The organism is Bacillus sp. R45 (assembly GCF_021729365.1).
Lineage (GTDB): Bacteria > Bacillota > Bacilli > Bacillales > Bacillaceae > Bacillus > Bacillus velezensis.
Genome location: NZ_CP091421.1, coordinates 230172 through 345514 on the forward strand (window position 1 = coordinate 230172; position 115343 = coordinate 345514).

The 115343-nt window shown below is 48.4% G+C and carries 99 protein-coding genes, 1 pseudogene and 1 other annotated feature (2 of these 101 cut by a window edge); of the genes and pseudogenes, 72 read left to right on the plus strand and 28 right to left on the minus strand.

What is annotated here, in order from left to right; genetic code table 11:
• Window positions 1-1526: the 5' portion of a glycoside hydrolase domain-containing protein gene (locus tag L3V45_RS01290; protein ID WP_024084842.1), read on the minus strand. It extends 649 nt beyond the left edge of the window; only the first 1526 of its 2175 coding nucleotides appear in the window; its start codon is at window positions 1524-1526; its stop codon lies beyond the left edge, outside the window.
• Between the two features lie 364 nt (window positions 1527-1890).
• On the opposite strand from L3V45_RS01290, the gene L3V45_RS01295 reads away from it, so the two are divergent.
• From L3V45_RS01295 to trhO, 9 genes are all read left to right on the plus strand, one after another.
• Window positions 1891-2334, plus strand: coding sequence for a hypothetical protein (locus tag L3V45_RS01295; RefSeq protein WP_014304257.1), 444 nt, complete (start codon window positions 1891-1893; stop codon window positions 2332-2334).
• A gap of 262 nt (window positions 2335-2596) precedes the next feature.
• Window positions 2597-3067, plus strand: a complete 471-nt coding sequence (locus L3V45_RS01300) for a helix-turn-helix transcriptional regulator (RefSeq protein WP_003156718.1) — start codon at window positions 2597-2599, stop codon at window positions 3065-3067.
• Window positions 3068-3139: 72 nt separating this feature from the next.
• A complete protein-coding gene (locus L3V45_RS01305) occupies window positions 3140-4210 on the plus strand; it encodes an iron-containing alcohol dehydrogenase family protein (RefSeq protein ID WP_024084843.1) in 1071 nt (356 codons plus the stop codon).
• Between the two features lie 81 nt (window positions 4211-4291).
• On the plus strand, window positions 4292-5446 hold the full coding sequence (gene purT, locus L3V45_RS01310) for a phosphoribosylglycinamide formyltransferase 2 (RefSeq protein WP_014304260.1): 1155 nt from the start codon (window positions 4292-4294) through the stop codon (window positions 5444-5446).
• Between the two features lie 477 nt (window positions 5447-5923).
• The gene (gene pssA, locus L3V45_RS01315; RefSeq protein WP_003156712.1) at window positions 5924-6457 is read left to right on the plus strand and encodes a CDP-diacylglycerol--serine O-phosphatidyltransferase; all 534 of its coding nucleotides are present in this window, start codon (window positions 5924-5926) and stop codon (window positions 6455-6457) included.
• A complete protein-coding gene (locus L3V45_RS01320; RefSeq protein WP_003156711.1) occupies window positions 6448-6936 on the plus strand; it encodes a DedA family protein in 489 nt (162 codons plus the stop codon). Before pssA ends, L3V45_RS01320 begins: the two co-directional genes overlap by 10 nt.
• On the plus strand, window positions 6929-7744 hold the full coding sequence (locus L3V45_RS01325) for a phosphatidylserine decarboxylase (RefSeq protein ID WP_003156710.1): 816 nt from the start codon (window positions 6929-6931) through the stop codon (window positions 7742-7744). The genes L3V45_RS01320 and L3V45_RS01325 overlap by 8 nt, the downstream gene beginning before the upstream one ends.
• Before the next feature lie 42 nt (window positions 7745-7786).
• Window positions 7787-8062 (plus strand): hypothetical protein, encoded by a 276-nt coding sequence (locus tag L3V45_RS01330; RefSeq protein WP_024084844.1) that lies wholly within the window; start codon window positions 7787-7789, stop codon window positions 8060-8062.
• A 106-nt stretch (window positions 8063-8168) separates the two neighbouring features.
• A complete protein-coding gene (trhO, locus tag L3V45_RS01335) occupies window positions 8169-9137 on the plus strand; it encodes an oxygen-dependent tRNA uridine(34) hydroxylase TrhO (RefSeq protein WP_003156708.1) in 969 nt (322 codons plus the stop codon).
• A gap of 36 nt (window positions 9138-9173) precedes the next feature.
• Here the strand turns inward: trhO and gltP are convergent, their stop codons facing one another.
• On the minus strand, window positions 9174-10424 hold the full coding sequence (gene gltP / locus L3V45_RS01340) for a glutamate-aspartate/proton symporter GltP (RefSeq protein WP_014304261.1): 1251 nt from the start codon (window positions 10422-10424) through the stop codon (window positions 9174-9176).
• Between the two features lie 370 nt (window positions 10425-10794).
• Between gltP and L3V45_RS01345 the strand changes: the two genes are divergently transcribed.
• Window positions 10795-11862, plus strand: coding sequence for a branched-chain amino acid aminotransferase (locus L3V45_RS01345; protein WP_003156706.1), 1068 nt, complete (start codon window positions 10795-10797; stop codon window positions 11860-11862).
• Between the two features lie 40 nt (window positions 11863-11902).
• Here L3V45_RS01345 and L3V45_RS01350 read toward each other — a convergent pair whose 3' ends face one another.
• From L3V45_RS01350 to L3V45_RS01365, 4 genes are all read right to left on the minus strand, one after another.
• Window positions 11903-13306 (minus strand): amino acid permease, encoded by a 1404-nt coding sequence (locus L3V45_RS01350; protein WP_024084846.1) that lies wholly within the window; start codon window positions 13304-13306, stop codon window positions 11903-11905.
• 113 nt (window positions 13307-13419) lie between these two features.
• Entirely contained in the window at window positions 13420-14367 is a 948-nt protein-coding gene (gene mmuM, locus L3V45_RS01355; protein WP_003156701.1) for a homocysteine S-methyltransferase, read from the minus strand.
• 115 nt (window positions 14368-14482) lie between these two features.
• Entirely contained in the window at window positions 14483-15919 is a 1437-nt protein-coding gene (locus L3V45_RS01360) for an alanine/glycine:cation symporter family protein (protein WP_014304265.1), read from the minus strand.
• Between the two features lie 24 nt (window positions 15920-15943).
• Complete coding sequence (locus tag L3V45_RS01365; protein ID WP_003156697.1) at window positions 15944-16927, minus strand: glutaminase; 984 nt, start codon at window positions 16925-16927, stop codon at window positions 15944-15946.
• A gap of 243 nt (window positions 16928-17170) precedes the next feature.
• Between L3V45_RS01365 and L3V45_RS01370 the strand changes: the two genes are divergently transcribed.
• The 4 genes from L3V45_RS01370 (at window position 17171) to L3V45_RS01385 (ending at window position 21184) form a co-directional block, all read left to right on the plus strand.
• Entirely contained in the window at window positions 17171-18463 is a 1293-nt protein-coding gene (locus L3V45_RS01370; protein ID WP_272904819.1) for a two-component system sensor histidine kinase GlnK, read from the plus strand.
• A 1-nt stretch (window position 18464) separates the two neighbouring features.
• On the plus strand, window positions 18465-19412 hold the full coding sequence (locus tag L3V45_RS01375) for a glutamine utilization two-component system response regulator GlnL (RefSeq protein ID WP_060386739.1): 948 nt from the start codon (window positions 18465-18467) through the stop codon (window positions 19410-19412).
• 296 nt (window positions 19413-19708) lie between these two features.
• Window positions 19709-20632 (plus strand): macrolide 2'-phosphotransferase, encoded by a 924-nt coding sequence (locus L3V45_RS01380; RefSeq protein ID WP_115996101.1) that lies wholly within the window; start codon window positions 19709-19711, stop codon window positions 20630-20632.
• A 48-nt stretch (window positions 20633-20680) separates the two neighbouring features.
• Window positions 20681-20931 (plus strand) — a binding site (T-box leader).
• A gap of 88 nt (window positions 20932-21019) precedes the next feature.
• Window positions 21020-21184, plus strand: a complete 165-nt coding sequence (locus L3V45_RS01385) for a tryptophan RNA-binding attenuator protein inhibitory protein (protein ID WP_015388747.1) — start codon at window positions 21020-21022, stop codon at window positions 21182-21184.
• 80 nt (window positions 21185-21264) lie between these two features.
• On the opposite strand, the gene L3V45_RS01390 is transcribed toward L3V45_RS01385, so the two are convergent.
• Entirely contained in the window at window positions 21265-22158 is an 894-nt protein-coding gene (locus L3V45_RS01390) for a cation diffusion facilitator family transporter (RefSeq protein WP_236837226.1), read from the minus strand.
• 397 nt (window positions 22159-22555) lie between these two features.
• Here L3V45_RS01390 and L3V45_RS01395 point away from each other — a divergent pair, with 397 nt between their 5' ends.
• The 4 genes from L3V45_RS01395 (at window position 22556) to L3V45_RS01410 (ending at window position 25149) form a co-directional block, all read left to right on the plus strand.
• Entirely contained in the window at window positions 22556-23176 is a 621-nt protein-coding gene (locus tag L3V45_RS01395; RefSeq protein WP_236837227.1) for a nitroreductase family protein, read from the plus strand.
• Window positions 23177-23200: 24 nt separating this feature from the next.
• Window positions 23201-24139, plus strand: a complete 939-nt coding sequence (locus L3V45_RS01400) for a ring-cleaving dioxygenase (protein WP_044053421.1) — start codon at window positions 23201-23203, stop codon at window positions 24137-24139.
• A 102-nt stretch (window positions 24140-24241) separates the two neighbouring features.
• Window positions 24242-24631 (plus strand): DoxX family protein, encoded by a 390-nt coding sequence (locus tag L3V45_RS01405; protein WP_007609195.1) that lies wholly within the window; start codon window positions 24242-24244, stop codon window positions 24629-24631.
• Window positions 24632-24810: 179 nt separating this feature from the next.
• Entirely contained in the window at window positions 24811-25149 is a 339-nt protein-coding gene (locus L3V45_RS01410; protein ID WP_057080017.1) for a thioredoxin family protein, read from the plus strand.
• A gap of 144 nt (window positions 25150-25293) precedes the next feature.
• On the opposite strand, the gene L3V45_RS01415 is transcribed toward L3V45_RS01410, so the two are convergent.
• Complete coding sequence (locus L3V45_RS01415; protein WP_003156684.1) at window positions 25294-25677, minus strand: DUF2512 family protein; 384 nt, start codon at window positions 25675-25677, stop codon at window positions 25294-25296.
• A gap of 153 nt (window positions 25678-25830) precedes the next feature.
• On the opposite strand from L3V45_RS01415, the gene L3V45_RS01420 reads away from it, so the two are divergent.
• The 4 genes from L3V45_RS01420 to tatC all read left to right on the plus strand — a co-directional run bounded on the left by L3V45_RS01420 (window position 25831) and on the right by tatC (window position 29268).
• Window positions 25831-26259, plus strand: a complete 429-nt coding sequence (locus tag L3V45_RS01420; protein WP_003156683.1) for a cell wall hydrolase — start codon at window positions 25831-25833, stop codon at window positions 26257-26259.
• Between the two features lie 263 nt (window positions 26260-26522).
• Entirely contained in the window at window positions 26523-28274 is a 1752-nt protein-coding gene (locus L3V45_RS01425; RefSeq protein ID WP_014304274.1) for an alkaline phosphatase D family protein, read from the plus strand.
• Between the two features lie 12 nt (window positions 28275-28286).
• On the plus strand, window positions 28287-28484 hold the full coding sequence (locus L3V45_RS01430; RefSeq protein ID WP_003156681.1) for a twin-arginine translocase TatA/TatE family subunit: 198 nt from the start codon (window positions 28287-28289) through the stop codon (window positions 28482-28484).
• Between the two features lie 61 nt (window positions 28485-28545).
• Window positions 28546-29268 carry a twin-arginine translocase subunit TatC gene (gene tatC, locus L3V45_RS01435; RefSeq protein ID WP_057080016.1) on the plus strand — a complete coding sequence of 241 codons (723 nt, stop codon included), beginning with the start codon at window positions 28546-28548 and terminating at the stop codon, window positions 29266-29268.
• On the opposite strand, the gene pcp is transcribed toward tatC, so the two are convergent.
• Entirely contained in the window at window positions 29265-29912 is a 648-nt protein-coding gene (gene pcp / locus L3V45_RS01440) for a pyroglutamyl-peptidase I (protein ID WP_015388741.1), read from the minus strand. The genes tatC and pcp overlap by 4 nt on opposite strands.
• Before the next feature lie 71 nt (window positions 29913-29983).
• Between pcp and L3V45_RS01445 the strand changes: the two genes are divergently transcribed.
• Window positions 29984-31111 (plus strand): aminotransferase class V-fold PLP-dependent enzyme, encoded by a 1128-nt coding sequence (locus tag L3V45_RS01445; protein ID WP_052587083.1) that lies wholly within the window; start codon window positions 29984-29986, stop codon window positions 31109-31111.
• A gap of 35 nt (window positions 31112-31146) precedes the next feature.
• On the opposite strand, the gene lmr(B) is transcribed toward L3V45_RS01445, so the two are convergent.
• Entirely contained in the window at window positions 31147-32586 is a 1440-nt protein-coding gene (gene lmr(B) / locus L3V45_RS01450) for a lincomycin efflux MFS transporter Lmr(B) (RefSeq protein WP_032857817.1), read from the minus strand.
• Window positions 32587-32622: 36 nt separating this feature from the next.
• Window positions 32623-33189, minus strand: a complete 567-nt coding sequence (locus L3V45_RS01455) for a transcriptional regulator LmrA (protein WP_003156676.1) — start codon at window positions 33187-33189, stop codon at window positions 32623-32625.
• A 177-nt stretch (window positions 33190-33366) separates the two neighbouring features.
• Here L3V45_RS01455 and L3V45_RS01460 point away from each other — a divergent pair, with 177 nt between their 5' ends.
• The 4 genes from L3V45_RS01460 to L3V45_RS01475 all read left to right on the plus strand — a co-directional run bounded on the left by L3V45_RS01460 (window position 33367) and on the right by L3V45_RS01475 (window position 37592).
• Complete coding sequence (locus L3V45_RS01460; RefSeq protein WP_003156675.1) at window positions 33367-34482, plus strand: type II asparaginase; 1116 nt, start codon at window positions 33367-33369, stop codon at window positions 34480-34482.
• A gap of 195 nt (window positions 34483-34677) precedes the next feature.
• Window positions 34678-35322 (plus strand): lipase EstA, encoded by a 645-nt coding sequence (locus L3V45_RS01465; RefSeq protein ID WP_003156672.1) that lies wholly within the window; start codon window positions 34678-34680, stop codon window positions 35320-35322.
• A gap of 136 nt (window positions 35323-35458) precedes the next feature.
• A complete protein-coding gene (locus L3V45_RS01470; protein ID WP_095318543.1) occupies window positions 35459-36529 on the plus strand; it encodes a helix-turn-helix domain-containing protein in 1071 nt (356 codons plus the stop codon).
• Window positions 36530-36659: 130 nt separating this feature from the next.
• Complete coding sequence (locus L3V45_RS01475) at window positions 36660-37592, plus strand: aldo/keto reductase (protein WP_154303211.1); 933 nt, start codon at window positions 36660-36662, stop codon at window positions 37590-37592.
• Window positions 37593-37635: 43 nt separating this feature from the next.
• On the opposite strand, the gene L3V45_RS01480 is transcribed toward L3V45_RS01475, so the two are convergent.
• Window positions 37636-38631, minus strand: coding sequence for a DUF5105 domain-containing protein (locus tag L3V45_RS01480; RefSeq protein WP_236837228.1), 996 nt, complete (start codon window positions 38629-38631; stop codon window positions 37636-37638).
• Window positions 38632-38759: 128 nt separating this feature from the next.
• Between L3V45_RS01480 and L3V45_RS01485 the strand changes: the two genes are divergently transcribed.
• Entirely contained in the window at window positions 38760-40160 is a 1401-nt protein-coding gene (locus L3V45_RS01485; protein ID WP_236837229.1) for a YcdB/YcdC domain-containing protein, read from the plus strand.
• A gap of 200 nt (window positions 40161-40360) precedes the next feature.
• Window positions 40361-41719 (plus strand): YcdB/YcdC domain-containing protein, encoded by a 1359-nt coding sequence (locus L3V45_RS01490; protein WP_234949552.1) that lies wholly within the window; start codon window positions 40361-40363, stop codon window positions 41717-41719.
• Here L3V45_RS01490 and L3V45_RS01495 read toward each other — a convergent pair.
• Window positions 41716-42219: a peptidoglycan L-alanyl-D-glutamate endopeptidase CwlK gene (locus L3V45_RS01495; protein WP_003156661.1), complete on the minus strand. Its 504-nt coding sequence runs from the start codon at window positions 42217-42219 to the stop codon at window positions 41716-41718. The two genes, L3V45_RS01490 and L3V45_RS01495, sit on opposite strands and share 4 nt — an antisense overlap.
• A 109-nt stretch (window positions 42220-42328) precedes the next feature.
• Between L3V45_RS01495 and L3V45_RS01500 the strand changes: the two genes are divergently transcribed.
• From L3V45_RS01500 to L3V45_RS01525, 6 genes are all read left to right on the plus strand, one after another.
• Window positions 42329-43450, plus strand: a complete 1122-nt coding sequence (locus tag L3V45_RS01500) for a response regulator aspartate phosphatase (protein WP_003156660.1) — start codon at window positions 42329-42331, stop codon at window positions 43448-43450.
• Between the two features lie 115 nt (window positions 43451-43565).
• The gene (locus L3V45_RS01505) at window positions 43566-44345 is read left to right on the plus strand and encodes a glucose 1-dehydrogenase (RefSeq protein WP_015388737.1); all 780 of its coding nucleotides are present in this window, start codon (window positions 43566-43568) and stop codon (window positions 44343-44345) included.
• 82 nt (window positions 44346-44427) lie between these two features.
• Window positions 44428-46107 carry a glycoside hydrolase family 13 protein gene (locus L3V45_RS01510; RefSeq protein WP_043866811.1) on the plus strand — a complete coding sequence of 560 codons (1680 nt, stop codon included), beginning with the start codon at window positions 44428-44430 and terminating at the stop codon, window positions 46105-46107.
• Window positions 46108-46296: 189 nt separating this feature from the next.
• Window positions 46297-47256 (plus strand): metal ABC transporter substrate-binding protein, encoded by a 960-nt coding sequence (locus L3V45_RS01515; protein ID WP_003156656.1) that lies wholly within the window; start codon window positions 46297-46299, stop codon window positions 47254-47256.
• A gap of 54 nt (window positions 47257-47310) precedes the next feature.
• Window positions 47311-48006 (plus strand): metal ABC transporter ATP-binding protein, encoded by a 696-nt coding sequence (locus L3V45_RS01520; RefSeq protein ID WP_003156655.1) that lies wholly within the window; start codon window positions 47311-47313, stop codon window positions 48004-48006.
• Window positions 47964-48803: a metal ABC transporter permease gene (locus tag L3V45_RS01525; RefSeq protein WP_003156653.1), complete on the plus strand. Its 840-nt coding sequence runs from the start codon at window positions 47964-47966 to the stop codon at window positions 48801-48803. Before L3V45_RS01520 ends, L3V45_RS01525 begins: the two co-directional genes overlap by 43 nt.
• Window positions 48804-48846: 43 nt before the next feature.
• On the opposite strand, the gene L3V45_RS01530 is transcribed toward L3V45_RS01525, so the two are convergent.
• Entirely contained in the window at window positions 48847-49842 is a 996-nt protein-coding gene (locus tag L3V45_RS01530) for an LLM class flavin-dependent oxidoreductase (protein ID WP_143255823.1), read from the minus strand.
• Window positions 49843-50117: 275 nt separating this feature from the next.
• Here L3V45_RS01530 and L3V45_RS01535 point away from each other — a divergent pair, with 275 nt between their 5' ends.
• From L3V45_RS01535 to L3V45_RS01580, 10 genes are all read left to right on the plus strand, one after another.
• Window positions 50118-50714 (plus strand): TerD family protein, encoded by a 597-nt coding sequence (locus L3V45_RS01535; RefSeq protein ID WP_236837230.1) that lies wholly within the window; start codon window positions 50118-50120, stop codon window positions 50712-50714.
• 23 nt (window positions 50715-50737) lie between these two features.
• Window positions 50738-51319, plus strand: coding sequence for a TerD family protein (locus L3V45_RS01540; RefSeq protein ID WP_003156648.1), 582 nt, complete (start codon window positions 50738-50740; stop codon window positions 51317-51319).
• A gap of 33 nt (window positions 51320-51352) precedes the next feature.
• On the plus strand, window positions 51353-51931 hold the full coding sequence (locus L3V45_RS01545) for a TerD family protein (protein ID WP_003156645.1): 579 nt from the start codon (window positions 51353-51355) through the stop codon (window positions 51929-51931).
• Window positions 51932-51969: 38 nt separating this feature from the next.
• Window positions 51970-52743: a TerC family protein gene (locus L3V45_RS01550; protein WP_003156644.1), complete on the plus strand. Its 774-nt coding sequence runs from the start codon at window positions 51970-51972 to the stop codon at window positions 52741-52743.
• A 72-nt stretch (window positions 52744-52815) separates the two neighbouring features.
• Window positions 52816-54438 carry a YceG family protein gene (locus L3V45_RS01555; RefSeq protein ID WP_014304294.1) on the plus strand — a complete coding sequence of 541 codons (1623 nt, stop codon included), beginning with the start codon at window positions 52816-52818 and terminating at the stop codon, window positions 54436-54438.
• Between the two features lie 6 nt (window positions 54439-54444).
• Window positions 54445-55533 (plus strand): toxic anion resistance protein, encoded by a 1089-nt coding sequence (locus tag L3V45_RS01560; protein WP_032857831.1) that lies wholly within the window; start codon window positions 54445-54447, stop codon window positions 55531-55533.
• A 115-nt stretch (window positions 55534-55648) separates the two neighbouring features.
• The gene (locus L3V45_RS01565) at window positions 55649-56851 is read left to right on the plus strand and encodes an MFS transporter (RefSeq protein WP_003156641.1); all 1203 of its coding nucleotides are present in this window, start codon (window positions 55649-55651) and stop codon (window positions 56849-56851) included.
• Between the two features lie 381 nt (window positions 56852-57232).
• Window positions 57233-58489 (plus strand): glycine/proline betaine ABC transporter ATP-binding protein OpuAA, encoded by a 1257-nt coding sequence (gene opuAA, locus L3V45_RS01570; RefSeq protein WP_003156640.1) that lies wholly within the window; start codon window positions 57233-57235, stop codon window positions 58487-58489.
• A complete protein-coding gene (opuAB, locus tag L3V45_RS01575) occupies window positions 58490-59338 on the plus strand; it encodes a glycine/proline betaine ABC transporter permease subunit OpuAB (protein WP_003156639.1) in 849 nt (282 codons plus the stop codon).
• Entirely contained in the window at window positions 59338-60219 is an 882-nt protein-coding gene (locus tag L3V45_RS01580) for a glycine betaine ABC transporter substrate-binding protein (RefSeq protein WP_003156637.1), read from the plus strand. The genes opuAB and L3V45_RS01580 overlap by 1 nt, the downstream gene beginning before the upstream one ends.
• 35 nt (window positions 60220-60254) lie before the next feature.
• Here L3V45_RS01580 and L3V45_RS01585 read toward each other — a convergent pair whose 3' ends face one another.
• Window positions 60255-61376, minus strand: coding sequence for a M20 peptidase aminoacylase family protein (locus L3V45_RS01585; RefSeq protein WP_024084864.1), 1122 nt, complete (start codon window positions 61374-61376; stop codon window positions 60255-60257).
• A gap of 134 nt (window positions 61377-61510) precedes the next feature.
• Between L3V45_RS01585 and L3V45_RS01590 the strand changes: the two genes are divergently transcribed.
• The 4 genes from L3V45_RS01590 (at window position 61511) to L3V45_RS01605 (ending at window position 66947) form a co-directional block, all read left to right on the plus strand.
• Window positions 61511-62944 carry a YfcC family protein gene (locus L3V45_RS01590; protein WP_024084865.1) on the plus strand — a complete coding sequence of 478 codons (1434 nt, stop codon included), beginning with the start codon at window positions 61511-61513 and terminating at the stop codon, window positions 62942-62944.
• Window positions 62945-63035: 91 nt separating this feature from the next.
• The gene (locus tag L3V45_RS01595) at window positions 63036-63524 is read left to right on the plus strand and encodes a DUF6773 family protein (protein ID WP_003156631.1); all 489 of its coding nucleotides are present in this window, start codon (window positions 63036-63038) and stop codon (window positions 63522-63524) included.
• Between the two features lie 229 nt (window positions 63525-63753).
• The gene (amyE, locus tag L3V45_RS01600) at window positions 63754-65733 is read left to right on the plus strand and encodes an alpha-amylase (RefSeq protein ID WP_139890348.1); all 1980 of its coding nucleotides are present in this window, start codon (window positions 63754-63756) and stop codon (window positions 65731-65733) included.
• A gap of 260 nt (window positions 65734-65993) precedes the next feature.
• The gene (locus tag L3V45_RS01605; protein ID WP_014304301.1) at window positions 65994-66947 is read left to right on the plus strand and encodes an L-lactate dehydrogenase; all 954 of its coding nucleotides are present in this window, start codon (window positions 65994-65996) and stop codon (window positions 66945-66947) included.
• A gap of 41 nt (window positions 66948-66988) precedes the next feature.
• Here L3V45_RS01605 and L3V45_RS01610 read toward each other — a convergent pair whose 3' ends face one another.
• A complete protein-coding gene (locus tag L3V45_RS01610; RefSeq protein WP_003156627.1) occupies window positions 66989-68521 on the minus strand; it encodes an MDR family MFS transporter in 1533 nt (510 codons plus the stop codon).
• Between the two features lie 113 nt (window positions 68522-68634).
• Between L3V45_RS01610 and L3V45_RS01615 the strand changes: the two genes are divergently transcribed.
• The 3 genes from L3V45_RS01615 (at window position 68635) to L3V45_RS01625 (ending at window position 70615) form a co-directional block, all read left to right on the plus strand.
• Entirely contained in the window at window positions 68635-69096 is a 462-nt protein-coding gene (locus L3V45_RS01615; RefSeq protein ID WP_003156626.1) for a MarR family transcriptional regulator, read from the plus strand.
• A 63-nt stretch (window positions 69097-69159) separates the two neighbouring features.
• Window positions 69160-69789, plus strand: a complete 630-nt coding sequence (locus L3V45_RS01620) for a LysE family translocator (RefSeq protein WP_007409057.1) — start codon at window positions 69160-69162, stop codon at window positions 69787-69789.
• Between the two features lie 64 nt (window positions 69790-69853).
• Window positions 69854-70615: a YqcI/YcgG family protein gene (locus L3V45_RS01625; RefSeq protein WP_014304302.1), complete on the plus strand. Its 762-nt coding sequence runs from the start codon at window positions 69854-69856 to the stop codon at window positions 70613-70615.
• Between the two features lies 1 nt (window position 70616).
• Here the strand turns inward: L3V45_RS01625 and L3V45_RS01630 are convergent, their stop codons facing one another.
• Window positions 70617-71945 carry an amino acid permease gene (locus L3V45_RS01630; RefSeq protein ID WP_032857841.1) on the minus strand — a complete coding sequence of 443 codons (1329 nt, stop codon included), beginning with the start codon at window positions 71943-71945 and terminating at the stop codon, window positions 70617-70619.
• 124 nt (window positions 71946-72069) lie between these two features.
• Between L3V45_RS01630 and L3V45_RS01635 the strand changes: the two genes are divergently transcribed.
• Window positions 72070-72666 (plus strand): DUF1989 domain-containing protein, encoded by a 597-nt coding sequence (locus tag L3V45_RS01635; RefSeq protein WP_003156621.1) that lies wholly within the window; start codon window positions 72070-72072, stop codon window positions 72664-72666.
• 134 nt (window positions 72667-72800) lie between these two features.
• Complete coding sequence (nadE, locus tag L3V45_RS01640; RefSeq protein WP_007409061.1) at window positions 72801-73619, plus strand: ammonia-dependent NAD(+) synthetase; 819 nt, start codon at window positions 72801-72803, stop codon at window positions 73617-73619.
• 49 nt (window positions 73620-73668) lie between these two features.
• On the opposite strand, the gene L3V45_RS01645 is transcribed toward nadE, so the two are convergent.
• The 3 genes from L3V45_RS01645 to L3V45_RS01655 form a co-directional block, all read right to left on the minus strand.
• A complete protein-coding gene (locus tag L3V45_RS01645; protein ID WP_003156618.1) occupies window positions 73669-73953 on the minus strand; it encodes an antimicrobial peptide LCI in 285 nt (94 codons plus the stop codon).
• A 180-nt stretch (window positions 73954-74133) separates the two neighbouring features.
• Entirely contained in the window at window positions 74134-74727 is a 594-nt protein-coding gene (gene tmrB / locus L3V45_RS01650) for a tunicamycin resistance ATP-binding TmrB (RefSeq protein WP_003156615.1), read from the minus strand.
• Between the two features lie 55 nt (window positions 74728-74782).
• Complete coding sequence (locus tag L3V45_RS01655) at window positions 74783-75571, minus strand: sugar phosphate isomerase/epimerase family protein (protein WP_003156612.1); 789 nt, start codon at window positions 75569-75571, stop codon at window positions 74783-74785.
• A gap of 203 nt (window positions 75572-75774) precedes the next feature.
• Between L3V45_RS01655 and L3V45_RS01660 the strand changes: the two genes are divergently transcribed.
• The 9 genes from L3V45_RS01660 (at window position 75775) to L3V45_RS01700 (ending at window position 86535) form a co-directional block, all read left to right on the plus strand.
• Window positions 75775-77085: an MFS transporter gene (locus L3V45_RS01660; protein ID WP_032857845.1), complete on the plus strand. Its 1311-nt coding sequence runs from the start codon at window positions 75775-75777 to the stop codon at window positions 77083-77085.
• Between the two features lie 125 nt (window positions 77086-77210).
• Window positions 77211-77771: a shikimate kinase gene (locus L3V45_RS01665; RefSeq protein WP_003156609.1), complete on the plus strand. Its 561-nt coding sequence runs from the start codon at window positions 77211-77213 to the stop codon at window positions 77769-77771.
• A 144-nt stretch (window positions 77772-77915) separates the two neighbouring features.
• Entirely contained in the window at window positions 77916-78872 is a 957-nt protein-coding gene (gene cah, locus L3V45_RS01670; protein ID WP_003156607.1) for a cephalosporin C deacetylase, read from the plus strand.
• 65 nt (window positions 78873-78937) lie between these two features.
• Complete coding sequence (locus tag L3V45_RS01675) at window positions 78938-79723, plus strand: nucleotidyltransferase domain-containing protein (RefSeq protein WP_003156605.1); 786 nt, start codon at window positions 78938-78940, stop codon at window positions 79721-79723.
• Window positions 79724-79910: 187 nt separating this feature from the next.
• Window positions 79911-80822, plus strand: a complete 912-nt coding sequence (locus tag L3V45_RS01680) for a proline dehydrogenase family protein (RefSeq protein ID WP_088005474.1) — start codon at window positions 79911-79913, stop codon at window positions 80820-80822.
• 17 nt (window positions 80823-80839) lie between these two features.
• On the plus strand, window positions 80840-82387 hold the full coding sequence (pruA, locus tag L3V45_RS01685; protein ID WP_003156602.1) for an L-glutamate gamma-semialdehyde dehydrogenase: 1548 nt from the start codon (window positions 80840-80842) through the stop codon (window positions 82385-82387).
• Window positions 82388-82478: 91 nt separating this feature from the next.
• Window positions 82479-83933: a sodium/proline symporter PutP gene (gene putP / locus L3V45_RS01690; RefSeq protein WP_024084869.1), complete on the plus strand. Its 1455-nt coding sequence runs from the start codon at window positions 82479-82481 to the stop codon at window positions 83931-83933.
• Window positions 83934-84090: 157 nt separating this feature from the next.
• Complete coding sequence (locus L3V45_RS01695) at window positions 84091-85326, plus strand: proline utilization transcriptional regulator PutR (RefSeq protein ID WP_003156600.1); 1236 nt, start codon at window positions 84091-84093, stop codon at window positions 85324-85326.
• Window positions 85327-85524: 198 nt separating this feature from the next.
• The gene (locus L3V45_RS01700; protein ID WP_014304310.1) at window positions 85525-86535 is read left to right on the plus strand and encodes an NAD(P)/FAD-dependent oxidoreductase; all 1011 of its coding nucleotides are present in this window, start codon (window positions 85525-85527) and stop codon (window positions 86533-86535) included.
• Window positions 86536-86590: 55 nt separating this feature from the next.
• Here L3V45_RS01700 and cobA read toward each other — a convergent pair whose 3' ends face one another.
• The 4 genes from cobA to L3V45_RS01720 form a co-directional block, all read right to left on the minus strand.
• Window positions 86591-88030, minus strand: a complete 1440-nt coding sequence (gene cobA, locus L3V45_RS01705; RefSeq protein ID WP_003156598.1) for a uroporphyrinogen-III C-methyltransferase — start codon at window positions 88028-88030, stop codon at window positions 86591-86593.
• A 66-nt stretch (window positions 88031-88096) separates the two neighbouring features.
• Window positions 88097-88417: a nitrite reductase small subunit NirD gene (gene nirD / locus L3V45_RS01710; protein ID WP_003156597.1), complete on the minus strand. Its 321-nt coding sequence runs from the start codon at window positions 88415-88417 to the stop codon at window positions 88097-88099.
• Between the two features lie 20 nt (window positions 88418-88437).
• Window positions 88438-90855, minus strand: coding sequence for an NADPH-nitrite reductase (gene nasD, locus L3V45_RS01715; protein WP_032857852.1), 2418 nt, complete (start codon window positions 90853-90855; stop codon window positions 88438-88440).
• 118 nt (window positions 90856-90973) lie between these two features.
• Window positions 90974-91138: a molybdopterin dinucleotide binding domain-containing protein gene (locus tag L3V45_RS01720; RefSeq protein WP_370648487.1), complete on the minus strand. Its 165-nt coding sequence runs from the start codon at window positions 91136-91138 to the stop codon at window positions 90974-90976.
• Between the two features lie 113 nt (window positions 91139-91251).
• Between L3V45_RS01720 and L3V45_RS01725 the strand changes: the two genes are divergently transcribed.
• The 6 genes and pseudogenes from L3V45_RS01725 to L3V45_RS01745 all read left to right on the plus strand — a co-directional run.
• A complete protein-coding gene (locus L3V45_RS01725; RefSeq protein ID WP_024084872.1) occupies window positions 91252-92454 on the plus strand; it encodes a GTP-binding protein in 1203 nt (400 codons plus the stop codon).
• Between the two features lie 64 nt (window positions 92455-92518).
• Window positions 92519-93655 (plus strand): zinc-dependent alcohol dehydrogenase, encoded by a 1137-nt coding sequence (locus tag L3V45_RS01730; protein WP_003156594.1) that lies wholly within the window; start codon window positions 92519-92521, stop codon window positions 93653-93655.
• A 14-nt stretch (window positions 93656-93669) separates the two neighbouring features.
• Complete coding sequence (locus tag L3V45_RS01735; protein ID WP_021494203.1) at window positions 93670-94104, plus strand: RDD family protein; 435 nt, start codon at window positions 93670-93672, stop codon at window positions 94102-94104.
• Window positions 94105-94220: 116 nt separating this feature from the next.
• Entirely contained in the window at window positions 94221-94496 is a 276-nt protein-coding gene (locus L3V45_RS01740; RefSeq protein WP_369719109.1) for a YckD family protein, read from the plus strand.
• 103 nt (window positions 94497-94599) lie between these two features.
• Window positions 94600-94683 carry a family 1 glycosylhydrolase gene (locus tag L3V45_RS19600; RefSeq protein ID WP_223151977.1) on the plus strand — a complete coding sequence of 28 codons (84 nt, stop codon included), beginning with the start codon at window positions 94600-94602 and terminating at the stop codon, window positions 94681-94683.
• A 31-nt stretch (window positions 94684-94714) separates the two neighbouring features.
• Window positions 94715-94932: pseudogene (locus tag L3V45_RS01745) on the plus strand (family 1 glycosylhydrolase); the annotation flags it as partial.
• 40 nt (window positions 94933-94972) lie between these two features.
• Here L3V45_RS01745 and comJ read toward each other — a convergent pair.
• The 4 genes from comJ to hxlA form a co-directional block, all read right to left on the minus strand.
• Window positions 94973-95371, minus strand: a complete 399-nt coding sequence (gene comJ, locus L3V45_RS01750; RefSeq protein ID WP_043866822.1) for a competence protein ComJ — start codon at window positions 95369-95371, stop codon at window positions 94973-94975.
• 21 nt (window positions 95372-95392) lie between these two features.
• Window positions 95393-95830, minus strand: coding sequence for a NucA/NucB deoxyribonuclease domain-containing protein (locus L3V45_RS01755; protein ID WP_003156588.1), 438 nt, complete (start codon window positions 95828-95830; stop codon window positions 95393-95395).
• Between the two features lie 358 nt (window positions 95831-96188).
• Window positions 96189-96746, minus strand: a complete 558-nt coding sequence (hxlB, locus tag L3V45_RS01760; protein WP_014304318.1) for a 6-phospho-3-hexuloisomerase — start codon at window positions 96744-96746, stop codon at window positions 96189-96191.
• Complete coding sequence (hxlA, locus tag L3V45_RS01765; RefSeq protein ID WP_014304319.1) at window positions 96743-97378, minus strand: 3-hexulose-6-phosphate synthase; 636 nt, start codon at window positions 97376-97378, stop codon at window positions 96743-96745. The genes hxlB and hxlA overlap by 4 nt, the downstream gene beginning before the upstream one ends.
• Before the next feature lie 231 nt (window positions 97379-97609).
• Here hxlA and L3V45_RS01770 point away from each other — a divergent pair, with 231 nt between their 5' ends.
• The 3 genes from L3V45_RS01770 to srfAB form a co-directional block, all read left to right on the plus strand.
• Complete coding sequence (locus L3V45_RS01770; RefSeq protein ID WP_014304320.1) at window positions 97610-97972, plus strand: transcriptional activator HxlR; 363 nt, start codon at window positions 97610-97612, stop codon at window positions 97970-97972.
• A 588-nt stretch (window positions 97973-98560) separates the two neighbouring features.
• Complete coding sequence (gene srfAA, locus L3V45_RS01775; protein WP_236837231.1) at window positions 98561-109315, plus strand: surfactin non-ribosomal peptide synthetase SrfAA; 10755 nt, start codon at window positions 98561-98563, stop codon at window positions 109313-109315.
• A 21-nt stretch (window positions 109316-109336) separates the two neighbouring features.
• A protein-coding gene (gene srfAB / locus L3V45_RS01790) for a surfactin non-ribosomal peptide synthetase SrfAB (protein WP_442863052.1) crosses the window boundary here: on the plus strand, window positions 109337-115343 show its 5' portion. The gene runs 4754 nt beyond the window's last position; 6007 of the gene's 10761 nt are visible here — the first part of the coding sequence; the start codon lies at window positions 109337-109339; the stop codon falls past the right edge of the window.

The window sequence follows — 115343 nt, forward strand, 5'->3', positions numbered from 1 at the left end:
TCAGAAGGCGGATGGACGCTGCTTGCACCCGAGTCTTTTCCGGAGTATCCGTCTTTGTCAATGGCGACTTTTCCCGCTCCGCTTCCGATCGTTCCTTCATAAAATTGATCAAAAGCCCAGTTTTTCGGCATCGGGTATCCGAGGTTGCCGCTGAATCCGGTCGACATGTTAGCCGTAAAGCTATATTTGGTCAGACCTGCTTCTGACGTCCGGATACAAATGTTTCTCGGTCCGTATACCCCGATTTCATATTTCGGCGCAGTTGAGAACGCCTGCATTTTCATAAAGGCTGACTTGATTTCTTGAAAGTAAGGGATGATTTTATCCGTGACTTCATAATCATACGCATCAAAATCGACGGCAAAGTAAATGGTCGTTCCTGACGGAAAACCTAATCTTCGGGCGGCTGATGCAGCGCTGTACGCATCTCTCGTTCCTTGGTCTTTTACAAAATAAGAAGATTCATAGCCGCCGTCCTGATAAATCGGAAACACGCTTAAGCCGGCATTGAAAATCGCGGAAAGTTCTTTTGACGTTAACGCTTTCGATGTCAGTCCGCTGCTAGTCCGCACATTCCCGGTCAGATATCTTCCCACGATCTTATAGCCATTCTCACGCAAAGTTTTAGCCGTATCTGCCGTCAAAATGGCAGCGGTGTCACAAGCTGAAGCAGCCCGCGTTGTGTCGCCTGAGCTTGATAATAAAGCTTTAATCGTCGGCATGTCCGCATAACCTGTCTGCGGCAGGCACATAAATTCTTGGAAAGCTTTCACTGCCGATACAACTCCGACGCCGTATTTTCCGTCGAATTCACCGGGGTCAAATGATTTCCCATTACAGTAAAGCGCGTATTGAACAATCAAAACAAAGCCTGTCCGTGAATCGCCGGGAGTCAAGGTAGGACATAAGCTGGTCGTTCCGTTCCCGAAAAATCCATTGGCGACGCTTGTGCTCATGCCTTCTTCTTTTTGCAGAGCATAGATGAGAGCCTTGTTTGTATCGCGGGCATATAAGCCGTCACAAGGCATCAAGCCGATGTAGTCATTGTAATCCCGGTTCAGGTTCTGCTGGATTTGGCGGATTCTTTTGTCGCCTCCCGCTACTAACCGAAAAGCGCTCATATCCAGCAAAGCCTTCATAATGAGTGCCGTGACGATGCCGTCTTGCTTAGTAAGTCCGGCCGCTTTTTGAAACTCTTTTACAGCGCTTTCGGTATTTTCATAGAAAACGCCAGAAAATCCGCCCGGGTTAAACCCTTTACACCACAGCGCCCCCTGCAGAATGTAATTCATGTTTGTCGGCTTAGAATCGGGAGCCTGCTTTTTCAACGGTTTAAACAATCTTTGTGTCGTCGGTCCGAAGTTATCGGCAGGTTCTGAAATACCGAGCTCAATTTGAAGCGCCCGTGTCAGACCGTAAATGGTGTCCCAGCCTGTTTTTCCGTTTTCCGGCACCTTGTTGTACCCGTGTCTGCCTTTGTACGTCTCATTCAGCCATTGTTGTGTTTCCAGGACCATTTCGTCCATTGCAATCCCTCCATTACGTGTAGTGTGCGTTCATTCATAGGTGGCAAACGTATGACAGTTTGTCATGGGTGCAGGAGTTTGTCCGAGGGCAGCCCCATCATACAAACGCCGATAGAGAGGCATTGATAGGTAAAGATCTCTCTATGACAATTGATACAAAAACAGCAAAATGGATAGCGCTTTAAAGTAACTTTATCACTTAATCAAAAATAACAAGAATCATAAGTATTAGTCATATAGTCATTTTCAGGGCTGTTCTCATCTCTTCCTGCAATCAAAATGGTTAGTTGGACGGATTTATGATTAGCTATATTGTCATTAACATAAATAGGGTAAATAGTTACAGGAAGGAAGGATTTTCTCGATGAAAAGCAAAAAGATTTTTAAGTCGCTCATCATTATTTTTACTCTTTTAATCAGCGGAATTGGTTTTATGGGTTTTTCTTCTCCGCAAAAAGCAGAGGCTAAAGACTGGCTTCATACTTATAAAAGCGGGTATTTCACTAACTATGTGATCAATACATATCATCCTAAATTCACTAAGACGACAAAAAAGTACAGCTTGAGAGCCGTGACTTTTAAATCCAACAGTAAAGGGAAGGGCACGTATAAAATATACGTTCAAAAGCAAGTCAACGGCAAAGGTGCCTGGAAAACAATCAAAACCGCCAATGCAAAGAAAAATGGAACGACTTATTTTGAAACACCTTTGTTAAAAAAAGGAGATTCATACAGATTTAAAATGGTCAATCAAGGTTCGAAAAAACGTGTCAATTATAGTGCGAGTTGGATTGTATTCGCTTCATAATTTTGATTTTCAGCTTATAATGTTTTAGCTGCCGCAGCTGCGGCAGCTTTTTATTTTCTCCGGAGCTCAACCGCCAGGGAGACCGCATCTGTCTCTTCGGGCGTACGTTTGTATTCACCGCATCATTCTGGATTATGCGGAAAGGTACATCGTTTCAATGAAAAGCCGATCCCGGGTCCTTTTGATTTGTTTGAAAATGTTCTGATATAAAAAAGGCGTGCCGCGGTGTAAAATGGCTATATTGATAAAAATGGAGGTTGAGATGGATCAAGATTATATGACTGAGCTTGTCTCAGTCCAGCTGAAGAAAATCCGGTCGGAGAGAGGCTACACACAGGAGAAAATGGCGGATGTGATCGGCCTTTCTAAAAAGTCGCTGGTGCAGATTGAGAAAGGGCGGGCGCTTGCGGAATGGCCGCACGTTGTGGCGGTTTGCGCGCTTTTCAGATCAAGTGAAACACTGCAATCCGTATTAGGAGATGATCCGCTGGAGGTCATTGAAACGGTTGCTCACCGCACAATTGACAGGCCGAAGGGGAAGACGATGGGCGGCAAGGTGTGGTGGAAAGCCATCGAGAAAAAAGGCGAGTTCCGCTTGCAGCAGCATTTGATTTCCCACCATTACCGCATCCTTGATTCTTATGATGATCTGTGGTTCAGCAGTTTTGAAAAGGCAGAAGCTTTGGAGCGGCTTGATGAGCTGTTTTTGGAGGCGGAGGAAGCGAAGCGCTGACGCACCTCCGGTTGATGTATTTTCTGACAAGTGAGAAAATATGTATAAATTCCAGCCAAAGGAGAGATTCGAATGAAGCCTGAAGATATCGTCCGAAGCGGCCCGAATCAGTACATATGCAAGGAAGGAATCGCAAAAGAACTTCCGGGGCTGCTGGAGACATTCAGAAAACCCGTTATTGTGACCGGAATCAAATCCTATCAGGCGTTCTCCGATTACGGCGGCGGTTCTTCCTGGGATGTGATTCAGCACAAAGGATACTGTTCACCTGAGGCGGTGCGTAAGGTCTGCGGGCAGGCGGAAGACGCGGATGTGATCATCGGTATCGGAGGCGGCACGATTTTGGATTTGGCAAAAGCGGCGGCAGACCGGCTTGATATTGAGGCTGTGATGCTTCCTTCCATTGCGGGGACGTGTGCGGCAAGTACGCCGTTGAGTGTCATATATGATGACAGCGGCAATTTTATCAGAGTTGATTATCACAAGCGTTCAAGCTATTTGACGCTTGTTGATCCGCTGTTTTTGCTTTCCTCTCCCATTGAATATATGAAAAGCGGGATCGGTGATACGCTGGCGAAATGGTATGAGGCCGAGGCGGTCATCAGAAATACGGAGGAAGCGCCGCCTCTGATGGCGCAGGCGGGGCTGAGACAGGCGGAATATATCCGTAATCTGTTATTGCGTTACAGTGAAGCCGCCGTCGTAAGCATGGAGAAAGGCGAGCTGTCCGTGCCGTTCATCCATACGGCGGAAACGATCATTATGCTTGCGGGAACGGTCGGCGGGTATGGCGGCCGTTTGTGCAGGATGGCAGGGGCGCATGCGGTCCACAACGGCCTCAGTTTTCTTCAGGAGACACATCAGGTGCTGCACGGCCAGAAGGTTGCTTACGGCATATTGGTGCAGCTCGCGCTTGAGAATCGGAGACATGAGATTGAAGAGCTGCTTCCGTTTTACCGCCGGCTCGGTTTCCCCGTCAGTCTCTGTGCTCTCGGCATCCTTGACAACCATGAGGAAGCAAAGCGCCGCATCGCTTCTCACGCCTGCCGGGCGGAAGAATCGTTATGCTTAATGGGGCAATATTGCGGGAAGGACGTGTCAGCGGCGATTGAATCGCTCGAATCAGCACAAAAGACAGGATAGAGCTTGTAATCTGTCTTGTCTTTATTTTTTGAATATTTCCGTTATAATGAGTGGGGTATAGAAAGGGAGGGGCCAAAGGACATGTATCAGGCGAAGAAGATGTTGTTATTAGGATCAGGCGAGCTGGGGAAAGAAGTCGTCATTGAAGCGCAGCGGCTCGGGGTTGTCACTGTAGCCGTTGACAGCTATGAGCATGCTCCCGCCATGCAGGCCGCACACAAAAGCTATGTGATTGATATGCTTGATAAAGCGCAGGTCAGAGAAGTCATTGAGAAAGAAAAACCGGACTTAATCGTGCCGGAAGTGGAAGCCATTGCGACGGATGAGCTGCTGAAGCTCGAGGAAGAAGGGTTTCACGTCATTCCGAATGCGCGTGCGGCAAAGCTGACGATGGACCGTGAAGGCATCAGACGGCTTGCAGCAGAGACGCTTCATCTTCCGACTGCCGGCTATGAATTCGCGAATACATACGAAGAATTTAAAGAAGCGGCGGAAACAATCGGCTTTCCGTGCGTGGTAAAGCCGCTGATGAGCTCTTCCGGAAAAGGGCAAAGCGTGTGCCGCTCGGCTTCCGGGCTGAAAAGCTGCTGGGACATGGCAATGGAAGGCGGCCGGGTGAAAAACGGCCGGGTCATCGTTGAGGAATTCATTCCGTTTGAATCAGAAATCACTCTTCTGACAGTGCGCGCGGCGAACGGTACGTCCTTTTGCGCGCCGATCGGACATGAACAAAAAGACGGTGACTATATTGAATCATGGCAGCCTCATCATATGACGGAACAGCAGATTGAAGAGGCGAAACACATTGCGAAAAGCATAACGGATGAGCTCGGCGGATACGGTTTGTTCGGGGTGGAGCTTTTCCTTACTGAAGATAAAGTATATTTCAGCGAGGTGTCTCCCCGTCCGCATGATACGGGGCTCGTAACGCTTGTGACGCAAAATTTGTCAGAGTTTGCGCTGCATGTCCGCGCGGTCTTGGGATTCCCGATTCCGGAAATCATTCAGCTGTCGCCGGGGGCAAGCCGTCCGCTGAAGGCGCCCAAAGAGCTTGCTGATTATGCGGTTGAAGGTTTGGAGAAAGCTTTGGCGGTAAAAAGCACTCAGGTCCGCGTATTCGGTAAACCCGTCACGAAAGTCGGACGCCGTATGGCGGTTGCGCTTTCTGCAGCCGAGACCGTTGAAGAGGCCAGAGAAAGAGCGGCCGAAGCACTCAGTCATTTATCAATTACATAAAATGATCTTAAAAGGCGTTTTTACCGTAATGGTAAGGCGCCTTTTTTGTTTGGACAGACTATATACTGGAAAACGGGGTTGTGAGATAATGTATGAGGCCGTTTTGTGCCGGTTTTTTAATTCTTGAAACTTTTTATGTCCGCAATCGTTATATGTAATGTTCTCATTTCACGGAGAAGGAAATAACAATACATCATACGGCTTTTCATTCATCAAGAACGGACAATCCGGATCGCAGCATGGAATATTTAAGCAGGGTAATCCGGAATAGAGGAAACCATGATTGCTTACCTTAATATGAACGGCGAAAAAACAAAAATCACCAGATTAGATTGTTCAAATAACACCAAATGCTGTATAATAAAAGAATTTGAATGATAGCATTGAAAGGATTTCATTTTATGTTTCCGTAAAATGGAGTCTTTATGCATACGCAGTCCGATTTGATATGGTTTTAATTGGAGGTTTGTGTAAACTGTGAATTATATACCTAGTATGATTACAATTGGAAATTTTATTTGCGGGCTCTTATCGATTCATTCCCTTTTGTATCATAATATACACTCTGCGGTGATCTTTATTTTCACCGGGATGTTTCTTGATTTCTTTGACGGTTTGGCCGCCCGTAAGCTGAACGCGGTATCGGAGATGGGAAGGGAGCTTGACTCTTTTGCTGATCTCGTGACGTTCGGCGTAGCGCCGTCCATGCTCGCTTACAGTGTTTCACTATATACGCTTCCGTTCATCGGAATTTTAATCGCGCTTTCCTACAGCATCTGCGGGATGATCCGTCTTTCCAGATTTAATATTGAACAAAGCAAGCTGCCGACGTTTATCGGGATGCCGATTCCGTTTGCGGGTATGTGTCTTGTCATTTTGAGCTTTATCAATAACGCTTTTCTTCTGGGGGCGGGAACGATCGCGCTCGGTTATTTAATGGTCAGCAACATTAAATTTCCGCACTTTAAAAAACAGGCGCCTGAAAACCTGGAGAGCAGAAGATGGAATTAGTTCAGCAATTAATATCCGATTACGGATATATCGCGATTTTTCTTATGCTGACACTCGGTATTATCGGATTGCCTATTCCGGATGAAGTCATGATGACGCTTGTGGGTTACTTCGCTCATTTAAACGTGCTGAATTACGGGCTCTCCATTCTGATCAGCTTTATCGGAGCGCTCCTTGGGATGATTATCAGCTACTTCATCGGCAGAAAAGCCGGCCGGCCGTTTATTAATAAGTTCGGGAAATGGGTCGGCCTGAAGGAAAAGAGGATGGAGAAAGTAGACAGGTGGATGAAGAAGTACGGGCCGTACACCATTATTTTAGGTTATTTCATCCCCGGCATCAGACACGTGACCTGCTACTTTTCCGGAATCGGCAGAATGGAATTCAAAACCTACTTATGCTTCGCCGCCATCGGAGCGTTTTTATGGTGTTTTATTTTTATTACTATAGGAAAATTCATAGGAGTAATCAATGTTTAATACTGCCGCTAAAGTTCTTTACCGTTCATTGATTGAACTGACTAATAATCGATTGACGTCTTATCTCATTAAAAACTTCTGTGAATCGAAACTGAGCAAGCCGATGATTCCGCTGTTTTCCAAACACTATCGCATTAACTGGAATGAAACGGAACGCACGGCTTCTGACTTTGATTCACTGGCGTCATTTTTCATTCGTGATATTAATTTGAATCTCCGCCCCGTGGCAAAAGAGAAGAACGCCATCGTCAGCCCGGTGGACGGCGTCGTTCAGACGGTGGGCATGATTAATCCCAATCAAACTTTCATGGTAAAAGGGAAGGATTATTCGTTCGCCGAACTGACGGGGTTTAAAAGCGCCGATCACAAGTATAACGGCGGGTGTTTTGCCGTGCTTTACCTGAGCCCGAGACATTACCACCGTTTCCATTCTCCCGTCAGCTGCACGTATAAAAAGCTGGCCGAGCTGGGGAAACGCTCCTATCCCGTTAATACGATGGGGTTAAAGTACGGGAAAGATGTGCTCTCAAAAAATTACCGTTATGTGTACGAGCTGACCCGTGCTGATCAGCAGATGCTCATGATTCCGGTAGGTGCGATGAATATTAACTCGATCGTTCAGACAAACACCGGAAACCGGCTTGAGACGGGGGAAGAGCTGGGCTATTTTTCATTTGGATCGACCGTTATTTTAGTATTCGAGAAAGGTATGTTTACCCCTTCGGATAACCTGACTGAAGGCCGTGAATTACAGGTCGGTCAGATCATCGGTTATGCGGAGTCACAGGAGGAGGCGTCCGCTTTATAAAAGCTGCTCCTCTTTTTTATATGGTGTAAGGAAGTGGACTTTATGGAAGAAAAGGATTTGGGAAAACTGATCGAACAGTACCAGGATACAGGCGATCAGCAAATTCTTGAAGCGGTGCGGGATGCATGCCGGCCTGTCGTTGAGGCGCTCATCTCAGAACTGGCTGAAGACAGCGCGGATCTTCTGCGGGCAAAAGGCCGTGACCGTTTTCCGTTTATTATCGGCAAGTATCAGACCGCGGCCGGCCTTTCGCTTGAGACCTTTTTGCGCAATACGTATCGGTTTTATTTTCAGCAGGTTTTAAAAGGCGAAGCGTGACTGGAAGAAAGAGTACGGACGGAAATGTTCATCTTTCGCCCGTTTTCCTGTATGATATAGTATAGTGTGCGTGATCATTAATATAATTGAACAGGGTGTATAAATCATGGAAAAACAATATAGAGTTTTACTTTATTATAAATATGTAAAGATTGATGAGCCTGAAGAGTTCACGGCTCAGCATTTGAAGTTTTGTAAGGAGCTCGGTCTGTTAGGCCGTATTTTGATTTCTGAGGAAGGCATTAACGGCACGGTGTCCGGAACGGTTGAACAGACGGAACAATACATGAATGCGCTGAAAGCTGATCCGCGTTTTGCCGACATGCCGATCAAAATTGACGAGGCTGACGGCCATGCATTCCGCAAAATGTTTGTGCGCCATAAAAAAGAGCTGGTGACGCTTCGTCTCGAAGATGATGTTGATCCGAATGTCACGACGGGCAAGCATTTGAAACCGAAAGACTTTTATGAGCAAATGCAGGATCCTGACACGATCGTGATCGACGCCAGAAACGACTATGAGTATGACCTCGGTCATTTCCGCGGAGCGGTCAGACCTGATATTGAGGCGTTCCGTGAGCTGCCGGACTGGATTGAAGAACACAAAGACATGCTTGAAGGCAAAAAAATCCTCACGTACTGCACAGGCGGCGTACGCTGTGAGAAATTTTCCGGCTGGCTGCTGAAGCAGGGATTTGAAGACGTGTCCCAGCTTGACGGCGGTATCGTCACTTACGGTAAAGATCCTGAAGTGCAAGGGCAGCTGTGGGACGGACAGTGCTATGTGTTTGACGAAAGAATCAGCGTACCGGTCAACCGCGTAGAGCACGTTATCATCGGAAAAGATTATTTCACGGGCGAGCCGTGCGAGCGTTATGTGAACTGCGCAAATCCGGCATGTAATAAAAAAATGATCTGCACACCTGAGAATGAATACAAATACATGCGAAGCTGCAGTCACGAATGCCGTACGAACGAACGAAACATGTATGTGAAAGAGCACGAAATGACTCAGGAAGAAATCAATGAACGCCTTGCTTTGATTGAAAAAGAGGATCATGCGGCGATTGATTAATAGAAAAGACCACCAATGAGGTGGTCTTTTTTGTGTTTACATACTTTCTGTCCGGGCGGTCTGATCTGCCGTGACGGGTCCTTTATATGTGAAGGCTTTTTCCCATTTGGATACGACGATGCAGGCGACCGCATGGCCGGGCACGTTGACACCGGTTCGCGCCATGTCCATGACGCGGTCGACACCGGCAATGATGGCGACGCCTTCCGCGGGGAGACCGACGGCATTCGCTGTCGCCAGAAGCACGACGAGTGAGCCTGACGGGACGGCGGCAATGCCTTTGCTTGTCATGACGAGCACAAGCATCATCAGAAGCTGCTGAGAAAGCGGCATCTCCACATGAAACGCCTGCGCCAGGAAAATACAGGACACCGATAAATAGAGGCTTGAACCGTCACAGTTAAGCGATAAACCTGACGGAACCACAAAGGAGACGACCCGCTTCGGACAGCCGTATTTCTCCATCCGATCCATCAGCTGAGGCAGAATGGTTTCTGTGCTTGTCGTGGAGAAAGCGATCAAAAACAGATCCCAAATCATTTTCAGCACTTCAAAGTACTTGATTTTAAAGATAAGCCCCACGATCGGAAACAGAACGAAGAGGATCAGGAACAGCCCGAGAAACACAGTGCCGATCAGCTTCAGCATCGGGAGCAGAAGCGCGATTCCGAATTGCCCGACGGAGGCGGCCATCAGGGCGAGAACGCCGATCGGAGCGGTGACCATCACCATCTGCGTCAGCTTGAACATAATATTTGCCGTGGATTCGAAGAAACTCATGACAGGTGCGGAGGCTTTGCCGATGCCGGCTGCGGCAACACCGAATAAAATCGCGAAAAAAATGACGGCGAGAAGATCATTTTTCGCCATAACGTCAATGATGTTAACGGGGATAATATCAAGAAGCATTTGTTTCAGATCGACTACTTTTTCCGTATAGCCGGAAAGCTCGTGAATGTCTTTTTTAGCAAGATGAGAGAGGTTAAGTCCGACTCCCGGCTTCAGCACGTTCGCCAATAACAGACCGAGCGCCAGAACGAGCGTCGTAATCACTTCAAACCAAATAATCGTTTTGATGCCGAGACTGCCCATTTTTTTCATACTGCCGCTGCCGGCGGCTCCGATAACAATGGTCGAAAACACGATCGGCACGACAATCATTTTAATCAGGCGGATAAATCCGTCTCCTACAGGCCGCAGCGCCATCCCGAAATCCGGGAAGAAATGGCCGATCAATGCTCCGATGGCTAAAGCGATCAAAATCTGGAATGCGATAAATTTTTTCAAGCGAATCCCCCTTTTACTTGCGCATTTCTTACGTAATTCGTGAAGCAGGCGGCAACCACCTTCCTGTCCGCCATAAATTTGTCACATTATTGACTGTGCGAAAGGAAGGATTGCTTTACATTATGTAAGCGCAATCATTGAATATGACAGAAAGTCCTCATTGAAAAAAATGAAGGAGCATAAGAATAAAGAAAGATTTCCGCTGAAAATATTAAAAATTTTGATAATTATCCTCTTATAAGTGGTATATTTGATATGATATGGTCAACTGCATTCTCATATATCTGTGCATACAAGATTCGGGACAGAAAAAACATGCAGCCCAGAAAAGACTGAAAATTTGAACAATTAGAAGAAAGGTGTGCTTTTGTTGAATCAACTGATTGAAAGACGTAAGGTCACAGCTAGAAAGGAAAAACCGGATTCCGCTTCATTGGGATTTGGCAAGTACTTCACAGATTACATGTTTGTCATGGATTACGAAGAGGGGAGAGGGTGGCATGATCCGAGAATCACACCTTATGAACCGGTCCATCTGGATCCTTCCGCATCGGTTTTCCATTACGGGCAGGCCGTATTTGAAGGGCTGAAGGCTTACAGGTCAGAAGACGGACGGGTGTTGATGTTCCGTCCTGACCAAAATATAAAACGGCTGAATAAATCGTTACGGCGGATGAGCATGCCGCCTCTTGACGAGAAGCTGGCGCTGGAAGCATTGATACAATTGGTGGAGCTGGAGCAGGAATGGATACCGATAGAAAAAGGAACCTCTTTATATATCCGTCCGTTTGTGATTGCGACTGAGCCTTCTTTAGGCGTCCGGCCTTCAAAGCGTTACAAGTTCATGGTTGTTTTGACGCCGGTCGGTTCGTATTACGGCGATCAGCTGAAACCGATCCGTATTTATGTGGAGGATGAGTATGTGCGCGCCGTCACCGGCGGAGTGGGCGACGTCAAAACGTCCGGAAATTATGCGGCCAGCTTACAGGCTCAGCGGAAAGCCGAAGAACTGGGGTATGATCAGGTGCTTTGGCTCGACGGAGTGGAAAAGAAATATGCCGAAGAGGTAGGCAGTATGAATATCTTTTTCATCATAAACGGAGAGGCCGTAACGCCGGCGTTAAACGGAAGCATTCTCGGGGGCATCACACGCGCATCTGTGATAGAGCTGTTAAAAAGCTGGGGCATCCGTGTCAGGGAAGAACAGGTCGCCATTGATGACATCTATGAGGCTGCAATGAGAGGCGAGGTGTCGGAGGTATTCGGTACGGGAACCGCGGCCGTCATCTCGCCGGTCGGCGCGCTGCACATTCACGGAGAAACGATTGAGCTGAATAACGGTTTGATCGGTGAAGTGTCAGAAAAGCTCTATGAAACGATTGCCGGCATCCAAGTCGGGAAGGTGCGGGATTCGTTCAGATGGGTCGTTGAAGTATAAATGAAAAAAGAACCCTTGCGCCGCAGGGTTCTTTTTTTGGTTATTGGGATTTTACGGCTTGCACGCGGGCTCTGCTTTTCCGGTTTTTCAAGTAATAAGCGGTGTAGCAAACGGCCATAAATACAATTCCGCAATAAAGGGCGATGGCCTGGTTCGGATCAAAAGCGATGCCGATACAGGAGGCGAGGCATAGGAGAAAGGCCGCTATCGGTACGGCCGGATATCCCGGCGTCCTGTATTTCAAGTCTGAAAGCTGGTGCCCTTCTTTAAGAAATCGTCTTCTGAACAAAAATTGTGATGCGGCGATGCTCATCCACACAGCCACTACCGCAAATCCTGAGACGGAGACGAGAACAAGATAGACTGTATCCGCTGCAAATACGCTTGACAACAACGACAGAATGCCGCCGATCATACTGAAGATCAGAGCGTTAAAAGGAATGCCTTTAGAGGTCAGCCTGGCAAAGGCGGGATGAAGCTCCCCTTCTTTAGACAGGGACCACAGCATACGTGATGACGCGTACAGCCCTGAATTGGCCGCGGACAGAAGCGCCGTTAAAATGACGAAATTCATCAGATCGGCCGCATAAGGCACGCCGACTCTGTCAAATACCGTGACAAACGGGCTTTCAATCACACCGGCTTCCTTGATGGAGATCATCCCTGACAGCACAAAAATCGTTCCGATAAAGAAAAGCGCCAGCCGCCAGACTGTGGTCTTAATGGCGCGCGGAACGGTTTTTTCCGGATCGGCGCTTTCCCCGGCGGCGATTCCGATCAATTCCGTCCCTGAAAAAGCGAAGTTTACTGAAAGCATCGTCATCAGTATCGGGAAAAAGCCATTTGGAAAAAGGCTGCCGCCATCCGTAAAGTTCGACAGCATAGGTGCGGCCTCACCGCTTTTCATCGGGACGAGGCCGAACATCGCCGCTCCGCCCAATAAAATAAACAGTAAGATGGCTAAGACTTTAATGCTTGAGAACCAAAACTCCGATTCAGCAAAAAATTTCACGGAGAAGGCGTTTAATAAAAAGATGAAAAGAGCGAATACCGCACTCCACATCCAAACTGAAGTATGCGGGAACCAGCGCTGCATGAAGAGCCCGGCCGCCGTGAATTCAGAGCCCAGCGCCACCGCCCACGTCAGCCAGTACAGCCATGCGACCGTAAAGCCCGTCGCGGGCCCGATATAGGTCTTCGCATAGGTGTGGAATGCGCCCGTCACCGGCATGGCCACTGACAGTTCACCGAGGCAAAGCATGACAAGATAGACGATGCCCGCGCCCAAAAGGTAAGCGAAAATGGTGCCCGCCGGACCCGCCTGATGAATGGTATACCCAGAGCTTAAAAACAGCCCCGTTCCGATCACACCTCCGAGTGATAGCATAAAGAGGTGTCTGCTTTTCATACTTCTCTGAAAATTCGTCTCGTTCTTGTTGTTCATTGTTTTCCAACTTTCTGCGAGGGCCGTTCTAATAAAAAATCTCATGCCGGCGAACGGCACGAGATTCCGGCGAACCGGCTTTTTGAATAGAATATACAAACTATTCCGATTAGTCAAGTTGTTTTTAAGGTCTTGGCCCAATCGGCAATGGCTTGGATGTCCGCGGGTTTCGTCCGGCAGCAGCCTCCGATCAGGCTCACGCCGTTTTCGTACCAGCTTTGCGCGCTTTTTCCGAAATGGTTTTCGCACGCTGCGCCTTTCCAGGTTTTTGTCACCGGGTCATATTGTTCGCCGGAGTTCGGATAGGCGATAATCGGTTTGGATGCTGCCCGTTTGATTTCTTCTATCAGCGGCGGAATATATTCGATCGGTGTGCAGTTGATGCCGATCGCTGCGATTTGGCTGCAGGAGTCAAGCAGGGCCGCGCATTCGGAAATAGGCGTGCCTTCGCTGATATGCCGCCCGTCTTTGGCGCTGAAGCTGATCCATGCGTAAGTGCCGGGGAATTCCTCCAGCAGCCTTGTGATCGCTTTTGCTTCTGACAGGCACGGAATGGTCTCACAGGCCAAAAGATCGGCGCCGGATTCTATGAGGGCTTTCATCCGGGGGCGGTGAAAGCTGATCAGCTCATCGTCCGTCAGTCCGTAATGCCCGCGATATTCAGAGCCGTCAGCGAGGCTCGCGCCGTAAGGTCCGATAGAAGCGGCGACCAAAGGTTTGGGCCGGTGTAAACGGTTTTCTTCATGCGCCCAAAATTCATCGCGTGCTTGTGCGGCAAGTTCAACAGATGTCTGAATGAGACGTATCGCATCGGTTTCCGGGATGCCGCGCGCTGCAAATCCTTCAATTGTCGATTGATAACTGGCGGTGATCGCGCAATCAGCGCCGGCGGCAAAATATTCTGCATGCACCTGTTTGATCAGTTCGGGTCTCTCCAAAAGAATTTTGGCCGACCACAGATCGTCATGTAAATCACAGCCCATCCGCTCAAGCTCGGTTGCCATCGCGCCGTCTATGATCATAACCGGGTATTCATTTAATATTTGTGTAATGGGATTCATAGGCCTTCCTTTCTGACTTTACTGAAAATATATAAAAAGGGTAATGGACGCTATTCTCTTTGTCAATGAACCGGCGGAAAAAAGGTGTTCAGGACGCTGCCCGAACACCTTTTGTTTAGGAAATGTTTTTGCCTTTCGCGCTTTTCGCGATATCTGAATACTCCCAGCATTCGATCCCGTCATCATCAGGGAGCACATCTCTGTAAAAGACGGGGTCCTTTCCGGCTTTCTTTTGCCGGGCATAATCGCTCAAAGCGGCAAACGCTTTTTTCGACAGAAGGAAAATCGCGATTAAGTTCACGACCACCATTAAACCCATGAACAAGTCAGCCATATCCCACACAAGCTGGACTTTGGAAATACAGCCGAACAGTACCATTCCGAGCACGCAGATGCGGTAAATGAACAGCCACTTTTTGTTCTGGCTTAAAAATCCGATATTGGTTTCTCCGTAATAATAGTTGCCCATCAGAGCGCTGAAGCCGAACAAAAGCATTAAGACGGCAAGGAAACCTGACGCCCACGCGCCGACATGATCGCTCAAGGCGGCCTGAGAAAGCGCGATGCCGCTCAGTCCCGGCTGGTGATAAGCGTCTGAAAATAAAATGATAAGCGCCGTGCTTGTACAAATGACGAGCGTATCCGTCAGGACGCCGAATGCCTGAATGAGCCCCTGTTTCACCGGATGGCTCGTCGTAGCTGTCGCCGCCGCGTTCGGAGCGCTTCCCATACCCGCTTCATTTGAGAAAATCCCGCGTCTTACACCTTGCATCAAGGCCGCACCTAAAGCGCCGCCCGCTGCCTGATCAATGCCGAACGCATTTTTTACGATTAGCGACAGAACGCCGGGCAATTGGGTGATATTCGTCAGAATGACAAAGAAAGCGACACCGATATATAAAACGGCCAAGACGACTACGATGTATTCCGCCATTTTCGCAATTCGTTTGACGCCGCCGAAGATTACGCCGCCGAAAACCAAGATTAAAATAATGCCCAATGTAAGCCGGCTGGTGCCGAACGCGTTTTGAAAGGCGACGCTGATCGTATTGGATTGAACGGAATTAAAAACAACCCCGAATGACAGTGTGATTAATACGGCGAACAGCGCGCCCATCCAGCGTTTCTTCAGGCCTTTTTCCATGTAATAGGCCGGGCCCCCGCGGAATCCGTTTTGATCTTTTACTTTATAAATTTGGGCCAGCGTGCTTTCAACAAAGCTTGAAGCCGAACCGATGACTGCGATGATCCACATCCAGAAAATAGCGCCCGGACCGCCGAGTGCGATCGCAATGGCGATTCCGGTAATATTCCCGGTTCCGACACGCGCCGCCATACTGATGCAAAATGCCTGAAACGGGGAAATGCTGTTTTTTGTCCGGGCGGCCGCGCCTTCCTTCAAAACCCGGATCATTTCCTTCAGCATGCGGACTTGCAGACCCTTTGATCTGAACGTAAAAAACAGTCCCAGAGAAAGAAGCAGTACGATTAACAGTTTTGACCATAAAAAATCATTTGCCGAGCCGATTACATTTTCAAGGAATTCCTGCATCCAATCACCTCTTGGTTCATTTGATTAAAAAATACTGAGCTCCCACTCCTGTGCGATATGTTTCAGCAGCATGCCGCCGGTCAGGCTGTTGCCGTATTCATCAATGGCCGGACCGTAAATGCCGATGCCGCAGCCGTTATGAAAAGGCTGCTCTCTTCTGGCGCTTGGGGGAACCAATGCCATGATGCCGCCGGATACCCCGCTTTTGGCCGGGACGCCGACGAAAGCCGCATATTTGCCTGACGCATTGTACATCCCGCACGTCAGCATCAGGGCTTTGGCGAGTTTCGCGACATCTTTCGGAATGACCTGTTCCCGTCGGATCGGATGGTAGCCGTCATGGGCAAGTATCAATCCGATTAAAGCGATGTCCTCGGTTGTACCCTCCATGGCGCACTGCTTTAAATACACTTCAAGCGTTTCTTCCACATCCGCCTCGAGAAAGTTCGTTTCTTTTAAATAGTAGGCGAGCGCTCTGTTCCGATGCGCGGTCTGCCATTCAGAACGGAAGACCTCCTCGTGAATGTGAGGCCGTTTTCCTATTAATTTTTCAAAAACGGAAAAGAGATATTCTAATTTATTATGCGCCGTTTCACCCGGAAGCAGCGAGGCGACGGTAATGGCGCCGGCATTGATCATCGGATTGAAGGGCTTCCCGGGTTTATGGATTTCAAGCCGGATGATAGAATTAAACGCATCACCCGTCGGCTCCACGTCCACACGATCGAGCACATAAGGAATGCCTCTGGACATGCATGCGGCAATAAAGCTGATGACTTTTGAGATGCTCTGCAATGTGAACGGCACATTCCATTCACCGGCATGAATCATTGAGCCATCCGGCTCTAATATGCAAATGCCCAGCTGAGAGTCGTTGATTTCTCCGAGGGCGGGTATATAATTTGCGCTTTTTCCATTGACGGAAAACGGTCGGTAATGCTCGACCCAATCTTGTAAAAGTGAAGCCAGTTCCTCTTTTTCAAGGCGCTCTCTGACCATATCTTTCATAACATTCCTCCTCTATTGCAAGCCTGTCCGAAGCGGAAACCGGTCTTGGAAAACGTTTTCAAAAATAGCGTGTTCCATGTTAATGTATAATGACATCTACAGAATCATACAAAATACGACAAAATCATTCTTAAAATAAGCCGATAGATTTATAAATCAGCCGGAGTGTCCCGCCATTCGGGTCTAAAGAAATTTGCGGACTGTATCGGTCTTGTTCAAAATAGACAGAAGAAGGAAGTGATTATGATCAGGCTCGACTATTTACTGAAAAAAGACGGCTATCTTTTCGCTCTTATGCTGATCACCGTGCCGCTGGCGGGGGAACTGAAATTTTACCCCCTGAATGAGGTATATCGGATCAGCTTCGGCGCTCCGGCTTTTTTCTTTTTTCTTCTGCTGCTTCGGCATGTGCCGGCGGTATTGTCAGGGCTGTTGACAGGTGCAGCCGTTGTGGCATTCCGGATCGGCCTGGCGTGCTGGGGAGGAGAGCATGCCGGATTTTCGGCGGCTTTTTTCAGCCAATATCCCAGTTTCTTTTTTTACTTTACATATGCCTGTTTGTTTTATGTGCTGAAGGTCAGGCTTTTTTGGGATCGGCCGCTCATGATCGGGTTTCTCGGTTTTCTCATTGAAATGGCGTCCGATGCCGTTGAAATGACGGTTCAGTTTTCCGGCGGCAAGCAGATTATGATGCCGGACAAGCTGGCGGATATCGCGGTTATCGCTGTTTCTCACACATTTATTGTGCTGAGTTTTTTCAACGTGATGAAGCTGCACGAATCTCAGGTCAGGGAAAAACAAACGAGAAAGCAGCATGAGCACATGCTGATGATTGTGTCTAACTTATATGAAGAAACGATTCATCTGAAAAAAACGTTAAAAACGACGGAGCATGTGACGAAAGAATCCTATCAGCTGTATCGGGAAATGAGCGGGAACGACCGGGAGCTCGGGAGCCGAATGCTGCGCCTTGCGGGAGAAATTCATGAAGTGAAAAAAGACAATCAGCGAATATTCGCCGGCCTGTCGAAGCTGATTTCAAATGAGAGATTCCGGGATTACATGAATGCCGCCGATCTGGTCGGCCTCGTTATCCGCATCAATGAAAAATACGCCGAATCTTTAGGCAAAGACATTCAATTCAAAAGCGTGATTGAAGGAGAACACCCCGATTATCACGTCTTTACCGTCCTGTCGATCTTAAATAATCTGACCGCCAATGCAGTCGAAGCCATGGGTGACAGGGGTGAGATCCGCCTCGCGCTGCGCAGGGCTGAGGGGGGGATGGCCGAATTTGAGGCGGAAGATGACGGTCCCGGCATTCCGGAAAAAATCGGAGAGGTCGTTTATGATCCCGGTTTTACGTCCAAATACGATGAATTCGGCACACCTTCAACGGGCATCGGGCTTTCATACGTGAAGGAAATCGTAACCGAACTTGACGGAGACATTTCCTTTCATAACAAGCCAAAAGGCGTCATATTTACGATTAAGCTGCCGGTGAAGCATTTGATTGCAGAAAGGATGAACTCATAATATGCGTTTTTTTATAGCTGATGATGACCGGGCGATCCGTTCCATTTTAAAACAGATGATCGAGGACGAGGACTTAGGAGAAGTCGTCGGTGAGGCAGAGGACGGAAGCCAGATTGAAGGGCATTATCTCCATTTCAAACAAGTCGATATTTTATTAATTGATCTGCTGATGCCGGGCCGGGACGGGATTGAGACGATCCGGCATCTTCAGGGGGCGTACAACGGAAAAGCAGTGATGATATCGCAGGTGGAGGCAAAGGAAATGGTGGGAGAAGCTTATTCTCTCGGCATCGAATACTTTATCCATAAACCGATCAACAAAATCGAGATCGTCACCGTTTTGCGAAAAGTAAAAGAGCGGATTGAACTGGAAACCTCGATCGGCGACATCCAACATTCGTTAAGCCGTCTTATTCAGCGGAATGAACCGAAAAAAAGCGGGCCGGGGGGGATGCACGAGAAATCAATCAAAGAAACAGGAAAATTTCTTTTGTCGGAATTAGGCATCGTGGGAGAAAGCGGGGCGCATGACCTCATGGCCGTCCTTCACTATTTATTTGAGGATGAACAGGCGGAAAGAAACATCCCGTCTTTAAAGCAGATGTTTACAAACGCCGCCATCCGGAAGCTGGGACCTGCGGCGGCACAAGCCGAGGTTAACAGAGAAATCAAAGCCTCGGAACAGCGGATCAGAAGGGCCGTCATTCATTCGTTAAACCATTTCGCTTCATTGGGCACAACTGATTTTTCAAACCCCAAATTTGAATATTACGCCTCGAAATTCTTTGATTTCCCCGCTGTCAGCAAGAGAATGAAAGAAATGCAGGCCAAGGAAACCGTGCCGCTTTCTCCGGTTAAAGTGAATATGAAAAAATTCATTCACGTCTTTTTTTTGGAGGCGAAAGATTTACGCGAAGGATCAAAATTTGTCAGCGGAGGCAGCCGGTAAGCTGATAAATAGGGTTTACGTATATAAGGTTTTTGTGTAAAATAATGTTAACTAAGAAGGAACGGAGGGATCCTGATGGCTGATCAAATTCCGGTTTTCGCACTAATGAAATAGTGTCAAAGTCTCTGCCTTGAGCGCGGAGGAAACCGGGATTGTCTGCCTGAATAAGGAACCTGACAGTAATAGTGAGGGGGCGGCGATTATGCCGCCCTCTTTTTGGCGTCTTCACACATCTCTTTCTTCTCCGCCTAAAGGCGAAGCTCTGTGTCAGTCAATAAGGGAAATGGGGAAACAAGATGACAAAAAAACAAAGGGAAATAGAATCCGTTTTGAACATCGCAAAGGCAAATGGCTTACGGTTAAAATATGAAGGGGCGGACATAAATGAAACGGGTATGGACTTCCAAGTCGTATTTGCTGAAGATGACAGCGGCGTGACATGGGTGCTCCGAAAGCCGCGCCGTCCCGATGTTATCGAAAGAGCGGCTGCAGAAAGCGATGTTCTCGCGTTTCTCCGCAGCCATGCCGCTGTATCAGTCCCCGATTGGCGGATTCATACACCGGAACTGATCGCTTATCCGAAACTGGACGGAATACCGGCTGCCGCAATTGATCTGGATAAGAAACAGTATGTCTGGAATATGGAACACGAGCCGCCTTCAGACGGTTTTGTCGGCTCGCTTGCCGCAACATTAGCCGGGCTGCACGGGGCAGACCCGGATGCGGCCTCCAGATCCGGAATTGAAATCATAAAACCGGATGACGTCAGGCAAAGGGCGGCGGAATCAATGGATCATATAAAAAAAGAAATCGGGGTTTCAGAACAGCTTTGGAAAAGATGGCAAACGTGGATAAATGACAGCTCGTACTGGCCTGATTTTTCCGCGCTGACCCATGGCGACTTGCATCCTCCGCATATTTTGATCGGCGAAAATCAGCGTGTGACGGGTCTCCTCGATTGGACGGAGGCAAAGGTTGCCGATCCGGCCAAGGATTTTGTCCTTTATCAAGTGATATTAGGAGAAAAAGAAACAAAACGGCTGATGAAGAGCTACGAAGCTGAGGGCGGGCGCGTCTGGCCGAAAATGCAGGAGCATGTGTCAGAATGGCAGGCCGCTTACCCTGTGGAAACGGCGAAGTTCGCGCTTCAGACGGGGCAAGAGGAGCATATGCAAATGGCGCGGGACATGCTCGGCCTGTCCGATCCGAAAGGTTATTGACTTCCGCCGGATGACAGCGTATGATACATTTTAAAATCATAGAACGGATGAACAATGCTGAGGAAGAGCAAGTACGCATCAGCGCGCGGGGTTCAGAGAGTCGGTGGCCGCTGTGAACCGATCCCCGTCCGGTGCCGAATGGGCTTCTGAATTGCTGCGCTGAAATAACAGTAGGCGGTGCCGGGATTCTTTCCCCGTTATCAAGATAGGAGTATTGAAACCCTGAGTTTCTGTACTTTTTGAGAGAATGGCTCTTCAGCCGTTAATAAAGGCGGCACCGCGAAAACCTCGTCCTTTGATGGACGGGGTTTTTTTGCGTTGTTAAGGAGGTGATGGCCATGGAAAGTGACTGGAGACGGACAGACAATCAAAAAAGGAGGGATATTCATGGTGATCGCAACCGACGATCTTGAGCTCACATGTCCGCATTGTGAAGGAACCGGCGAGGAGAAAGAAGGGACGCCCTGTCCGAAGTGCGGCGCGAAGGGCGTCATATTGACCGCTCAAGGAAACACGCTGCTGCATTTTATCAGAAAGCATATGGATCAGTGAAATCAAACGAATATGTAAAGAAACAGCACAAAACAAAAAAGCTTGTAGAAAAAACATCGTTTTCTCTACAAGCTGCTTTTTTATTCTTCAAAATAAGGATTCACATGGATGAGCACTTCTTCAACATCTGAAAAGTGTCTTTTGATTTCATTTCGGATTTCCCGGGCTATATCGTGTCCCTGCTTAATCGTCAAATCATGATCCAAAGATAACCGGACATCAAGCAATTTATAGTGGCCGTGTTCTCTCGCTCGGATTTTATCGAGCCGTTTGACTTGAGGGCAATCCAAAATAACCACTTTATATTCCTCTATCAGTTGGGGATCAACACTTTTTTCCATGAGAACGTCAACAGACGGCCTGATTAATTCCATTGAAATCTTAAAAATGAGGTACGCCACGATGACACTGGCAATTGCATCGGCGTACAACAGATAGGACCATCCGCTTATGTTCCCGATAATCGCCAATAGGACGCCGATAAAAGCGGCAAGAGAGGCAACGATATCGCCTTTATGATCGTATGCAATCGCTATAATCGCTTTACTGTTCCATTTTTCCCCTTGTTTGATCGAATAACGATATAAGATCTGCTTAGCCAGGTAGGATATCAGAGCCGCAAACAATGCGCTGTATTGCGGGATGCTTGGACCTTCAACAAAGGACGAAATCGCTTCTATCATAATATACACGGAAACGAGCACTAATATGATTCCTACAATCGCTTCGCTGATGACCTCAGCTTTGCCATGCCCGAAAGGATGGTCTTGATCGGGCGGCTTATTAGAAATGCCGATGACGGCCAGGACAGCAATTGAAGCCACGACATCCGCTGCAGAATGTATACCGTCGGCAAAAACTGCTTCACTATCGCCTATCAGTCCAAAAAAGATCTTTCCTGCCATTAAGATCAGATTGGCTATCAATGCAATCAAAGCAACTTTTTTGCTTATTTGTTCTCTTTCACTTGTCATTTTTTCCTCCTATAAAACTGCACAAAAAAATAGGAGCGCTCTTGATTCGCTCTCCGTATCCTTTCTTGTGTAATCACTTTGCTTATCATATCAATTCAGTTTCGAGTGGGTCTATAGCAAGGTTGTTTCCTGTTTACTAATAAATAAGGTGACAGAAAAAAAGTTGGAGCAGGGCTAAATAGTACATAAACAAAATTGCGCTGAATTTAAAAATGAACTGTTGACATTTGAGTATTTATCTTTTATTATTATCTTGAATTCAAGATATTTTAATTCGAGACAATTTAATTAGAGTGCAGGATAAGAACCTGCCGATCGTTTTGTTTTTTGATCATACATTATTTGATTTTTTATACTATAATATCTCGAATTCGAGATAAAGGGGAGTGCGAGAGAAATGGCTGAATTTGTACAGCTGGTGAATGAAAGAAGATCTGCAAGCAACTTTCTTCCAGAACATCCAATCACAAGAGATGAGCTCAACGAAATGTTTGAATTGGTTGCGTTGGCTCCATCAGCTTTTAATTTGCAGCATACAAAATATGTGACGGTTCTTGACCCGGAGGTAAAAGAAAAGCTGAAGCAGGCCGCAAACGGACAATATAAAGTGTTCAGCTCATCAGCGGTTCTTTTGGTTTTAGGGGATAAGCAGGCATATCAGCAAGCGGCTGACATCTATGAAGGATTGAAGGTGCTGGGGGTATTAAATAAACAAGATTATGATCACATGGTTCAAAACACCGTTTCGTTTTATGAAAACAGGGGAGAACTGTTTAAGAGAGATGAGGCGATAAGAAATGCTTCACTTTCTGCGATGATGTTTATGCTGAGTGCTAAGGAAAAAGGCTGGGACACCTGTCCGATGATAGGGTTTGATCCTGAAGCCGTGAAACAGATTTTGAATATAGATGATCAATTTGAGGTCGTCATGATGATTACAATCGGGAAAGAAAAAATAGAAAGCAGAAGGCCGCGCGGCTACCGAAAGCCTGTGAATGAGTTTGTGGAGTATATTTAAATATTTATAAAGGAGCGCATAAAAATGGCTAAAAAAACGATGGGAATCCATCATATTACAGCAATTGTCGGCCACCCTCAAGAGAATGCTGATTTCTACGCTGGAGTGCTGGGGCTGCGATTGGTCAAGCAAACGGTCAATTTTGATGATCCGGGTACGTATCACCTTTATTTCGGCGATGAAGGCGGGAAGCCGGGAACAATCATCACATTCTTTCCGTGGGCGGACGCCCGTCAAGGCATCATTGGAGACGGACAGGTTGGCGTGACATCTTACGTCGTGCCGAGAGGTGCTATGGCATTTTGGGAAAAGAGACTTGAAAAGTTCAACGTGCCATACACAAAAATCGAGCGTTTTGGGGAACAATATATAGAATTTGATGACCCGCATGGCCTGCATTTAGAAATCGTGGAAAGAGAAGCAGGGGAGGCCAATACGTGGACTTTCGGAGATGTAACCCCGGATGTTGCCATTAAAGGCTTTGGCGGTGCAACCCTGTTATCAGCACAGCCTGAAAAAACAGGTGAACTGCTAGAAAACATCATGGGGCTTGAGCGAGTCGGCAAGGAAGGAGACTTCGTTCGTTATCGTTCTGCCGGTGATATCGGGAATGTGATTGATCTTAAATTAACGCCGATCGGCCGCGGACAAATGGGTGTCGGCACAGTGCATCACATCGCTTGGCGGGCTCAGGATGACGAAGATCAATTAGATTGGCAAAGATTCATTGCTGCGCACGGATATGGTGTGACTCCTGTTCAGGATAGAAACTATTTTAATGCGGTTTACTTCAGAGAACATGGGGAAATCTTATTTGAGATCGCAACTGATCCGCCGGGCTTTGCCCATGATGAGTCACAAGAAACAATGGGCGGAAAATTGATGCTCCCTGAGCAGTATGAACCGCACCGGGCACAAATTGAACAAGGGCTGCTGCCGTTTGAAGTAAGAGAATTAGATTGATTTGACACATAAAAAATAAAGAAACATATAGTCAATTGATGATTGCTGGATGGTACCGTCCAGCAAAGAATCAGATGAAATCAAAGATGAGGAGAGATAAAAATGGAAGATGCAGGACTATTACTTATTCGAATCATGATTGGTGTGGTGTTTCTGTTTTATGGATCACAAAAATTATTCGGCTGGTTTGGCGGATACGGAATTAAAGGAACCGGACAATGGTTCGAGTCAATTGGAGTTAAACCAGGCAATGCCGCGGCCGCTTTATCAGGTCTCGGGGAACTCGCAAGCGGAATTTTATTTATTTTAGGTGTATTCCTCCCGCTTGGAGCTGCTATCATAACGATCATTATGTTAGGTGCCATTGTAAAAGTTCATGGAGCGAAAGGGTTTGCGAACGGTGCCGGCGGCTTTGAATATAACTTGGTGCTGATTGCAGTCTCCATCGGAGTTGCACTCATCGGTTCAGGAGCTTACGCTTTGCATTTTTAATATAAGTATCTAAGAACAGTTACTGAAAAGCGGTAACTGTTCTTTTATTTTTCAAGCACGACGTTAAGGTGCTCTGAATCGCAAAAAAGCGGATATGATCCATATAAATGTGTATAGTGAATGTACGAGTATTGATGAGCTTGGTCATGAAAGACGGGCCGATTTGAAGGAGGGTTTTGATGAAAGAGCTGACAGACTTACATTCATTAGATTCTATCGAGAATTTTATTAAGCAGCATCAATTCAGTTTTATCTACATTTCAAGACCTGCCTGTACAGTATGTCACGCTGTTCTGCCGCAGCTCAGAAAAGTTTTGGATCAGTTTCCGAATATCAAATTGGGGCATACCAACGCTGACGAGGTAGAAGAGGTAGCCGGCAGATTTTCAGTCTTCACTGTCCCCGTGCTTCTTTTGTTCATTGATGGGACTGAGTTTCTGAGAGAAGCCCGCTTTGTTCATTTTGAACAGCTCGAAGAAAGGCTGAAAAGGGTTTATCAGTTATATCAAGATGTATAAAGCGTTTATACTTTACAATGCGGGAGTGCTTTTTCTGCACCTGAAATAGATGAATATGTAAAGAAACAGCAAAAAACAAAAAAGCTTGCAGAAAAAACATCATTTTCTCTACAAGCTGAAGGCCGCTATCCGGCCTTTTTTACATTATTCGGACCGGGGTTCTAAAAAACGGGACCCTCCCAAGTCTTTTCTCATCAGATAGATATGGAAAAAATATTCTCCGACGGCGATGATGACGGCGGAAATGAGAGCGGCAAACGCCAGTCTTCCTCCGGAAATGCCCATGGACAGCGGCATTCCCATCAGCCAGACAACAAGAAACGCGATTCCGAAATCAGCGGACGCCGCCGTGATATTATTCCATCTCGGAAGCACGTACAGGTCGCCCGTAAAGTAGGAAACGGCTCCCAGCACAATGGTCATCAGCAGCACGTCACCGAATGTAAAGCGAAAACCTAAGCCGAGTATCAGATACAGAATAATGATGGTCATAATGCCTTTAATGGCAAGCGCTTTAATGTGTTCCATTCGAATTCCTCCTTATGGAAATCATGTTAGTATGTTTCCTCATAACGTGAAATATAAACCCTTTTTTCGTGAACATTTGTTTTCTGGCTTTTGGCTGTCATCACTGGGCCGCTGTTGAATATGATGAAAGGAGAAAATACGGGAGGTGTCATGATGGCAGTCGTAAAAGCGTCGAGCGCCGATGTCGATCTAATGGCAAGGCTGCTCAGGGCGGAAGCGGAAGGCGAAGGGAAGCAGGGAATGCTTTTGGTCGGCAATGTGGGAATCAATCGGGTGCGGGCGAATTGTTCTGATTTTAAAGGCCTGCGCACCATCAGGCAGATGGTGTTTCAGCCGCACGCGTTTGAAGCGGTGACTCACGGATACTTTTACCAGAGACCGCGTGAATCCGAGCGGAGGCTTGCCCGCAGGAACATTAACGGAGAACGGTTTTGGCCGGCTAAGTTCAGTCTGTGGTACTTTAAGCCGCCGGGCAACTGCCCGCAGACTTGGTATGGCCAGCCGTTTGTCGCCAGATTCAGATCCCACTGCTTCTATCAGCCGACAGGTGAGACGTGCGAAAACGTGTACAATACATTTTAATCCCGGGGGCACCGTTCTTAAAATGAACGGTGTTTTTTTAATGTTTTGTGAAGAAAAATAGGAAAAAAGTGCGCTTGACGGATGACAAGCCAAAAAGAAACAGAGGGGGTTTTCTCCCGGCGGGGCAAGGTTTGTCGAAACAATGTGAAAAATGTCTCCCGCCGTTCATTTTTCAGCCTTACAAACCCTTCACACTTCTTCATAGCGGTTTAACATTTCTTTTTTATAATAAGGGCGATCAATGAGACGAAAGGGGAACTGACATGACACATGACGGCCGTTTAGATGAATGGATCAAGGAATTGGAGAACAAAAGCTTTCAGAACAATACGTTTGACCGCCGCGCATTTATACAGGGCGCCGGGAAAATCGCCGGTCTTTCCCTCGGGTTAGCGATCGCGCAATCCATCGGCGCGTTTGAAGTGAATGCCGCTCCGAAATTTTCAAACTATCCGTTCACCCTCGGCGTAGCTTCCGGCGACCCGCTGTCTGACAGCGTCATTCTCTGGACGCGTCTTGCCCCTGACCCGCTGAATGGGGGCGGCATGCCGAAGCAGGCCGTGCCGGTAAAATGGGAAATCGCCGCAGATGAACATTTCCGTCACATCGTCAAACGCGGAACGGAAATGGCCAAGCCGAATCTCGGACACTCCGTCCATGTCGAGGCGGACGGGCTCAAGCCCAATAAAGTGTACTATTACCGGTTTAAAAGCGGGCATGAGCTCAGCCCCGTCGGCCGGACGAAAACGCTGCCCGCTCCCGGCGCTGACGTATCGGCCATGACGTTTGCATTTGCCTCATGCCAGCAGTATGAACACGGCTATTATACGGCGTATAAACATATGGCGAAGGAAAAGCTTGATCTCGTATTCCATCTCGGAGATTACATTTATGAATACGGACCGAACGAATATGTGTCAAAAACGGGAAATGTCAGGACGCACAGCAGCGCCGAAGTGTACACACTGTCAGATTATCGCAACCGTCACGCCCAATACCGCTCTGATGCCAATCTGAAAGCCGCCCACGCCGCATTTCCGTGGGTCGTGACGTGGGACGATCATGAGGTGGAAAACAATTATGCCAATGTTATCCCTGAAAAAGGCCAATCCGTTGAAGCGTTTGTGCTCAGGAGGGCCGCAGCTTATCAGGCTTATTATGAACACATGCCGCTCAGGCGCATGTCATTGCCGAACGGTCCTGATATGCGGCTGTACAGGCAATTTTCTTATGGCAATTTGGCATCGTTCAATGTGCTTGATACAAGACAGTACAGAGATGATCAGGCCAACGGCGACGGGAATAAGCCGCCTTCTGATGAGTGGAGAGACCCGAAGCGTACATTGATGGGGACAGAACAGGAGCAATGGCTCTTCGGAAATTTAGCCGCCTCAAAAGCGAAGTGGAATGTGCTGGCGCAGCAAATCTTTTTCGCGCAATGGAATTTCGGAACAACCGCCAATCCGATATACAGCATGGATTCATGGGACGGCTACCCGGCGCAGCGGGAGCGGGTCATCAATTTTATAAAAAGCAAAAACCTGAACAATGTCATCGTGCTGACGGGTGATGTTCACGCAAGCTGGGCGTCAAACCTGCATACCGATTTTAACCAAACGAATTCAAAGATTTTCGGAGCCGAATTCGTCGGGACTTCCATTACATCTGGAGGAAACGGGGCGGATAAACGGGCCGATACGGATCAGATCTTAAAACAAAACCCGCATATTAAGTTTTTCAACGATTACCGCGGCTATGTCCGCTGTACGGTGACTCCTGCCCAATGGAGAGCGGATTACAGAGTGGTGCCGTACGTGACGGAGCCGGGGGCTGAGGTATCCACGCGGGCTTCATTCATTTATCAGAAAGACCAGACGGGGATTCGGAAGGTCTCTCAAGCGGCGGTTGCAGGCGGTTTAAAGCAGTCAAACGAGGTGGAAGAGGATCGTTTCTTCGCCCATAACAATGCGCATGAAAAGCAAATGAGAAAGAAACGGGCCAAAATCTCACAATAAGGAGGCACACTCATGTTTTCAAATATCGGCATTCCCGGGTTGATCCTGATTTTCGTCATCGCTCTCATCATTTTCGGACCTTCAAAACTTCCGGAAATCGGCCGTGCCGCCGGCCGCACGCTGCTTGAATTTAAAAGCGCCGCAAAAACATTGGTCTCAAATGAAGAGCCGGACAAGCAGACGGCTGAGAAAGACAAAACGGCAGGCTGAATCCTGACATGGGGGCAGACGAATCCGCTTCTGCCTCTTTCTCTATAAGGAGGATGTACGATTGGATAAAAAAGAAACCCACTTGATCGGGCATTTAGAGGAAGTCCGGCAGCGTCTCATTAAAATCGTTATCGCCTTTCTCGTGTTTTTTATCGGCGCCTGCTGGTTTGTGCAGGATATTTATGACTGGCTGATCAAGGATTTGCATGGCAGGCTGGCCGTTTTAGGGCCGAGCGAGATTTTATGGGTGTATATGATGATTGCGGGAATATGCGCCCTTACGGCAGCGATTCCGGTTGCGGCCTTTCAGCTCTGGCGTTTTACGGCGCCGGCTTTGACCCCGTTCGAACGCCGCGCCGCTTTGCTTTACATTCCGGGGCTTTCGCTTTTGTTTATTATCGGAATTTCCTTCGGGTATTTTGTGCTGTTTCCGATTGTGCTCGGATTTTTAACACAATTATCCGCCGGCCATTTTGACATGGTATTTACGGCGGACAAGTATTTTACCTTTATGCTGAATCTTACATTGCCGTTCGGATTTTTGTTTGAAATGCCTCTGGCCGTCATGTTTCTGACACGGCTCGGAATCGTGAATCCAACCCGGCTGGCAAAGGCGCGGAAGCTTTCGTATTTTTTGCTGATCGTCGTCTCGGTGCTGATTACGCCTCCGGATTTTATGTCTGACTTTCTCGTCATGATTCCGCTGCTCGTCCTCTATGAAATCAGTGTGACGCTGTCCCGCATCGTTTACCGGAAGAAATGGGCCGAGGTGTCTGCCGCTTAGTGAAGCTCGCCTCCGCCGGTCTCAATATCGTCCTCATGCGCCGCGGCGGTCACCGCGGCGATTTTGAGCGCTTTTGTCACGAGATCCAGGCTGAGGCTCGGCGCAGACTTCTGCAAGGTTTGCTCCGGAATGTACGGGATGTGTATAAACCCGCCGCGGATGTGCGGATGATGGCGGGCGATTTCATCCATCAGCCCGTAAAAGAGATGATTGCATACAAACGTCCCCGCCGTGTAGGATACAGCCGCGGGAATGCCTTCCTTTTTGATTTCCTCAACGATCCGTTTGATCGGAAGGCCGGTCCAATAGGCCGCGGGACCCTCTTGAGAAATGTTTTCCCCGACAGGCTGGTTTCCTTCGTTATCCGGTATGCGCGCCTCATTCAGATTGATCGCGACCCGTTCCGGCGTGATCTGCATTCTGCTGCCTGCCTGGCCGACACAAATGATAATGTCAGGCTGATGCTTTTTGACCGCTTCGCGCAGCACGGCAAGAGACTTATAAAAAACGGTCGGCACTTGTTCGGATACGATAGAGGCAGGGCCTTCATGAGAACCGTCCAGCCGTTTGACCGCTTCCCATGAAGGATTGACCGTTTCCCCGCCGAAGGGGTCAAAGCCTGTCAGTAATACTTTTTTCTCCATATAAAACCCTCCTTTTCTTTTTACCATACTCTATAATGGACATATATTCCTGCCGAAGGGGGAAACATGTCTTGAATTCGCCTCTGGTGCAATACCGATCTTTATTTCCGGTGCTCCGCACACATACGATGCTCGCCAGCTGCTCTCAAAGCGCTCTTGCCCTGCCGGTTTCAAAAGCGGTCAATGACTATCAGGAAAGCCTGCTTCAGCATGGCGGAAACTGGGAAGAAGCCATTGGACGTACGGAGCAGGCAAGGTGTGAATTTGCGAAATTGATCGGCGCCCATCCTGAAGAAATCGCCGTTTTACCTTCAGTAACGGCTGCTGTCTCTGCCGTCGTTTCTGCTTTACCGGATTGCCGAATGAAACAGGCGGTGTATACGGAATTGGATTTTCCGGCGATCGCCCACATTTTGAAGGCACAGACTGAGATGGAGCTTTCAGTCGTGCCGTCTGAAGATGGAATGATCCCGTTAGAGCGGTATGAGACGTACATATCGGAGCAGACGCTTTTCACCTGTGTGCCCCATGTGTCATATACGTCGGGTTTTGTCCAGGATATAAAGCGCATTGCCGAGATATCCGCAAAGAAGGGATCGCTTCTTTTTGTCGATGCTTATCAATCGGCGGGGCACATCCCGATTGATGTAAAAGAATGGGGAGTTGATATGCTGGCCGCGGGTGCGAGAAAGTATATGCTCGGCATACCGGGAACGGCGTTTCTTTATGTCAGAAAGGAACTTGCCGAACGGCTGAAGCCGAAAGTCACCGGATGGTTCGGGCAGCAGCGGGCGTCGATGCCGGATTTAACCCGTTTTTCTTATGCGGACGGAGCCAAACGCTTTGAGACCGGAACCCCGGCATTTATCAGCATATATGCGGCACAGGCGGCTTTATCTCTATTAAACGATGCCGGCACAGACCGCATTCACCAAGAAGTAAAAAAACTCAGCGCATTTGCGTATGAATACGCTTCTGAAAAAGGACTGAACCTCACAGGGCCGCAGTCTGCCGATGACAGACCAGGCATGATTTCCATACGGGATGAAAAAGCGGCGGAAACGGCTGCGCTGTTGAGGCGGAAAAACATCGTATGCGCACCCAGCGGACAAATCATCCGGCTGGCGCCTCATTTCTATAACACGGCTGACGATCTGATCTATGCGATTGATGAACTGGCTGAAGCGCGCGGTATATAAAAAAACAGCAGACTCACGGGGAGTCTGCTGTTTTCTTATGAATGATTCACTTTGACCCGTTTCATAAAGAAAGCGCTGATCAAGCCGATAACGGCGACAATCATCGCAAAGATAAAGGCGTGCTGGACGCCCGCAATCAGCGCGTGAGAGTATGCGGAAGGATCATTCGGGTTTTTCGCGGTGCTCATATAATTCTTCTGGCCGGCAGCCATGATGCTGACCGCCACCGCAGTGCCGATTGCGCCGGCCATCTGCTGGAGCGTATTCATAATGGCTGTTCCGTCCGGGTAAAATTCCGGCGGCAGCTGATTTAAGCCGTTCGTTTGCGCCGGCATCATGATCATGGAAATGCCGATCATCAGGCATGTATGAAGCGCGACAATCAGAAGCGCCGTAGAAGCGCCGTTAATGTTTGAGAAAAACGAAAGCACAGTTGCCGTGATGACAAACCCGGGAATGACAAGCCACTTCGGCCCGTATTTATCAAACAGACGCCCCGTCACCGGAGACATAAAGCCGTTTAAAATACCGCCCGGCAGCAGGATGAGCCCGGACGTAAACGCCGTCAGCATCAGTCCGCTTTGTAAATACATAGGCAATAGGAGCATTGTCGATAAGATAACCATCATACAGATAAACACAATCACGACACCGAGAACAAACATCGGATAGCGGAAAGCGCGCAGATTCATCATCGGCTGCTTCATTGTCAGCTGCCTGATGGAAAATAAGATGAGCGCGATCGCGCCGACAGTGAGCGAACCGATAACCGTCGGGCTTGACCAGCCGTCTGATCCTTCGCCTGCATTGCTGAATCCGAATACGATGCCGCCGAACCCGATCGTAGACAGAATAATGGAAAGCACGTCAATTTTCGGTTTTGTAATGTCAGACACGTTCTGCATGTAGGCGATGCCGAATAAAAGAGCCAACACAAGAAACGGCAGGGAAATCCAGAAAATCCAATGCCAGTTCAAATGCTCTAGCACAAGCCCTGAAAATGTCGGACCGATCGCAGGAGCGAACATAATGACAAGCCCGATCGTCCCCATCGCCGCTCCGCGCTTATGCGGCGGGAAGATGACGAGGATTGTATTAAACATCAGCGGCAGCAGCAGCCCGGTTCCTAAAGCCTGCACGATTCTTGCCGCCAAAAGAAACGGAAAGCTCGGCGCAAGCGCTGCAATCAGCGTGCCGATAATGGAAAAAACGAGTGAAACGATGAACAGCTGTCTCGTCGTAAACCATTGCAAAAGCAGACCCGATACCGGCACAAGAATACCGAGAACGAGCAGATAGCCCGTCGTCAGCCACTGGACGGTCGCAGGAGTGATATGTAGCTCCTTCATCAGATCAGTCAGGGCGATATTCAGCGCCGTTTCACTGAACATGCCGATAAACCCTGCCGTCAGCAAAGAAATCATGATCGGCATGACTTTATATTGTTTGGAAGGCTGAGCGTTTTCCAAAATCATTCTCCTCTCTTTCTATACGTACATGTCTCTCGTATTTTATGTCTTCAGCAGGTTGGGGATTTGTTTAGAAATATGGAGGATCGGCATTTTGTCTTTTTTGGCTAAGGACACAATGATGCCGCCTTCTATCATGGCATTTAGAACAGTGCTGATTTCCGCCGCTTTCTCATCAGAAAAACCGGCTGATCTTAATTTGCCCGCGAACAGATTCTCCCATTCCTGATAAGCGTTTTGACAGGCCTGCCGGAGCTTTTCGCTCTTTAAAGCAGTCTCGGCAGCCAGTAAACCGACAGGAAACCCTTCAAAGTTCTCCGGACATGTGAATTGCCGTGATAAGTCCTGTAAAAACGCTTGAATGCTTTCCGCCGGATCAGGATGGGCATCAAGGCTTTCTTTTATTTTCATACGGATATAATGGCTCATTTCATTGACAGCCTCAATGGCGAGCTGCTCTTTGCCGTCCGGAAAATGATAGTAAAGAGAACCTTTCGGCGCACCGCTTTCTTTAATAATCTGATTCAGTCCCGTGCCGTAATACCCCTGAAGCTGAAACAGCCTGGTTGCTGCGGCGAGGATTTTTTCACGAGAATCTCCATAGCTCATAATGTTCCCACCTTACTGATTTGTGACAAATTTAAAATATAGTGACTGGTCTATTATCTTGATTTCGCATGACGGTGTCAAGGTTTTTTAACGGTTATTTTCTTCGGAAGAATGCCTGACAAGCGCGTTGACCGGTGAGAGGAAAATCATCATAAATAAAGAAAAGGAGAGAAAAGAATGAAAAAACAATTCATGCCCTTCATTACATTTATCACGGCTCTGCTCTTCATCGCGGCCGGCTGCTCCCAATCTCCTCAAACGAAAGAAACACCGCCCCAGATGGCAGCCGCAGCCTCTGCGAAAAAAGACGGACTTCCGAATATTAAAATTCTTGCCACCGGCGGCACAATTGCAGGCGCTGCTCCTTCAAAGACGTCCGCTACGGAGTACAGGGCGGGGGCAATCGGAGTTGGTGCCCTGATTCAGGCCGTTCCGGAGATAAAAGAGGCCGCGCATGTGAGCGGAGAACAGGTTGTGAATATCGGCAGCCAGAATATGAATAACGAGACACTGCTGAAACTTGCAAAACGGGTAAACAAGCTGCTCAAGTCTGATGATACAGACGGCATTGTCATTACACATGGAACAGACACACTTGAGGAAACCGCCTACTTTCTCAATCTGACGGTCAAGAGTGACAAACCCGTTGTTGTCGCCGGGTCAATGCGGCCGTCCACGGCGATCGGAGCGGACGGGCCGTCCAACTTATATAACGCGGTAAAAACAGCGGCTGCGCCTGAGGCGAAAGGCAAGGGGACGCTTGTCGTATTAAATGACAGAATCGCTTCGGCGCGTTATGTGACAAAAACCAATACAACCGCGACCGACACTTTCAAATCGGAAGAAATGGGTTATATCGGAACAATTGCTGATGACGTCTATTTTAATAACATCATGACCCGAAAGCATACGAAGGATACAGATTTCAAGATAGATAAACTTGATAAACTGCCGCAGGTCGATATTATATACGGCTATCAAAATGACGGAAGCTATCTCTTTGAAGCCGCCGCAAAATCAGGGGCGCAAGGCATTATTTTTGCAGCCCCGGGAAACGGCTCAATGTCTGATGCGGCGCTAAAAGGCGCTGTAAAGTCGGTCAAAAGCGGGCTGGCGGTCGTCCGCTCCACAAGGACGGGAAACGGGGCGGTAACACCGAATCGAGAGTATGAAAAAGACCATTTGACAGCTTCAAACTCTCTCAACCCTCAAAAAGCGCGGATTCTTCTCATGCTCGCGCTGACAAAAACGCATGATCCTAAGCGGATTCAAACCTATTTCAATGAGTACTAGGAGTAGAGAACCGGGTGTTCTCTCCTTTGTCGGTATGCCGTATTAAAGCATAAGCGTGCTTTCGGGAAAGGGGCGTCTTTCTCATTTTTCCGCTCTTTTTTAATTGTTGAAAACAGTAAAAAATACACTATTTTTTCCTTTTCTTCTCTAATAGAATGAAAACTGCAAAAATATTACATAGCAGGAGGAAAGTTCATGAAACATATAAAAAGCAAAATCCTAGTCATCCTTACAGTTTGTATGCTGTCCGTCATTTCCGTATTTGCCTTCCAGCCGACCGTATCGAAAGCCTCCTCAGGGCATAACCCTGTTGTCATGGTTCACGGAATCGGCGGGGCGTCCTTTAACTTCGCGGGAATTAAAACATACTTGGCATCCCAAGGCTGGTCAAGAAAAGAGATGTACGCCATTGATTTCTTAGACAAAACCGGAAACAACAGACACAATGCGCCGAGACTGTCCAATTACGTGAAAAAAGTGCTCAGCGAAACAGGTGCGAAAAAAGTCGATATCGTCGCGCACAGTATGGGCGGCGCCAACACGCTCTATTACATTAAAAATCTTGACGGCGGAGACAAAATCGCCAACGTCGTCACACTCGGCGGAGCGAACGGCCTTGTGACCAACCGGGCGCTTCCGGGGACTGATCCGAACCAAAAGATTTTATATACATCGATTTACAGCTCAGCGGACTTGATCGTTTTGAACCCGCTGTCACGACTGATCGGAGGGAAAAACGTGCAGATTCACGGTGTCGGACACATCGGACTTTTGATGAACAGCCAAGTAAACGGGCTGATTAAAGAAGGTCTGAACGGCGGCGGACAAAATACAAATTAACAGTTTCAAAGCCCCGGAGAATGAGAATATCCCGGGGTCTTTTTTTCTTCCATATTCTTTTTTCGCCGTAAACCAAGCCCTCTGAAGTTATTTTTGTTAAAATAATAAAGTTATATCAGAATTCGGAGGGTTTATTGTGGGAAAAGTGAAAAGAAATGCCCCTTGCCCATGCGGCAGCGGGAAGAAATATAAAAAATGCTGCGGAAGCAAAGAAGCTGCCATCCCGGCAGACATCGCGGCAAAAGAAGCGAAACAGATTCAGGAAAGCTTAATGGAGTACGCCTTTACAGCACATAGAGACGGCATATCATCATTTATTAACCAGCATGAGTTCATTACGGAGCTGGACAGACAGACTAAAGACATCGGAGTCTTCAACCTCGGTATCTGGGGAATTTTCTTCCGTCCGCTGGCAGGCGGCAAGACGATTTTTGAAGAATATCTTCAGAAAAAAGCCGGCGGCATCAACCGTCCGAAAACACGGGAAATCGTTGAATCATGGAAAAGCATGACACCAGCGGTTATGGTGCTTGAAGATGTGAAAGAAGGAATGATTCACTTTGAAGATGTGATGACAAAGAAACAATTCAAAGTGGAAATGGACGTCAGCCAGCAGGATCTTCCGCCGGCGGGAAGCCTGATTCTCGGCTATCCGATCCACGAAGCGGAAAAAGCGGAGTTCTTCATGCAGTTTACGATCTTCCCTGTGAAGCGGACCGAAGCTCTAATCAGCAAAGTGAAAAAGGCGGCTGCCCCGGCCCTTGCGGAAGGAAAATCGCCTGAGCGCTTTATGCAGGAGGACTTCGACACTGTGCTGGCCGCTCTTTTAGGAACGGCGGAAGAGCCTGAGCAGGCTGCTGAAGAAAAACAGACGGAGTGGGCGAACGACATGGAGAAGGAAACGGCGGACGCTATTGAAAAAGGCCTGAGCGGGGGTGAATACCCGGCTGAGCTGGTTCCGGCCGTTATTGACCTGTGGAAAACGTTCTGTGTCAAAAAAACACCGACGATCAGAAAGCCGGAAGCTTTCGCGGCGGCGGTCGAATATTACGTAAACAGTATTTCTCTGAACGGCGCGTCCGTTTCTCAGGCTAAGCTGGCGAAGAAGTACGGCGTCAGCGCCTCAACGATTTCCAGCCGCTATAAGGAAATCGAAGGTGCTCTCACAGATGAAGCCGAACGCTTCGCCGCAGCTCTGACATCTTAAGACACAGCCAAAAAACCTTGAAGGGCACATGCTTTTCAAGGTTTTTTCTGCAGAAATGCTCTCGGGGCAGGATAATTCTTACCGGTTATCTAATACTAAACAGAGCGATAAAAGGAAGGGAGCCTGAGCCATGGATGAGACACGTACGCTGGGCAGGACGGATTTACGGGTAAAGCGTATCGGCTTTGGCGCTAATGCGGTCGGAGGACATAATCTGTTTCCGAATCTTAATGATGAAACGGGAAAAGAACTCATCCGCACAGCGTTGGACGGCGGCGTCAATTTTATTGATACGGCGTTTATATACGGTTTGGGGCGTTCCGAAGAGTTAATCGGTGAAGTTGTCGCAGAACGCGGCGTGCGGGACAGCCTCGTGATTGCGTCAAAAGGCGCGCACAAAGAGGTCAACGGACAAATCGAGCTGGACAACAGCCGTGAATTTCTCCGTAGTGAGGCGGAAAACAGCCTGAAGCGGCTGAAAACAGACGTGATTGATTTGTATTACGTCCACTTCCCTGACGGCAAAACACCGCTCTCCGAAGTGGCGGGCACGCTAAAAGAACTGAAGGACGAAGGGAAAATCAGAGCAATCGGCGCGTCCAATCTCAGCTTCGGGCAATTGCAGGAGTTTAACGCCGACGGTTATTTAGAGGTTTTTCAATCAGAATATTCACTGATTCAGCGTGAGGCGGAGCATGATCTGCTGCCTTATTGTGAAAAGAACGGTATTTCTTTTATTCCTTATTTTCCGCTTGCTTCCGGCTTGCTGACGGGAAAGTTTACAAAAAACACAGTCTTTGAGGACAGCCGAAAAAACAGGCCGCCGTTTCAGGGAGAAGCTTTTCACCAAAACCTGGAGCGAGTGGATAAGCTTCGGGCCGTTGCGGAAGAAAAAGGGGCGCAGACAGCGCATATCGCACTCGCGTGGCTTCTGTCGCAGCCGGCGGTGGATGCGATCATTCCCGGAGCCAAACGCCCCGGCCAGCTGAAACACAATCTGGGCGCGCTTGATGTGCAATTGACCGAGGATGAGGTTCAATATATCAGTGACATCTTCAAGTGAAAATAAAAAAAGGAAATAGCCTGCGCTATTTCCTTTCTTGCTGTCAGGACGTTTTTAAAAACGCTTCTGTCAATCCTTCCAGATCGGCGTCTGTATCCAGATACCACTGGCCGCGGGCGTTTTTCTTCATCTCGATTTCTCTTGTTACGGAAGAAGAAGCCGGTTTCAGGCGCATAAACTCTTCCGGATAGACAGAAAGCAGGTGGCTGACAATTTCGTTTTCATCAGCATCGGGGTGCTTTCCGGCATAGTCTTGCACGCGGTCTTGCAGCTGGCCCGCGAGCGGAGACATATCAAGCGGCGTCACTTTTGCTTCAAGGACGGCTTTTTTGCCTGACATGGATTTGGTATGCACCTTGAGCTCTGTGTTATCCCGAAGCGCTGATGACATGGCGTCAATAATAGCGGAAATGGCTTTTGAATCCGCCTGTTCTTGTGAAATGCCTGCAGAAGCGATAAAGCTGGCTTTCGCCGATTCCTGATATGCGGCGGCCGTCATTTTTTCATTTACACCGGTCAGGCGGGTGAAATCTTTATTGTGCTTGCCGTACAGCATCACATCAATGTATGCGGATAATGCGTCCGCCGGGTCAGGTTTTGCGTTTGAGGCTGTGCCTTTGACTTCCAGTTTATAAGATAAAGGCTTCGCGTCTTTTGCCTGCGGCTGATATACCAATTCATATGATTTGCCTTCGTCAGCCGTGAAGTACAGATTGCCGGTCACTGTCTTGCCCGCATGAAGCGTGCCGCTCTGCATCTGGTCATCCTTATCGGCCGCCGCTGTTTTCGCGTCATCCTGATAAAGCGAGAAGTCGCTGCTTTTGACGGTAAGCGGGTCTTTGCCCGTATTTTTGACGGTGACCGTTACTTTCAGCGCGGCCGGATGTTCAGTATCGTCTGAAGCGGCCCATGCCGTCTCTTTTATTTTCACTTTCGCCGTGCTGCTTTCCTGGCCGCCGCTCGTTTCGCTGCTGCATGCGGCGGTAAATGCCGTGAGAAGCAGTATGAAAAACACGGCGCTCATTTTTTTGATGGACATCTGGTTTACCCCCTGTTGTTATAATGATTAATTCAATAGTCATGAAGACAGACAGGTTAATTATACTAGTTTTGTATAAAAGAGTCTTGGTAATCATCAATCTTTTTGGAAGAAAAGGAAGTGTTATGATGAAAAAAGAAGAATTGAAACAGCTGGCTCTCCGGATCGGTAACGTACCTGCCCGCTACGAGAGTAATGTGGAAGAATACCAAGAAGATGAGGTTTTGTTTTGGTGGGAAGATAAGAATGATCCGGAAGCCGGCATCATGGTCGAATTGGACCGGGACGGAAAACTGAAATCCTTATCCCGTCCGGCTTTCCGGACTGATCTGCCGGCTCTTTCGGAATCGGACATAGAAGAACGGATGCGGGCGTTTGTAGAAACCCATCGTCCGGGGGCATTGGCTGAGTTCGAATTGGAGAAAAAAAGCTCCGCAAATGATGGTGATGAGAGATATTCCTATGTTCAGATGGCTGACGGTCTGCCGCTTCCGCTGACCGGGTTTTACGTCGACCTGTCTTTGACAGGGGAAGTAACCGGCTTTTCTTACCATGGGAAGGCTGATAATCTCTTAAGACCCGGAACAATTGCGGACAAGCGGGAAGCATTGGCTCACTTTGTCAAACATATTGAAGCGGAGCTGTTGTTCACCGTACTGCATCAGTCCGTCTATGTGCAGGGGGATGACAAGCCTCATCTCGTCTATGAAATCGTGTCTCCGACGCGGCCGATATCGGCTGACCTGAAGGAAGAGAATGCAGAAATAGACGAATATGAAGGGCTGGAAGACGACATGCTGCCGTATGTCCCGATTTCACGCCCTGCACCTGAAGCGGAAAAGATGAGCATCAATGACATGATCGGGCTGCACGACGGTTTTTATAAAGAGAGGGAAACTGATCTTGGAGACGGCCGCATCGGCATTGCATGGCGTCCTGAAAAAACAAAATCCGTCCGGAAAGATAAAAGCTTAGAAAGTCTGTTCAAAGAGCGGAGTGAACATGTATTGAAAACAAGGTATGATAAAGAATCGGGCCGGCTCGCCGGAGTGATGTCATTTATACATAGTGAAGGCGAACCGGAGTTTTCCGAGGAAGAATGCCATCACATGGCCATCCGCTTTTTGTTCGCCATGTTTCCGGAAGCGGATCAGTATTTCCGGGTTCAATATGATGAGCCGGATGATGAAGGAGAAAACGTGGGACTTACATATAAGGCTTGTTCGGGCGGCGTTGATTTGCGATTCGGAGAGGGGAGAATCTGTGTCAGCAAAAAGACGGGTCTTGTCACTGTATATATGCCGCCGGAAATTGATCCGAAAGAGCTGGAGGAAATCGATCCCGTTCCTTCATTGACAATGGAAGAGGCGAAGGACGCGATCCGCCGGGCCATCAAAGCCGAGCTCGCTTGGGATCGTTGTTACGATGACGGCAGCTGCGGAAAAGTGTACAGGCTCGTATACAAGCCGGTTTTCCCGCGGTTTATTGAGGCCCATACGGGAGAAGTGATCACGAGTTTAATAGGCTGAAGGTCATGGGCGTTCGTCCCGGGTCTTTTGCGGGAAGTGTGACTATTGTATGAAAAACAGCCGCTCTGAATACGGCTCTTTTCCCTCTTTGCTAAAAATAGACACATAAAAGGCACTTTCTTCCCTTTAAAAGGATAAGGACGTTTTTATATAATTAAAAACAGTTCTTTTTTATACACTCTTCTGAAAGGATGACCCCATTGCTGAAAGAACATCTGAGAAAAAAAGCGCTGGAGATCGGGAACATACCGCCGCACTATGAGCTTGAAATAGAAGATTATGATGAAAAACAAAAAACGAGAGCCTATTATATATGGAAAGATCGTAACCATCCGGATAAAACGGTAACGATTGAGCTGGGCGACGACGGATCTTTGCTTACCTATTCACGCAACGACTGTCCGGGTTCAGACATGCAGCTGTCAGACGCCGAATTAAAGCTGACGGCTCTTCGGTTTGCGGCGAGACACCGCCCGCTTACTTTTATGAATTTCATCTTTCAGGCGAGGGAAGAACGCAATGGGTGCATCCGATTTATCTATACAAAAAAAGTGCTCGGCCGGCCGCTTCCCGATTCAGGTTTTTTCGTTGATGTAACCAGGAGCGGCTTCGTCGTGCAGTTTATCTATTACGGGGATAAGGGTGAAGCGCCCGTCCCGGAAACATTCGTCGATCGGGAAAAAGTCGTCTCGCATTATATGAGTGTGCTGACATTCAGTCTCGTCTATGATGTGGTCAATTTTGAGAACATACCGCGTCTCGTCTATGAACCGATTCTGCCGGCTTACAGCTATCCGGCCGGTGAAGATGATATCGTGCCGGATCAGCAGCTTTGCGAAGACAGGAATGAGCCGGCAAAACCGCTTCCCGCGTTTGAACATAAACGGGACATCAGCCTGGATGAATTGATGGGGTTTACCTCGGATATGGTTCAGACGCGCCGGCGCGATCTCGGGGATGAGATCGGAACGACATGGCGGAAAGGGTCGGTTCCGGAACGGAAAGATTTGAGTATCGAAAGCTATTTTGAAACCAGCAACAAAAATACAATGAAGATGAAAACGGACAAAAAGACAGGGAAAATGACAGCCTTTAAATCTTTTATTGAGCATCAGGGCCCGGCCTTTTATTCTGCGGAAGAGTGTGAGGCCGTCGCGCTTCAATTTTTATACAAGCTTTATCCGAGAGCGGACGAGTTTTTTAAAATGAACCCGCTGAAAACGGACGGAAGGGGCAGGTTCCGCTTCCATTTTTCCGTATGGCATCAGGATATTCCGCTGCGGTTCGGCGCTGCGAGAATACTTGTCAGTCCCGTAACGGGGCTTGTGGAAGCTTATATGGCGCCTGACATTGACCCGGAGCAGCTGGAGAAGATCAATCCGGTGCCGGCCGTTACTCCCGAAGAAGCAAAGGCCGCTTTTTTATCCGATTTCCATCTGCGGCTGGAGTGGCAGCGCGATTTTACGCCGTCCGGCAATGAAGGATATAAGCTTGTGTACAGGCCTGTCTATCCTCCGTACATTGATGCGCAGAAGCGAAAAAAGAAAAGGTTTTATTAGCCAGGGATCATTTGTAAATGAGGATAATCTTTAAAGCCTCTCCAATCGCCTCCCCAATCAAAACCGAGCGTTTTGGCAATCGATACGACCTCAAGCCAATCGGGCGTGCCGTTTCGGTTTCCGTCGTACGTCATATCCCAAATCAGGCTTCCATCCTTTTTTTGCAGGGCGAAGTCGATCGCAAGGCCGTAATTGTGGTAAGATTCCCCGCCTTTTGCGTAGGTGACGATATTTCCTTTTTTTGAACGTCCTTGACGGTACAATTCGTTTTGTTCCTCAATTGATCTGAAACCCTCTGTGATAACGACGGTGATGCCTTTTTTCAGAGCGGCCGTCCGCAATAGCTCCGCATTCTGTTTCACGAGCGGATGAAGAGCGCTTGGAATGGCTCTATCTTGTAATGCCGTCTGCGGCCTCAATTCTTTCTGCACATAGGAAAAACATAGGTCTGCGGAAAAGAAGAGGATCAGAAGCAGCGAAATTCTGACTGGTAGTTTCATGGTGAATTCTCTCTTTCTTTAATTGATTAAAATCTTTGTTTGCTCACTGCCATAAATTTGCTATGATAAAATATAACATAATTAGTAGCCGGAGGAAGGAGGCAAATCTATGAAATCCAAGATTCCATCTGAAGAAGTGGCCGTAAAGATGAATGAATGGTATAAGCTGATCCGCGCGTTTGAAGCCGATAAAGCTGAAGCGCTGAAGCGGGAGATTCAATATGAACTCGAAGATATGGAAGAAAATCAGGATTTATTGTTGTATTTTTCATTGATGGAATTTAGGCACCGCATCATGCTGGATAAATTAAAACCCATGAAAGACGGCGACTGCCAGCCTCCGTTCTCTGAAATGCTCACTGAGATTGAGATGAACCAGCAAAAGCTGACCGGCTTACTGGAATATTATTTTTACTATTTCAGAGGAATGTATGAATTTAAGCAGAAAAACTTCATCTCAGCGATTTCTCATTATAAGCGGGCTGAGGAAAAACTTGAATATGTGGAAGATGACATAGAGAAAGCCGAGTTTCTGTATAAAATTTCTGAGGTGTACTATCATATCAAGCAGACTTTCTTTTCGATGAATTACGCGGGGCAGGCGCTTGATATTTACAAGAAATATGAATTATACGGAATGAGAAGGGTGCAGTGCAAATTTATCATTGCCGGAAATCTGATGGACGCCCAGCAGCATAAAAAAGCGCTGGAATACCTCGAATGCGCCTTGGAGCACGCGGAGCGGCTTGATGATCAATATATGATTGCTGCGGCCTATTATAATATCGGGCACTGTATGTACAGTCTGGGTGACTTTTGCAAGGCGGCGGAGGATTTTGAACGGGCGGCTGCCGGATTTGAAGCACACAGCTTCCGGCAGGTCATCCAGGCTGTTTTTTCACTCACGCATATCTACTTTAAAACGGAAAAATACAGTGAAGCCGCCGCCAGCTGCGCGCGGGGCATGAGAAGCGCGGCGGAGTGGGAAGATGAGATCTATATGACAAAATTCCGTCTGATTAAAGAGCTTTATCAGGGGGAAGGCGGACAGGATTCGCTCAAAGAGTATTTTGACATCCTGGAATCAAAAGAGCTGTTGGCTGACACAGAGGAACTGCTTCAGGACGCGGCTCATTTCTTTCATAAACGGGAGAACTACAAAGCGGCATCTTATTTTTTCAGCAGGCTTGTCGGCGTGCAAAAAAGGCTGCAAATGAACAACTACGCATAATGAAAAAAAGAACGAGGGAGCTTCGGTTTCATCGTTCTTTTTATGATTCCTTTTGTTTTCAGCCGATTAAAACCGGGTACATGCTCTGTATTAACATCAGGGAGGAAATGAGACAATGTATCAGGATTTACAGGGAAAAACAGCGATTGTAACAGGTTCTTCGAAAGGAATCGGAAAAGCCATTGCCGAACGCTTCGGAAAGGAGCGGATGAATGTGGTTGTGAACTACCTCGGTGATTCCGCCGGAGCGGAAGAAGCGGCGGACATCATTGAGAAAGCGGGAGGCAGAGCCGTCACCGTAAAAGCCGATGTATCCTCAGAAGAAGGGATTCAGGCGCTGTTTAATGCCGCGCAGGAGCATTTCGGGGGCGTGGACGTGATGGTCAACAATTCCGGCTTTAACGGAGCCGAAGCGATGCCCCATGAAATGAGCCTGGAGGATTGGCAAAGGGTCATCGACGTCAACGTGACCGGCACCTTTTTGGGGGCGAAAGCGGCACTGAAACATATGCTCGAGCACGGCAAAAAAGGAACGGTCTTAAACATATCGAGCGTTCATCAGCAAATACCGCGTCCTGAAAACGTGCAGTACTCGGCATCCAAAGGCGGGATCAAAATGATGACGGAAACGATGGCGCTCAATTACGCAGACAAAGGCATCCGGGTGAATGCCATCGCTCCCGGCACGATCGCCACGGAGTCCAATAAGGATCTGGAAGATGAAACACATAAACAGGCCCAGCTGAAAAAAATTCCGATGAACGCCTTCGGAAAACCGGAAGAAGTCGCCGCGGCCGCCGCATGGATGGTGTCGGAAGAAGCGAGTTACGTAACCGGAACGACACTTTTCGTAGACGGAGGCATGACACTTTATCCGTCCCAGCTGGAAAGATAAAAGAGGAGGGGAAACCTTCTCTTTTTTGTTTAGAGAAGGGTCATAAAGGAAATGGTTCTCTAAAAAACAGGAGGGCCGCAAGATGGCGAATGACTGGTGGAAAGACGCCGTTGTCTATCAAATCTATCCGCGAAGCTTCCAAGATACGAACGGCGACGGCATAGGCGACCTGCGGGGGATTATCGCGCGTCTCGATTATATAAAAGAGCTTGGCGCCGATGTGATATGGATCTGCCCGATTTACCCGTCGCCAAACGTCGATAACGGCTACGATGTGACGGATCATCAAGCGATTATGGAATCATACGGAACGATGGAGGACTTTCACGATCTGCTTACAGAATGCCGCAGCCGCGGATTAAAGCTTGTGATGGACTTCGTTTTAAATCATACATCCACGGAGCATCCTTGGTTCAAAGAGGCGGAAATGAATCCGGACAGCAAATACCGCGATTATTATATTTGGCGGCCGGGCACCGCGGAGGGCCCGCCGACCGATTGGGTGTCGGATTACGGACAATCCGTCTGGCAGTACGAAGAACATACGGGCGAATATTACCTGCATATGAACGCCGTTAAACAAGCCGATCTGAATTGGGAAAATCCCGAGGTTCGGCAATCAGTATACGAGATGATGAGATTTTGGCTCGATAAAGGCGTGGACGGATTGCGAATAGACCAGCTTCATCTTCTGTCAAAAAAAGAATACTTGCCGCCATATGAAGATTACATCGCCCGCCGGGCCGATCCGAAGCCTTTCCGGCCAAACGGAGCACGGATACATGATTACTTAAAGGAAATGACGAAAGAGGTATTTTCCAAATATGACGTGATGTCGGTCGGCGAGGCCGGATCAGTGACGCCTGAGGAGGGGCTGGTTTACACGGGAACCGATGAGCATGAACTGAATATGATTTTTCATTTTCAGCATATGGAGCTTGATCAAAAGCCGGGCCAAGAGCATTGGGATGTAAAACCGCTTGAGCTGTCCGATTTGAAGAAAGTGCTCACAGACTGGCAGGAAAAACTGGAACATCAAGGCTGGAATACGCTGTATTGGTGCAATCATGACCAGCCCCGGATCGTATCCCGCTTCGGAGACGAAGGCAAATACCGAAAGGCATCTGCCAAAATGCTTGCCGCCCTGCTTTATTTCATGAAAGGCACGCCGTACATTTATCAGGGAGAAGAACTCGGCATGACAAACGCCCCGTTTGACAGAATAGAGGATTATCAAGATATTCAGACCGTCAATATGTATCACAAAAGGGTATTTGAAATGGGCCGCAACAGGGAAGAAGTCATGGCGTCCATTATGGCGAAAAGCCGGGACCATGCCCGTACACCGATGCAGTGGGACGGCAGCAAGAATGCCGGATTTACGGAGGGCGAACCGTGGCTGAAGGTCAACCCCAATTACAAAACCGTCAATGCGGCCGAGGCTCAGGATGATCCCGATTCTATATTGAACTTTTACAAAAAACTGATCCGCCTGCGAAAACAGTATGCTGATATCATAAAAGGCAGCTACACGCTGCTGTTTCCCGATGACCCGCAGCTGTTTGTGTATGAAAGACAGGCAAACGGACAAAAAATCATATCCATCAGCAACGTATCGAAAGAAGAAGCCGCCTTTTATTGGCCGGACGGCTCCGAATCTGAAAGGGCCGAGCTGCTTCTCAGCAACTATGAAAATAACGGCGGCACGGAATCCCGCATCACGTTCCGCCCTTACGAAACAAGAGTTTATCTGCTTGCCTGATATGTGTGTGATACGACGCCCCCGTCCATACATGGCGGGGGCTTTTTAGGTAAATCGGTTATCAATTTAGAAAAAAATTACTTGCAAAACGTAATTACTTCGTTTTATTATGGTAAAGGTAACAAATGAGCGAGAAAGTACGATTCGGAAATCGTCATCATTCTGATTTACAGAACAGGGGGAAACGGCTTGTTTAAAAAATGGAGCGGAATCATTGTCATTGCGGCATGCTTTTTAATCGCGGCGGGCTGCGGCAATTCATCTTCAAAAGGTTCGTCAGGTTCTTCGAAAAGCGGCAAACTGCACGTCGTGACGACCTTTTATCCTATGTACGAATTCACGAAACAAATTGTCAAAGACAAAGGCGATGTAGACATTCTCATCCCGTCTTCGGTCGAACCCCATGATTGGGAGCCGACGCCGAAGGATATCGCCGGCATTCAAAACGCCGATCTTTTCGTATACAACAGCGAATATATGGAGACATGGGTTCCTTCAGCGGAAAAAAGCATGAGCTCTGATCATGCGAAGTTTGTAAAGGCGTCGAAAGGAATTGACTTGCTCGAAGGTTCGGATGAAGAGGAAGAGGAACATGGACACGGCGGTCATGACCACAGCCGCAGCATGGACCCTCACGTGTGGCTCAGCCCGGTTCTTGCGCAAAAAGAGGTCAAAACCATTACGGCGCAGATCGTAAAACAGGACCCGAAGAATAAAGCATACTATGAGAAAAATAGTAAAGAATATATTGCAAAACTGCAGGATCTTGATAAACTATACCGTACAACATTAAATAAAGCGTCGAAAAAAGAATTGATCACACAGCACGCGGCATTCAGCTATCTCGCCAAAGAATACGGCTTAAAACAAGTCGCGATTGCAGGCCTTTCTCCTGAAGAAGAGCCGAGTGCGGCCAAACTGGCGGATCTCAAAACGTTTGCCAAAAAGCATGATGTGAAGATCATCTATTTTGAAGAAGTTGCATCGCCTAAAGTTGCAGATACACTTGCCGGTGAAATCGGCGCAAAAACGGAAGTGCTCAATACACTGGAAGGTTTAAGCCAAAAAGAACGGGATAAAGGCATCGGTTATATCGACATTATGGAGAAAAACCTTGATGCACTGAAAGATTCGCTATTGGTTAAATAACATAGTGTGCGCCGCGGGGTGCACACTATTTCTATGCGGGAAAGGAAGGTCAGCATGAATCTCGTTACATTACAGGATATCGTTTTTGGTTATTCGCATACACCCGTGCTTGACGGTGTGTCGCTGGAAATCAAAAGCGGCGAATTCGTCGGCATTACAGGACCGAACGGCGCGTCAAAATCGACGCTGATGAAAGTCATGCTCGGCATGCTCAGACCTTGGGAAGGAACGGCCGAGATCAGTAAAAAAAACGCTGCCGGAAAACGCCTGACAATCGGCTATGTTCCGCAGCAGATTTCTTCATTTAACGCAGGATTCCCAAGCACAGTTCTGGAGCTTGTGCAATCAGGCCGTTATACGAAAGGAAAATGGTTTAAACGATTGAACGAAACGGATCACCACGAGGTGGAAAACGCGCTGAAGATGGTGGAAATGTGGGATTTCCGCCACCGGAAAATCGGCGATTTATCCGGCGGACAGAAGCAGAAAATCTGCATTGCGAGAATGCTTGCAAGCAATCCGGATCTGCTGATGCTTGATGAACCGACAACCGCGGTTGACTATGAAAGCAGACAGGGTTTCTACGAATTTATGCACCATCAGGTGAAAAATCACAACCGCACTGTCGTCATGGTGACACACGAACAAAACGAAGTACAGCAGTATCTGGATAAAGTCATACGGCTTGAGAGGGGGGAAAAAGGCGGATGGAAATGTTTGACTTGGAATTCATGCGACGAGCTTTTCTAGCGGGAAGCATGATCGGAATTATGGCGCCGATATTAGGCGTATATCTCGTGCTGAGAAGACAGGCGCTGATGGCGGATACGCTGTCTCATATTTCATTGTCGGGCGTGGCCATCGGTTTTTTTCTCAGTACCAATATTACGGCGGCGAGCATCGTTGTCGTCACGATCGGAGCGATCGGCATCGAATATATGCGGCGGGCATACCGTACATATTCAGAGGTATCCATCGCAATCTTAATGGCGGCCGGGCTGTCGTTTGCGATGTTTCTGATCAGCCTGTCAAAAGGCGGCGCGTCGATGAGCATCGATCAATATTTATTTGGATCGCTTGTCACGGTCAGCCAGCAGCAGGTCTATATTATCGGAGGCATTACCCTGCTGATTCTGCTTTATTTCATTATATTAAACAGACCGCTCTATCTGCTTACCTTTGACGAGGCGACGGCGAAGACATCAGGCATTAACACAAATCTCCTGTCAATGTCATTCAGCATCGTGACGGGGCTGGCGATTTCGGTCATTATTCCGATTATCGGCGTGCTGCTTGTTTCCGCGCTCCTCGTACTGCCCGCGGCTTTTGCAATCCGTATCGCCAAAGGGTTTAAATGGGTGTTTGCGGCGGCCATTATTATTTCTCTTTTCAGTGTGTTCATGGGGCTGACGTCTTCGTACCAGCTCGGAACGCCTCCGGGGCCGTCAATCACTTTACTGCTAATCATTCTGCTTCTGCTTGGCTTTATGCTGCAGGGGATTTGGAATGCGTTTAAAAAAGGAAAAGAACGAAAAAACCGCCGTTAAGCGGTGCAGCAGTCTCATCTGCTGCGCCGTTTGACGGCTTTTTTTACAGAAATATATCAGCAAGACGCTCATATGACTCTTTTTTTGCTTCGAAATCAAAGACGTTGCACAGCACCATCATCTCTTTTGTCTGATAACGTTCGGAAAGTTCAAGCAGACGGCGTTTCACTGCGGCAGGTGAGCCGATCACCATCCGCTTCCTGTTTTCTGCAATCTGTTTACGGTCCTCCGGCGAATACGGATAAGCCTTCGCTTCTTCCACACTCGGCACGCGGCTGTCGGCGCCTTTTCCGACACGAAGAAGCCATAAATCCTGACTTAAGGCGAGTTCTTCCGCTTTCTCATCCGTAGCTGCGCATATGACGAAAATGGCACAGAGTGAGGCCGGAGCGGAAAAATGGGAGGAGGCCCGGAAATGGTCCCGATAGATCTGAAAGGCTTTTACCCCGCGTTCCGGATTAATGAAATGGCCGAAGACATAGCCCGCACCTTGAAGAGCGGCGCGTCTGGCGCTGTTTTCCCCGAGGCCCAGCACCCAAAGCTGCGGGGCTGTTTCAATCAAAGGCGCTGTTTTTATTCCGGCATAAGCATGGTCCGAGGGAACCGAATCTGTCAGAAAGGATGATAAATCCTGAAGCTGCCTGTTGAACTCGGTCATACTTTTCTTTACCCCGTCTGTGAGGGCGAGCCGGATTTTCGTCGTGCCGCCCGGTGAGCGTCCGACCCCAAGGTCAATCCGGTTCGGATGCAGCGCCTCAAGCTGACGGAAAGTTTCCGCGACTTTATAGGGGCTGTACTGCGGCAGCAGCACGCCGCCTGATCCGACACGGATGGACGTTGTGGCTGCGGCGGTATGAGCGATCATAATTTCCGGCGAAACGCTTGCGAGCCCTCTTGTGCCGTGATGCTCGGCAAACCAGTACCGCTTATAGCCCCATCCTTCGCTGAGGCGGGCGAGCTCCGCTGAACGGCGGAGCGTCTCGTGCGGCCCGTTTCCTTTGGATACGGGCGCCTGATCAAGTATGCTTAAATCAATCACTCGTCTGCCCCTTTCCTGACATGTATTGATACAAGGATAGGAAAAATGTTCAGTCCCCGTCAATTTCTTTGTTTTCTCTATTCTCTCCGGAACGAAGGAGAATATAGGAAGTAATTTTTCGCCGTTTTTCGCCAAAAATTCTTATGTTTTATGAAACTTTGATATAATAAAAGACGTATATCTTAATAAACACCGGGATTCTTGTCCCGGAATTTAGTAAAAATGCGCACTTGCGGCGTGCTTAGCGGCACCCTTACAGAATAGGAGTGAATCATATGGCGATCTCTTTACAAAAAGGACAGCGGATTGATTTAACAAAAGGAAAAGCCGGCCTGTCAAAACTGCTGGTCGGACTCGGCTGGGACCCTGTATCATCCGGCGGCTTTTTCGGAAAGCTGTTCGGCGGAGGCGGTGCCAATATCGACTGTGACGCTTCCGTACTGATGCTTGAAAATGATAAAATGACAGACAGCAAAAACGTCATCTATTTCGGCAATCTGAAAAGCCGGTGCGGCGGTGTCGTACATACGGGTGACAACCTGACGGGTGAAGGCGACGGCGATGATGAACAAATTCTCATCGATTTGGCGAAAGTGCCCGCTCAGATTAATAAACTTGTGTTTGTCGTCAATATTTACGACTGCGTCAGACGAAAACAGGACTTCGGCATGATTCAAAACGCGTTCATCCGCGTCGTTGATCAGGCTAATCGCGAAGAACTGGTGACTTACAATTTAAGAGATAACTATTCAGGCAGAACGAGCCTGATCGCGGCTGAAATCTACCGCGAGGACGGCGAGTGGAAATTCACCGCGGTGGGAGAAGGCACAAACGATACAAAAATCGGCGATATCGTTAACCGATACGCCTAAACGATAAAAAGGAGAGTGCACACATGGCAATTTCATTGGCAAAAGGACAAAAAGTAGATTTGACTAAAACAAATCCGGGTCTTTCTAAAGTCGTTGTCGGCCTTGGCTGGGATACAAACAAATACGATGGCGGACATGATTTTGATTTAGATTCCAGCGTCTTTCTATTAAATGAAGCAGGAAGATGCGCGTCGCCCGATGATTTTATTTTCTATAATCAGCTTGAAGGCGGAAACGGCTCTGTCGCACATTCAGGCGACAACCTCACAGGCCAGGGCGAGGGCGATGACGAAAGTGTAAGGGTCAACCTGAGCGCGGTGCCTGCCGCTATTGATAAAATTTCATTCGTCATCACGATTCATGAAGCGGAAGCGCGCGGCCAAAACTTCGGACAAGTTTCCAACGCGTTCGTTCGCATTGTCAATGAAGAGACAAATGAAGAGCTGATCCGCTACGATCTGGCTGAAGATTTCTCAATTGAAACAGCCATTATCGCAGGAGAGCTTTACAGACATAACGGTGAATGGAAATTTTCCGCGATCGGCTCAGGCTATCAAGGCGGACTGGCCCGTATTGCGACAGATTACGGCCTGCAAATCGGCTAAAACCATATCAAGCACAGAAGGGAGAGACGGCACATGGCTATTCAATTGGCGAAAGGACAGCGTGTTGATCTGACAAAAACGAACCCCGGTCTTACAAAAGCGGTGATCGGCTTAGGCTGGGATACGAACAAGTACTCCGGAGGGCATGACTTTGACCTTGACGCGTCGGCTTTTCTGGTCGATGCCCATGACAACTGTGTAAATGATCTTGACTTTGTTTTCTACAATAACCTGGAACACCCGAGCGGCGGCGTCATCCATACGGGAGACAACCGGACGGGCGAGGGAGAGGGAGACGATGAACAAATTATCGTCGATTTCTCAAAAATACCCGCAAATATTGAAAAGATCGGCATCACCGTCACGATTCATGATGCGGAAGCGCGCGGCCAAAATTTCGGACAAGTTTCGAACGCGTTCGTGCGCGTCGTCGATGAAAACAGCCAGAATGAACTGCTTCGTTTCGATTTAGGGGAAGACTTCTCAATTGAAACGGCGGTTGTCGTTTGTGAGCTTTACCGCCATGGGGCTGAATGGAAGTTTAACGCCATCGGCAGCGGGTTTTCCGGCGGTCTGGCATCACTTTGCCGGAATTACGGCTTGCAGGTGTAAGCAGGAAATTACCGTTTTACTAAATAGGAGGAAAAAACTTGGATTTTCTACATCATATTATGTCGACCTACGCTTCCTTTTTTGATTGGAAAATGTGGGGTGAGGTGCTGACTGACCCTGTATCATGGGGGCTGATCGGTTCCTTGGTTCTGCTGGAAGGGCTGCTGTCGGCCGACAATGCGTTAGTGCTTGCGGTTATGGTAAGGCATCTGCCTGAAAAACAGCGGAAGAAAGCATTAACATACGGATTGTTCGGGGCATATATTTTCCGCTTTATCTTTATCGGAATCGGGATGCTTCTCATTAAGTTCTGGTGGATCAAAGTGCTTGGCGCGCTGTACCTGGCTTGGCTCGTCATTAAGCATTTCTGGATCGGAGAAGGTGATGACGATACGGAAGGCATGAAGAAAAATTCATGGATGGTCCGTACGTTCGGAATTTTCTGGGCCACTGTCGTTTCAGTTGAGTTAATGGATCTGGCCTTCTCTGTTGACAGCATTTTAGCCGCGTTTGCGGTATCGGAAAAAGTGTGGGTGCTCTTGATCGGCGGTATGCTCGGCATTCTCATGATGCGTACAGTCGCAAAAGTATTCCTTGTGTTAATTGATAAAATCCCTGAGCTTGAAAACACGGCTTTTGTGCTGATCGGGATTATCGCCGTGAAAATGGCGGCGAGCGCCTTTGATTATGAAATGCCGCACGTGGTGTTCTTCGGAATCATCATCGCTGCATTTGTGGTCACGTTTATTATCCACTATTTCAACAAACAAAAGCAGGTTCAGGAGCAGACGGCTGCATCTAAAGAAGAATAAAACAAAAAAGGAGGGAGAGTTCATTTCCTTCCTTTTTTGTACCGATTATCATGAAGAGAAAGGAGGAAAATGATGAAGCAGGAAGAATTGGTGATCCGAAAGGCCGAGCCGGAAAATGATGACTGGGAAACGTTTCTGATGCGGCCGCTGCCGGAACGTCCCGGTTACGAGCGGGAAAACGGGCTGGCGTTTACCCGGCTTGCCGTCCGGATTTTGGGCACTCCTTATGATGAGACGGAGTATTACAGTAAGCTTTTCGAGCTGTCTTCTCATGAAAACATCCATGTGTTGAGCGAGACGCTGGATAAGACCATCGCGCCGGAGACTTTTCAGGCGCTGCAGCACATTCATTCGGTCAATCAAAAAGAGAAAGGGCTTTCGGTTTCCAGGTTTGTCGCGTTTCTCGATGGGGGCAGGCTGCTTGCCAAACACGCTGATCCGCTTATGCACCGCCGGCTGAGGACCGCGTTTATGACGCTTTTGGAAACCTTTGCGGACCGGCATGAAAACGGGCTGAATCATCCCGATTTCCGGCGTGTGCTCTTGGATGTGTCAAAGTTTTCGCTGAACCACCTGAATCCATGGCTCGAACAAGCCGATATAGAGCGTGAGATGCCGAAGGTGGTGTGGTATGGAGACGCGACCAAAAGCCAGCTCTATTTTCTCTATTATCTCATGCTGATCGGCTGTGATGTCCTATTGTTTCATCCGGCTGCGGAAGATCCGTTCAGCTTGATTGATCCGGATGAGGAGCTCAGCTTTGTGATAAAGCTCCCCGCAACAGGCGGTCTTGAGCCTTTTCCGAAAGAAAAGCCGGACAGAACGTCCACGACGGCCTACCGGTCAACGAAAGAAATTGAGCATGTGCTGAACCATGAGGAATCCATGATGTATAAGCCTTGGCAGTTCAGGGAGCACACCCCGCAGTCCGTGACCTTAAAAACGACGTATGATGAGTTATTTCTCATTGCGAAGGAGCGGGCGTTTATCCGGCCGCAATTTAAAGCGGACAGGGAGCGGGTGGCCGTTCCGAACCTTTTTGCTAAAGTGATGGGGGTTTCCAAAGATACGAAAGAATATTGGAACAGACTCCATACCGCCGCGGACTATCAGGAGACACACATGATCCGCAGTTTTCCGTTTACGGAAGAGCTGAAAGCCAACTACCAGTATCACTACAGTCAGGTTTTAAATGAAAAAGGAGAGGTTGACGCGGACAGGCTGAAAAGAAGCAACATCTGGCAGTACAAGCATCTGCCTTCAGGTGTGCAGAGCGCCATCGCCAATGTGATTTCTGACATGTGCAGAAACCCAGGGCTGAAGGCTTTGCCCGGGGAGCAGTCAAGGGATGCCGCAATCTATTTGTTCCGCCAGGCGACGAATCTGCCCGCTTCGCTGCTGCAATTGATTCAGACGTTTGATTACGCCCAAACCGTTCCGAAACTCGTTTTATATCATACGGAACAAAATGGCGAACTCACACGTTCTGATGCCGCCGCTCTTTTGTTTTTAAATAAATTCGGCGTCGATATCATCTTGTATAATCCGCCGGGCCATCAGGACATTGAGCATTATATTGAAGAAAGCCAATTTGATGTCCATTGGCTGGAGGACATGGTGTTTCGGCAGGAATATAAGGAGCCGTCACTCGTAAGAAAGCTGTTTAGAACCATTACGCAAAAGCAGGGAGAGTAAATAAATATGACAGAAAATCAAAATCCGCTTGTTCTTGATAAAAATGAAGAGATTTCTGAACAAAAAGCAGATGACATCAGGGCGCAGCTGCGCCAAGACCCTGAGGTGCAGCGCATTTCGCAGCAGATTGACGTGAAAAACCAAATGGAGCTGCTTGAGTACGGAAAAGAACCGGCAGTTGAAATCTCGAAGTTCTCCGACCGCATCTTAAATATGATGAAAACAACAAGTGTCACGGATTCAGGCACAATGCTGACGCAGCTCGGAAAAATCATGGACCGTTTCGACAAAAATGATTTCGATGAACCAAAAGGATTTCTCGCTAAAATGTTCAAACGCGGCAACAGCATGATTGAAAAGATTTTTCAAAAGTACCGCACCCTGGGCGGAGAAATTGAAAAAATCCACGTCGAAATTTCGAAATACAAAGATGAAATGGCAAAGACGAACCATACGCTTGAAGAGATGTATGAAAACAACATTAACTACTACATGGAGCTTGAAAAATATGTTGTCGCCGGGCAGATGAAGCTTGAGGAAATGCAGGCGCTCATTCCTTCTTATGAAGAAAAAGCGGCCGGCGGAAACCAGCTTGCGCAAATGCAGCTTGATACGCTGCGTGACGGGCTTCAGGCGCTTGAGGAACGTGTCTATGATTTAGATATGGCGCGGATGGTGGCGCTGCAGACAGCGCCGCAGATCCGCCTCCTTCAGCGCGGAAATACGAAGCTCATCGGAAAAATCAATTCCGCTTTCGTCATTACGATTCCGATTTTCAAAAACGGCATCATTCAGGCTGTCACAGTCAAACGGCAAAAGCTTGTGGCTGATTCAATGAGCGAACTGGACCGCCGCACGAATGAAATGCTGAAGCGCAACGCTGAAAATATTTCAAACCAAAGCGTGGAGATTGCCCGTATGGCAGGCCGTCCGAGCATTGACATTGAGACGATTGAAACGTCTTGGAATACGATTGTCAGCGGTATGCAGGAAACGAAACAGATCGAGGAAGAGAACAGACGTATCAGAGAAGACGGAGCGAAACGGATTCAACAGCTTCAGGATAATATTAAAAACGCAGTCTTAAAGAATTAACACACAGCCCGCTTGCTTACGGCAAGCGGGTTTTTTTTGCGAAAAAAGATAATGACAATGTGTAAAGACAGGTGTAAACTTATACGGTAATCATTTTCGATTTGAGGTGCTGCTTATGAACAAACAACCTGCCGTCACTCCGCGAAAACTTCTGGCGATTGCCGGAATGGGCTGGCTGTTTGATGCGATGGATGTCGGAATTTTATCGTTTATTATCGCCGCGCTTCACACTGATTGGAATTTAACACCCGATCAAATGAAATGGATCGGAAGCGTCAATTCCATCGGTATGGCAGCGGGCGCCTTTGTATTCGGAATGCTGGCCGACAGGATCGGCCGGAAAAAAGTGTTTATGATCACGCTGTTATTCTTTTCTGTCGGAAGCGGCATATCCGCTTTCGCAACGGGATTGACGGTTTTTCTCATATTACGTTTTCTGATCGGAATGGGGCTTGGCGGGGAACTGCCTGTCGCCTCGACGCTCGTGTCAGAAGCGTCCGCTCCCGAAAAGCGGGGACGGATCATCGTGCTGCTTGAGAGCTTTTGGGCAGCGGGCTGGCTTCTTGCGGCGGTGATTTCCTACTTTGTCATACCGTCATTCGGCTGGCAGGCCGCACTGCTCTTAACGGCGCTGGCCGCGTTTTATGCGCTGTACTTGCGGAAAAGCCTTCCGGAATCACCGGCGCATCAGGCATTGACGCAGAAAAAAAGCATACGCGGGCAGGCGGGAAGTGTCTGGACGAAACCGTATATCCGGCCGACGGTGCTGCTGTCTGTCGTTTGGTTCTGTGTCGTCTTTTCTTATTACGGCATGTTTTTATGGCTGCCGAGCGTGATGCTGATGAAAGGCTACAGCATGATTGAGAGCTTCGAATACGTCCTTCTGATGACGCTTGCCCAGCTTCCCGGATATTTCTCAGCGGCGTGGCTGATCGAAAAAGCGGGGCGGAAGACCATCTTAGTCATCTATTTGCTCGGAACGGCGGGCAGCGCTTATTTCTTCGGTGCCGCGGATTCATTGGCCATGCTGCTCACGGCCGGCATGCTGCTGTCCTTTTTCAATCTCGGCGCATGGGGCGTGCTTTACGCCTATACACCGGAGCAGTACCCTGCGGCGATCCGCGCGACCGGTTCCGGAACAACCGCGGCCGTCGGCAGAATCGGCGGCATTTTCGGTCCGCTTCTCGTCGGATCGCTTGCAGCACGGAACGTTTCGTTTACAGCTATTTTCGCTGTCTTTTGTGCGGCCATCCTGATTGCCGTCATCACCATTATTATTCTCGGAAAAGAAACGAAACAGACAGAGCTTGCGCAATGAGCACCCTTTTGGGGTGCTTTTTTTAGTGAGCTGTCTGTTGGCAGACCTATATTTTTCCTTAAAATCCCTTATTTTCAGGAGGCGAAAACTTCTTTTTCCGGGACAATGTCGCAAAAAAATTCTTGTATTTGTAAAAAAAGGATAGGAAATCAGTTTGCAGCACATTCGATGGAAACGTTCTCAAGCCTGATAAAAGCCCGATTTCCTTTATAATTTATCCTCAATAAGGAGGATTAGAGAGTATTTAGAAGCATACCAGAGGAAAATAAGACACAGGGATGTTTTTAAAGTAATGATACAAAATAAACGGGATTATGATGTTTGTTTGACTTATTACAAACGTGTTACGGTATTAAAGATTGCTTATTATGGAGGGAAAATATGAATTTGGATGAGAAACCAATTAAGATAAAAGTCGAAAATGTATCTAAGGTTTTCGGAAAACAGACAAAAAAAGCCATTCAGATGCTGTCCAGCGGAAAAAACAAAAAAGAGATCCTGAAAGCGACCGGATCAACCGTTGGTGTCAATCAAGCAAACTTTGATGTATATGATGGGGAGATATTTGTCATCATGGGTCTATCGGGGAGCGGTAAATCAACTTTAGTTCGGCTGTTAAACCGGCTTATTGAACCGACTGCCGGGAATATTTATATTGATGGTGACATGATAACAAATATGTCAAAAGACCAGCTCCGGGAAGTGCGCCGGAAAAAAATCAGCATGGTCTTTCAAAAATTTGCGCTGTTTCCGCACAGAACGATTCTTGAAAATACGGAATACGGGTTGGAACTCCAAGGCGTCGACAAAAAAGAGCGTGAGCAAAAAGCGCTTGATTCGCTTAAACTTGTCGGTCTTGAAGGCTTTGAACACCAATTCCCAGATCAGCTCAGCGGAGGAATGCAGCAGCGTGTCGGACTTGCCCGCGCATTGACGAATGATCCTGACATTCTTCTGATGGATGAAGCTTTCAGTGCGCTTGATCCGCTGATCCGCAAAGACATGCAGGATGAGCTTTTAGACCTTCATGACTCTGTCGGCAAGACGATCATCTTCATCACGCATGATCTTGATGAAGCATTGCGCATCGGCGACAGAATCGTGCTGATGAAAGACGGTAACATCGTTCAGATCGGGACGCCTGAAGAAATTCTGATGAGCCCGTCCAATGAATACGTTGAGAAATTCGTTGAGGACGTTGACTTATCCAAAGTTCTGACAGCGGGCCACATCATGAAGCGCGCTGAAACCGTGCGGATTGACAAAGGGCCTCGTGTAGCGCTGCAGCTCATGAAGAATCTCGGTATTTCTTCTATTTACGCCGTTGATAAACAGAAACAGCTTCTCGGCGTCATTCACGCGGCGGATGCGAAAAAAGCGGTGGAATCCGACTTATCGCTTCAGGATATTTTAAATACTGAATTTACGACTGTGCATGAAAGCACATACTTGACGGAAATTTTCGATGTCGTGTCTGATGCGAATATTCCGATCGCCGTCACGGACGATAAGGACCGCATGAAAGGCATTGTCGTAAAAGGCGCATTAATCGGCGCGCTTTCAGGAAATAACGATTATATAAATGTTGAAGATTCTGCTGAACAAGCTCAGGATTCTTCTGTTCAGGGGGTGAAGTAAATGGACAGATTGCCTAGAATTCCGTTAGCAGATATCGTTGACCGGTTTGTTGACTGGCTTACCATGACGTTCGGAGGTTTCTTTGACGGAATCTCAAACGGTTTGGCCGCTTTCGTAAACGCGATTGTGAGCGGTTTGGGTTTCATCCCGTCTATTTTATTGACTGTTATTTTTGCAGCTCTCGCTTGGTGGATCAGTACGAGAGGAATTGCACTCTTTACGTTAATCGGATTCCTTGTTATTGATTATTTGGGTTATTGGTCGCCGATGCTGCAAACGTTGGCGCTTGTCGTCACATCTGTTTTGATTTCCATTATTATCGGGGTTCCGATCGGCATATGGGCGTCTCAGAAAGAAACAGTCCGCCGCATTGTCACACCGATTCTGGATTTAATGCAGACCATGCCGGCTTTCGTATACCTGCTGCCTGCAATTTTCTTCTTTAATATCGGGGTTGTGCCAGGCGTTGTGGCATCTGTTATTTTCGCGATGCCTCCGACGATCCGCATGACAGTTCTCGGTATTAAACAGGTTCCGGCTGATCTGATTGAAGCGACGGAAGCATTCGGTTCAACGACGTCTCAGCGTCTGTTCAAGGTGCAGCTTCCGCTTGCCACAAAAACAATTCTTGCCGGTATTAACCAAAGCATCATGCTTGCTTTGTCAATGGTCGTTATCGCGGCCATGGTCGGTGCGCCGGGCCTCGGTTCTGAAGTATACAGCGCCGTGACACAGTTGAAAACCGGTGTCGGAGTGGAAGCGGGTATCGCGATCGTTATCGTAGCGATTACACTCGACCGTATCACGCAAAACATTAAAGTGAAGAAGAAGAGCAGGGGGAATGCCTGATGCTTAAGAAAATCATCGGTGTCGGCGTTACCGCTGCGCTGGCTCTTTCTTTGGCTGCCTGCGGTTCGCAGACTGATGATAAGGCAACGGCTGCGGACCAGGTGAACAAAACCATTATCGGTATCGATCCGGGATCGGGGATCATGGCCCTGACGGATGAGGCCGTGAAGGATTACGGATTGAAAGACTGGAATGTCATCACGGCGTCAAGTGCCGCCATGACGGCGACATTGAAGAAATCATATGACCGGAAAAAGCCGATCATCGTAACGGGCTGGACGCCGCACTGGATGTTCTCCAGATACAAGCTGAAGTTCCTTGATGATCCGAAAAAAACGTACGGAACTGCCGAGCAGATTCATACGATTACAAGAACCGGCTTCAGTAAGGAACAGCCTAACGCGGCCAAAGTTCTCAGCCAGTTCAAATGGACGCAGGACGATATGGGAGAAGTCATGATTGCCGTTGAGGAAGGCGAAAAGCCGGCCAAAGCCGCAGCTGAATATGTGAAAAAACATAAAGACCAAGTGGCTCAATGGACAAAAGGCGCCCATAAAGTCAAAGGGGATAAAATCAACCTGGCTTATGTGGCATGGGACAGTGAAATCGCAAGTACGAATGTAATCGGAAAAGTATTTCAAGACCTCGGCTATGACGTGAAGCTGACGCAAGTGGAGGCAGGACCGATGTGGACTGCGATTGCGACAGGCAGCGCGGATGCGTCATTGTCTGCTTGGCTTCCGAATACCCATAAGGCATATGCGTCTAAATATAAAGGCAAATATGAAGATGTAGGAACGAGTCTGACAGGCGTCAAGATGGGTTTGGTCGTTCCTCAGTACATGAAAAACGTCAATTCAATTGAAGATCTGAAGAAGTAATGAAGAAAAGCAGCCCTGTAACGGGCTGCTTTTTTTTATGCTTCAAACGATTTGAGGACGGCGTCCGTTAATATCTCAGCGCCAGTAAAGATGGCGCTTCGGTCAAATGTCATTTGGGGATGGTGAAGTCCAGGCTCCAGGCCGCACCCTAGGCCGAGCATCGTCGTTTTCAAGTTCGGAACCTTTAACCCGTAAAAGTGAAAATCCTCTCCTCCGGTTGTCACAAGAGGTTCATCCACATGTTCTTCTCCGAGAATGCTGCTGATCGCAGATGCCATGATGGCTTCCGCCTCCTTGTTTCGCTCGGCTGCCGGGAGGCTGTGTTCTTTTTGCAGTTCGATTTTTGCGCCGAATGCGGCAGCCGCCGCCTCACAGGCTCTTTCGGTTTCGGCGGTTAATTTCTCCATGGCGGCATTGGTTTGTGCGCGGAGATCAAGGCTGAACGATGCTTTTCCCGGAATGATATTGGAACTTTCTCCGCCTGCCTGAAGCTTTGTCATCTTCACGGAATGCGGGATGCCGGGATCAAGATGAATGAAGCTGAGTTTTTGGACGAGAAGAGCGGCGATTTCGATACTGTTAAGCCCGAGATGCGGTCTCGCGCCGTGGGCTTCTTCTCCGATAATCAGGCCTTCTATATGCCGGCTTGAGCCATGCAGAATGGACGGTGCGCATCGGCCGTTTGCCGTTTCCTGTACGGGGCGCACGTGCACGCCGTATAAGAAGTCAACATCATCCAGTACGCCTTTTTCAATCATTTTCAGCGCTCCGCCGCCTTTTTCTTCAGCCGGCTGAAAAATAAAGCGGATGGTGCCCTTCGGAAGCTTCGGCTGACTCTTTAAAAGCATCATCGTGCCGAGCGCCATCGTCATATGTGAATCATGTCCGCATGAATGGTTCGCCTGAAAGACACCGTCCACTTCCTGCCACAGCGCGTCAATATCCGCCCGGACAGCCACAACGGGCGAGCCTTCTCCGATTTCGCCGACAACACCGGTGCAATCATCAAACGTACGGATTCGGCAGCCGGCCTCTTTCAGTTTTTCAGTCAGATATTCAGTTGTTTGATATTCTTTCCAGCTTACTTCGGGATTGGCGTGCAGGTGGTCAAAAATGTCCATAATGACTTGCTTTTCATGCTCTGTGAGTCTGTTCATGCCGTAAGTCCTCCTTCAAAAGCTGTCTGTTTTTTATTTTTTGATATTGAAAACAGGCAATCGGTCTGTATATAATATAGCACATATCTGTATTTTCTGAATAGTTTATAAATTTAAAGCGGGATGGTGATGTTATGGCTGTGCCGAAGGCCGAACCTGTATTGAAAAAGAAGAAATTGTTTGTGATGCCTGATGCTTATGTGCTGCTGTTCATTGTCGCTTTACTATGCGCGATAGCATCATACATCGTTCCTGCGGGGGAATTTGACAGGGTGACAAAGGGCAGTGTGACGTCCGCCGTCCCGGGAAGTTATCATTCTTTAGACCAGTCTCCTGTCAGCCCGATCGCTTTTTTTACCGCGATTCAGGAAGGGATGACAAGTTCCGCGCCGATTATTTTTTTAATCCTGTTTACGGGCGGCACCATTGCGATTTTGGAGAAAACGGGCGCCATCAATGGATTGATCAGTAATGTCATCAGTACGTTCCGCACCAAACAGCTGCTGTTTATTGCAATTGTCGGATCTCTATTTTCGATCCTCGGCACAACCGGCATCGTCGTTAATTCCGTGATCGGTTTTATTCCGATCGGCCTGATCGTCGCCCGTTCGCTGAAATGGGATGCCGTGGCCGGAGCGGCCGTCATTTATATCGGCTGTTATGCCGGGTTTAACGCGACGATTTTATCACCTTCACCGCTCGGGTTATCACAAAGCATCGCGGAGCTGCCGCTGTTTTCCGGCATCGGCCTGCGGATTGCCGTCTACATTTGTTTTCTGCTATCATCTATTTTATATATTTATCGGTATACGAGAAGGCTCAGAAAAGCAAAGGACGCCAGTCTGCTGGGGAACGATTGGTTTCCGGCAGCAGGTTCAATCCCGCAGGCTTCAGATCCGGAGGACAAGCCAGTCCCGTTTACCGTCCGCCATAAATTGATTCTGGCTGTCGCGGCTTTGTCGCTTGCCGGCTTTTTATACGGCGCGCTTACTCTTGACTGGTCTGATTCAGAGATGGCCGCCGTGTTCATTTTTATCTCAATCGTGTCAGGCCTGATTGCGGGAATGGCGGCAAATGATATCGCAAAAACGTTTATTACAGGCTGTCAGGGGCTCGTTTACGGCGCGCTGATCGTCGGAATGGCGAGAAGCATTTCCGTTATTCTGGAACACGGAAAGCTGCTTGATACGGTAGTCAATGGACTTGCGTCACTGCTGCACGGTTTCAGCCCGATGGCAGGCGCAATCGGAATGTATATTTCCAGCGCCCTGCTTCATTTTCTGATATCATCGGGCTCAGGGGAGGCGGTCGTATTTATTCCGATTTTGGCGCCGCTTGCCGATCTGATGGGCATCACGAGACAGGTCGCGGTTGAAGCGGTCATGCTTGGGGAAGGCGTCGTAAACTGTGTCAATCCGACTTCCGGCGTTCTGATGGCCGTACTGGCTGCCAGCGGCATTCCGTACGTAAAGTGGCTTCGCTTCATGATTCCGCTGGCGCTGATTTGGTTTGTCATCGGCCTTGTGTTTATCTGCATAGGCGTCCTGATCAATTGGGGCCCTTATTAACATTTTTGTCAATGATATTTCGGTTTATCATTATGAATCGGCAAGATATAATGGGAGTTGTAAGCCATTCTTAATAGTACGGGAGGAAGTCATGAATCAGCGTCGGAACAGACTTTCAAACGTGAATGGAAAGAGTGAGAGTGTGAAAGAGAAAGAACGAATGATTTGGTCAGAAGTCGGAATGCTTGTGGGCACACTGTCTTTGCTTGACATCATCGTACGCGGACTTGTTCTGAACTGTCCGTTTAGGGAATGGGCCGGAAGCTTGGCGGTTTTCTTCATTATAATTGTTTATTATTGCATCAGGGCGGGAGCGTCGGGAATGCTCATGCCGAGAATAGACACCAAAGAAGAACTGAAAAAGCGGGTGAAGCAGCAGCGGATAGATTCAATAGCAGTCACTTTTGCGGTGGCGGCGCTTACGATGTACGACAGGGGGTTTCCCCATACATTCTTTGCTTGGCTGAAAATGATCTTTCTTTTTATCGTCTGCGGAGGCATTCTGTTTCTGCTTCGGTATGTCATTGTGAAGCTGTCTTACAGAAGAGCGATAAAAGAAATAAAAAAGAAATCATCTTGACAGGTGGTTTCTTTTTTTGTTTGAAAGCGGGAAGTCTTTTTAATTGATAGGAATATAGATTTGAATTCACTCTGCCGCGTTGCTTTGATAGAGAGAGTATGATAAGTTGAAATGTAAGCGTTAACAGAATTCTCCAGTCTTCACAACAGTTGAAAGGAGCTGAAGAAAGAGTAAGAGGAATTTTTGACTCCGCAGTCAGTCTTCAAAAATGAAATAAGGAGTGTCAAAAATGTTTGAAAAACGATTCAAAACCTCTTTACTGCCGTTATTCGCCGGATTTTTATTGCTGTTTCATTTGGTTTTGTCAGGCCCGGCGGCTGCAAACGCTGAAACTGCAAACAAATCGAATGAGGTGGCCGCGTCATCGGTCAAAAACGGGACCATCCTTCATGCCTGGAATTGGTCGTTCAATACGTTAACACAAAATATGAAAGAGATTCGTGATGCGGGCTATGCAGCCATTCAGACGTCTCCGATTAACCAAGTAAAGGAAGGGAACCAAGGAGATAAAAGCATGAGGAACTGGTACTGGCTGTATCAGCCGACATCGTACCAAATCGGCAACCGTTACTTAGGCACTGAACAAGAATTTAAGGACATGTGTGCAGCCGCGGAAAAATATGGCGTAAAAGTCATTGTTGATGCGGTTATCAATCATACCACCAGCGATTACGCCGCGATTTCTGACGAGATTAAGCGTATTCCAAACTGGACCCATGGAAACACACAAATTAAAAATTGGTCGGACAGGTGGGACGTCACTCAAAATTCATTGCTTGGGCTGTATGATTGGAATACACAGAATACTGAGGTGCAAACCTATCTGAAACGTTTCTTGGAAAGAGCATTGAATGACGGAGCGGACGGGTTCCGCTATGATGCCGCCAAGCATATAGAGCTTCCGGATGATGGGAATTACGGCAGCCGATTTTGGCCGAATATCACAAATACATCGGCGGAGTTCCAATACGGAGAAATCCTGCAAGACAGCGCGTCCAGAGATACTGCTTATGCGAATTATATGAATGTGACGGCTTCTAACTATGGGCATTCCATCAGATCCGCTTTAAAGAACCGTAATCTGAGTGTGTCGAATATCTCCCATTATGCATCTGACGTGTCTGCGGACAAGTTAGTCACATGGGTGGAATCACATGATACGTATGCCAATGATGAGGAAGAGTCCACATGGATGAGTGATGACGATATCCGTTTAGGCTGGGCAGTGATTGGTTCCCGCTCAGGAAGCACGCCTCTTTTCTTTTCCAGACCTGAGGGCGGAGGAAATGGGGTGCGATTTCCCGGAAAAAGTCAAATAGGAGATCGAGGGAGCGCCTTATTTAAAGATCAGGCGATCACTGCGGTCAATCAATTTCACAATGTAATGGCCGGGCAGCCTGAGGAACTCTCGAATCCGAATGGGAACAATCAAATATTGATGAATCAGCGCGGCTCAAAAGGCGTTGTGCTGGCTAATGCGGGATCGTCTTCTGTCACCGTCAATACTTCAACGAAATTGCCTGACGGCAGGTATGATAATAGGGCCGGCGCCGGTTCATTTCAAGTAGCGAACGGCAAACTGACAGGTACGATCAATGCCAGATCCGCGGCTGTTCTTTATTCTGATGATATTGGAAATGCGCCTCAGGTCTTTCTTGAGAATTACCAAACGGGGGCAGTCCATTCTTTCAATGATCAGCTGACGGTCACCCTGCGTGCAAATGCGAAAACAACAAAAGCCGTTTACCAAATCAATAATGGGCAGCAGACAGCATTTAAGGATGGAGACCGATTAACGATCGGGAAAGGAGATCCAATCGGCACGACATACAACATCAGGTTAACCGGAACGAACGGCGAGGGTGCAGAGAGAACTCAAGAATACACGTTTGTCAAAAAAGACCCGGCCCAAACCAACATCATTGGCTATCAAAATCCGGATCATTGGGGCCAGGTAAATGCTTATATTTACAAACATGATGGAGGCAGGGCCATAGAATTAACCGGATCGTGGCCGGGGAAAGCAATGACTAAGAATGCAAATGGAATTTACACGCTGACGCTGCCTGCGAATGCGGATACGGCCAATGCCAAAGTGATTTTTAACAATGGCAGCGCCCAAGTGCCCGGGCAGAACCAGCCCGGATTTGATTATGTGCAGAATGGTTTGTATAACAACTCCGGTTTAAACGGTTATCTTCCGCATTAATGGATAGGGCTATCATCACATCAAACCCTTGCTTCGGTTAGGAAAGGGACAGCACGTCTTCAATCACGCTGAAAAGATACAACATCCTAAAACGGTTCCGTTTTAGGATGTTGTCAACAATCTGGAAACCATCATCGATATTTTTTGTCCAAAAATCAAACTTTTCTCTTGCAAAAGTTTGTGAAGTGTTGCACAATATAAATGTGAAATACTTCACAAGTTAAAAACAGACACCACGAAACACTGGAGGATGAGCATACATGATGAACGAACGAGTGAACAAAGTAGCATTAATCGGAGCAGGTTTTGTTGGAAGCAGTTATGCATTTGCGTTAATTAACCAAGGGATCACAGATGAGCTTGTGATCATTGATGTAAATAGAGAAAAAGCCATGGGCGATGTCATGGATTTAAATCACGGAAAGGCATTTGCGCCTCATCCGGTCAAAACGTCTTACGGCACATATGAGGATTGCAAGGATGCCGATATCGTGTGCATCTGTGCCGGAGCCAATCAAAAACCGGGCGAAACGAGACTTGAGCTGGTCGAAAAAAATCTCGCCATTTTTAAAAACATTGTCGGTGAAGTAATGGCAAGCGGATTTGACGGCATCTTCCTCGTTGCCACAAACCCGGTCGACATTCTCACTTATGCGACATGGACATTCAGCGGCCTTCCGAAAGAACGCGTCATCGGCAGCGGCACGACACTGGATTCTGCGCGATTCCGTTATATGCTGAGTGAATATTTCGGCGCCGCTCCGCAAAACGTACACGCCCACATTATCGGCGAGCACGGCGATACCGAGCTTCCTGTATGGAGTCACGCCAATATCGGCGGAGTGCCGGTGCAGCAATTGCTGGAGAAAAATGCAGCTTACAAACAGGACGAGCTGGATCAGATCGTGGACGATGTGAAAAACGCCGCCTATCATATTATTGAGAAAAAAGGCGCGACATATTACGGAGTGGCGATGAGCCTCGCCCGCATCACAAAAGCGATTTTGCGTAATGAAAACAGTATTTTAACCGTCAGCACATATCTGGACGGGCAATACGGTGTAAACGACGTCTTTATCGGCATTCCGGCTGTCGTCAATCGGAACGGCATCGCCGGTGTGACGGAACTTGAGCTGAATGAAACAGAACAGCGTCAATTCAACCATAGCGCAAACGTGCTGAAAGACATTCTCGCTCCGCATTTCGCGGAGTAAACAAAAAAGCAGTACATGACAAACGCCATGTACTGCTTTTTTTAATTCGCTTTTTTCGCCATTTCCTGAGAGGTTTTTACTCTCGCTTTTCCCATAAACAAAATGGTAACGGCCGCAATGACGATTGGCGCCAGCGCAAGCGTGAATACATATGTGATGCTTTGCGACATGGCGTCAATAATGCGATCCAGAATGTGCGGCGGAATATGGGCGCGCGTGCCGGCCTGGAAAATCTCCTGCGGATTTCCGATGTTCTGCATCGCGCCGCCCGCTCCTTTCATGCCGCTGAATGAATCTGTGAGCTTGTTGGTAAACACATTCGTCTGGATGGTCCCGAAAATCGTCACACCGAGCGTCATACCGAATGATCTCAAAAACGAGTTTGTTGAGTTGGCGCTTCCGCGGTAACGCGGCTCCAGATCGTTCATGGACGCAGCCGGCAGCAGTGAGAAGTTGAAGCCGACGCCGAATCCTGAGATCAGCATGAATACCGTCAGCATCGTACGCGCCGTATCCGGAGTCATATTGGAAAGCAGCAGCATTCCGATAAAGAAAGCGACCACGGAAATCAGCATCAAATTACGGAACCGCACTTTCGTCTGAAAAATTCCGCCGATCATACTTCCGATAACAGAACCGATCATCATCGGTGTCAAAATAAAGCCCGCGCTCGTCGCGGTGCTGCCGTACACAGCCTGAACGAAAATCGGGATAAATACCGCTAAAATCACAAATGTGGCTCCGTAAAGGAACGCCAGAATCTGTGCCGTGGCAAATAAACGGTTTTTAAACATCCAAAATGAGATAATCGGTTCTTCCGCTTTTCTTTCCACGATAAAAAAGGCGATAAAGAACACGGCGAACACAGCGAACAGACCGATGATCTGAACGGAGTTCCAATCATACGTTTTTCCGCCGAGCTCAAGAGCGAACATCAGACCGACAATGGAAACCACCAGCGTAATCGCGCCGGCCCAGTCGATTTTCTGCTTCTTGTGTTCAAGGGATTCTTTATAATAACGAAGAATGAAAAACAATGATAAAATACCGATCGGCACGTTGATATAAAACACCCAGTGCCAGCTGATGGAGTCGGTAATGAGCGCGCCTAAAAGCGGCCCGAGAACGCTGGACAGGCCGAAAACAGCACCGAACATGCCCGACATTTTTCCGCGTTTTTCCGGCGGAAATAAATCAAAAATGATCGTGAAGGCGATCGGCATCAGCGCACCTCCGCCAATTCCCTGAATGACGCGGTAAATAATGAGCTGATCCATTGTTTGGGCGATTCCGCATAACGCGGATCCGATTAAGAAAAGAATAAGACCGAATAAAAAGAAACGCTTGCGTCCGTACATATCGGACAGTTTTCCGTAAATCGGCATACCGGCCATAACGGCTACCATGTATGATGCCGTCACCCACGCGAACTTATCGAAACTTCCGAGGTCCGCCACGATATTTCCCATCGCAGTGGCAACGATTGTATTATCCATAGCCGACATTAAAATGCCCAGCAAAAGACCGATGACGACAAACTTCGTCGAGGCGTCCTTCGCGGCTGTTTGTTCCATGCTTTTTCCTCCCATACTTACTTTTGATCATTAAATTTGCTATGATCATATTAGATTTGCCGAAAATTATCTTGATCGTCAAGATAAATTGATTTTATAGGGAGGCCTGTCAGTTGTCAACAAGAAATACCAGAAGCGAGACGGAGGAAACCGCCATACAGTTATTCCGGAAGATGGCCACAAGGACGATCCTGTTTCATCAGGCGGCCGCTCAATCTCTCGGTCTGTTTCCGACCGATTTGAAATCAGCTGATATCTTAAATGAAGCAGGCCCGATGACCGCAGGCGAGCTTGGGAAAAAAACCGGCCTCAGCACAGGTTCGGTAACGGCGCTCATTGACCGGCTCGAAAAAGCGGGATATGTCATGAGGAAAAAAGACCCCGAAGACAAACGGCGGGTGATCATCGTGCCGCTGACAGCCGGAAAAGCAAATGTGAAGCAATTGTTCAGCTCCTTATCCCAGTCCACGATCAGCCTTTGCCGGCAATATAAAGAAGAAGAACTGCGGCTGATATTCGATTTTTTAGGAAAAGCGACGGACATGATGGAAGACGAGCTTGAGAAATTAAAATAATGTATCATAGCACGGCCCATTCATGAATAACTTGTACAAGTTGCATGAATGAGGGGGAAGCCAATGAACATCTTTTTAAGCTACATCGTTCTCGGGCTGTCATTGTCAGCACCTGTCGGCCCGGTCAATGCGGCGCAAATTGACAAAGGCATCAAAAACGGCTTTTGGCATGCATGGATTTTCGGTCTCGGCGCCATGGCCGCGGACGGGCTGTATATGATTTTGATCTATTTCGGGCTGTCTCAATTTTTGACCGCTCCTTTTGTAAAAACGTTTTTGTGGCTCTTCGGTTTTTTCGTGCTGACCTACACGGGAGTCGAAACGTTAAAAAATATAAGGGAAGCCATGAATGTCAGAAGCGGAAAAGGAAAACCGGCTTTTTACAAAACTTTCGGCGCGGGGTTTTTTATTTCTCTTTCCAATCCGCTGAGCATTTTATTCTGGCTCGGCATATACGGGAGCATTCTCGCCAAAACCGCTGAATCCTTCGATGCAAATCAGCTTTTGATTTACAGCTCCGGCATTCTTCTCGGCATTTTGATCTGGGATTTCTGCATGGCGGTCGCCGCGAGCACTTTCAGAAATCTCCTTCATGAAAAAGCGCTCCGCTGGCTGACGGGAGCGGCGGGTGTGTCTTTGATCGTTTTCGGGTTTTATTTCGGATGGCAGGGGATTCAAATGCTCATCTCATAAATAGAAGAGTCACCCATCGCCTATCTCCGTCATAACGTATCATGACGATACTGGAGGTGGGCCGATGGCAAGCGGGCTGTACACAAAAAGTTGCCTTGAGGAAAAGTTATTGGATCTGCCAAATTGGCAGAGAATCGCTTTTGAGCTTCTATCAGAAAAAGTAGGCGATAAAGCGGATACGTTTCCGTGCATTCCCGGACGTCAGGGATTTTTGACAGATCAGCTCCGGATATCCTTTGCGGGTGATCCCCGCGAAGAGGGAACCCCGGAGGAAGTGGGGATGCTGCTGTCTGAGTACGGAAAGATCTCAAGGAATACCGGAAGATACGCGTCGCTGCTTGTGATTTTTGATACGCCTGAGGATTTAGCTGAGCATTATTCCGTTGAGGCGTATGAAGAGCTGTTCTGGTCTTTTTTAAACCGGCTGAGCGGATGCGACCCGAAAGACTGGCCGGAAGACATGCCGGAAGACCCTGAACATTATAAATGGGAGTTCTGCTTTGACGGCGAACCGTATTTTATTCTGTGCGCGACGCCTGCGCATGAAGCGAGACAAAGCAGAAGCTTCCCGTTTTTTATGCTGGCGTTTCAGCCGAGATGGGTTTTCGAAGGATTAAATGATTCAACCGCGTTCGGACGAAACATGAGCCGGCTGATCAGAAAACGCTTAGAGGCGTATGATGAAGCCCCTCTTCATCCCCGATTGGGGTGGTACGGAGGAAAAGACAATTTAGAATGGAAGCAATATTTCCTCCGTGATGATGAGACCCAAGTGTCAAAGTGTCCCTTTTCTTATTTGAAGAGACTGTTTAAACCGACGAAATAAGCTATGATCCGGCAGGGCTGTGTCCCTGCTTTTTTTGTACGATCCATGTTACGATCGCAATGACGGCGAGAAAACAAAGGCTGACCAGAAAACCGGGCCGGCTCGATTTCTCAAACAGCGTCCCGGAGACGGCCGCGACAATCAGCACAAGGGCGATAACAATCTGTACGGTTCCCATCTTTGTCGTTTCGAGCAGTTTCTTGCCCGAGAACAAAATGAACAGCCACGTATAAAGAAGCATCAGTCCCGCCGCGGTTGTCATGTGTTCATATATGTTTTTCGGCAGCACCAATGACAGGATGATGGAGACGATGAGTCCGGCAAACGTCAATCCGAGCGCAGGCCAGCAGATTTTTTTGTTTTCCTTTAATCTGAAGCATTTCGGCGCATCTCCGTCATCTGCCATCGTACAAAGCAATGTCGTCACGGCAAACAGCGAGGCGACGAGCGTGGAAAATCCCGCAATAATAAAAATCCCGTTAAAAATATCAAGAATGATATCTAAATGAAAACCCTTCAGCGATGTAATAAACGGGCTGTCCTGTTCGGTGAATTTGCCCAGCGGCACTAACAGCAGCGCCAGGCCGAGAGAAATGACGTAAATCACCGCAAGAACGGCAAGCATCAGCCGGCCTGATTTTGAGGCTTCCTCCGGCTTTTTCAAATGCACGGTCATCAGCCCCAAGACTTCAATTCCTCCGAAGGCGTAAAACGCATAAATCAGTCCCGTCCATAGCCCCATCGCTCCGTGCGGGAACAAATCCTTTGATTCGTTCGGCACCTGCACATCCGGTTTATGAGAAAATATACCGCACAGCGCCAATATGGCGATCACGATAAACATAAAAATCGCCGCCGTCTTGACAACAGCGAGCACATTTTCCGTTTTTTGAAAAACGGACAGCCCCGTAAATATAATCAAAAGACCGAGCACCGCATAGATGGAGGCGAAAATCCACAGCGGCACATTCGGAAACCAATGCTTCGTAAACAGCGAGATCGCTGTCAGCTGGCTTCCCGTGATCAGCATCTCGGACGACCAGTACACCCATCCGTTGCTGAAACCGGCCCAAGTGCCGAAAGCCTTTCTCGCATAAGCGCAAAAAGACCCCTTTTCGGGCTGTTTGGCGGAGAGCTTCGCGAGCTGCTCAAAGACAAAATAGGTGCCAAGCCCGGCAATAAGAAATGAGATCAGCGCGGAATATCCGCTTTTGACAATAGCGATGCTGGACCCGAGAAAAAAGCCCGTCCCGATTGTGCAGCCGACGCCGATTAAGGAGAGCTGCCACCAAGCGAGATTCCCTTTAGGCTGGTCCTGTGATTTACTCATGAAGTTCAACCCCTTTATCAAAGCTTAGATTGCGGCCGTCAGAAGGGGAATATACATCCAATAAATTGCTTTACATGAAACAAACGGCCGGAGTTCATAATAGAAGAAAAAAAGGAGCAGTCTGATGACACAGCAATTTATCGTACCGCCGAAAAAAGGGCTAGGCCTGAGGGTTCACAAAGGGCAGATTATAAAAGTTGTCGATGTGGAAGGACAGCAGGTGGCTGATTTTACGGCGTATCATGCCAAGGACTTTTATGAACATCTTGATCAGGGCGCGACGATCGATGCCAACCAGTCCATTCATGTAAAAACGGGTGATCATATTTATTCGAATTTATACAAGCCGATGCTGACGCTGATTGAGGATACAGTCGGCAAGCACGACTTGCTGCTTCCCGCCTGCCGTCCGGATATGAACAGGCTTTTATACGGAAAGCATAAAGACGAGCTCCAGGATACGTGCTATGACAATATGAGCGGGGCGCTTGAACCGTTCGGGGTGCCGCGGCCGCATATGCATTATCCATTTGCCATCTTTATGAACACGGTGCTCGATGAGAAGGGGAACTTATCAGTCGAAACCCCTCTTTCTGACGCAGGTGATTATGTACGGCTCCGTGCGGAAATGGATCTCGTCGTCGCGTTTTCATCTTGTCCGATCGAAAAAGGAAAATGCAACGGAGACAGCATCACGGCGCTGCGGGTGGAAATCAGCTGATCCCGGTGTATTTGATTCACTTAAAAACTGCACCTGTGCTATATTTAACAAAGAGTCGTACATAGTGGCATGATTCATTTTCAGCATGAACGGGAAATGAATCATAAAGAAACAATGCAGGAGGAGTGATTGGGATGAGCATCCAGAAACAAATTATGAATGATCTCCATGTAAAACCCTCAATTGATCCGAAACAAGAAATTGAGGACAGAGTGAACTTTCTGAAACAATATTTGAAAAAAACAGGTGCCAAAGGCTTTGTGCTCGGCATCAGCGGGGGGCAGGATTCCACGCTTGCGGGACGCCTCGCCCAATTGGCGGCTGAAAGCATCAGAGAAGAAGGCGGAAACGCGGAATTTATCGCCGTCCGTCTTCCGCACGGCACACAGCAGGATGAGGATGACGCCCAATTGGCGCTCAAATTCATTAAACCTGATAAATCGTGGACGTTTGATATTAAGTCCGCTGTCAGCGCGTTCGCTGATCAGTACAAAAAAGACACGGGCGATCAGCTGTCTGACTTTAACAAAGGAAATGTAAAAGCCAGAATGAGAATGATCGCTCAATATGCCATCGGCGGACAAGAGGGGCTGCTTGTCATCGGAACCGACCATGCGGCCGAGGCTGTGACCGGTTTCTTCACGAAATACGGTGACGGCGGAGCTGATCTGCTGCCGCTGACCGGATTAACGAAACGCCAGGGCAGACGTTTATTAGAAGAACTCGGCGCGCCGGAACGCCTGTATTTGAAATTACCGACGGCCGATCTGCTTGATGAAAAACCGCAGCAGACGGATGAGACCGAACTCGGCATCACATACAATGACATTGATGATTATTTAGAAGGCAAGGATGTTTCTTCCGAAGTGATTGAGGCGCTGGAAAAACGCTACCTCAGTACGGAGCACAAGCGCCAGGTGCCGGCATCAATGTTTGATGATTGGTGGAAATAGAATGAAAAAACCTCCCTTTTGAAAGGGAGGTTTTTTGTTTATCTCATTTTTATTTATCTACACTTTCATAAATCCCTACCCAATACCCTTTGCTGCTGTCATAGTATTTGCTTTTGAAAATCCACTTTGTTCCATCTAAAACGAAAGAAGCAGCGAAGTTGCCGTTAGGGCTTTGAACGAGTTTGATGGCATTAATGCCGGCATCTGCTTTCGTTGAGATTGGGCTATTTTCCACGGATGCGGATGCTGTTGGTGATGCGGCAAAGGCAGGAGCGGCAGACATCAGTAAGGCAAGAGACAGCGCAGAACCGGTTAACACTTTTTTGAATTTCATTTCGAACACTCCCTTTTCAAATGAAATGTATTACAGTGTTAATAATTAGACGATTATCCATATAATTCCTCCTTTATTTCTAAAATTTTTTTCTTAAATTGAAAAAAACATCCCTTCGGAGGGACTTTTTATTTATTGATCCATTTGCATGGGTCAGGGACATGTTTTCAAAACGCTTTTTTATTTGATACGGATATGATTCAGCTTCACCATTAATTTGTCGGTAAATCTTCGAAGGCTGCCTCTCGAATCAGGCTCAAGAGGCAGATTTGCTTGGGCAGCGATCGTTTCTGCGGCCTGCTGAATAGACATTTGGTCTGTATGGAGATGTTCTGTGAAGAGGCTATCAGACAGGCTGTTGATGCAGCGGTCGATTTGTTTTGCGGCCCAGGAGTTTTTTCCTTCCGCTCTGGTGCGCAGGCGTTTCAGCAATGTTTCCTTTGAAGCCAGCAGGGTAAAGTGGTGAATGGTCCGGCCATCCTGTCTCAGCCTGCTGATAATGTCATGGAAGTATTGATCGTTCGTAATGGTCATGGGCACAATGATGATGCCCTGATATGTATCTGACAAATAGGAAAGCATGCTGTAATTGAATTCCCGCCACAGAGGGTAGCTTTGAAAGTCATCTTCAGCGATATCCGGCGGTATCATCGAACGCATCGCAAACCCCATCTTTTCAGGATCATATACGTAAGACGGTTTCAGTCTTCTGTGCAGTTCAAACGCTGTTTGTGTTTTTCCGGAACCGAAAGCCCCATTTATCCAAATGATCATCATGATATCCCCCTTTTTCTATATGATACAAAAAAAAGACCCTTCGATCGAAGAGTCAGCGGGAAAAAACAGACGTATATTCCCGGAGCGATTCCTTTATATGCGTAAAGGCATGTTCTCCAAAATACTCAAGAGAAACAAAACCGTCATATTGTCTGTTCATCAGCTCTTTTAAAAATGCTTTTTGATCGAGATCTCCTTGGAAAATCGGAGTTGGCTTGCTGAGATACCAGTTGTCAAAATTCCAGTGATAGTTTTTCAGATGAATATGGCTGACGGTATGATACAGCTTTTCTAAAGCGGACATTTGGTCAACGTGATTGACGTGTAGGTTGGAGCCGTCAAAAATGGTGCGGACCCGCGGATGTCCGACATCCTCCAAAAATGCCAGTGCCGCCTCCGGTGTATCCGCGTACGTATCGTAATGAATCTCAAGCCCGATATCGACTTCATAGTCATCTGCGAGCCGTGCCGCCTGCTGAAATTGATCAACCGCACGTTGCCACTTTTCCGGTGACGTCCGATGCGAAGGAAGATTGCCGGCAAAGACTCTGATCAAGGGGCTGTGCAGCTGTCGTGCCGCGCTTAATGCCCCTTGAACATCCTTTAACGCCTGCCTTTCATCCTGAGCGGCGAAGTCAGTGTACAAACTGACGGCAGGCACCCCGAGGCCTTCCTCCTGAAGCTGCTGATCAAGCCTGTCGAGCGGGCCAATTTCCTCTATATATTGTTTAGCGTGTCCGTACCACAGTTCGATTCCGTCAAAGGAGTGCTCCTTCGCGAAAGAAATGATGTCGAAAATATGCTTTTTTTTAAATCCTGTCGTGCAAAAACTCAGTTTCATCGGTAATCCTCCCGTAACTGTCTATCATATGTGTACTTTTCCCCGGGTGAGATACGGATAAACAGGTGAAAAGGGCAGACACTTTTATAAGCGGAGTGTCAGTGCGGCGCACAAATTGTTTAGCGCTTTTTTGCGTCAAAGTATTAAATAATTGACCGAAGTGTTGTACAATTAATTTCATTCGAGTAAGGGGGGAGAAGCCATTGAAAAATGAAACGGAGCTGACGGACTTCAGTCCCGTCCGCAATAAACCGACTCGCGCTCGTTATGTGATACTGTTTCTTTTGTTTTTTATCACTGCGATTAATTATATAGACCGTGCCAGTGTATCCATCGCCGCCCCGTCCATTCAGACATCGCTGAACATAAGCCCCGCGCTTTTGGGCGTCGTCTTTTCCGCATTCAGCTGGACCTATACGGGTATGCAGATTCCCGGCGGGCTCATTTTGGACAAATTCGGGTCAAAACGGACGTACGGCGTTTCTTTAATGATCTGGTCTGTTTTCACCGGAGTGCAGGCTTTTGCGGCCAGTTTCGGATTTTTATTCGGCTGCCGCCTGATTATCGGGCTGGCTGAATCGCCTGCGTTTCCGGCAAACAATCGGATTGTCACGACATGGTTTCCAAGGCGGGAACGCGCCTTTGCCACGGGTGTTTATACGGCGGGGGAATATGTGGGACTGGCGTTCGCCACACCGGTTTTATTCTGGGTGTTAACGGCATTTGACTGGCGCGCCGTCTTTATTTCCTCAGGGGTGCTCGGGCTTGTTTTCTCCGTTTTCTGGTTCAAAATGTATCACGAGCCGAATCGGTACCGGAAAGTGAACCGGGAAGAGCTTGATTATATTAGAGAAGGCGGCGGACTGACAGAGGTGTCTGAATCAGCCGGCAGGATCACGTGGCGGGATTTCGTCCAGCTTCTTAAATACCGCAAGCTTGTCGGCTTGTATATCGGCCAATTCGCCGTAGCCTCCACGCTGTTCTTCTTTTTGACATGGTTTCCGACTTATCTGGCGGAGGCAAAGCACATGGCATTCTTAAAAGTCGGCTTCGCCGCATCAATCCCGTATATCGCCGCATTTTTCGGCGTATTGTTCGGCGGATATTGGTCTGACGGAATGATGAAACGGGGCGTGTCGGTGAACGTTGCCCGGAAAACCCCCGTCATCCTCGGTCTTCTGCTGACAGGCTCCATCGTGCTCGCGAATGTTACGGATTCTGCTCCTGCGGTTTTGACGATCTTATCCATTGCTTCTTTTGCCCAGGGCATGTCCAATATATCCTGGACGATGCTGAGTGAGGTGGCGCCAAGCGAAACAATCGGATTGGCAGGAGGCGTGTTTAACTTTTTCGCCAATATGGCCGGCATTATCACCCCGCTTATCATCGGGTTTATCGTTTCTGCGACCGGTTCATATAACGGAGCGATTCTGTTTGTCGGCGCTGTTGCATTTATCGGGGCATTTTCTTATATTTTCATTGTCGGAAAGGTGGAACGCATTACGCTCCGATAGAAAGAAAAACTCATCTCTTCTTATAAAGGATGGGTTTTCTTTCATTGCATTATCTCTATATTTCAATATTGGGTTATCATATAATAAACATAACTTTTTCATTTCTTAGGAGGATTTCGCCGAAGATGAACGCAAAACGTGCCATTCCCGTAAGAGAAAGAAACATCGTACTGATCGGATTCATGGGTGTCGGAAAGACAACAATCGGCCAGCTGGTCGCTAAGAAATTATACAGAGACTTCATTGATATTGATTTGCAGATTGAGAAAGATTTCAATATGTCCATCCCTGAAATGTTTGAGAAAAAAGGTGAAGCCTTTTTCCGTCAGACCGAAAAGGATTATATATTAGATATCTGCCGCAATACGAAATTCAAGATCGTGTCACTTGGGGGCGGTTCGTTTAAACAAGAGGAAATCAGACAGTGCTGCCTTGAAAACTGTCTCGTGCTCCATCTTGATTTATCATGGGAGAATTGGAAGCAGCGGGCTGACCTGCTGATTGAAAGCCGTCCCGTTCTGCATAACCGTTCCATGGATGAAATGCAGCAGCTCTTTAACGAGCGCCAAAGCATCTATGATAAACATAATTCAAAAGTGGCGACGGATAATCTGGAACCAGAAGAAATCGCCGATTATATCGTAGAAACGTTAAAAATCGGCTGGGATCTGTATCAGCCGATGTAAAAAGAGCCGTGACGCTGTGAGCGTACGGCTTTTTTGTTTTCTTTTAAACAAACGTTTATTAAAATGTTTAGAAAATGAGTGTAAAATCGTGTTAAGATAGAGTCAGAAAATTAAATCTTATAAAACAAAGGAGAATAATCGGATATGCAATTATACGACTTGCCGCTCGACCAACTGCAAACCTATAAACCAAATAAAACCGCTCCTCATGACTTTTCGGATTTTTGGGCATCATCATTACATGAGCTTGCAAAGGTAGAGGCAAAGCCTGAATTGACGGCTGAAAGCTACCCGGCTGACGGCGTGAAAGTATTCCGGCTGACATACCGAAGCTTCGGCAAGGCGGAAATTGAGGGATGGTACGCCGTTCCCGACCGGCAAGGACCTCATCCGGCCATCGTGAAATATCACGGCTACAACGCGAGCTATGACGGGGATATACATGACATCGTAAATTGGGCGCTTCACGGATATGCCGCGTTCGGCATGCTTGTCCGCGGCCAGCACAGCAGCACAGATACAAGCGTTTCACCGCACGGACACGTTCCCGGCTGGATGACGAAAGGGATTTTAGATAAAGATACATATTATTACCGCGGCGTGTACTTAGACGCCGTCCGGGCTTTGGAAGTCATCAGCGGCTTTGATGAAGTGGATGAGACGAGAATCGCCGTCATCGGGGGGAGCCAGGGAGGCGGACTTTCAATCGCCGCGGCGGCACTATCTGACATTCCGAGAGCGGTTGCGGCCGATTATCCTTATTTAAGCAATTTTGAGCGGGCCATTGATGTCGCTCTTGATGAGCCGTATCTTGAGATTAACTCCTTTTTCAGAAAGAACGGCAGCCCTGAGACGGAGAAGGCCGCGATGAATACACTGGCCTATTTTGATATCATGAATCTGGCGGACCGCGTAAAAGTTCCGGTGCTCATGTCTATCGGGCTGATTGACCGCGTGACTCCGCCGTCGACGGTGTTTGCCGCTTACAATCATCTGGAAACGGAAAAAGAATTGAAGGTGTACCGATATTTCGGACATGAATACATACCTTCTTTCCATACGGAAAAGCTGGCCTTTCTGAAAGCGCATCTGAAAGGCTGACGACAGCGAAAAGCCCAAGTACTTGGGCTTTTTTCAGGAATGATCACGGAAAAGGACGGATACAGATGAAACAAAGGATCATCGAAGAATTAAAACGAATTGAAGCACAGCACGGCGTCAAGGTGCTTTACGCCGTAGAATCAGGGAGCCGCGCATGGGGATTTCCGTCAAGCGACAGCGACTACGATGTGCGGTTTCTCTATGTGCCGAAAAAAGAATGGTACTTTTCGATCGAACCGCATAGGGATGTCATAGAAGAGCCGATTCATGACATGCTTGACATCAGCGGCTGGGAACTGAGAAAAGCGCTGCGGCTTTTTAAAAAATCAAATCCGCCTCTTTTGGAATGGCTCTCTTCTGAGATGATCTATTATGAAGCTTTCTCAGCGGCTGAAAAGCTTCGAAAACTGAAAATCCGCGCCTTTTCGCCTGAAGCCGGCATTTATCATTATCTCAATATGGCAAAACGGAATGAAAAAACGGAATTGCAGGGCAGTGAAGTGAAGATTAAAAAGTATTTTTATGTTTTGCGTCCTCTCCTTGCCTGCAGATGGATTGAAACGTTCGGCTCCGTACCGCCGATGTCATTTCCCGTACTGGCCGATGCCTTATTGACGGATGAAGCGCTCATTTCTGAAATCAATACACTGCTTACAAGGAAAAAAAGCGGTCAGGAGCTGGCTCCGGAACCGAGAAATACGATCATTCACGGTTTTATAGAAGAAGAAATAGAACGCATCGGGCACTATGTCAAAACGATCAAAACACCGAAACCTGACATAACGGAGGAACTGAATCAGCTATTGATTCAGACCGTCGAAGAGGCGTGGGGGGAAAAAGGCGGAAATTGACGATTGCCGTCATTTCCGTCCGCCTTTTTTCGGCATAATCCGCCTGCTATCTAAGAAGCTGATTGTGGTAAAACCACAAAAATTTATCAGAATCTTTGTATTTTTAGAATATTGTGAGAGGATGTTTTGTCCATTTACAATAGACTCATACAAATACTTCTTAGATTGCGGGGTGTTAAGGTTGGAAGTGATTACAAGAGATTTTTTCTTATTTTTATCCAAGAGCAGCTTTCTCAATAAGATGGCGCGAAGCTGGGGAAGCCGTGTGGCAGCCGGCAAAATCATCGGAGGAATGGATTTCCGCAGTTCTATCCCGACAATCCGACATTTGAACAGCCAGGGGCTGTCAGTTACTGTCGATCATTTGGGGGAATTTGTCAACAACGGTGACGTTGCGAAAGAACGCACCGAGGAGTGCATGCAGACCATCGCCTTAATTGCTGATGAACAGCTGAATTCCCAAGTGTCATTAAAAATGACGTCTTTAGGTCTTGATATAGATCTCGATCTCGTCTATGAAAATATGACGAAAATCCTCCAGACGGCTGAAAAACATAAAGTCATGGTGACGATTGACATGGAAGATGAAACGAGATGCCAGAAAACGCTGGATATCTTTAAAGACTTCCGGAGCCGGTATGAATATGTAAGCACCGTGGTGCAGGCTTATCTGTACAGAACGGAGAAGGATCTTGATGATCTCAGCCCGCTGAATCCGTTTCTGCGGCTTGTCAAAGGAGCCTATAAAGAATCGGAAAAGGTGGCCTATCCTGAAAAAAGCGACGTCGATGAAAATTATAAAAGACTCATCCGCAAACAGCTTTTAAAAGGACATTATACGGCAGTCGCCACGCATGATGACAAAATGATCGAGTTTACAAAACAGCTTGCCGAAGAGCACGGCATTCCAAACGACCGTTTTGAGTTTCAGATGCTGTACGGCATGCGCTCGCAAACCCAGCTCAGCCTGGTGGAAGAAGGATACCGCATGAGAGTCTACCTGCCTTACGGGGATGACTGGTACGGCTATTTCATGAGACGGCTCGCCGAACGCCCCTCAAACATCGCATTCGCCTTTAAAGGAATGACTAAGAAGTAAAAAAGGGAGAGATGACAATGACTACACCTTATAAACACGAACCATTCACGAATTTCCAAGATCAATCGAACGTTGAAGAATTTAAGAAAGCGCTTGCGACGGTAAATGAGTATCTGGGAAAAGATTATCCGCTCGTCATCAACGGTGAAAAGGTAGAGACGGAAGCGAAAATCGTATCCATTAACCCTGCAGACAAAGAAGAAGTCGTCGGAAAAGTGTCAAAGGCGTCCCAGGAGCACGCTGAGCAGGCGATTGAAGCGGCTGCGAAAGCGTTCGAAGAGTGGAGATACACATCCCCTGAAGAAAGAGCTGCCGTTTTGTTCCGCGCGGCTGCCAAAGTCCGCCGCAGAAAGCACGAATTCTCCGCCCTGCTCGTCAAGGAAGCAGGAAAACCTTGGAACGAAGCTGATGCGGATACGGCGGAAGCCATCGACTTTATGGAATACTACGCGCGCCAGATGGTTGAATTGGCAAAAGGCAAGCCGGTCAACAGCCGCGAAGGCGAGAAGAACCAATATGTCTACACACCGACCGGCGTAACGGTCGTCATTCCGCCATGGAACTTCCTCTTTGCGATTATGGCGGGAACGACGGTGGCACCGATCGTAACGGGCAACACGGTCGTTCTTAAACCGGCAAGCGCGACACCGGTCATCGCGGCGAAGTTCGTAGAAGTGCTTGAGGAATCAGGCCTTCCGAAGGGCGTTGTCAACTTTGTGCCGGGAAGCGGAGCGGAAGTGGGAGACTATCTCGTCGATCACCCGAAAACAAGCATCATTACGTTTACGGGATCACGTGAAGTCGGTACGAGAATTTTCGAACGCGCGGCGAAAGTGCAGCCGGGCCAGCAGCACTTAAAGCGTGTTATCGCTGAAATGGGCGGTAAAGATACGGTTGTTGTCGATGAGGACGCGGACATTGAATTGGCGGCTCAATCCATCTTTACATCAGCATTCGGCTTCGCTGGACAAAAATGTTCTGCAGGTTCACGTGCAGTTGTCCATGAAAAAGTGTATGATCAAGTATTAGAGCGCGTCATCGAAATCACTGAATCAAAAGTGACGGCAAGCCCTGACAGCGCTGACGTGTATATGGGACCTGTCATCGACCAAGGTTCTTACGACAAGATCATGAGCTACATTGAAATCGGAAAAGAAGAAGGCCGTTTAGTAAGCGGCGGCACCGGAGATGATTCAAAAGGCTACTTTATCAAGCCGACGATCTTCGCTGACCTTGATCCGAAAGCCAGACTCATGCAGGAAGAAATTTTCGGGCCGGTCGTTGCGTTTTCTAAAGTATCAAACTTTGATGAAGCACTGGAAGTGGCCAACAATACTGAATACGGTTTGACAGGCGCGGTCATTACAAATAACCGCAAACATATTGAACGGGCGAAACAGGAATTCCATGTCGGCAACCTGTACTTCAACCGCAATTGTACGGGAGCGATTGTCGGCTACCATCCGTTCGGAGGCTTCAAAATGTCCGGCACTGATTCAAAAGCGGGCGGCCCGGATTATTTGGCCCTTCACATGCAGGCGAAAACAATCAGTGAAATGTTTTAAGAGGGACTGAATGGGCATCCTCCTCGCGGGGGGTGTCCATTTCACCATAAACATATAAAGCGGAGGAGGAAATGCCATAGCAAACATTCAGTTGATTATTTCCATTTGTATTTATATGGCGGGCATGCTGTTTATCGGTTATTTCGCCTACAGACGGACGTCAAATCTGACGGATTACATGCTCGGGGGGCGTTCTTTAGGCCCTGCCGTCACAGCGCTCAGCGCGGGGGCGGCGGATATGAGCGGATGGCTCTTGATGGGGCTTCCGGGCGCCATGTTCTCAACGGGATTAAGCGGCGCTTGGATTGTGATCGGGCTTGTGCTCGGGGCGTGGGCGAACTGGCTTTTCGTCGCGCCGAGACTGAGAACGTATACCGAAAAAGCGGGGAATTCCATCACCATTCCGGGTTTCCTTGAAAATCGTTTCGGTGATCATACGAAGCTTCTCAGACTGTTTTCGGGTCTCGTCATTCTCGTCTTTTTCACTTTTTACGTATCATCCGGCATGGTGTCCGGAGGTGTCTTATTCAACAGCATTTTAGGGTTGAATTACCACACGGGACTGTGGGTCGTGACAGGCGTCGTTGTCGCCTACACCTTGTTCGGGGGCTTTTTGGCGGTAAGCTGGACGGACTTTGTTCAAGGGATCATTATGTTTGCGGCGCTTATTCTTGTGCCGATTGTGACGATTTTCCATACGGGCGGCCCGGGGGAAACCGTTGCCGATATCCGTTCCGTCAACCCGGAACTGTTTAATATGTTCAAAGGGACGACCGTCCTCGGCATTATTTCTTTATTTGCGTGGGGGCTCGGCTATTTCGGGCAGCCGCATATTATTGTGCGTTTTATGGCGATCACATCCGTGAAAGAGATCAAACGCGCCAGACGGATCGGAATGGGATGGATGATTTTGTCTGCACTCGGCGCGCTGTTTACGGGTCTTGCGGGAATCGCGTATTACCACCAGCGCGGGTTGAAGCTGGCTGATCCGGAAACCATTTTTATTCAGCTCGGCAGCATTCTGTTCCACCCGATTATTACGGGATTTCTCATTTCTGCGATTTTAGCGGCCATTATGAGTACGATTTCGTCTCAGCTGCTCGTTACGTCCAGTTCTTTAGTAGAGGATTTGTATAAGTCCATGTTCAGGCGTTCAGCTTCTGATAAGGAACTCGTATTTCTGGGGAGAATGGCAGTGCTTGCGGTGTCAATCATCGCTTTAGTGCTCGCCTGGGAGAAAAACAACACGATACTTGGTCTTGTCAGCTATGCATGGGCGGGATTCGGCGCTTCATTCGGGCCGGTCGTACTGCTCAGTTTATTTTGGAAACGGATGACGAAATGGGGGGCACTCGCCGGCATGATTGCGGGAGCGATTACCGTAATCATTTGGGCGAATGCCGGTCTTTCAGACTTTTTGTACGAAATCATTCCGGGCTTTGCTGTAAGCCTTGCCGCTGTATTTGTCGTCAGCTTATTGACACAGGCTCCGTCAAAAGATGTCACAGATCAGTTTCATGACTACCGTGATACACTTTCTCAATAAAAGCAAGGAACGAGAGGAAGAAGGGACCGCCCTTTTTCCTCTTTTCACGATACAGGCTTTCGGATCATTCCGTTTTGGGAGTATATGAATTTTTTTCTATACAAAAAGTCACCCCTCAGAGTATGATAAAGATAAAAAGAGCATAGGAGAAATAGGTATGGAAGAGCTTTTAGAGAGAGTTTTTTCATTTACGGACATTGATAAATTAATTGATTTCATCAGTTATGAATTGCAGAAGCCCGTTATTCTGGAAAGCGCGGATTTCTTTTTGCTTGCCTATAATTCTTATTACATTAATCACTTCGACTCCGCCAACCAGCAGACGATATTCTCAAAAAAATGCCCCGTGCAGATTTTTGAAAGGTTTCTGAAGGACGGGGTGATCGAAAAGCTGAAAACCGTTCCTGAACCGTTCCGTGTCGAAAAAATAGACAGTATCGGATTGAATCAGAGAGTGGTTGTAAGCGCAAAACATAAAGGGGAAGTGATGGGCTACATCTGGATTCAGGAGCTCGACCGAAACTTGACGGACGAGGAGCTCGATTTTTTATATGAAACTTCATTCCATGTCGGAAAAATCATCTATAAAACGAACCGGCTGAAACAGGAAAAAGAAGAGAGAGCGGAAGACCTGGTGAAACGGGCGATCTTTCAGCAATTCTCCTCTGAAAAGGAGTTCAGGCGGGAAGCGGAAAAGATGAACGCCGTGCTGCCGTCGGTTTTTTCGGTAGTCGTCCTGCACGCCGCGAATGGGGATGGGGAGGCAGTCGAAGATGTAAAGGAAAATATCAAATCGTACTTGAATTTGCGGGATAAAGTCAGCCACGTCTTAACCATTGATTCCAATATTGTCATCGTCGTCGCAAGCTTCTCGCAAAAAAGCTCCGGCACTTCGGCAGCATCTGAATTCATCCACAAACTGCTGACTCATTTTCACTTTCAGAAGATCCCCACTCCCATCTATATCGGAATCGGCAATGAATACAGCAGCATCCTGAAGCTCGGCAAAAGTTATATAGAAGCCCTTGAAGTTATAAAGGCCGCCGAAATTACCGGAAACCAGGAAAATATCCCGTACGAATACAGTAAGCTCGGGATTTACCGCTATCTTGAAAGCATCGAAGAAAAAAACGCCTCACTGGAATATGTAAACGATGATTTAGCGTTATTAAAAGCCAAAGACAGAGAAAGCAGCACCGAACTGCTGAAAACGTTAGAAATCTATCTCCTCAATAACTGCAAAACAAAACCAGCCGCAGAACAGCTTTTTATTCATCAAAACACATTGAACTACCGCATCAAACAGATTCTTGACATGACATCAATTAATTTAAACGACTTCAGGACAAGGTGCCAGCTGTATCTCGATATCATGCTGATGAAAAAGAGATAAAAAAGAAACCAGTCGCCGTACTGGTTTCAGTTTTAATACCTTCCCGCTTATCAATCTCAGAACCTCACTTCTGAATCACTCCTTTCCCGCAAGATGAGAAATGAATAAACACTGATCCTCAATATATGTTATACTTTCATTGATATTGATTCTCAATTAAAAAAGTATGAAGTATAGATATAAACGGGAGGCAGAACGATGGCGGAAAATCATGAGGTGTACGACGTCACGATTATAGGCGGAGGCCCGATCGGCCTGTTTGCGGCTTTTTATTGCGGGATGCGGGAGCTGAAAACGAAAGTGATCGAGTTTTTGCCGCGGCTCGGGGGAAAGGTGTCTATGTTTTTTCCTGAAAAAATCATCCGTGATATCGGCGGAATACCCGGGATTGCCGGGGAACAGCTGATTAAGCAGCTGAAGGAGCAGGCGGCGACATTTGAGCCGGATATCGTGTTGAATCAGCGGGTGGCCGGATTTGAACGGCTGGAAGACGGAACCATTGTGCTCGAAAGTTCCGAAGGGGAAAAGCACTATACGCGCACGGTGATTTTGGCCGTCGGCATGGGGACGCTTGAGGTCAATGAACTTGACAGCGCGGATGCGAGCCGTTATTCAGGAAAGAACCTTCATTATAAGGTGGAGAAGCTTGATGCGTTTCGAGATAAGCATGTCGTGATTTCCGGAGGGGGAGATACCGCGGTTGACTGGGCGAATGAGCTGGAACCGATTGCGGCGTCTGTTACCGTCTTGCACCGCCGTGAGGAGTTTGGCGGTTTGGAAAGCAGCGTGGCGAAAATGAAGCGGTCTTCCGTGCGGGTGCTTGCGCCGTATCGTCTGAAGCATCTCAACGGCACCGGGGAACGGATCGAGAGCGTCACCGTTTGCCAAACTGAGTCCGGACTTTCTGAAGTCATCAAGCTTGATGAGCTCATTATCAACCACGGGTTTAAAATTGATCTCGGTCCGATGAAGGACTGGGGGCTTGAGATAGAAGAAGGCAGGATTAAAGCTGACAGGCATATGCGCACGAATCTTCCGGGCGTGTTTGTCGCCGGTGACGCCGCCCATTATGAAAGCAAGCTCAGACTGATTGCCGGCGGTTTCACGGAGGGGCCGACCGCAGTGAACAGCGCCAAAGCCTATTTGGACCCGCAGGCGGATCAGATGGCGATGTATTCGACTCATCATAAAAAATTGGTGACACAATAAAAAAGGGCTGCCCCCCGATGTTGAGCCCGGGGGTCAGAAAAAGCATTCCGGCGTATCAGCTGTGAACGAGCATGTCTTTCATTTCATTTCGTATAAACGCAAATAACTGTTCCTGATTTTTCACGGCGGTAAACCCCCAGCCGGCGGGGACGTCTTCGCCCATGCAGATGACGGGAGGGCGGTTTCCTGACGGGTCCGGTGATATGCCGATTTGTTTTCCGGCGCTGATCAAATGCTGAGCGGATTCTTTGCCCGTACAGATAATCATTTGCAGAGGTGACTCACTGATCGTGCGTTCGATCATGGAAGTGAATCGCTCATCCGCGATATGTTCATGGGTGATATAAAACGGGCATGTTTTTGAGTCTGGCAAGTTTTCTGCTGCTTGACGGCTCCCTACAATGAGAGAATGCGGAGAATCATTTTGCCATTCGGATAGGAGAAAGCCCCGTTTTGTCAGTTCCGTCTTTGCGGCTTCAGTCGCTGCATTCAGGCTTGCGGTCACCCGGCGGATGTCGATCTGCTTGAAAGCCAGTGTGTCAAAGAATTCGCATACCGCAAGGCGTGATGTGAAAAATAGTTGTTCAAAGGTGCTGATCTGTTTCAGGATGTTTTCGTTTGCGGGCATTTTTTTAACGATCCGCTTCGGCCATTCAATAACTTCGGCGCCATACTCGCGCAGCTTGTCTGTCAATGTATGTTCATCATCCCCATGAGTGACCACCATGATATGCCGTCCGATGAACGGTTTGCTTTCAAACCAGCTGTGTGTTTGAAAATTGACAATATCACCGATGACGATAATGGCAGGGTTGGTGATGTTTTGGCTTTGAACTTTTTCATGGATATCCTGAAGCGTTCCTTTAACGCTCCGCTGCCGTCCCCACGTCCCCCATTGAATGACGAGTACGGGAACGGAAGGGGATTTTCCGTACTCCATAAGCTTCCGGCATATAAATGACAGATTTTTAACGCCCATGTAAAACACAAGCGTTTGAACGCTTCGGGCAAGCCCTTCCCAGTCGAGATTCGGCCTGCCGTGCAATGATGTATCATGAGCGGTGATCATCGCGAAGGACGAAGCGAAATCACGATGGGTGACGGGGACTCCCGCATACAGCGGCGCTGCAATTCCCGCGGTGATGCCGGGCACCACTTCGTAGCGGATGCCATGCTGATGAAGCGCCTCTGCTTCTTCGCCGACCCTGCCGAACACACTTGGGTCTCCGCCTTTCAAGCGGACGACGGTGTAGCCCTCCGCCGCTTTTTCTATCAGCAGGGCATTTATCTCAGACTGTTTCATAAAATGGCGGTCGGGCAGCTTTCCGCAATAAATGAACCGGCAGTCCGGTGAGGCGTATTCTAGAAACTTTGGGTTTGCGAGCCGGTCATACAAAATGATATCCGCTTTCTCCAGAGCCTGTTTTCCTTTTACGGTGATCAGCCCCGGGTCTCCTGGTCCGGCACCGACAAAGTATACGATTCCGTTTTTCATGATGGCGTCATCCCTTCAGCAATTTAAAAAATGAAGGACCACTTGGAAAAGTGATCCGGTCTTTGATCAATACAGGAGGTATACATTCTCTCCTTCGATCAGTGTTTCGTATGTTTTGACACAGCCATGATCCGGCTCTTGGACTTTTCCGTCTTCTAAGGAAATCTTCCAGTCATGCATCGGACAGAAGACGTATTCTCCGCTGACGATGCCTTCAGCCAGGACGCCCCCTTTATGGGGACAGCGGTTTTCGACGGCGCGGACGCTCCCGTCAGAAAGCTTAAATACGGCAAGCTCTTTATCTTCTATATATACGGTTTTTCCTAACTCCTCGGGTAATTCGTTTACATTGCCTATGCAAACCTTTGTCATATCTTTATTAACCATGTCCGTTCCCCCTTACTGTTTTATGAAGTCGTGACGACATTTTCGAATAGATCTTTAGAAGCTTTTTTATCTTTAAGGAAGTATTGCCACGGATCTTTGTGGACAGAGAGTGTCTCATTCATTCTGTCGTTGAGCTCCTGCCGTTTTTCCGGATCGTTTAATACGGATTGGACATGAGATAAACCGACGCGCTCAAGCCATGCGGATGTCCGCTCCAGATAGTTTGCCGTTTCTCTGTAGTACTGAAGGTAAGCACCCGCGTATTCTAAGACTTCTTCATTCGTTTTTACTTTCATCAGCAAATCACCGGCGCGCAAATGGGTTCCGCCGTTTCCGCCGACATAAAGCTCCCAGCCTCCGTCGATGCCGACAACGCCAAGGTCCTTAATGCCTGATTCCGCACAGTTCCGCGGGCAGGCGGACACGGCCATTTTAACCTTATGAGGCGTATTGAGCCCTTCGAATTTTTTCTCAAGCGCAATACCCAGTGCCATGGAGTCTTGTGTGCCGAAGCGGCAGAATTGTTCGCCTACGCACGTTTTTACCGTGCGGAGTGTTTTTCCGTACGCGTAGCCTGACGGCATATCAAGCTCGGCCCATACTTTCGGCAGATCTTCTTTTTTTACGCCGATGAGATCAATTCGCTGGCCGCCGGTCATTTTAACGAGCGGGATTTCATACTTGTCGACGACATCGGCGATCTTGCGGAGATCTTGAGAGTTGGTTACGCCCCCGTACATCCGGGGAACGACTGAGTATGTTCCGTCCTTTTGAATATTGGCGTGCATCCGTTCGTTCACAAAACGGGATGTTCTGTCATCCTCGTATGCAGCCGGATTAATCATGCCTAAGTAGTAGTTGAGGGCAGGCCGGCATTTGGAGCAGCCTTCCGGCGTTTTCCAGCCGAGCACGTTCATGATTTCTCTCGTATGTGAGAGCCCTTTGGCTTTGATTTCTTCTACGACTTCATCTCTCGACAGTGAGGTGCAGCCGCAAATCGCTTCTTTTTGCGCGGATGAGTCAAATTCTGAGCCCAGTGTATATTGAAGAATGTCTTCTACGAGCGGTTTACAGCCTCCGCAGGAACGGGATGCCCCGGTGCATGCTTTGATTTCGTCCGTTGATGTGCAGCCTTTTTCCTGAATGGCTTGAATAATCGCACCTTTTGAAACGCCGTTGCAGCCGCAGATGATTTCATCGTCGCTCATCGCCGCGGTCATGCTTGCGCCTGCTTCCTGATCAAGAGGCTGTAAGATTGATATTTTGGAGGTTTCAGAGATATCTGCTTCTTTTTGAATCATAGAAAACAGGCGGTTGCCTTCGCTGCTGTCTCCGAACAAAACAGCGCCGACAATTTGATTGCCCCTCAGGACGATTTTTTTATAAATGCCGTCCTGTTCATCGAACACTTTTATTGCCTTTTTGTCCTCTGATTCATCAAAGTCGCCGGCAGAGAAGACCTCGACGCCTGATACCTTTAATTGAGTGGAGAGAACGGAGCCTTCGTACGGTTTTGTTTCAATGCCGCAAATATGTTTGGCAAGCACTTTTGCCTGTTCATAGAGCGGCGCCACAAGACCGTATGCGATTCCGCGGTGCTCGGCACATTCACCGACCGCGTAAATGTGCGGAATTTCAGTCTGCATATAATCGTTGACAATGATTCCGCGGTTTACCGGGATGCCGCTTTCTGTGCCAAGCTGTGTATTCGGGCGGATGCCGACCGCCATGACGACCAGATCAGCTTCGATACTTGTGCCGTCTTTAAAGCGTACGCCTTCGACACGGTCAGTACCGAGAATTTCTTCGGTTTGTTTTTCAAGGAAAAAGGTCATGCCTTGTTTTTCTAACTCGTTTTGCAGCAGGCGTCCCGCCGCTGCGTCAAGCTGGCGCTCCATCAGGAATGGGGCGAGGTGGATGACAGACACGTCCATGCCGAGATTCAGCAGTCCGCGCGCGGCTTCCAAACCCAGCAGTCCGCCGCCGATGACGGCTGCTTTTTTATATTGTTTTGACGCGGCGAGCATCGTGTCGGTATCTTTTATGTCCCGGAATGCCGTGACGCCTTGTTTGTCTGCGCCCGGAATCGGAAGGATAAAAGGGACAGAGCCTGTCGCCAGAATGAGTTCATCGTAAGGCTGGATTCTGTCTGCATCGGTGATGACGGTTTGGTTTTCCGTGTCGACTTTGATGACTGTTTCACCGGTATACAGCTGAATGTTGTTTTCTTTGTACCAGTTCCAATCGTTTAACGTAATGTCTTGAATGTCGGTATCGCCTTGCAGCACTTTTGACAGAAGGATTCGGTTATAGTTGGGATGAGGTTCGGCCCCGAATATTGTAATCTCAAATTCGTCTTTTGAAACACGCAGTATTTCTTCAATCGCTCTTACCCCGGCCATTCCATTTCCAACAAGGACTAGCTGTTTTTTTCCCATCAGATGATCCGCTCCTTATCTTTGTTTTTTTCAGCGTAGCACAGCAAAAACAAATATTTAAGATGCATGTTATGAAATGTAACAAAAAATACGAAAAAATCTAAAAATTTTATGAAAATTAGATAGGGCTGATTCGTACCGCACACATCTTAAAACCGGGCATTTTACAGTCCGGATCCAAGGCTTCACCAATTAAATCGTTGACGTTTTGCGTGTCAGACCAATGGATGGGGACAAACAACGTGTGATGTGTCTGACTTTTACTTGATTTTAAACGGAGAATACATCAAAATAAATAGTAACGATTACGATTTAAAACTATGTACATCATGATGAAAATAAGGCAGTTGCGAGATATAAATCGTAATCATTCTATTTTGTCAGGGGGCTATTGATATGAAAAAAATTCCGGTTACAGTATTGAGCGGCTATCTTGGTGCCGGAAAGACGACCGTTTTGAATCATATTTTACAAAACCGCAACGGTTTAAAAATTGCCGTCATCGTCAATGACATGAGCGAAGTAAATATAGACGCGGGCTTGGTGAAGCAGGGAGGCGGTTTGTCAAGGACGGATGAGGAACTAGTAGAATTATCCAACGGCTGTATCTGCTGCACGCTGCGTGAAGATTTATTAGTCGAAGTTGAGAAACTCGCGAAAGACGGCAGGTTTGATTATATTGTCATTGAATCAACAGGGATCAGCGAACCGATTCCCGTTGCCCAGACATTTTCTTATATAGATGAAGAAATGGGCATTGATCTGACAACATTCTGCAGGCTGGACACAATGGTGACCGTGGTGGATGCAAACCGCTTCTGGCATGATTTCCAGTCCGGTGACAGCCTTCTTGACCGGAAGGAAGCGGCGGGAGAAGAGGATGAACGGGAGATTGCCGATTTATTAATTGACCAAATTGAGTTTTGTGATGTGCTCATTTTAAATAAATGCGACATGGTGGGCGAAAAAGAGCTTGAACAGCTGGAAACGGTTCTTCGCGCATTACAGCCCCGTGCCAGACTGATCCGGTCCGTTCGCGGAGAAGTGCCCGCCGAATGCATATTGAATACCGGTTTATTTGAGTTTGAGGAAGCGAGTTCATCAGCAGGATGGATAAAGGAACTGACGGCAGGTCATGAAGCGCACACTCCGGAAACGGAAGAGTACGGCATCACTTCGTTTGTGTACTCGCGGCGTCTGCCGTTTCATACCGTTCGTTTTGACAGCTGGCTGCATCAATCAATGCCTGACAACATTGTGCGCGCAAAAGGAATTGTTTGGTGCGCAACCCGCAACAGCCTTGCGCTGCTGATGTCTCAGGCGGGTCCGGCGGTTTCGATTGAGCCTGTTTCTTATTGGGTGGCGGCAATGCCGAAACTTGAGCAGGAGCAGATCAAAAAGCAGGAACCGGAGATTCTGGAAGATTGGGACGACCAATTCGGAGATCGTCATACGAACTTGGTGTTTATCGGAACAGATTTAGATGAAGCCGCCATTACAAAGGAATTGGATCAGTGCCTGCTCACGCCGTCTGAGTTCGATTCCGACTGGTCGCAGCTTGAAGATCCTTTTCAATGGGATATTCAGCGGGCCGAATAACATACCGGCCAAGTTTAGAAGCAGGTGAAAAGGGAAGGAGTGATGAAAAAGGAGCTGACCAAGTGTGAAAGCATTGACATACCAAGGAAAAGAACATATGGAAGTGAAAGAAGTCCCGGCACCCGCCATTCAAGATGAGAGAGATGTCATCGTTCGAATCACCGCAACCGGGATATGCGGTTCAGACCTTCATTTATATAAAAACGGAATACCCGCCGATCCGGGTTATATTGTCGGGCATGAGCCGATGGGAATCGTTGAAGAAACGGGCAGTCAAGTCAAAAAGCTGAAAAAAGGCGACCGGGTCGTGATTCCTTTTAACATCGGCTGCGGAGAATGTCATTACTGCAAGCACCAGATGGAAAGCCAGTGTGATGAATCAAACCCAAATCCTCATACAGATGCCGGCGGTTTATTCGGTTTTTCGGAGTTTAACGGTAATTATCCCGGCGGGCAGGCTGAATATTTACGTGTTCCTTTTGCTGATTTCTCTTCTTTTCTGGTTCCGGCAGACAGTGAGCTTGAAGATGAGCAGGTGCTGCTTCTGTCAGATGTCATGCCGACCGCCTTTTGGAGCGTTCAGCACAGCGGAGTGAAAAAAGGAGATACAGTCGTTATTTTGGGATCAGGTCCGATCGGCTTAATGGCGCAAAAATTCGCCTGGAAAAAAGGAGCTAAACGGGTTATCGCAGTTGATCAAGTCCCGCATCGCCTTGAACATGCGAGACGCATAAACGGAGCAGAGACCTTCAATTTTTCAGAACATGATGAGATCGGGAAACTGCTGCACGAACAAACGTCAGGGGGCGCGGATGTAGTGATTGATTGTGTCGGAATGGACGGCACGCCGCTTTCAAAAGAAAAAGCAGAGCAAAAACCGAATCAGTTCGGAACGATCAGCCCGATTCTTACAGCATCAGAAGCCGTTAAGAAGTTCGGAACCGTGCAGCTCACGGGCGCATACATTTCTGAAGCGGACGGCTTTCCGCTCGGTGATTTTTTTACACGCAACGTTTCTTTAAAAATGGGCCAGGCACCCGTTATTCATCTGATGCCGATGCTGTATCAAATGATTGAACAAAATGAAATTGATCCGACGGATATCATTACACACAAAATGAGTCTTGCGGAAGCTCCTGCTGCATATGATATATTTGACAAAAAAGAAGATGGCAACATTAAAGTGATTTTGAAGCCATAGCGAGGGGAAACATGATGAATATTTACAGACCGGCGGGATTTTGGATCAGATTGGGAGCCGTTGTACTCGACTATTTAATTACTTCAGTGCCTTTGGCGATTATTTTTATGCTGGCAACAGGAAAAGACCCGAATGAGAGCGCAATGATCAGCATCATTTTGACTCTTTATGGAATTTTGCTCCCTGTATACTGGAACGGCTATGTTATCGGCAAAAAGATCTGCGGTATCCGCATCGTCAAAAAAGACGGAACCCAGGTAGGCTTTCTTACTATGATTTTGAGAGTGCTTGTGGGCGGCCTGATATATGGCGTGACGTTTGGAATCGGTGTGATCGTGAGCGCATTCATGGTCGGAATGAGAGAAGACAAACGGTCAATCCACGATTTTGTAGCGGGAACGTATGTCACATACGCACTGCCGGACGAATCGATTGAAAAGAGCGAATAATTTCGCTCTTTTTTTGCATAAAAAATGGATGAGGGAGCAACATATAACAAACGTTAAAGGAGGAAAGAGTCATGAAAAAAGCTGCATTGTCTTTAGCTGCGTTTTTCATTACAGCAATGGTTTTCACAATGCCGGCACACGCCGAAACAAAAATGCCTTCAACAATGTCACTCACGGAACAGCAGAAAAAAGAAATTGAATCACTTGAAAAAGAAGTGCTCGAAAAACGCAAACATGTCATATCCAAATATGTTGAGTACGGGGTCCTGCCGAAAGAAAAAGCAGAACATATTAAACAGCATATGGACAGGCGCTTTAATATGATGAAACAAAATGGCTTTGTCCCGAAGCCTCCGCCTCATAAATTGGAAAAGCGGCATCATCATTCTTAAGCATCCGGCAAGCCGGATGCTTTTTTGTTTTTATCGGGATTGCTCTGAAATGCGTTTCAAAACGTATGATATCAATATCATACGCATCAGGAGGATGAAACACATGATACATAAAAAACAGGGTCTGTTCCCTGATACATTTCTATGGGGGTCAGCTTCGGCTGCCTATCAGGTTGAAGGAGCTTAGAATAAGACGGTAAAGGACCTTCAGTATGGGTGAACTGTGCAGAGAGGCTATTAGTGACGGAGTTCATCTCATCGGCTGCTGCAGCTGGTCATTCACGGATCTGTTAAGCTGGCTGAACGGCTATCAAAAACGCTACGGTTTTGTGTATATCAATCGAGATGAAGAAGATGAAAAAGATTTGAAACGGATCAGGAAAAAAGTTTTTATTGGTACCAGAATGTAATTGAAACAAACGGTAAAAGTTTATAAAAGTTCCCTGAGAGAAATATGATTCTCTCAGGGATTTCTTTTACATTGCGTCTGCATCAATTATATACGTATCCGCATGAAGATCGGATATTTCGGCAGGCACTGAATAACAGGTAAGGCTGTATCGGCCTTTCGGAATATTAAAGAAAAGCCGCTTTGACATCACGCTTTCAATCTCAATTCCATCTTTTACAGCCTCAAAGGGAACAGTCGCTTTTTTCTCATAGGATAGTACCGGTTCACTTGTGTTAAGCCTGAGGACGATAAATGCCCTCGTATTTCTCCTTGCTTCGAATGAAACAGCTCCGTCAGCTTCCGCATATCCTTTTTCAATGGCTTCATCGGTCCAATCGATAACAGGCGGTTCTGAATCTTTTTGGAAGATTGTAAATTGATGATACGAAATGGCCAGTTCTTGCGGTTTCCATGATTTATTCAATGCGCTGTTCCTCCTGTTTTTTTACTTGATTTTAAATAATACTCTCGTTCCGTCGGGATCATTGGTAAGCTGGTGTCCGACCCAAGAGCCGGCTCCGCGGTTGTCTGCCGGAGAAATATATTCTACGGAGGCATTGTTTCCGCCCTGTTTACAAACCGCCATCGGCCATTCATCCCTATCGTATCCCGTTTTGACAGGCACATGTTTAAGAGATTGCTCACGCCGCTTATGTACTCCGTCTCTGTCAATGGTGCATATGCTGGAATGCCCTTCTTTTATCGCGTCCTTAATATGCTTTGCTGTTTCCGGATATCGATCGGACGGAAATAGGATTACTTTGTCGTAATCACTCTTCTGAACGGTCTGCTCGTTATCTGAGAAAAGATCACCCTTGATCAGGGCCGCGACTGCTCCGGCAATGATGATAAGAACAAGCAGCAGTGCTTTTAATGTTTTCAAGAGTATCAATCACCTCCAGTTTTAAATTGCTGTAAAGCTGGTCCAAGAATAAAGCAGAATCGGCCGGCTGTAAAGCTGTTAAAATATATTTCTCAGCCGCAATTCAGCTGAATATCTGTAAAACCATCCGCACAAATCAATTTTATTCATTAAATATCCGATCAGAAAGTGTTTTTTGCCGTTTCCCTATTCAGAAATGAACGGTTGCGGCCGTATCGTCAATTGACTTATTATAGCGATAAGCTCACCGGCAGGATATCTTCGTCTGCGAGTGTCCGACCCGAAAACCTTGGCCTGCATGACCGTGCGCAACAAGACGATAAAAAGACGGCCATCTGATAAGAAGGCCGTCAGTAAATCATTCCAGATTCGCATGCTTTGTAAACATGTCTGCTGAATTCAGTTCTTTTTTCTCCATGATTTTTAGAATAACCGCATCGTAAAACAGCAGAAGAGTTTGTTCGAATAAAGAACCCATCGGCTGAATCGTCTTTCTGTCTCCGCCGGTCTCTTCCTTAGGAGAGCCGGGAATCGTTATCGTAAGATCCGCAAGTTTGCCGAGACTTGAATCGGGGTTAATCGTTAATGCAGTGATGATGCCGTTAAGGCTTTTGGCTTTTTCAGCCGTATGAAGCAGACTTTTTGTTTCGCCTGAGCCTGAGCCGATGATGACGAGACCGCCTTCTTGGAGGGGAGGGGTAAGCGTCTCACCGACGATGTAAGCGTTCAGGCCGATGTGCATCATCCTCATGGCGAACGCTTTAGCCATAAAGCCGGAACGCCCCGCTCCGGACGTGAAGATTTGATCTGCCGATAAAATCTCATCTGCAAGCTTGTCAGCTTCACTGTCGGCTATTAATGCTGCGGTGCGGGATATTTCATTGAGTATTTCATGTAAGTATTCAGTCGTTTTCATGATCCTTGTGAAATCAGCTGTTTCATTTTAGCAGCAGCATCCGCTTTATTGTCAGCTCCCGTAATGCCTCCGCCGACAATGATTAAATCTGGGTTTTGTTTGATGGCTTCAGGAAGCGTATCAAGTTTAATGCCTCCGGCAATTGCGGTTTTAGCGCTCTTGACCGCTTTTTTAATCGCCGTCAGTTCCTCGAATGAATTCTTTCCTTCTGCTTGAAGATCATAACCTGTGTGAACACAAATATAATCAACACCGAGTTGGTCAATTTCTTTTGCCCGTGTTTCAAGGTTTTTTACGTTAATCATGTCGACGAGAATTTTTTTCTGCTGTTTTTTTGCTTCGGCAACCGCCCCTTTGATCGTTGAGTCGTCTGTCGCTCCTAAAACGGTGATGATGTCGGCGCCCGCTTCTGCCGCTTTCATGATCTCGTAGCCGCCTGCATCCATGATTTTAAGATCGGCAAGCACTTTCAGGTGAGGAAAGGCTGATTTCATTTCCTGTACGGCTTTCAGGCCTTCATTAATGACAACGGGAGTGCCGATTTCTACAACATCTATATATTGTTCGACCTCTTTCACAAGTTCAATTGCTTCCGGGATATTCACTAAGTCTAATGCCAGCTGTAATTCCACTTTATATCCACTCCTCTTTTTCATGTATTTACATTCTATAGAGTGCCCCGCATGTTGAGAAGTACGCACTTTGAAGTCTAATAGTTACTTTGAGGATACTGTCCCCGCAGGCAATGCGCTTTGTTTCAGCAAAACTGCGTGGTAGTATAAACTGATGAAAGTTGTGTAAAAAAGTAAGCGTGTATGAATAGATGATGAACGTACAAAAAGTAAGAGGAAGGAGAATGGCCCGTGAGCCGAATGGATGAGAAAACGTTTAATTGCGAAAAGGAATTGACGCTTGCCGTGATAGGCGGGAAGTGGAAAATGCTGATTATGTGGCACCTGGGGAAAGAAGGAACAAAGCGGTTTAATGAGCTGAAAGCTTTAATTCCGGATATTACGCACAAAATTCTTGTGAATCAGCTCAGGGAGCTGGAGCAGGATCTGATCGTTCACAGGGAAGTTTACCCTGTCGTCCCTCCGAAAGTGGAGTACTCATTAACAGAGCAAGGAGAGACCCTTATGCCGATTTTGGACGCCATGTATAAGTGGGGAAAAGAATATATGGAATTAATCAACATTGATAAAACTGCAATAAAGGAATCTTTTTGAAGCGCTCTATGTAAAATAGAGTGCTTTTTTTGCGGTTTAATGAAATCATATTGCGAACGATTAAATCTCCTGTTTCGGTTCTTGCGCTGTTTTTTCCCCATCATCTCATATATGAAAACTATTTTCATTCTGCCATAACTGGATATTCGAGAGATTTATACTATAGTTTAAAGATTTTTAATTTTACATAAATAATATTTTTAAAAATAAATTGCGGGATGCCGCAAAATACCCTCTGGAATTGTCGGAATTTTTTTCGGTGTGCCGAATGAAACTTTTCACCCATTTTTCGGTGATAAAAACAATAATTTCATATAAAGTGAACGTAAGTAGATATATAGTAATTCATGAAGAAATAGGTAAACCCTGTTGCTTACAAACATTGGATTCTTGTCTTGATTTCTCATAAATTTGAGCCGCATTTCGGACTGTGCGGGTGAGTGGATTGCGGATTTCGGCGGTGATTGAATCGGGATCGTTTTGGAGGTAAGTGGTTCTTTTGGCTTGATAATGAGTTAGGGACATTGAGGGAGGCTGTTTCTAAGGGAGAATTGACAATTTTATCTTAAAAAGGGGAGGCGCACACATATGGAAATAACTTTTTATCCTTTAACAAATGCTCAAAAACGTATCTGGTATACAGAAAAATTCTATCCGAACACAAGTATTTCAAATCTTGCCGGGTTCGGGAAACTCATTTCTGACGACGGCGTACAGGCTCATTACGTTGAGAAAGCGATACAGGAATTCGTCCGGCGGTATGAGTCGATGAGAATCCGTCTGCGGCTTGATGATGAGGGGGAGCCCGTTCAATATGTGAGCGATTACCGTCCGCTGACTATCGAACATACAGACATCAGGCAAGCCGGCTGCTCTGCGGAAGAGCTGTCAAAATGGGGACGTGACGAGGCAAGCAAGCCTCTGGCATTATATGATCAGGATTTATTCCGTTTTTCCGTGTATACCATCAGCGAAAATGAGGTCTGGTTTTACGTTAATGTGCATCACATTATTTCAGACGGGATTTCCATGACGATTCTGGGCAATGCGATTACTGATATTTATTTGGAGCTTTCGGGCGGAGCAAGTATGGAACAGACGGAGATTCCTTCCTTTATCGAGCATGTGCTGACTGAGCAGGAATATGTGCAGTCGAAGCGGTTTAAAAAGGATCGGGATTTTTGGAACGGGCAGTTCGAGACCGTGCCGGAGCTTGTGTCCCTGAAACGGAGCCAGGCAGATGCGGGTCTTGATGCGAAACGGTTTTCTCAAGAAATTCCTCACGACTTATATGGCCGCATTCATTCATTCTGCGAGGAGCATAAAGTCAGCGTACTATCTCTGTTCCAATCAGCTTTGATCACTTATCTCTACAAAGTGACCGGCCGGGATGACGTTGTTACGGGTACGTTTATGGGAAACCGGACAAATGCGAAAGAAAAGCAGATGCTCGGGATGTTCGTATCTACGGTTCCTGTGCGGACAAGCGTTGACGGAGGACAGTCGTTCTTGGAATTCGTTAAAGGCCGGATGAAGGATCTGATGAAAATTCTCCGCCACCAAAAGTATCCGTATAACCTGCTTGTCAATGATTTGCGCGCTTCGAAAAGTTCGCTGAGCAGATTGTTTACGGTGGCTCTGGAGTACCAGGTGATGCAGTGGCAGAAAAAAGAGAATCTGTCCTTCCTGACAGACCCTATTTTCAGCGGAAGCGGTACAAATGATATTTCGATTCATGTGAAGGAACGATGGGACACTGGGAAATTGACGATTGATTTTGACTATCGCAGCGACATATTCAAGGGAGAGGAGATTGTATCTGTTTCTGAACGTTTGATCACGCTGATTGAAGATGCGATTTCATCTCCTGATCGCATAATTGATGAGCTTACTCTTCTTTCTGAATCCGAGAAAGAGCGGCTGTTGACACGGGCCTCAGGCAATCCGGTGAATTACCGCGGGGAGATGACGATACCGGGGCTGTTTGAAGAGAAAGTGAAGTCACTGTCTGACAAACCGGCGGTGGTGTATGAAGGCCGAACATTGTCCTATCGCACATTGCATGAACAGTCAGGCCGAATTGCCGGACGTCTTCTTAATGCCGGGATATCAGCCGATTCTCCTGTCGCGGTGCTGCTTGGCCGTTCTGAGCGTGTTATTGCGGCAATATTGGGAATTTTGAAAGCGGGCGGCGCCTATGTGCCGATAGATCCTGACTTTCCGGCGGATCGGATTCAGTACATTTTGGAGGACAGCGGAGCGAAGGCTGTTCTGACAGAGGCCGGAATACAGGCGCCTGCAGCGGATGCCGAACGGATTGATTTTGACGAGGCTGTTCAGTTTGAAACGGCTGCGGACGGTGTCAGTACACAATCAGACCGGCTGGCTTACATCATCTACACGTCAGGTACAACGGGGCGGCCGAAAGGCGTGATGATTGAGCACCGGCAAGTTCATCATCTGGTGCAATCACTGCAGCAGGAGATTTATCAATGCGGTGAGCAGACATTAAGAATGGCGCTTTTGGCTCCGTTTCATTTTGATGCGTCCGTCAAACAGATTTTTGCCTCGCTTCTTTTGGGACAGACGCTTTATATCGTGCCGAAAACGACTGTAACGAATGGCTCGGCACTGCTGGACTATTATCGTCAAAACCGGATTGAAGCCACTGACGGAACCCCTGCGCATCTGCAGATGATGGTTGCGGCGGGAGATGTCAGCGGAATTGAATTGCGCCACATGCTCATTGGGGGAGAGGGCCTGTCCGCCGCTGTTGCTGAACAGCTGATGAACCTCTTTCATCAATCGGGCAGGGCGCCGCGTCTGACGAATGTCTACGGGCCGACAGAAACGTGCGTAGATGCGTCCGTGCATCAGGTGTCAGCCGATAACGGAATGAATCAACAGGCGGCGTACGTTCCGATCGGAAAACCGCTCGGCAACGCCCGTCTGTATATATTGGATAAGCACCAGAGGCTTCAGCCCGACGGGACGGCCGGTGAGCTGTATATCGCGGGTGACGGTGTAGGCCGCGGCTATTTAAATCTTCCGGATTTGACCGCAGAGAAGTTTTTGCAAGATCCGTTTAACGGAAGCGGCCGCATGTACCGCACGGGTGATATGGCGCGCTGGCTGCCGGACGGGACGATCGAATATATCGGCCGTGAAGATGATCAGGTGAAAGTCCGCGGCTACCGTATTGAGCTGGGAGAAATTGAAACGGTGCTCAGAAAAGCTCCGGGGGCGGCGCAGGCCGTCGTGCTGGCACGGCCGGATCAGCAGGGCAGCTTAGATGTTTGCGCATATATCGTTCAGGAAAAAGGAACCGAGTTTCACCCTGCCGAGTACAGGGAGTATGTGTCCAAGCACCTTCCTGATTACATGGTGCCCGCTTACTTTACAAAAACGGACGAAATTCCGCTCACGCCGAGCGGGAAGGCGGACCGCAAAAAGCTGTTTGCGCTTGATGTGCAGGCTGTCAGCTCATCCGAATATGCCGCGCCGAGAAACGAAACGGAGGAAACGCTCACCGTCATCTGGCAGGAAGTCCTCGGAATGGACAAGGCGGGCATTTATGATCATTTCTTCGAGTCAGGCGGTCATTCATTAAAGGCAATGACGCTTCTGACGAAAATTCATAAGCAAATGGGCGTTGAAATTCCGCTGCAATACTTGTTTGAGCATCCGACGATTGCGGCGCTTGCCGATTATGCGGAAAACCGAAACGAAGGACCGGCATTCAGGGCGATTGAGCCGGCTGAGAAGCAGGCGAGCTATCCGCTTTCGCTCGCTCAGCAGCGGACTTATATCGCGAGCCAATTTGAAGATGCGGGAGTCGGATATAACATGCCGGCTGCGGCCGTGATTGAGGGCGCTTTAGACCTTGAAAAGCTCGAGCGTGCATTTTCTGCCTTAATCAGCAGGCATGAAGCGCTCAGAACATCGTTTCAATCGGAGGACGGCACGCCGAGACAGGTGGTTCACGAACATGTTCCGTTTCATATTGAAATGCTCGAAGCGCGCGGAAGAACGAATGAACAGGTCATGAAGGACTTTGTGCGCCGTTTTGATTTATCTGAGGCGCCGCTGTTCAGAATCGGCCTGCAAACGCTCGGTCACAATCGCCATATGCTGCTGTTTGATATGCATCACCTGATTTCTGACGGGGTGTCTATTTCCATCATGCTGAAGGAACTGGCTGACATCTACGGCGGAAATCAGCTGCCTGAATTGCGCATTCAATATAAAGATTATGCCGTATGGCAGGCGGAACGGGCGAAAGAAGGCTACAAGAAGGAGCGGGCGTACTGGAAAGAAGTCTTCAGCGGCGAACTGCCGGTGCTTCAGCTGCTCCCTGATTATCCGCGGCCGCAAATGCAAAGCTTTGAAGGTGACCGCGTGTCCGCCAAGCTGCCGAAAATGCTGCGGGAACGGCTGCAGAAGCTTGCCGAGAAAAACGGAGCCACCCTTTACATGGTGCTGTTATCGGCATACTATACGCTGCTTTCTAAGTATTCGGGACAGGAAGACATCATCGTGGGAACACCGTCAGCGGGAAGAAATCACTCTGATACCGAGGGGCTTATCGGGATGTTTGTCAACACGCTTGCGCTGCGAAGCTCCGTGAAGCAGGATCAGACATTTGCCGGCTTGTTAGGTCATGTGCGCAAACAGGTGCTGGACGCGTTTTCCCATCAGGATTATCCGTTTGAGTGGCTGACCGAGGAGCTGAACGTGCCCCGGGACATGAGCAGGCATCCGATATTTGACACGATGTTCAGTCTGCAAAATGCTTCGGACGGAATTCCGGAGATCGGCAACCTGACGCTGTCTCTTCATGAAACCAACTTCAATATCGCTAAATTCGATCTGACAATGCAGGCCCGGGAAACAGCGGAAGGCATTGCGCTCGATTTGGATTATTGCACGAAGCTGTTTAAGCGCTCAACTGCGGATCGCATGCTTGCGCACTATGTCCGTCTGCTGGAGAGTGCGGCAGCTCAGCCGGATGCGAAAATCAGCGAATATGATCTGCTTTCTGAACGGGAGGCTTTGAACCAATTACAGCGGTTCAATCCGGAGCGCACGGCATACCCGAAAGAGCAAACGATCGTGCAGATCTTTGAAGAACAGGCCCGAAAGAACCCTGACCGGACGGCTCTTCAGTTCGAAGGGGAAACTCTGTCGTATCAGCAGCTGAATGAACGCGCCAACAGGCTTGCGCGGCATATTCTTTCGGTCGGAGGCGGCGGGAAAACCGCGGCTGTTTTATGTGAACGGTCAATGGACATGATTGTTTCCATTATGGCTGTGTTAAAAGCGGGGTCCGCCTATGTGCCGATTGATCCTGAGCATCCGGTTCAGCGGATTCAGCATTTCTTCCGCGACAGCGGGGCGAAAGTGCTCCTGACTCAGCAAAGCCTCAAGCCGCTTGCGGAAAAGGCCGGTTTTCAAGGCGCCATTGTGCTTGCTGATGATGAGGCGAGCTATGAAAAGGACTCTCGCAATCCAGCATTGCCGTTTGACTCCAGCACAATTGCCAATCTTACTTATACATCAGGCACGACGGGAACGCCGAAAGGGAACATCGTCACACATGCCAACATTTTGCGGACGGTAAAAAACACGAACTATTTGACCGTTTCTGAAGAGGACACAGTGCTCGGTCTGTCAAACTACGTCTTTGACGCTTTTATGTTTGATATGTTCGGTTCGCTGTTAAACGGTGCAAAGCTTGTGATCGTCCCGAAAGATACGGTGCTGGACATGTCGCGCCTGTCCCGTGTGATCAAACGGGAGAACGTCAGCATTCTGATGATTACGACGGCCCTGTTCCACCTGCTTGTTGATATGGAGCCGTCCTGTCTGACGACGCTTCGGAAAATCATGTTCGGGGGCGAAAGAGCGTCTGTAGAACATGTCAAAAAGGCGCTGGCGGCAGTCGGGAAAGGAAGACTGCTTCATATGTACGGTCCGTCGGAAAGCACGGTGTTTGCGACATACCATCCGGTGGATGTCATTGAAGAGGATACGCTCTCCGTTCCGATCGGTAAACCGGTCAGCAATACGGAAGTCTTTATTATGAACTCAGCCGGACGCATTCAGCCGGCGGGTATCGCGGGAGAGCTGTGCGTCAGCGGGGAAGGTCTCGTAGAAGGCTACTACAACCGTCCTGAACTGACGGAAGAAAAATTTGTAAAGCATCCGTTTAAGGAAGGTGAACGGATGTATAAAACGGGCGACTTGGCCAGATGGCTTCCGAATGGCGATATCGAGTTTATCGGACGCATCGACCATCAGGTGAAAATCCGCGGTCAGCGGATTGAGCTTGGCGAAATTGAGCATCAGCTTCAAAGCCATGATCAGATTCAGGAATGCATAGTGCTCGCTGTGGATCAGGGCGCGGGTGACAAACTTCTTTGCGCGTATTTTGTCGGCCTCAGGGAAATATCTTCCCGGGAGCTGAGGGAGCATACGGCGAAGGATCTTCCGGCTTATATGATTCCGTCCGTCTTTATTCAATTGGATGAACTGCCTCTTACAGGGAACGGAAAAATCGACAGGCGGGCGCTGCCGATGCCGGATGTGACCGCAGCGAATGCCGTGTCATATACGGCGCCGCGCAATGAAACAGAAAAAAAACTGGCGGATATTTGGGCTGAGGTGCTGCAAATGGAACGGGTCGGCGTCCATGATCAGTTCTTTGAGATCGGGGGCCACTCGTTAGCGGGGATGAAACTGCTGGCCCTTATCCAGAAGACATTCGGCGTGCAGCTTACCTTAAAGGACCTGTTCACTTCTCCGACGGCTGCTGGGCTGGCGCAGCTGATTGAAGGGGCTGAGCGGAAGGCGGCTGAGAGCATCGCACCGGCTGCCGAGCGGGAAACGTATCCGGTTTCTTCACCGCAGAAGCGGATGTTCGTGCTTCAGCAGCTGGAAGGCGCTGAAACAAGCTATAACATGCCGTCTGTGCTCCGCTTAAAAGGAAAGCTTGATGCAGAAAAGCTGAAATCCGTCATGAAACAGCTGACAGAACGCCATGAAGCCTTCAGAACGACATTTGACATAAAGGATGGAGAAACGGTTCAGCGTATATGGGCGGAAGCTTATATCGACATGGAATATTATGAAGCCTCTGAAGAAGATGCTGAACAGATTATTCAGAGCTTTATCCGGCCGTTCCGTCTGGATCAGCTTCCTCTCGTCAGAACGGGGCTGGTCAAGCTGGCTGAACATGACCACCTGCTGCTGTTTGATATGCACCATATCATTTCGGACGGCGCTTCAGTCGGCGTGCTGATAGATGAACTGTCCCGCTTGTATGGCGGCGAAACGCTTGAGCCGCTGCGGATTCATTATAAAGACTATGCGGTATGGCAGCAGAAATTTATTCAATCAGAGCAGTACCGCAAGCAGGAGGAGCATTGGCTTCGGGAGCTTGACGGCGAGCTTCCGGTATTGACGCTGCCGGCTGATTACAGCCGTCCGGCCGTGCAAACCTTTGAAGGAGACAAGCTGGTCTTTTCTCTGACTGAGGAACAGACGTCGGCTCTTCGCAGTCTTGCGAAACAAACGGATTCTACCATGTACATGGTGCTCCTGGCGTCGTACAGCGCCTTTCTCTCAAAACTGAGCGGACAGCATGACATCATTGTCGGCTCGCCGGTTGCGGGACGGTCACATGCGGATCTCGCAAACGTCATCGGTGTTTTTGTGAATACACTCGCGCTTCGTACGTATCCGGAAGCGGACAAAACGTTCACGGACTATCTTAAAGAAGTGAAACAAACCGCTTTACATGCATTTGACGCGCAGGATTATCCGCTTGAAGACCTTCTGCAAAAGGTTGAGGTGCAGCGTGATACGAGCCGAAATCCGCTGTTTGATGCGGTATTCTCAATGCAAAATGCAAATGCTGAAGATCTGGTCATGGAAGGAATTGAGCTGAAGCACCATCCGTTTGACAGAAAAACAGCCAAGTTTGACCTGACGCTGACGGCTGAGGACACAGACGAAGGCTTAACGTTTGTGCTTGAATATAACACCGCGCTGTTTAAACCGGAAACAGCAGAGACGTGGAAGCATTATTGGCTTCAACTGTTAAAAGCCGCAACGGAAAATCCGGCTGCGAAGCTTTCTGAGCTTTCCTTGGTGAATGAAACAGAAAAACAAGCCCTCCTTGACGCATGGAAAGGAAAAACACTCTCTGTGCCGCAGGACAAAACGGTTCACCGTCTCTTTGAAGAAACAGCCGCCCGCTACGCGAATCGGCCGGCCGCGGCATATAACGGCGCGAAATGGACGTACGGCGAGCTGAACGCAAGGGCGAACCGGATCGCGCGCATTCTCATAGACTGCGGCGTCACGGCTGACGAACGTGTCGGCATTTTGACGAAACCGTCCTTGGAAATGGCCGCGGGCGTACTCGGCGTCCTGAAAGCGGGCGCGGCATTTGTGCCGATTGACCCCGACTACCCACAAGAGCGGATCAGCTACATTCTGCAGGACAGCGGCGCCAAGCTCCTTCTCACACAGGAAGCGCTGGACGTGCCGGATGGCTACACAGGAGAAACGATCCTGCTTGACGGCGGACGCTCCATTCTGAGCCTGCCGCTTGATGAAAACGATGAAGCGAACCCGCAGACTGAAACAACGGCGGATCATCTCGCTTATATGATTTACACGTCAGGAACGACCGGACAGCCGAAGGGTGTCATGGTCGAACACCATGCGCTGGTGAACCTGTGCTTCTGGCATCACGACGCATTCGCCATGACGGCGGATGATAAAAGCGCCAAATACGCGGGCTTCGGTTTTGACGCCTCCATCTGGGAGATGTTCCCGACATGGACCATCGGCGCGGAACTTCACGTCATTGACGAAGCGATCCGGCTGGATATCACCCGCTTAAATCACTATTTCGAGGAGCACGGCGTGACCATCACCTTCCTGCCGACGCAGCTGGCCGAACAATTTATGGAGCTGGAAAATACCTCTCTCCGCATGCTTCTCGTCGGCGGCGACAAGCTGAAGCGGGCGGTGAAACAGCCGTACACGATCGTCAACAACTACGGCCCGACGGAAAACACCGTCGTCGCGACAAGCGGCGTCATCAATCCTGAGGAAGGATCGCTTTCGATCGGACGGGCGATTGCCAATACGAGAGCTTATATTCTCGGCGACGGCGATCAGGTGCAGCCGGAAGGCATTGCCGGTGAATTGTGCGTGGCCGGCCGCGGTCTGGCACGCGGATACCTGAACCGTGAAGAAGAGACGGCGAAGCGGTTTACCGCAGATCCGTTCGTGCCCGGCGAGCGCATGTACCGGACCGGCGACCTCGTCAAATGGAACGCGCAGAGCGGCATCGAATACATCGGCCGTATCGACCAGCAGGTCAAAGTGCGGGGCTACCGGATCGAGCTTTCAGAAATCGAAGTCCGCCTCGCCCAGCTTGCGGATGTTCATGACGCAGCGGTGACGGCGGTGGAAGACAAAGCAGGCAATGCCGCGCTTTGCGCCTATGTCGCGCCTCAGCAGGACGATATTGAAGCGCTCAAAGCCGCGCTGAAAGACACGCTTCCGGACTACATGGTGCCGGCGTTCTGGGTGGAGATGGACGAGCTTCCGGTCACCGCAAACGGAAAGATTGACAAAAAAGCCCTGCCGGAACCGGACATTGAAGCGGGAAGCGCCGCTTACAAAGCGCCGGAAACGGAGATGGAGACGCTGCTTTCCGACATTTGGGAGGAAGTGCTCGGTCTTGATCAGATCGGCGTAAGCGATAATTTCTTCACGCTCGGCGGCGACTCAATCAAAGGCATCCAAATGGCGAGCCGCCTGAACCAGCACGGCTACAAGCTGGAGATGAAAGATCTCTTCCAGCACCCGACCATCGAAGAGCTCGTCTCTTATGTGGAGCGGACGGAAGGCAAGCAGGCCGACCAGGGACCTGTCGAAGGCAAAGCGGAGTTAACGCCGATCCAGCGCTGGTTCTTTGAGAAAAACTTCACGGACAAACACCACTGGAACCAATCCGTCATGCTTCACGCGAAAGACGGCTTTGATCCGGAGATAACAGAAAAAACATTACATGTCCTGACGGTGCACCATGATGCGCTCCGGATGATTTATCGTGAACAAAAACCGTATTACAGAGGGCTTGAGGATGCGTCTGTTGAACTGAACGTCTTTGAGCTGAACGGACCTGCTGAAGATCATGAGGACCGTATCGAACGGGAAGCAGACCGTCTTCAAAGCAGTATTTCACTGGAAACAGGACATCTGCTGAAGGCCGGGCTCTTCCGGGCTGAAGATGGAGACCACCTTCTTCTCGCAATCCATCACTTAGTCGTGGATGGTGTATCTTGGCGGATTTTACTGGAGGACTTCACGTCCGTTTATACGCAGCTGAAGCAAGGCAATGAACCGGCGCTGCCTCCGAAAACACATTCATTCGCCGAATTTGCTGAGAGAATCAAAGAGTACGCAAATACGAAGGCGTTTCTGAAAGAAGCGGATTACTGGAGGGAGCTTGAGGAGAAAGAGGTATGCACTCAGCTTCCGAAAGACAGGCAGTCTGGCGATCAGCGCATGAGACATACGAGAACGGTCAGTTTCTCTCTGACGCCTGAACAAACTGAACAGCTGACGACAAACGTACATGAAGCCTACCATACGGAAATGAACGACATCCTGCTCACGGCGCTCGGACTGGCGCTGAAAGAGTGGACGGGTGAAGACACGATCGGCGTTCATTTGGAAGGCCACGGGCGCGAAGACATTCTTGACGGGCTGAATATCACCCGGACGGTCGGATGGTTTACGAGCATGTATCCGATGATCCTTGAGATGAAGCACGCCGACGATCTTTCATATCAGCTGAAACAAATGAAAGAAGACATCAGACACATCCCGAACAAAGGAGTCGGCTACGGCATTCTGCGTTATGTAACGGCGCCTGAGCATAAAGAGGGTCTTTCATTTGAGATTGATCCGGATATCAGCTTTAACTACTTAGGCCAGTTTAATGAGATGTCGGATTCCGGCTTATTTACAAGATCCGGGATGCCGTCAGGACAATCGCTGAGCCCTGACACAGAGAAGCCGAATGCGCTTGATATTGTCGGATTTATAGAAAATGGGCAGATGACGATGACGTTTGCCTATCATTCTCTCGAATTTCATGAAAAAACCATTCAATCGTTCAGTGACAGCTTTAAAGGGCACCTCTTGAAAATCATAGATCACTGCCTGGCCCAAGACGGACCTGAGCTTACGCCTAGCGATCTTGGCGATGATGATCTGACGCTTGATGAACTTGATAAATTAATGGAAATTCTCTAACAGAAAAGACAGAGGTGACATATGAGCAAAAAATCGATTCAAAAGGTGTATGCACTCACACCGATGCAGGAGGGAATGCTGTATCATGCGCTGCTTGATCCGCATTCTTCCTCCTACTTCACACAATTAGAGCTTAGGATTCACGGAAGCTTTCAGCTTGAGCTTTTTGAAAAAAGTGTCAATGAGCTGATTCGGACATATGACATCCTGCGTACGGTATTCGTGCACCAGCAGCTTCAAAAACCGCGCCAAGTCGTATTAGCAGAGCGGAAGACGAAGGTGCACTATGAAGATATCAGTCAATTAGATGAAGCGCGCCAAACCGAATATATTGAACGCTATAAACGCGATGTGCAGCAGCAGGGCTTTCATCTGGCGAAGGATATTCTCTTTAAAGCGGCGGTGTTCAGGCTCAGTGAGAAGGAACTGTATCTCGTCTGGAGCAATCATCATATCGTCATGGACGGCTGGAGTATGGGCGTTTTGATGAAAAGCCTGTTTCAAAACTATGAAGCGCTTCGTGCCGGCCGGCCCGCCGGGGGAAGCCAGGGCAAACCTTACTCTGACTATATCAAATGGCTCGGAGGCAGGGATTATGAGGAGGCGGAACAATATTGGAGCAGCCGCCTGGCGGATTTCGAACAGCCGAGCCTGCTCCCGGGCCGTCTGGCACCAGAAAAGAAAGACTACCAAAATGAAGAATATTCTTTTGTCTGGGATGAAGAGCTGGTCGCGCAGATTCAGCAGACCGCCAACCGGCATCAAGTCACGGGGCCTAACCTGTTTCAGGCCGTTTGGGGTGCGGTGCTCAGCAAATACAACTATACAGACGATGTGGTGTTCGGCACCGTCGTATCAGGCCGTCCTTCAGAAATCAACGGCATTGAAACGATGGCGGGGCTGTTCATCAATACGATTCCCGTCAGAATCAAGATTGACAAAGATGCAGCCTTTTCTGACGTGATGGCGGCAGTTCAGAAAAACGCCGTGGAAGCCGAGCGCTATGATTATGTGCCGCTCTATGACATTCAAAAGCGCTCCGCTCTGGACGGCAGCCTCTTGAATCATTTGGTCGCGTTTGAAAACTATCCGCTGGACAAAGAGCTGGAAAACGGGGGCATGGAGGAAAGACTCGGCTTTTCCATTAAAGTTGAACATGCTTTTGAGCAGACGAGCTTTGATTTCAATCTCATCGTGTATCCGGGAAAAACGTGGACTGTCAAAATCAAATACAACGGAGCGGCTTTCGCTCATGATGCCATCGAACGAACGGCGCATCATCTGACCTGCATGATGAAAGCGGCGGTCGGAACGCCTGATGCGCCCGTGCGGGAACTCGGCCTTGTTTCAGGCGAAGAAGAGCGGCAGATTGTTGAGATATTCAATGATACAAAAACGGCGCTTCCGGAAGAGGAGGCCGTTCACCGTTTGTTTGAAGCACAGGCAAACCGGACGCCTGCAAGCATCGCGATAAAAGAAGCGGGACGCGAATGGACCTACCGTGAAGTGAACGAAGCGGCCAACCGCCTGGCGAGACACTTTGTGAAGAGCGGGCTGGAAAAAGGCCGGACCGCCGCTATTATGAACGACCGGTCTGCGGAAACCGTTATCGGAATGCTTGCCGTCCTAAAAGCAGGCGGCGCCTATGTGCCGATTGATCCGGCTTTTCCGGAGGACCGTCTCCGCTTTATGGCGGAAGACAGCTCGATTCGGCTTGTGCTGACAGTTCAGGACTATCAAGAACAAGCGGGCACATTGCAAGTCCCGATTGTCATGCTGGATGAAAGCGAGGATGAAACGCTAAGCGGAACAGACTTGAATCTTCCGGCCGGCGGCAACGACTTGGCGTATATCATGTATACATCCGGGTCGACCGGAAAACCGAAAGGCGTCATGATTGAACACAGAAATATCATCAGGCTCGTCAAACATTCGAATTACGTGCCGGTTCATGAAGAAGACCGGATGGCGCAAACGGGAGCCGTCAGCTTTGATGCCGGAACCTTCGAAGTCTTCGGCGCATTGCTGAACGGAGCGGCATTGCACCCGGTGAAAAAAGAGACGCTGCTTGACGCCGGACGATTCGCCCAATTTCTGAAAGAGCAGCGGATCACGACCATGTGGCTGACGTCTCCGCTGTTTAATCAGCTTGCCCAAAAGGATGCCGGCATGTTTAACACGCTCCGGCACCTCATCATCGGCGGTGATGCGCTTGTGCCGCATATCGTCAGCAAAGTGAGGAAGGCATCACCGGAGCTGTCGCTTTGGAACGGCTACGGGCCGACGGAGAATACGACGTTTTCGACGAGTTTTCTCATTGATCAGGACTACGACGGTTCGATCCCGATCGGGAAGCCGATCGGAAATTCCACTGCGTACATTATGGACGAAAACCGCAACCTCCAGCCGATCGGCGCGCCCGGGGAGCTGTGCGTCGGCGGAAGCGGAGTGGCAAGAGGCTATGTGAATCTGCCTGAATTAACGGAGAAGCAGTTTGTCCGCGATCCGTTCAGACCGGATGAAATGATATACCGGACGGGGGACTTGGCGAAGTGGCTTCCGGACGGCACGATCGAGTTTCTCGGCAGAATTGACAACCAAGTAAAGGTCCGCGGTTTCAGAATCGAGCTCGGCGAAATTGAGGCGAAAATCAGCCAGGCGGAGAATGTGACGGAATCTGCGGCTGTGATCCGGAAAAATAAAGCGGATGAAAATGAAATCTGCGCTTACTTTACCGCAGACCAAGCCCTTTCGCCGGAAGACCTGCGCAAAACGCTTTCGGAATCACTTCCGGAATACATGATTCCCGCGCACTTCATCCAGATGAATCAGTTTCCGCTGACGGCGAACGGAAAGATTGATAAAAAAGCGCTGCCTGAGCCTCAGGCTGAAGCCGTTCAAAAAGAATACGAAGCGCCGAAAACGGAAGCGGAGCAGAAACTCGCGGACATTTGGGAAGGTATTCTCGGTGTAAAAGCGGGTGTGACTGACAATTTCTTCACGATTGGCGGACATTCTTTAAAAGCCATGATGATGACCGCTAAAATCCAGGAGCACTTTCAAAAAGAAGTGCCGATTAAAGTGTTATTTGAAAAGCCGACCATTCAGGAGCTTGCGCATTATTTGGAGCATGAGACCGAGGAGGAACAGCAGTTTGAACCGATCCGACAAGCGCCTTATCAGAAGCATTATCCTGTTTCCTCAGCACAGCGCAGGATGTATATCCTTAATCAGCTCGGACAGGCCAGCACGAGCTACAACGTCCCTGCTGTACTTCTGCTGGAAGGATCAGTAGACAAAAACCGTCTTGAAGAGGCCATGCAGGCATTAATCAACCGTCATGAGACACTGCGTACGTCGTTTGACATGGCAGATGGAGAAGTCGTGCAGACCATTCATAAAAATGTGTCGTTTGAGCTTGAAACCGCCGAGGGCCGGGAAGAAGATGCAGAAGAGCTGACAAAAGCCTTTATCAGGCCGTTTGCGCTCAATCGTGCGCCGCTGGTCCGTTCGAAGCTGATCCGGCTTGAAGAAGACCGGCATCTTCTGCTGATTGACATGCACCACATTATTACGGACGGAAGCTCAATGGGCATTTTCATCGGTGATCTTGCGAAGCTTTATCAAGGCACGGAGCTTGAGCTGCCAAAGATTCATTATAAGGATTTTTCAGTCTGGCAGCGTGAAAAAGCAAATCTTGATCAGCACGAAGCTTACTGGCTTGATACGTTCAAAGGCGATCTGCCGGTGCTGGATCTGCCGCTTGATTTCCCGCGTCCTGCCGAGCGCAGTTTTGAAGGGGAACGCGTCATCTTCGGGCTTGATAAACAGGTGACGGCGCAGATTAAGAAGCTGCTGGCTGATACGGATACGACGATGTACATGTTCTTGTTAGCCGCTTTTCAAGTGCTGCTGTCCAAATATTCGGGGCAGGAAGACATCATAGTCGGGTCTCCGGCGGCCGGAAGACAGCATCCTGATCTCCAAGACGTGCCGGGCATGTTTGTCAACACAGTTGCGCTTCGGTCGCATCCTGCCGGCAAAAAAACGTTCAAGCAATTTCTGGATGAAGTGAAAACGGCGAGCCTTCAAGCTTTTGAGCATCAAAGCTATCCGCTTGAAGAATTAATTGAAAAACTGCCGTTAACGAGGGACACAAGCCGGAGTCCGCTGTTCAGCGTGTTATTTAATATGCAGAACATGGAGATCCCGGCCCTGCGGCTCGGAGATTTGGAGATTTCTTCTTACTCCATGCATCATCATGTCGCTAAATTTGATCTTTCCTTAGAAGCGGCTGAGCGCGGAGAAGAGGTCGGATTGAGCTTTGATTACGCGAAAGCCTTATTTGCGGACGAAACCATCCGCCGCTGGAGCGCTCATTTTGTCAATCTGATTAAAGCCTGCGCCGAAAATCCGGATATTCAGCTGGCCGACGCAAGCCTGCTGTCCGCTCCTGAGCGGGAAGCGCTCCTTTCTGATGAAAAACGGACGGAAGCGGATCTGCCTGAGGGCACTTTTGTTTCGCTGTTTGAACGGCAAGCGCAAAAAACGCCTGATCTCACGGCGGTTGCGGGCGGAACAAGTCTGACATATCGTGAGCTTGATGAACGCTCGAACCGGTTTGCCCGACACCTTCAGGCTTGCGGAACGGGCAGTGAGGACATCGTGGCCATTATGATGGATCGTTCGGCCGACTTGATTACCGCGATTCTCGGCGTCATGAAAGCCGGAGCGGCATTTCTCCCGATTGATCCGGAGACTCCTGAAGAGAGAATCCGCTACTCTCTCGAAGACAGCGGAACGAAGCTTCTGGTCGTCAATGAGAGAAACATGACCGCGGCCGCCGTTTATAAAGAAAAAACGGTCGTAATGGAAGACGGAGAATGGCAGAACGAAAGCGCCGACCGGCTTGAAACGGAGCCCGGCGCCGACCGGCTTGCCTATATCATTTATACCTCGGGAACAACGGGCAAACCGAAAGGCGTCCAGCTGGAGCACCGCAATCTAATCAATTATGTCACATGGTTCAGCCGTGAAGCCGGTTTGACCGAAGCTGACAAATCCGTGTTGCTGTCTTCTTATGCATTTGATCTCGGCTATACGGCCATATTCCCGATTCTTCAGGCGGGCGGCGAGCTGCACATTGTGCCGAAGGAGACGTACACCGCGCCTGATCAGCTTGGTGAGTATATACAGAAAAACGGCATTACGTATATGAAACTGACGCCGTCATTGTTCCATATGATCGTCAATACAGCCCGTTTTACGTCAGAATGCCGTTTCAGCCCGCTTCGTTTAGTGGTGCTCGGCGGAGAAAAGATCATCACGTCCGATGTCCGCAAGTTTCATGACGTATACGCCCATACCGACTTTATCAATCACTACGGACCGACGGAAACGACGATCGGCGCCATTGCGGAACGGATCAATATGGAGTGTCTTGATCAATATGAGCAGCGTCCCGTCATCGGCCGCCCGATCGCAAATACCGGCGCGCTTGTATTGGACGGAGCAATGCAGCTCGTTCCTCCGGGCGCAAGCGGCGAGCTTTATATTACCGGGAAGGGGCTTGCCAGAGGATATCTTCACCGTCCGCAGCTGACGGCGGAGAAATTTCTCTCAAATCCTTTTTCACCGGACAGCCTGATGTACAAAACGGGAGATATCGTCCGCAGGCTTCCTGACGGGACGATTGAATTTATCGGCCGTGCGGATGATCAGGTGAAAATCCGGGGCTACCGCATTGAATTAAAAGAGGTTGAAACCGTGCTGTTAAGCGTAAACGGCATTCAGGAGGCGGTCGTTCTCGCAGTCAGCGAAGGCGGGCTGCCGGAACTGTGCGCGTACTATAAAGCCGACAGCGGGCTGAAAGGCTCTGAGCTTCGCAAACGGCTTTCCGAAACACTGCCGTCTCATATGCTTCCGGCCTATTTCGTGCAAGTAGACCGCATTCCGCTCACAGCCAACGGAAAAACCGATAAAAACGCCCTCCCGAAACCGGGCGTCAGCCAAACGGCGCAAATTGCTT

Excerpts from the sequence above, each read along its gene's own strand:
- L3V45_RS01725 (WP_024084872.1), top strand. The coding sequence starts at position 91,252 with ATGAAAAAAATTCCGGTTACAGTATTGAGCGGCTATCTTGGTGCCGGA.
- L3V45_RS01330 (WP_024084844.1), top strand. The coding sequence starts at position 7,787 with ATGGAAGAAAAGGATTTGGGAAAACTGATCGAACAGTACCAGGATACA.
- L3V45_RS01580 (WP_003156637.1), top strand. The coding sequence starts at position 59,338 with ATGCTTAAGAAAATCATCGGTGTCGGCGTTACCGCTGCGCTGGCTCTT.
- L3V45_RS01505 (WP_015388737.1), top strand. The coding sequence starts at position 43,566 with ATGTATCAGGATTTACAGGGAAAAACAGCGATTGTAACAGGTTCTTCG.
- nasD (WP_032857852.1), bottom strand. The coding sequence starts at position 90,855 with ATGGGAAAAAAACAGCTAGTCCTTGTTGGAAATGGAATGGCCGGGGTA.
- L3V45_RS01540 (WP_003156648.1), top strand. The coding sequence starts at position 50,738 with ATGGCAATTTCATTGGCAAAAGGACAAAAAGTAGATTTGACTAAAACA.
- L3V45_RS01465 (WP_003156672.1), top strand. The coding sequence starts at position 34,678 with ATGAAACATATAAAAAGCAAAATCCTAGTCATCCTTACAGTTTGTATG.
- L3V45_RS01625 (WP_014304302.1), top strand. The coding sequence starts at position 69,854 with ATGGCAAGCGGGCTGTACACAAAAAGTTGCCTTGAGGAAAAGTTATTG.
- L3V45_RS01365 (WP_003156697.1), bottom strand. The coding sequence starts at position 16,927 with ATGAAAGATATGGTCAGAGAGCGCCTTGAAAAAGAGGAACTGGCTTCA.
- L3V45_RS01605 (WP_014304301.1), top strand. The coding sequence starts at position 65,994 with ATGATGAACGAACGAGTGAACAAAGTAGCATTAATCGGAGCAGGTTTT.
- L3V45_RS01645 (WP_003156618.1), bottom strand. The coding sequence starts at position 73,953 with ATGAAATTCAAAAAAGTGTTAACCGGTTCTGCGCTGTCTCTTGCCTTA.
- L3V45_RS01430 (WP_003156681.1), top strand. The coding sequence starts at position 28,287 with ATGTTTTCAAATATCGGCATTCCCGGGTTGATCCTGATTTTCGTCATC.
- L3V45_RS01510 (WP_043866811.1), top strand. The coding sequence starts at position 44,428 with ATGGCGAATGACTGGTGGAAAGACGCCGTTGTCTATCAAATCTATCCG.
- L3V45_RS01610 (WP_003156627.1), bottom strand. The coding sequence starts at position 68,521 with ATGGAACAAACAGCCGCGAAGGACGCCTCGACGAAGTTTGTCGTCATC.
- L3V45_RS01740 (WP_369719109.1), top strand. The coding sequence starts at position 94,221 with ATGGTTTTCACAATGCCGGCACACGCCGAAACAAAAATGCCTTCAACA.
- L3V45_RS01675 (WP_003156605.1), top strand. The coding sequence starts at position 78,938 with ATGAAACAAAGGATCATCGAAGAATTAAAACGAATTGAAGCACAGCAC.
- cah (WP_003156607.1), top strand. The coding sequence starts at position 77,916 with ATGCAATTATACGACTTGCCGCTCGACCAACTGCAAACCTATAAACCA.
- mmuM (WP_003156701.1), bottom strand. The coding sequence starts at position 14,367 with ATGAATCCCATTACACAAATATTAAATGAATACCCGGTTATGATCATA.
- L3V45_RS01420 (WP_003156683.1), top strand. The coding sequence starts at position 25,831 with ATGGCAGTCGTAAAAGCGTCGAGCGCCGATGTCGATCTAATGGCAAGG.
- L3V45_RS01410 (WP_057080017.1), top strand. The coding sequence starts at position 24,811 with ATGAAAGAGCTGACAGACTTACATTCATTAGATTCTATCGAGAATTTT.
- L3V45_RS01630 (WP_032857841.1), bottom strand. The coding sequence starts at position 71,945 with ATGAGTAAATCACAGGACCAGCCTAAAGGGAATCTCGCTTGGTGGCAG.
- L3V45_RS01305 (WP_024084843.1), top strand. The coding sequence starts at position 3,140 with ATGAAGCCTGAAGATATCGTCCGAAGCGGCCCGAATCAGTACATATGC.
- L3V45_RS01360 (WP_014304265.1), bottom strand. The coding sequence starts at position 15,919 with ATGCAGGAATTCCTTGAAAATGTAATCGGCTCGGCAAATGATTTTTTA.
- L3V45_RS01295 (WP_014304257.1), top strand. The coding sequence starts at position 1,891 with ATGAAAAGCAAAAAGATTTTTAAGTCGCTCATCATTATTTTTACTCTT.
- srfAA (WP_236837231.1), top strand. The coding sequence starts at position 98,561 with ATGGAAATAACTTTTTATCCTTTAACAAATGCTCAAAAACGTATCTGG.
- L3V45_RS01425 (WP_014304274.1), top strand. The coding sequence starts at position 26,523 with ATGACACATGACGGCCGTTTAGATGAATGGATCAAGGAATTGGAGAAC.
- L3V45_RS01695 (WP_003156600.1), top strand. The coding sequence starts at position 84,091 with ATGGAAGAGCTTTTAGAGAGAGTTTTTTCATTTACGGACATTGATAAA.
- L3V45_RS01520 (WP_003156655.1), top strand. The coding sequence starts at position 47,311 with ATGAATCTCGTTACATTACAGGATATCGTTTTTGGTTATTCGCATACA.
- L3V45_RS01485 (WP_236837229.1), top strand. The coding sequence starts at position 38,760 with ATGAAAAAAGAAGAATTGAAACAGCTGGCTCTCCGGATCGGTAACGTA.
- L3V45_RS01380 (WP_115996101.1), top strand. The coding sequence starts at position 19,709 with ATGACAAAAAAACAAAGGGAAATAGAATCCGTTTTGAACATCGCAAAG.
- nadE (WP_007409061.1), top strand. The coding sequence starts at position 72,801 with ATGAGCATCCAGAAACAAATTATGAATGATCTCCATGTAAAACCCTCA.
- L3V45_RS01590 (WP_024084865.1), top strand. The coding sequence starts at position 61,511 with ATGGCTGTGCCGAAGGCCGAACCTGTATTGAAAAAGAAGAAATTGTTT.
- L3V45_RS01735 (WP_021494203.1), top strand. The coding sequence starts at position 93,670 with ATGAATATTTACAGACCGGCGGGATTTTGGATCAGATTGGGAGCCGTT.
- L3V45_RS01320 (WP_003156711.1), top strand. The coding sequence starts at position 6,448 with ATGGAATTAGTTCAGCAATTAATATCCGATTACGGATATATCGCGATT.
- L3V45_RS01405 (WP_007609195.1), top strand. The coding sequence starts at position 24,242 with ATGGAAGATGCAGGACTATTACTTATTCGAATCATGATTGGTGTGGTG.
- L3V45_RS01585 (WP_024084864.1), bottom strand. The coding sequence starts at position 61,376 with ATGAACAGACTCACAGAGCATGAAAAGCAAGTCATTATGGACATTTTT.
- L3V45_RS01655 (WP_003156612.1), bottom strand. The coding sequence starts at position 75,571 with ATGAAACTGAGTTTTTGCACGACAGGATTTAAAAAAAAGCATATTTTC.
- L3V45_RS01460 (WP_003156675.1), top strand. The coding sequence starts at position 33,367 with ATGAAAAAACAATTCATGCCCTTCATTACATTTATCACGGCTCTGCTC.
- L3V45_RS01560 (WP_032857831.1), top strand. The coding sequence starts at position 54,445 with ATGACAGAAAATCAAAATCCGCTTGTTCTTGATAAAAATGAAGAGATT.
- opuAA (WP_003156640.1), top strand. The coding sequence starts at position 57,233 with ATGAATTTGGATGAGAAACCAATTAAGATAAAAGTCGAAAATGTATCT.
- L3V45_RS01525 (WP_003156653.1), top strand. The coding sequence starts at position 47,964 with ATGGAAATGTTTGACTTGGAATTCATGCGACGAGCTTTTCTAGCGGGA.
- L3V45_RS01390 (WP_236837226.1), bottom strand. The coding sequence starts at position 22,158 with ATGACAAGTGAAAGAGAACAAATAAGCAAAAAAGTTGCTTTGATTGCA.
- hxlB (WP_014304318.1), bottom strand. The coding sequence starts at position 96,746 with ATGAAAACGACTGAATACTTACATGAAATACTCAATGAAATATCCCGC.
- L3V45_RS01595 (WP_003156631.1), top strand. The coding sequence starts at position 63,036 with ATGAATCAGCGTCGGAACAGACTTTCAAACGTGAATGGAAAGAGTGAG.
- L3V45_RS01375 (WP_060386739.1), top strand. The coding sequence starts at position 18,465 with ATGCGTTTTTTTATAGCTGATGATGACCGGGCGATCCGTTCCATTTTA.
- pruA (WP_003156602.1), top strand. The coding sequence starts at position 80,840 with ATGACTACACCTTATAAACACGAACCATTCACGAATTTCCAAGATCAA.
- amyE (WP_139890348.1), top strand. The coding sequence starts at position 63,754 with ATGTTTGAAAAACGATTCAAAACCTCTTTACTGCCGTTATTCGCCGGA.
- trhO (WP_003156708.1), top strand. The coding sequence starts at position 8,169 with ATGGAAAAACAATATAGAGTTTTACTTTATTATAAATATGTAAAGATT.
- opuAB (WP_003156639.1), top strand. The coding sequence starts at position 58,490 with ATGGACAGATTGCCTAGAATTCCGTTAGCAGATATCGTTGACCGGTTT.
- L3V45_RS01545 (WP_003156645.1), top strand. The coding sequence starts at position 51,353 with ATGGCTATTCAATTGGCGAAAGGACAGCGTGTTGATCTGACAAAAACG.
- cobA (WP_003156598.1), bottom strand. The coding sequence starts at position 88,030 with ATGAAAAACGGAATCGTATACTTTGTCGGTGCCGGACCAGGAGACCCG.
- tmrB (WP_003156615.1), bottom strand. The coding sequence starts at position 74,727 with ATGATCATTTGGATAAATGGGGCTTTCGGTTCCGGAAAAACACAAACA.
- L3V45_RS01415 (WP_003156684.1), bottom strand. The coding sequence starts at position 25,677 with ATGGAACACATTAAAGCGCTTGCCATTAAAGGCATTATGACCATCATT.
- nirD (WP_003156597.1), bottom strand. The coding sequence starts at position 88,417 with ATGGTTAATAAAGATATGACAAAGGTTTGCATAGGCAATGTAAACGAA.
- L3V45_RS19600 (WP_223151977.1), top strand. The coding sequence starts at position 94,600 with ATGATACATAAAAAACAGGGTCTGTTCCCTGATACATTTCTATGGGGG.
- L3V45_RS01400 (WP_044053421.1), top strand. The coding sequence starts at position 23,201 with ATGGCTAAAAAAACGATGGGAATCCATCATATTACAGCAATTGTCGGC.
- L3V45_RS01325 (WP_003156710.1), top strand. The coding sequence starts at position 6,929 with ATGTTTAATACTGCCGCTAAAGTTCTTTACCGTTCATTGATTGAACTG.
- L3V45_RS01500 (WP_003156660.1), top strand. The coding sequence starts at position 42,329 with ATGAAATCCAAGATTCCATCTGAAGAAGTGGCCGTAAAGATGAATGAA.
- L3V45_RS01565 (WP_003156641.1), top strand. The coding sequence starts at position 55,649 with ATGAACAAACAACCTGCCGTCACTCCGCGAAAACTTCTGGCGATTGCC.
- pcp (WP_015388741.1), bottom strand. The coding sequence starts at position 29,912 with ATGGAGAAAAAAGTATTACTGACAGGCTTTGACCCCTTCGGCGGGGAA.
- L3V45_RS01455 (WP_003156676.1), bottom strand. The coding sequence starts at position 33,189 with ATGAGCTATGGAGATTCTCGTGAAAAAATCCTCGCCGCAGCAACCAGG.
- L3V45_RS01300 (WP_003156718.1), top strand. The coding sequence starts at position 2,597 with ATGGATCAAGATTATATGACTGAGCTTGTCTCAGTCCAGCTGAAGAAA.
- L3V45_RS01635 (WP_003156621.1), top strand. The coding sequence starts at position 72,070 with ATGACACAGCAATTTATCGTACCGCCGAAAAAAGGGCTAGGCCTGAGG.
- L3V45_RS01495 (WP_003156661.1), bottom strand. The coding sequence starts at position 42,219 with ATGAAACTACCAGTCAGAATTTCGCTGCTTCTGATCCTCTTCTTTTCC.
- L3V45_RS01665 (WP_003156609.1), top strand. The coding sequence starts at position 77,211 with ATGAACGCAAAACGTGCCATTCCCGTAAGAGAAAGAAACATCGTACTG.
- L3V45_RS01555 (WP_014304294.1), top strand. The coding sequence starts at position 52,816 with ATGAAGCAGGAAGAATTGGTGATCCGAAAGGCCGAGCCGGAAAATGAT.
- L3V45_RS01350 (WP_024084846.1), bottom strand. The coding sequence starts at position 13,306 with ATGAACAACAAGAACGAGACGAATTTTCAGAGAAGTATGAAAAGCAGA.
- purT (WP_014304260.1), top strand. The coding sequence starts at position 4,292 with ATGTATCAGGCGAAGAAGATGTTGTTATTAGGATCAGGCGAGCTGGGG.
- L3V45_RS01370 (WP_272904819.1), top strand. The coding sequence starts at position 17,171 with ATGATCAGGCTCGACTATTTACTGAAAAAAGACGGCTATCTTTTCGCT.
- L3V45_RS01535 (WP_236837230.1), top strand. The coding sequence starts at position 50,118 with ATGGCGATCTCTTTACAAAAAGGACAGCGGATTGATTTAACAAAAGGA.
- L3V45_RS01700 (WP_014304310.1), top strand. The coding sequence starts at position 85,525 with ATGGCGGAAAATCATGAGGTGTACGACGTCACGATTATAGGCGGAGGC.
- L3V45_RS01480 (WP_236837228.1), bottom strand. The coding sequence starts at position 38,631 with ATGTCCATCAAAAAAATGAGCGCCGTGTTTTTCATACTGCTTCTCACG.
- L3V45_RS01620 (WP_007409057.1), top strand. The coding sequence starts at position 69,160 with ATGAACATCTTTTTAAGCTACATCGTTCTCGGGCTGTCATTGTCAGCA.
- L3V45_RS01385 (WP_015388747.1), top strand. The coding sequence starts at position 21,020 with ATGGTGATCGCAACCGACGATCTTGAGCTCACATGTCCGCATTGTGAA.
- L3V45_RS01475 (WP_154303211.1), top strand. The coding sequence starts at position 36,660 with ATGGATGAGACACGTACGCTGGGCAGGACGGATTTACGGGTAAAGCGT.
- L3V45_RS01395 (WP_236837227.1), top strand. The coding sequence starts at position 22,556 with ATGGCTGAATTTGTACAGCTGGTGAATGAAAGAAGATCTGCAAGCAAC.